Source organism: Hymenobacter sp. UYP22, assembly GCF_040547285.1.
Taxonomy (GTDB): domain Bacteria; phylum Bacteroidota; class Bacteroidia; order Cytophagales; family Hymenobacteraceae; genus Hymenobacter.
Genome location: NZ_JBEPPK010000011.1, coordinates 1 through 115,343 on the forward strand (window position 1 = coordinate 1; position 115,343 = coordinate 115,343).

Here is a 115,343-nt window from a genome sequence, read left to right on the forward strand (position 1 = left end):
ATTATTGTATTCCCTATTCCTAAGCAGCTATATTCCTTCAATTCAGTATCCCAAACTGACTATCAAACAAGCTTTTACCAAGCTGTTCGATACCTACGAAAAAGGGAGCTATGACTGGCAATTACCAGTTATAGCTCCCTTTTATTCAATCTTAAAAATTATGCTACCCCTGAACCCGGCCGCACGGGGCTGCTGGGCTGCATGAGGCTGAGTACGCCGTCGGCGTTTTCGGCCATTAGGAGCATGCCCTGACTTTGGATGCCCTTGATTTCGCGGGGGGCGAGATTGAGCAGCACCTGCACCTGCTGTCCGATGAGGGCCTCGGGCAGGAAGTGTTCGGCAATACCCGACACGATGGTGCGAGGCTCATCAAAACCGAGGTCTACGCTGAGCTTGAGCAGCTTTTTCGTTTTGGCAACCTTCTCGGCGGCTACGATGGTGCCGATGCGCAGGTCCATCTGCTGGAACTGCTCGAAGCTCACGTCCTCCTTTGCTGGGGCAGCTACGGCGGCGGCCAGCTCGTTGGCTTTCTTGGTATCGAGCAGCTTCTGCACCTGCGCTTCCACGGTCGCGTCCTCGATTTTGGTGAACAGCAGCGCGGCTTCGGCCAGCTGGTGGCCGGCGGGCAGCGCGTCGGGGCGGCCGGCCTGGAGCCAGGTACCTTTCTCGGTGTTGAGCATCCGGCCCAGGCGGGCGGCGGCTTCGGGCAGGAAGGGCTCCAGCAGCGTCACGAGAGCGGCGGCCAGCTGCAGCGACACGTGCAGCACGGTGCCGGTGCGGGCTTCGTCGGTTTTGATGAGCTTCCAAGGCTCTTGGTCGGCCAGGTACTTGTTGCCCAGGCGCGAGAGGTTCATCAGCTCATTCAGGGCGTCGCGGAAGCGGTAGTTGTCAATCAACTCGCCGATGCGGGCCGGAAACTCCTGCAGCTGGCGCAGCACGTCCTCATCCTCGGTAGTGAAGCCCACGGCGGCGGGTACTTTGCCTTCGAAGAACTTGTGGGTGAGCACCACAGCCCGGTTCACGAAGTTGCCGAGGTTGGCCACCAGCTCGTTGTTGTTGCGGGCCTGAAAGTCTTTCCAGGTGAAGTCGTTGTCCTTGGTTTCGGGGGCGTTGGCGCAGAGGACGTAGCGCAGCACATCGGCTTGGCCGGGGAAATCCTGCAGGTACTCGTGCAGCCACACGGCCCAGTTGCGGCTCGTGCTGATTTTGTCGCCTTCCAGGTTCAGAAACTCGTTGGCGGGCACGTTATCGGGCAGGATGTAGTCGCCGTGGGCCTTGAGCATCGAGGGGAAGATGATGCAGTGGAACACGATGTTGTCCTTGCCGATGAAGTGCACCAGCTTGGTTTCGGGGTCTTTCCAGTAGGTTTCCCAAGTGTCGGGCAGCAGGTCCTTGGTGGCCGAGATGTAACCAATAGGCGCATCAAACCACACGTACAGCACTTTGGCCTCGGCTCCGGCCACCGGCACGGGTACTCCCCAGTCCAGGTCGCGGGTAACGGCGCGGGGGTGCAGGCCCTGGTCAATCCAGCTTTTGCACTGGCCGTACACGTTGGCTTTCCAGTCCTGCTTGTGGCCTTCCACAATCCACTCGCGCAGCCAGGGCTCGTACTGATCCAAGGGCAGGTACCAGTGCTTGGTTTCGCGCAGTACGGGGTGGTTGCCGCTCAGCATGGAACGGGGGTTGATGAGTTCGGTGGGGCTAAGTGAGGTGCCGCACTTCTCACACTGGTCGCCGTAGGCATTTTCGTTGCCGCAGTTGGGGCAGGTACCCACGATGTAGCGGTCAGCCAGAAACTGGTCGGCCTTCTCATCATAGTACTGCTCGGAAGTCTGCTCAATGAACTTGCCTTCCTCGTAGAGCTTCTTGAAAAAGCCGCTGGCTACTTCAGCATGCGTTTGAGAGGACGTGCGCGAATAGATATCAAACGACACACCGAACTCCTGGAACGAGTCGCGGATGATGGCGTGGTACTTGTCCACCACCTGCTGGGGCGTCACGCCTTCTTTCTGGGCCCGGATGGTGATGGGCACGCCGTGCTCATCGGAGCCGCAGATGAATTTCACGTCGCGCTGCTGGGCGCGCAGGTAGCGCACGTAGATATCGGCGGGCAGGTACACGCCGGCCAGGTGGCCGATGTGTACGGGGCCGTTGGCGTAGGGCAGCGCGGCCGTTACGGTGTAGCGTTGGGGCAGAGAGGACATATGAGCAGGCGAAAAACAACGTAAGCCCGGCCGAATTCGGCAACGGGAGTGCAAAGGAACAAGTAAAAAAGAGGAATAATGCAGCTTTCCGCTTCCAGACCAGCCAACAGGCAGCAGCGGCCTTACCGGGTGAGAGCATACCCTGGTAAATCATAACATGGCTGTCGGAGGTTTGGCGTGGCAATACCTCTATATTTCGCTCACCTACTGCGGAGTTTTTTGCGTACTCAGTTTTATATTTCTCCCTACCTAGCCAAGGCATGAAAAATTCAGATCAGGAAAAGCCCGATAAAAAGGCCAGTAAGCAGCAGAACGCCGCCGAGAAAGCCCAACGCAAAGCCGCCAAAGCCGCCCAGTCAACAACTACGGCCATCGACGACTCTAAAGCCAGCAAGAAAGCCAGCCAGAAGAAAGCGTTGAAAACGGCGGCCAAACAGCTGCAAAAGGAGCTAGACGGCCGTATCAACGAGGTAGTAAAGCGCATTCGCAAGGAAACGAAGGCCAAGCTGCAAGAAGTGGTGAAGGATGCTACCCGCCGCCTCGACACCGACATGGGCCACCTGTTTGAGCAGGCCCTGCACACCATTGTGAGCCGTCACGAAACCGGCACCCCCGCTGCTTCCGACAGCATTTTCACCGACGCCGGGGCTTCCCCCACTTCGGCCGGTACCAGCGGTACTGCTCCCAAATCAACCCGCAACCGCTCGGCCAGCCGCCCCGCCGCCCCTACCCGCTCAACGCCTGCGGCGGCAGCTGACAAGCCGGCCGCCCGCCCGGCCGCCAAAGCCCCCGCCCGCTCCAGAGCCAAAGCTGCTCCCGCCCCGGCCGCACCCGCTCCGGACGCTGCTTCGGAAACGGCCCAGTAGCCACCGAACCTACCCAGCAAACAACAGCGCCCCGCCTCCATTGAGAAGCGGGGCGCTGTTGTTTGCTGGGAAGTGTGCACGGAATTAACGAGGCAGCCTTAGCGTATCGGCGGGGGCACCGTTTACGCGGCGCATGCGGGTTTCGGGCGTGGTGGTATTGTTGTCGTTGGTGTTGAGGGTTTCGGGGCGCTTGCGGGAGTTGATGCCGCTGGCCTGCTCCCGAATGGGCACCCGGCCGGGCGTGGCATCGGGCACCGAGCCACCGTAGCCAGCATTACTGTTGTAGGCCGCCTGGCGGTCGGCGTCGGTGAGGATGCGGGTGGGCGGGCGCTGCACGGCGGCTTCCTCCCCTATCGTTTCAGATGTGGTGCAGGCTCCCAGTAGAGCAAGAGCGGGCAAAAGCAACAACCGTTTCATAGCAAAAAAATACAGCAGCCAGCCCGTTATGGGCTGGCTGCTGTAGTAAACGAACCCGGCAGGGAGAGGTTGGCCTGCTAGCCGTGAATCAGGTACAAATCGGCCTGGATACCGTTCCAGAGGCCCACGCGGGCCTGCATGCACTCGGCGGCTACAGCCAGGCTTTCTTCCCAGCGCTGGGCATCCTGCCCGCACAGGTCGCGCACCATTTGCTGGGCCAGGGGCGTGTGCACTTCCTCATCCAGTTCAATGTGACGGTTGAGGTAGTAGCTGAACGTATCGAGCTGGCCGGGAAAACGGAAATTAAGGTCGGCCACCAGATGGCGGAACATGTCGGGAATGACATCCTCCCGGCCGAAGGTGAAAGCTGCGGCAATGGCGTGTGGCTTACCCGATTCAATGATGGCAAACGTGCCCAGCACAAATTCCTGCACCGTGGTCGGCGCATTGGCCTCTACCAGCGCCTCCGCCACGGTATGGCCGGCCGCCAGGGCATCGAGCAGGCGCTCAATGGGTCCCGTATCGGCGCCACACTCCCGCATGGCGCGCAAATACAACTCGAAATGGCTGGCCGGGCGGCCTTCGGGGTCTACGTCGGTTTCCTCTTCCAGCACAATATCATTGATGAGGCGGCGCGTGGCGGCGTTGCCGCGGGGCACCCACGGAATTTCCACGCAGGTAAGCTCCCGCTGCAGGGCCTTCAGCAGGGACATGAAGTCCCAGACGGCAAATACGTGGTGCTGCATAAATACCCGCAAATCATCGAGGGAATGCAGGGACTGATACACGCTGTGGGCGACCAACTGCTCGCGCGCCGGGGCCAGGGCCCGTTGAAGTTCGGCAATGGAATCTGAATGAACCTGAGTTGACATAGAACGAGGGGTAAAAGTACGGTAGAGCGCAAGCTCAGCCGTTACAACAAACGAAATGGCCCGCTGGCTTGGATTGCCAGCGGGCCACCGCAAAATTATAGCAACTGCTGGCTGGTAGTTGTCGGTTGGTAGTTTGTTCATCTGCCCATTCACTAACAACTGGCAACTAACAGCCAGCAACTCATTTGGCTTTCTCGAATACCATGCCGTAGGAGTCCATGCAGTAGCGCTGGCCGGTGGGCTTGGGGCCGTCGTCGAAGACGTGGCCGAGGTGGCCGCCGCAACGGGCGCACATGATGGCGTCGCGGGTCATGCCTAAGCTTTTGTCGGAAGCCACTTTCAGGCTGGCATCGGAAGCCGGGGCCCAGAAGCTCGGCCAGCCCGTGCCCGACTCAAACTTGGTGGCTGAGGAGAACAGCAAGTTGTGGCAGCCGGCGCAGTAATAACTCCCCTTAGCGTGGTTATCCCAGTACGGGTTGTTGTACGGCTTCTCGGTACCCTCCTGGCGCAGGATGTAGTACTGCTCCGAGGTAAGCTGTTTTTTCCACTCGGCCTCCGTTTTCCGCACTGGAAACTCGTCGGGCCGGCCGGTGGCTGCCTTGGGTTTTGGGTACGCTTTAGCAGCTGTAGATGGGGAAGTTACCGGCCGGGGAGAGTCAGCCAAGTCCATTTTGGCGTCATTTTTTTTCTGGGAGCAGGCCGAGTTCAGGGTTAGCGCCGACAGAAGCAAAATCAGGCAGGGAAAACGCATGGGGGATGAGGGGGTCTGGAATGAACTGAAAACAGGAAGTCAGCCGCAAAAGCGGGCCGCTGCCAGAACATACGCAGCTCAGCTACAGTTCGGTCTTACCCGGTTAAATAGGCCCTTGGCTATACTTCCGGGAACCTCAGGAGGCCAACAAGTTGTCTGTTTTCTCGCCCGCAGTTTCTTCCTCATTCAGTAACAAGTATTTACTGCGCGCTTTTGCGCTAAACATTCCGTACCTTTGCGCCCGGAAAACCCTTCGTATGCAGAACATTCGCAATATCGCCATCATTGCCCACGTTGACCACGGCAAAACGACGCTCGTGGACAAGATCATTCACGCCTCCAAGCTGTTCGACGAGCACCAGCAGTTCGACGACCTCATCCTGGACAACAATGACCTGGAACGCGAGCGAGGCATCACCATCGTCTCCAAAAACGTATCGGTACGGTACAAAGACGTTAAAATTAACATCATCGACACCCCTGGTCACGCCGACTTCGGCGGCGAAGTAGAGCGGGTGCTGAAGATGGCCGACGGCGTACTGCTGCTGGTAGACGCCTTTGAAGGCGCCATGCCCCAGACGCGTTTCGTGCTGGGCAAAGCCATCGACCTGGGCCTGAAGCCCATTGTGGTGGTAAATAAAGTCGACAAAGAAAACTGCCGCCCCGACGAGGTGCACGAGCAGGTATTCGACCTGATGTTCAACCTGGGTGCCACCGAAGACCAGCTGGACTTCGTGACCCTGTACGGCTCCTCGAAGCAGGGCTGGATGAGCACCGACTGGAAAGTAAAAACCGACAGCATCATTCCGTTGCTCGACGCCGTGGTGGCTTCCATTCCGGCTGCCCCCCAGTTGGATGGCACCCCCCAGATGCAGGTTACCTCGCTCGACTACTCGTCGTTCGTGGGCCGTATCGCCATTGGTCGGGTGCACCGCGGTACGCTGAAAGAAGGCGCTAACATGAGCCTGATCAAGCGTGATGGCACCATCAAGAAGGTAAAAATCAAAGAACTGCAGGTGTTCGAAGGCCTGGGCCGCAATAAAGTAGCCGAGGTTAGCTCCGGTGAAATCTGCGCCGTAACCGGCATCGAAGGCTTCGACATCGGCGATACGCTGGCCGACGCTGAAAACCCCGAAGCGCTGGCCACCATCAGCATCGACGAGCCGACGATGAACATGCTGTTCACCATCAACAACTCGCCCTTCTTCGGTAAGGAAGGTAAGTTCGTAACGTCGCGTCACCTGCGCGACCGGCTGTTCAAGGAAACCGAGAAAAACCTGGCCCTGCGCGTGAAGGAAACCGACCGTGAAGACACCTTCCTGGTGTACGGCCGGGGTATTCTTCACTTGTCGGTACTCATCGAGACCATGCGTCGCGAAGGCTTCGAGCTGCAGGTAGGTCAGCCCCAGGTACTGTTCCGGGAGGATGAAGACGGCAACCGTCTGGAGCCCATCGAGCACTTGGTGGTAGATGTACCGGAGGAAACTGCCGGTAAGGTTATCGAGTTGGTGACGATGCGCAAAGGCGAGCTGACCATCATGGAGCCCAAGGGCGACCTGCAGCACCTGGAGTTCAACATTCCGGCCCGTGGCCTGATTGGCCTGCGCAACAACGTGCTGACCGCCACGGCTGGTGAGGCCATCATGAACCACCGCTTCTCGGCCTACGAAACCTACAAAGGCACGATTCCCGGCCGTATTTCCGGTTCGCTGATTTCGATGGACACCGGTGCCGGCACCGCCTACACCATTGACAAGATGCAGGACCGCGGCGAGTTCTTCGTGGACCCAGGTGAGGAAGTATACGCCGGCCAGGTTATTGGTGAGCACACCCGCCCCAACGACCTGACCATCAACATCCAGAAAGGCAAGAAGCTCACCAACATGCGCGCCTCGGGCTCGGATGAAAACGTGAAAATCGTGCCCAAGCGCCAGTTCTCGCTGGAGGAAGCCATGGAATACATCCAGAAGGATGAGTACCTGGAAGTAACCCCGAAATCGGTGCGGATGCGCAAGATTCTGCTGGACGAAAACGAGCGTCTGCGTTCGGCCAAGAAAGCCGACTAGTTTGCAGTTTATCGTTAAAAAAGGGGGCGTAGCCAGTGGCTGCGCCCCCTTTTTACGTTTCGCACCGGCCAATACGCCAGCCTTGGTGGTTATGCACATCGTAGTAGCCGTACCATTTGTGCTTATGCCTGAATCACCTGCCTACTCTCCCGCAAACGTGGCGCCCCGCTGGTCCTTAATGCGCCAGCGCTGGAGCAACTTACTGTTTGCCCACTGGGCTACGGAGCCGGAATTACTCCGCCCCTACCTGCCTGATCGGCTGGAGCTGGACTTGTTTGAGGGGCAGGCCTGGCTGGGGGTGGTACCTTTTACCATGAGCGGCATCCGCCCGCTGGGGCTGCCGGCGGTGCCGGGCCTGAGCGCGTTACACGAGTTGAATGTGCGCACGTATGCCCGCCTCAATGGGGTACCGGGCGTGTGGTTTTTGTCGTTGGATGCCACGCAGCCGTTGGGTGTGTGGGCCGCGCGCACCCTGTTTCACCTCCCCTACCTGCACGCCCGCATGCAGCTTACTGCCACGCCCGATGGCACGCTGCACGCCAGAGCCACCCGTACGCACCGGGGCGCACCAGCCGCCACCTTTGCAGCCGCCTGGACGCCGGAAGACGCTTTGCCCCTGGCCGAGCCCGGTTCCTTGGCGTATTTCCTGACGGAGCGTTACCATTTGTACACGGCCGGCCCCACCGTACAGCCGGGCCAGCACGGCAACAGTATCTGGCGGGGCCGGCTCTGGCACGAGCCCTGGCGGTTACGAAAGGCGACTTTGCAGCACTGGGATTCTACCGTGGTAGAAAGCCACGGCCTGCCCACGCCCACAGGGCCGCCGTTGCTGCACGCCGCTGATGCCCTGGACGTGTGGGTAGAAGACTTGCGGCGAGTTTAAAGAAAGTATGCTTTCACCAATACCGACGGCTGGTTGCGGAAGTGGCAAAATTCTGCGGAATAGGCATATAGCTGTTTCACAAACAGTGTAGAGACGCGACACTTCGCGTCTTTTCGCCAGGCCGACACAATATGCCGTTCATCGAAGAGACGCCAAGTGTCGCGTCTCTACAGCGTGCGTACATTGCCTATGAAACAGTTGTAAGTACAGCATCTGCACTGGGGTAGCATGTTCGGGCTCGGTACTGGCAGCTAGTGCGCGGAGGTTTTGGAAAACACGTTGATAACGACCACCCCAGCCAGAATCAGCACCAGGCCAAGAATGGCGGGCGCATCGGGCACTTGCTTGTAGAGCACAATACCGGCCAGCGTAATGAGCACGATGCCGATACCCGACCACACCGCATAGGCAATACCGATGGGAATTGTTTTCAGGGTGAGGCTAAGACAATAGAAGGCCAGCCCGTAGCCCAGCACCACCACTGCGCTCGGCAGGAGTTTGGTAAATCCTTCGGAGGCTTTCAGGGCCGAGGTTCCGACGGTCTCGGCCACAATGGCCAGCAGCAAAATCAGCCAGTTCTTCATACGGTTATCTACCCCGCAACACCTCAAAGGTTTGGCAGCCCTGCACTGGGCCAGGGCTGGCTTCCACACTCTGTACGCGGGCGGCGGGTGGCCCCTGCCGGCACCAGGCTTGCAGCTGGTCTAGGGCCTCGCTAGGGCCTTCCGCTTCAATGCTCACAGTGCCAGCCGGGTTGTTACGCACGGTGCCGGTGAGACCCAAGCGGCGGGCTTCCTGCTGAGTACTCTGGCGAAAGAAAACGCCCTGCACAAGGCCCTGAACGTGAATGGTACGATGCTCAATTGGTGAACTCATGGGATAAACTGTAGATGCCAGCGGCCCTGGGAATCCTGCTGCCAGCGAGTATTTCGGAAAGGGTTTTCGGTCAGTAGCATCCGACCGGGCAGATGTTGCCGCCGCAAGCGGCCGGTTGTAACGTCACGTTCATCGAGGTACACAGCCGGCGCGGGGGCTGTGGTACGCCATGCTGTTGCCTTGCCTTCGGTAAGCACTGTCGTGGTCGTATCGGGGCTGAACAGGCGGGCCAGCGTCCGCCGGTTGGGGGCCAGGTAGTACACTTCCGTCGGCTCATCAAACTTCCCCCTGACAGAATCGGGGAAAGTCGGAAACTGCACGGCAAAGCCCCGGAGCTGCTGCAAGTCGAAGAGTGTGCCGCTGGTATCGGTACGCGGCACCCATACGGCTCCGGTATCGGCCGCCAGATTAAACGGCGGCGAGGAGTAGCCGGAGTTGTCGACCCCCACGCGGTAGAGGCGCGGGCCGGCGGTGGTCAGGCGCAACAGATACACGATGTTGACCCGCTCGTATCCTGCTAGGCACTGCACCCGCAGCAGCCACCGGGCCGGATACGTTGGCAGCCGCTGCAACCGCCCCAGCGTTGGTGGGCTCGAATCGGGGCGGCAGAGGGTGAGCGGAAGTAGGGGCCTACCGTGGTAGAGCACTTCAGTAGCCAACGTATCGTAGTAGCTGAACCAGAGCTGAGTGCGCTTCTGGATGTGGTAGCGCAGCACCAACGGAGCCTGCATAGAGGCATTTTCGGTAGTAAACTCGGAAGTAGAGCAGGCACCAAACACCAGCACCACCAGCAACGCGCCCAGCAGCAGGCGGGGCCACCACGACCTAGGGGCAAGTAAGAGCTTTGGGAACGGCATGGGAAGGGCGGCAGCAGAAACCGATACAAGATAAGAAGCGGGCGTTTGCCGAGAACCTGCCAACTTCGCGGGCTCATTCTGCTTGCTTTTTCTGCCCTGCTCATGCGCTACCTGCTCCGCAACTGCTTTGTGTACACTGGCTCTACGCTGTTACCACACCACACGCTGCTGGTGAAAGATGGCCTGATTGAAGCGGTTCTGCCCGAGGTGGCCGCCCCTTCCGATGTACTCACCGTGGACGCCCAGGGCCTGAGCGTGGCCCCCGGCCTGCTGGACTTGCAGGTGTACGGGGCGGCAGGACAGCTTTTTTCCGTGACGCCTACCGTTGAGGCTCTGGCTACGCTGTGCAACCACGCTTTCCGGCACGGCACCACCGGAGTGCTGGCCACCATGCCCACTAACTCCTGGGCCTTGATGCGGCAGGCCCTAGAGGCCGGCCAGGAGTTTTGCCGCCAGCAACCGGGCCTGTTGGGCATTCACTTGGAAGGCCCCTTTATCAACCCCATCAAGAAGGGAGCCCACCAGGCCGAGTTCATCCGGGAGGCCACCGTGGCCGACGTGGAAGAGTTGCTGCAACTGGCCGGCAGCACGCTGAAGATGATGACCCTAGCCCCGGAAATGGTCTCGGCGGCCGTGGTGGCCCGGCTGCGAGCGGCCGATGTGGTACTGTCGGCGGGGCACTCCAACGCTACTTTTGCGCAGGCAGCGGCCGGTTTCCGCCAAGGCTTTTCGGCCGCTACTCACTTGTTCAATGCTATGTCGGCGCTGCAGGGGCGGGAGCCGGGCATGGTGGGCGCCGTGTATGACTCCGCCACGGCCTACGCCAGCATCATTGCCGACGGCGTGCACTGCGACTTTGCCGCCGTACGCATCAGCCAAAAGATTCTGCAGGAGCGCCTTTTCCTGATTACCGATGGCGTGACGGAGAGTACGCAGGGGGCCTACCAGTTTCGGCGGGAGGGCAACCGCTACGTAGATGCCCAGGGCACCCTCGCGGGCTCAGCCCTAACCCTGCCCCAGGCCATCCGCAACTGCGTGCAACACGCCGGCATCCCGCTGGAAGAAGCTTTGCGCATGGCCTCGCTCTACCCGGCTCAGCTGCTCGGCCTCGACCACGAGCTGGGCTACCTCAGCAGCACGTACCGCGCCGATTTTTGGCTGTTTGATGAGCACCTGACACCGCGCGCCACCGCCCGGGCCGGCGAACTAACCTGGCACTAACAGCCGCTTGGCAACTGCCCGCTTTTCGGTCTGACTTGTCCCTGCTATACCTCGCGCTGGCGCACGGCTTCAAAGGTAAGAATGGCGGTGGCCGTGCTCACGTTCAGGGAATCGATGGCCCCGCGCATGGGAATGATGATGGTTTGGTCGCAGGCCTGCATGAGCTCCGGGGTGAGGCCGTCGGCCTCGGTACCCATAACCAGGGCCGTGGGGCCCCGGAAGTTGCAGGTGGTGTAGGGCACGGCCGCATCGGTGAGGGCGGCGGCGTAGGTGCGGATGCCGTGGTGCCGGCACCAGGCCAGCAGCTCGGGACGGGAGGTGGCAATGGTGGGCACCGTGAACGAGCAGCCAATGCTACTGCGGATGGCGTTGGGGTTGAACAGGTCGGTGCGCGGGTCGCAGACGATGACCGCAGTGGCCTGGGCCGCATCGGCGGTGCGCAGAATAGCCCCCAGGTTGCCAGGCTTCTCCACGGCTTCCAACACCAGTAGTAAGGGGTTGGCCGGCAGCGGCAGCTCTTCCAGCGTGAGCAATGGGGGCTTTACCAGGGCCAGTACGCCATCGGACCCTTCCCGGTAAGCCACTTTCTCAAACACTGCCCTCGATACCTCAAACCACTCCACGCCCTGGCCGCCGAACAACTCCCGCAGTGCCTGCTGATGCTGGGCGCCGGCTAAATCGGGACAGATAAACAAGGCCGTAACCGCTACGCCCGCTCCGTGGGCAATGGTCAGTTCCCGCAGGCCCTCCACGATGGTAAGCCCCTGGGCCCGCCGCTCCGACGATTTTTGCTGCAGCTTCAGCAGGTTTTTGATGCGCGGATTCTGGGGGCTGGTAATGGGGTCGAGGGGCATAGGAAAAAATACGGGCGTGGCAGTTGGGGCCGCAAAGATACGCAGGCCAACTTGCGCCGGGGCTGGGCCGTTGTAGGCTCACCCGCACCCTTTCGCTTCCTTTACGGTCGTATTTCGCCCGTTCACCCTCGCTCCTCATTTATGGGCCTCAAGCTCAACACCAAAATTATTCTGGGCTTTGTTATTGCCGTAGGAGTTCTGCTACTGACTTCGGCCGTATCCTGGTACAGCATTCAGCAGCTGGGCTTCTACACCCGCCAGGTAGAGCACACGTACCGGGTGCTGGAAAATGCCTCCAGTCTGCGCGGCCACGTGCGCGACGCCCAAAGCCAGGTGCGCGGCTACCTGCTGCTCAACGACTCCTCCTACCTACCGGGCTTCTACGAGAGCATGCCGGTAGCCCAGGCCGACTACCAGATGCTGCAGCTGCTGACCCTGGACAACCCCCGCCAGCAGGCCCGCCTCGATACGCTGCACAACCGCCTGGAAGAGGAATTTGCTTTTCTGAAACGCTGGTCCCAGCTGCCGCCCTCCACCAGCGCCGTGCGTCGGTTGGTACGTGAGGACCGGAACCGCCAGCTGGCATTGCGGCAGATGATTACGCGGGTGCAGGACGATGAGAAAGTATTGCTCAAGGAGCGTCACCGCCGCCAGGATTTCTTTGAGAATACCACCCCGCTGGCCATCGTTGTATCGGCTATTCTGGCTACCCTTATCGTGGCTTGGCTGTTCACCAAAATTAACCAGGAGCTGCAGGCCAACGAGCAGCTCCAGTTTCAGCTGCAGCGCACCAACGCCGATATGGCTTACCGAATTGAGGTGGTAGAAACGCTGGCCAACCGGGTAATGCAGGGTGACTACACGGCCCGGGTGGCCGAGCAGGACCAAGCCAGCCTGGGCAACCTGGCCGCCTCCCTCAACCACATGACCCACACCCTGGATACCAGCTTTACGGCCCTGGAAAACCGCAACCGGGAGCTGGACCAGTTTGCCTACGTGGCTTCCCACGACCTGAAAGCGCCGTTGCGCGGCATCGTAACCGTGGTGAAGTGGATAGAAGATGAGCTACCCCATGAGCTGAGCCCCCAGATGCGCCAGTACCTGGACATGATGAAGGGCCGCCTGCACCGCCTCGAAGACCTCATCAACGGTCTGCTGGCCTACGCCCGGGCAGGCCGCACGGAGCGTAAGCTGGAAGACGTGGACGTGCAGCAACTGGTGGCCGAGGTAACGGAGTTGGTGGTACCGCCCACTTTCCAGGTAGAAATACCCGCCCCCCTGCCCGTGCTGCACACCGACCGGCTTAGCCTGCAGCAGGTACTTACCAACATCATCGGTAACGCTGCCAAATACCACCACCGCCCCGATGGCCGCATTACCGTAACTGTCCGCGACCTGGGCGAGTGTTTCGAGTTTCGGGTACAGGACGATGGACCGGGCATTGCCCCGCAATTTCAGCAGAAAGTATTCCTGATGTTTCAGACCTTGCGCGACCGGAACACGGCCGAAAGCACCGGCATTGGTCTCAGCATCGTCAAGCGCATTGTGGAGGAGCAGAAAGGCTCCATCCGCATTGAATCGGAGGCAGGCCAAGGGGCTGCCTTTATCTTTACCTGGCACAAATAGGTGAGATGGAGAGTTAGTAAAATGGCGAGCCTGACTTTCTGGCGGCACCTTCCGGGCATTTTACACATCTGCACGACGAATCTACTTAACTCACAATCTCACTACTCACCACTTCACCCTATGCGCTCTGTACTGCTCGTCGAGGACGATTTTTTTGATACCATGACGGCCCAGAAAGCCTTCGAGAAGTTTAATGTCCCGCATAAGCTCTACACGGCCTTCAATGGCCTGGAGGCCCTGGACCTGCTGCTGGGCACCAACGGCGCGGAGCCCATTCGCCCCCTGCCCGAGGTGATTCTGCTGGATTTGAACATGCCCAAAATGAACGGGCACGAGTTTCTGGCCGAAATCAGCACTCACCCCGAGCTGAGCACCATTCCGGTTTTCATTACTACCACCTCGGGCATGGACGTAGACCGCCTGAATGCGCAGAACCTGGGAGTAAGCGGCTACATTGTGAAGCCCATGGACTTTGAATCCGGCACCGATATGGTGGACAGCCTGAACCTGCTGGAGCGGCTGCTACGGTCCCCGGTATAATACTCCAGCCCTGCTCTTTGCTATGCAACTACTATTCAAAAACGACCACTGCCACATCTTCCTGGATGACAGCATTCCGGCTTTGTACCAGGAATGGCAGGGCTTTGTGGCCGGTGAGCCGCTGCGCGAGGCCCACGATGCCACCGTGCAACTGCTCCGCCAGCACCAGCTCAGCCGCGTACTGGCCGATACCCGGCAGATGCGCGTAATTCCGCGCGCCGACCAGCAGTGGATCATGGACAGCTTTTTTCCTCGGGCTATTGCCGCCGGCTACCGGCGCGTGGCCGTGGTACAGGCCGAGGACGCATTCAACCAGACTTCCGTGCAGAACATTTTGGGCGGCGTTACGCAGAACACGCTGCTGGTAGCCGAGCGTTTTCGGAGCGTACCTGAGGCGCGGGCCTGGCTGCAGGCGCAGTAAAGCGCCGCCTCGTGCTACGCTCCCCTGCGCCCGGGCACCCAACGGTGGCGGATTCCGGGCCTTTTGCTTGGGTGGTACAGCAAGTCCGGCATTTTGTTTGAGGGAGGTACCGTAGCCAAATTTGCCGGGCACTTTCGGGGTTCAGTGCGGGTTGGTGAGGGTAGCTAGCAGCGCCTGAGGCGGCCGGGCTTTCCCTCACGGCATCTTCACGCTACCAGCCTGATAATTCGTTCTTTCTGCCTTTCTTTATCCCTATGTTGCTTCGCTTCCTCCCTGTGCTGGCCTTGTGCGGGCTGGCATTCCCGGCCCTGGCTCAACAAACCCCGCGTGAGTTGAACACGCTGCCGGGCGCGCCGGCTCCCGTAGCCCAACCTGCTCCCACCGTTGCTCCCCAACCGGCCGTAGCTCCAGCCCCCGCAGTTGCCCCGGCTCCCGTTTCCGTGGCCCCGCCCGACACTGCCCGCCGCGCGCCCCGCACCCTGGCCGCCCCGCCTGCCATGCCCGACTCGGTACGCACGCAGCAGCGCCAGCCCCAACTGCCCCCGACTAACACCACCCGCTATGCCGTGGGGCTGAAGTCGGGACAGGTGCTGCGCGGCTACGATGTGGAAGTAAAGCAGCCCGTATTCGGCCGCACGTTTCTGCTGGTAGATGGACAGCAGCGCCTGGACCTGACCGATGTACGCTACTACGAGGATGAAACCGGTTTTTACGTGCGCACCACCTTGCCCGGCCGCTCCAAGCGGGAAAGTACCCTGCGCCGCGACCGGGTGGGCCGCATCAGCCTCTACTCCATCACCTCCCAGCAATACATGAATAACCCGGGCGGTTTCAGCCCCTACGGCTACGGCCGCTACGGGGGCTACGGCTACCCCTACGGCGGGGGCTTTGGCGGGTACCGCACGGTGCGCACCGAGTATTTCAGCAAGGATAATGGCCCCATTGAAGACCTCAGCGTCCGGAACCTGCAGCTGGCCACGATAGACAACCCTGGCTCCCAGCGGCTGCTGGCGGATGCCCGCCGCTACCAGCGTATTACTACGCTTAGCTACGTAGGAGCTGGCGCTCTGCTGCTGGCCGGCACGTTCTCCAGCTTTGGTGGCAGCAACGGTTTTTCGGTGTCGCCGCTGATGTACGCGGCTATTCCCCTGGCCATTGTGCCGCTGGTTATCGGCGGCAAGTCGCAGAACAGCGTGAAACAGGCCATATTGCTGTACAACCGGGGGCAGTAGCCTCGCCTTTCCCTGCTGCAATGAAAACGCCCCGGCTACTTACAGCCGGGGCGTTTTCATTGCAGCAGGGTTAACCTTGAGTGAGCTGGTTTGCGTAGGCAGGCAGGTGAACACACCGGTTATTACTGCCCTGCTGGCTGAGCGCCAGGAGCTGGCTTTATGGGTACACGAAAAGCTCTGCACTGAGTACGGAGCCCCTTTTGCCTTTTTCAGTACCAAAGACCCACTCAGCGAGCTAATCAGCGCCCTGCTTTCTCACCGTACCCGCAACCAGGATTCGCACCGCGCCTACCAGGAGTTGCGGGCTCGGTTCCCGACCTGGGAGCAAGTCAGCGCAGCGCCTACTGCCGAGGTGGAACAGGCCATTAGTGCCTGCACCTGGCCTGAGCAGAAGGCTCCGCGCCTGCAGCAGGTACTACGGGAAGTGAGCAACCGGTGCAACGGCCCCTGCAACCTGGAATTTCTGGCAGAGTTGCCCATTCCGGAGGCCCGGGCCTGGCTGGAGCTGCTGCCGGGGGTGGGCCCCAAAACCAGCGCTGCCGTGCTCCTGTTCAGCACCCTGCGCCGCCCAGCCATGCCCGTAGATAGCCACCACCACCGCGTGGCGCAACGCCTGGGCCTCATCGGGCCGAAGGTAGGCGAGGCCGCCGCTCATGCTCAGCTGGCGGCCCTTCTTCCTCCTACCTGGGACGCGCAGCAGGTATACGACCACCATGAGGCCCTGATGTTTCATGGGCAGAAGTGCTGCTATTTCCACACCCCGGCCTGCGGGCGGTGCGTGGTATTGAGCCGCTGCCCTTTTGGCCAAGGCCGGGTCCGGTAATTTTTACGCAACTTTCGTCTCTTGCTTTTCTACTACTATGAAACCAACCTACGGACTGCCCGCCCTTCTCTCGTTCTTCATCCCCGGCCTGGGCCAGCTCATCAAAGGCCAGATTTTGAAAGCCTTTCTTATCTGGGCCGTGGGCGGAGCCGTGGGCTTCCTGTTGGCCTGGACGCTCGTAGTACCTTTCCTCATCTGGGCCTGGAACGTGTACGACGCCTACAACGACCCCGCTTAAGCCCGTGGCCATTTTGCACCTGAAAGCCCGACCCAATAGCCGCCACACCCAACTGGAGCCCGCCTCTGATGGCAGCTGGCTGGTGCGGCTGCAGGCGCCGGCTCAGGATGGCAAAGCCAACGCCTGCCTGCTGGCGTATCTGGCCGAGGTATTTGGCGTAAGCAAATCCAGCGTTACGCTGCTGAGTGGGCACACTGCTCCGTTTAAAAAGGTGGAGTTAGTGGGTATCACGGAGCAGGAGCTGCAAGCTCTGCTACAACAGCATCGTGCCGGGTAGCGGCATCCTTTGCGAGTGGTTTGGCGTTGAACGAGCAAGCTGAACGGCTTTTCTACCTCTTCTCCCCTCCCACCCTCCTTTTGCTATGTCGTTTTTTCCTACCTGGGCCATAGCGGGCTTCTGGGGTCTGGTTTCGGGCTCCGCGTTGTTGCTGGGCGCGGCCATTGGCTATTTTACCCATATTCCGCAGCGGCTTATTGCGGCCATTATGGCGTTTGGAAGCGGTGTGCTCATTGCTACCCTTTCCCTGGAGCTCATGGAAGAAGCCTATAAAAAGGGCGGCTTCGACTCTACGGGGCTGGGGTTTGTGGGTGGGGCGGCCGTATATACCCTGGCCAACTGGCTGCTGGCCCGCTACGGCGCCAAGCACCGCAAACGCTCAGGGGAGCACCAGTCGCGGGAGCGGGCGGCCGTGCAAGAAGGCCACACGGAAGGCAACGAAAGCGGCGACGACAACGGTATGGCCCTGGCCATAGGGGCCTTGTTGGATGGCATTCCGGAAAGCATTGTAATTGGCCTGAGTATGCTGGCCGGGGGCGGCGTGAGCGTGGTGGCAGTAGTGGCCATTTTCCTCAGCAACCTGCCCGAGGGCCTGAGCAGCGCCGCCGGCATGCGCAAAGCGGGCCGGCGCCCCGCCTATGTGCTAGGGTTGTGGGCTGGCATTGCCGTTGTTTCAGGCCTTGCCTCGCTGGTAGGCTACACTGTATTCAGTGGGTTTTCAGCGGAAGTAGTGGCCGCTACCACGGCCGTAGCAGCCGGAGCGGTGCTGGCCATGGTGGCCGATACCATGATTCCGGAAGCATTTGAGGTGGCCCACAATTTCACGGGGCTTATTACGGTCGTCGGCTTTCTGGTATCGTTTGTCCTGAGCAAGCTAGGCGAGTAATTGCGCAGATTGCCGCGCAAACGGCACCGTACAGAAGGTTCATGTAGTGACAATCCGCGCAGTAGTTGTATTCTGTAGTTAAACCCCGTTAAAGCAAAGAAGGCCACCGGATTCCCCGCCGGTGGCCTTCCTCATTAGGTACTATCCCTCATTCCTTCTCTAACCCACCCGCCGCCTGAGGGGGCTGCCGCAACATTTTCCGGAGGCTGCGGCAATAGCGGCGGATGTTACCGTTACACCCGTTCCACCGCTGGTTCGCGGCGGTACGTGCGTTCAAATTCTTCGTCGATGTGGTAGGTGGACTCCTCGTGCTGACTTAAGTCGAGGCCCAACTCTTCTTCCTGCAGCTTTACGCGCAATCCGAAAATACGGTCCGTTATTTTCAATAAAATCCAAGCGCCCACGAACGAGTAGGTGATGACGATGAGCAACCCTAGCAGATGGTAGCCGAAGGTAGAAAAGGTGCCGTGAATTAATCCCACCTTATCGGCGAAGATACCCGTGAGCAGCATGCCAACAATGCCGCCCAGCCCGTGGCAGGGAAACACATCCAGGGTATCGTCGATGGTAGTGCGCGAGTTCTGCCAGTGTACGGCCGCGTGGCTGATAAGGGCCGCCAATACCCCGAACAGGATGCTTTGCCCATAATCGACGTAGCCGGCGGCGGGCGTAATAGCCACCAGCCCCACCACCGCCCCGGTGCAAGCACCCACAGCCGTGGGCTTGCCGCCGCGCACAATTTCAATCAGCAGCCAGGCAATGAGAGCTGCTGCCGAGGCCAGGTTGGTATTCACAAACGATAACGCGGCCAACTCATTAGCGCCCAGGGCCGAGCCGGCATTAAAGCCAAACCACCCAAACCACAACAAGCCCGTTCCGAGCAGCACGTAGGGCACATTGGGCGTTGAGAACGAGGAAGGCCGCAGGTTAGCCGAGCGCCGGCCCAGCACCATGGCACCCGCCAGGGCGGCTACCCCCGCCGAAATGTGTACCACTGTGCCCCCCGCAAAATCCAGCACTCCCCACTTGCGCAAGAAGCCCTCGGGGTGCCAGGTCCAGTGGGCCAATGGGCAGTAAATGAACAGGCTGAACAGCACCATAAACGCCAGATAGCCCTTAAACCGCACCCGCTCGGCAAAGGAGCCGGTAATAAGGGCGGGGGTGATAATGGCAAATTTCAGCTGAAAGGCGAAATAGAGGATGAACGGAATGGTAGCGGCGAAGGCCGGATTGGGGGCCGTACCCACATTGCGCAGCAAGGCAAACGTGAAAGGATTGCCAATGAGCCCGTGCCAGGAGTCGCCGTAGCAGAGCGAGAATCCCACAAAATAGAACAGCACCGAAATAACGCCCAGCGCCACAAAGCTCTGCAACATGGTGCTAATTACGTTTTTGGGCCGCACCATTCCCCCGTAAAAAAACGACAACCCCGGCGTCATAATCAGCACGAAGGCCGTTGCCGTCAGCATCCAGGCTACATCGGCTCCATTTAGGGAACCAGGCGTGGCGGCCGGGTGAGGCACGCGCACAAAGGCAGCCAGCAAAGCCAGCACCAGCAGAGCAACCAATGCAAATAAACTCTTGCTGGGTTTGACAGTAGAAGATTTCGGAGTCATAACACGTACTTTGAAGCAAACACCCTTATTACAAAGGTCAATATACTTCAAATAGCATTATTATTCACCAAACCCCTATCAATTACATATCCACCTGACGCAAAAATTGGTTTTATTTACCCACACCCCCTATTATTTAAGGCACCTATACTACAGACAGCACTGTCTATATCATGTTCGTACTCTTTGGAGGCAATGGCAGCAGTAGTGTCCTTATTTCTCAGCTCGGCCCAGCACATTGTCTAGGTATTTCTGAGCTGAACCGGTGTTGAGCAACAGAATTTGCTCCTCGGGTTGGATGTAGCCAGTGTGCAACAGGTGCCGGACCGCACTCCAGAGCGCCCCACCCTCGGGAGCGACGAACAACCCTTCCTGGTGGCTCAATTCCCGCATTCCGGCCAGCATCTGCTCGTCAGTAACGGCTAAGGCCAGACCGTTAGACTCATCCAGCACTTGCAGCATGAGAGCTTCGCCCAGGGGGCGGGGCACCGCCAGGCCGTTGGCAATGGAAGGCTGGCCCACGTAGGCGTGGCAATTAGGCTGGCGACCAGCGCGGGTTTCTACCAAGGGGCAGCAGTTAGCCGCCTGCACGGCCACCATCCGCGGCAACTTGGCGTGGCGGGGCAGCCAACCCAGCGCCTGCATCTCCCGGATGGCCTTCCAGATACCGATGAGGCCGGTGCCGCCCCCGGCCGGGTACAGCAGCACGTCGGGCAGCGTCCAGTTGAGCTGCTCGGCCAGCTCGTAGCCCATGGTTTTCTTGCCTTCGAGGCGGTAGGGCTCCTTCAGCGTCGAGACATCGAGCAGTTCGCTGCCCACGTTCAGCTCCCGCACCCGGGCGGCGCAGTCGTTGATGAGGCCGTCTACTAAGTGCACCTCAGCGCCGTACCAGTAGCATTCCTCCTTGAAGGCCGTGGGCGTGTGGCGGGGCATCACCACTACGCAGCGCAGGCCCGCTCGGGCGCAGTAGGCGGCCAGGGCCACACCCGCGTTGCCGGCCGTGGGAATAATGCAGCCCGTCACGCCCAATTCCTTGGCCTTAGAAACCGCCATGCTCAGGCCCCGGGCTTTGAATGAGCCAGTGGGGTTCTGGCCTTCATCCTTGAGCAGCAAACTGCGCAAACCGTGGCGGGCCGCCAGGCGCGGCAGTCGCAGCAGCGGCGTCCATCCCTCGCCCAGCGTTACCAGGTTGGCTTCATCCAGCAGCGGCAGCAACGCCCGGTAGCGCCACATGGAGTTATCGGCAGGGTTGATAGCCTCGGCCCGGGTGAGCGGGGCGGCTAGGTCGTAGCGGGCCAGCAGCGGCTGGGCGCAGCAATCCGACACGCGCTGCAGCGTGAAGGCGTCGTGGGGAGCGTGGCAGGCAGCGCAGTGCAGCGCGTGCAGACGGGACTGGGTGGTGGTTTCGAGGGTGGTCATGGCAGGGAGTTCAACGCAAAACTCTCCCCTGCTCATGCCTCAGGCAAACGCCTTCTTGGAATAGCCTATGCCCGTTTGGAATAATGACCGGACGATGTAGAGACGCGACACTTCGCGTCTCGCCGTTGCTGAGATTGTTTGGTTGGTGCGGCTCCGGTCGTTCAACGGCGAGATGCGAAGTGTCGCGTCTCTACACCGTGTGGTGCAAGCAACATCAGCAAGCGAGATTCCTCGCAGGCTCGGAATGACGTTCTGGGTTTGCGCCGCCCCTACTGTGGTTGCCGGCTGCCGTAATACCGCCGGGCGAACTGCACGAATGTTTTGTAGGGCAGGTTGTTTTCGGTGCCTTTGCGCTGCACGAAATCAAAGTGGCGCACCAGGTTTAGGTCGCGTACGGGCACTTCCACCAACTCACCGGCGGCCAGCTCCTTCATCACCGACTGCCGGGGCAGGAACGCTAGGCAGGTATCCACCCGCACGAAGTTCTTGAGGGCCTCGGTGCCGCCTAGGCGCACTTTCACTGGTAAATCGGTGAGGCGGATGCCGTGGGTTTGTAGGGCTTCTTCCAGCACGGCCAGCGTGCCCGAGCCAACTTCGCGCAGGGCCACGGGCGTGCGGCGCAAGTCCTGGGCCTCCAGCTCGCGGCGGTGCAGGGGGTTGCGGGCCGAACACACGGCCACCACTTCATCGGTGAGCAGCGGGGTGTAGGTGACATGGCTGATTTTGTGGATGCCCTCGATGATGCCCAGGTCGATTTCATGCTCCAGCAGGGCCTTGAGGATGTTCTCGGAGTTGCGGTTTTTGAGCGCGAGCTGGGTGTGCGGGTAGCGGCCCAGGTAGGCCGAAAGCACCGGCGGAATCACGTAGAGCGAAATGGTGGTGCTGGCCCCAATCACCATCTGCTGGCGCGGCTGAAACTCGGGGCTCAACTCGGTAAACTCCTGCTCCAGCTCGTGCTGCAGCTGCCGGGCCAGGAGCAGCTTGCGGTACAGCAGCTCGCCGGCCGCCGTGAGTTGCACCGCGTTACCGAGTCGCTCAAACAGGCCCGTTTTGTAGTGCTCCTCCAGCGCCCGCACCCGCTTGCTCACCGCCGACTGGCTCAAGAACAGCGTCTGCCCCGCCTTGGTGAAACTCAACTGCCGGGCAACTTCCAGAAAGACTTCGTGCGCGTGGGAAAGCATAGCCGTGAAGGTAAGCGCCCGGCCGGCTTTTGGGCGGTGTTGGGGCAGGCGGAGTGAGAGCATCAGCAGGAACGTCATGCGGAGGCGCAGCCGAAGCATCTCGCGTGCTGACATCTTCGGCCACGTTTTTCCATACTTCGGCCCGCCGCTAAGACGTACCGCTACCACCCGCGGCTTCGCGTATCTTTACTTTCCTACCAGCCCGCTGCCGCTATGTCGCCCATCACCAGCATTTCCCAGCTCGACCTCACCAAAACCTACACCTACGCCGATTACCTGACGTGGCGGCTGAAAGAAGTAGTTGAGTTGATCCGGGGCAAAGTGCGCCAGATGAGTCCTGCGCCTCGGGTGGTTCACCAGCGGCTTTCGAGTCGCTTTATGGGTATGATTTACGCGCACTTGGCCCACCAATCCTGCGAGGTATTTCACGCGCCCTTCGACGTGCGCCTGACCAAAGCCACGCCTAACGGCGACGCCCAGATTACCACCGTGGTGCAGCCCGATATCTGCGTGGTGTGCGACCCAGCCAAGCTGGACGAAAAAGGCTGTATCGGCGCCCCCGACTGGATTATCGAAATTGTGAGCCCCGGCAACGCCAGCCACGACACCAAAAGCAAGTTCGACCTCTATGAGGAAAACGGCGTGCCGGAATACTGGATTGTATTCCCGGGCGAGAAAACCGTTTCCGTATTTGTGCTGCACGAGGGCCGCTACCAGCCCCTCGGCGACTTCTACACGCCCGGCATTATTCCGGTACACACGCTGCCGGGGTTTGGCATTGAGTGGGCGGAGGTATTTGAGGGGGTGTAAAAATTTTATATTCGAGTGCGCTCAAACTGTAATGGCATAATTGGCTGCTCTCACTCAACAAAACCATTGAAGAGGAAAGAGTATAAGTCATCCATGTGACCTATCTCAATTGAAGATCTTCCTTCAAATCCTTGACGGTTGATGTAAGCAAAATCACCTACATACTTTGGTATTTCTATCCAAGATGGGAGTGAATCATACTCTTCTTTCTCTGCCGACTTAACCTGATAAGTGAATCTACCTTCTATAACATGAACCAGAGCAATACCGTGACTTGTGGCAAACTCCACAGCTCCACTCTGAAAGCCTGCAGTTGAGAATACTATTCCCTTCTGAGCTCCTAACGAAATTATCCTATTAAATAGGACTTCAACAACTTCTCTTTTGACACGAGCAGACTGATGCTTACATTCTACTAAAACGAGAAAATCACAGCCAAGAGCTTGAAAAACAGCTTTAACATCTATCTGATACGTGCCGTCATGACCGGCTAGTTTTTGATTATGCTTTGCTTCAAAGAAAGTTAGATTCGTACCTATTTTCTCCAAGTGAGATTTGACAAAAAGCTCAAATTCAATTGGAGTCAGATGAGTAACTAAATCTTCGTAAGACCTCATGTTTGTCGAATTTTCAGCTTGGCAAAAAACCAATAATTATTCCCATTCAAACCTATACAAAACCTAGCAGAAACGCCGTTTTTCTATACCTTCCGGCGTCTTTCCTAACTCCTCCCCCTTACATGCTGTTTCGCTCCTTTTCCCGCCTGCCGCTGCTGGTGTTGCTGGCGGTGCTGTGCGCCTGCTCCAAGTCCGGTTCCGACGGTGGACAAGACCCCAACGGCGAGGAAATTGACCCGTACCAGAACCTCGTGTTCCAGTTTGCCGATGCCGTGGTGACGCCCGAGCTGCAGGACCGCTGGGATACGGTGCAGGTGGTGCGCTTCGAGCCGGCCGTGCGCGGCAAGTTCAAATGGACGTCGGACCGGGAACTGATTTTCTCGCCCAGCACACCGTTTAAGCCCAGCACCGCCTTCACGGCCACGCTGCGCAAGCAGGCCCTGCCCGAAGGCAAGCGCAACGCCGAGCTGCCAGAGAACCGCCAGAAATTCCACACGCCCTACCTGGAGCTACAGGAACCGCAGGCGTTCTGGGGCCGCTCCAGCCGGGCCGCCGGCACCGCCGAGATGCGCGTGGAGCTGCCCTTCAACTACGCCGTGAAGCCCGCCGACGTAAAACCGCTGCTACGCGTAACCCAGGACGGCCAGCCCGTAGCCTTCGAGGTCAGCGGCGAGCCGGGTGAGGTGGTGCGCGTGAGCCTCAACCAGCAGGTGCGCCCCGGCTCCCCGCTCACGGTGGCCCTGGCCCAGGGCCTGCACGCCGTGGGCAGCGACCAGCCCAGCACCACCGACTACGAAACCCAGGTAACCGTGCCCGACCCGCAGGCCCTGCAGGTAACCACCATCGAAGGCTCGCTGAAAAATGCCGACCCGATGGTGCTCATCACCACCAGCCAGCCCGTAACGGCCACCTATTTGCAGAGCTACCTCACCGTGTCGCCGCAGGTGGCCTACGAGGTAGAGGAAGTGGAAAATGGCGTGCGGCTGAAAGGTGGTTTTGAGGTAGGTCGCAGCTACCAGATTGGCATCAGCCAGGGTCTACGCGGCGGGTTGGGTGGGATGCTGGGCGAGGGCGTAACCCAGACGGTGAGCTTCTCCGACGAACGTCCCACCATCAGCTTCGGCAGCGCCGAGAAGGCCATGTACCTCGATGCCCTGGGCTCCCGCAACCTGGGCGTGCGCATCAACGAGGTAAACCAGGTGAAGGTGACCATTGCTAAGGTGTACGCCAACAACATTCAGCAGCTGCTCCGCGGCGGCACCCAGTATGGCTACCCCGAGTACGACAGCGAGGAAAGCAACGAGGAAGAAGGTGACGGCGGCGAGTACGTGGACCACTCCTTCCAGTACTACGACGTGGAGAACCTGGGCAACGTCCTGACGGAGCGCACCTACACCGTATCGGGGCTACCGAAGGCGCAGGGGCTGCGGCTACTGAACCTGAACCTCAAGGACCTGGAATTTGCGGGTGGGCTGAAAGGGCTCTACATCATCAAGGTGCAGGACACCGAGCGGCAGTGGCTGCAAGTGAGCAAGCTGGTGGCCGTGTCGGATATTGGGCTGATTGTGAAGCAGGGCAAGGCCGGCAGCACGCTGGTATTCGCCAACTCCATCCGCAACGCCAAGCCGCTTTCCGGAGTGGAGCTGCGCTACATCAGTACCAACAACCAGGTGATGGGCACCGGCATTTCCAACGGCGACGGTGTGGCCCGCTTCGACAGCACCGCCGCCAACGGCCGCTTCAAGCTGGGCATGGTGATGGCCCAGCAGGGCAACGACTTCACCTTTCTCGACCTGAGCCGCAGCCGGGTGGAAACCTCGCGCTTCGAGGTAGGCGGCCTGCAAACCAACGCCGCCCGTTACCAGGCCTTCCTCTACGGCGACCGGGACCTGTACCGCCCCGGCGACACCATCCAGACCAACACCGTACTGCGCACCGAGGACTGGCAGGCCCCGCCCAAAGGGCTGCCGGTGAAAATCCGGCTGCTGCTGCCCACGGGCAAGGAGTACGCCAGCCTGCAGAAGCAGCTGAATGCGGCCGGCTCCTTCGAGGCCCGCTTCATTCTGCCCCCGGCCGTGATGACCGGCCTCTATACCCTGGAAGTCCTCACCGGCAACGACGTGCTGCTGACTTCGCGCCAGCTTTCGGTGGAGGAGTTTATTCCGGACCGGATGAAGGTAACGGTGAAGGCTAGCCCCGCCGTGGTGAAGCCCAGCCAGTCGGTTTCGACCCAGATTACGGCCCAGAACCTGTTTGGCCCCCCGGCCGCCGACCGCAAGTTTGAAGTGGAGTTTTCCTTGAAGGAAAAAGCCTTCAACCCCAAAGGATTCGAGCAGTACACCTTCGCCATCAACAGCGGCGACAAGCGGCGCGGCGCCTATGGTGACTTGGAATCGACGCCCATTTCCGACCGGTTCGAGAAAACCACCCGCGAAGGCACCACCGACGCCGCCGGCCGCGGCACTGCCACCTACGAAGTGCCCGATTACACCGACCTGGGCACGCTGGAAGGCGCGGCCTTCACCACGGTATTCGACGAAACTGGCCGGCCCGTGAACCGCTTGGCCACCTTCGAGGTGCAGACCCAACCGGTGCTGTTCGGTATCCGGAGCGCCGATGACTTGGTGAGCACCGGTAAGCCGCTGGCCGTGCAGCTGGTGGCCCTCACGCCGGCCGGCAAGCCCACGCAGGCGCAGGCGCAGGTACAAATCGTGCGTCTGCTCTGGGAAACGGTGATTGAGCGCCAGGGCGGCCGCTACGTGTACAACTCGCAGAAGCGCGAGGAAGTGGTGCTCAACCGCACCATTCCGGTGTACGGCAGTAGCACCTCCGATGCCAACCTGGGCTTCTCGCCTACGTATTCGGGCGAGTACGAAATCCGGGTTGCGCGCCCTGGGGCCGTGACTTATGTGGCCCGGCGCGTGTACGCCTACGGCTACGGCGACACCCAGAGCAACTCCTTCGAGGTGAACAATGAGGGCGAGGTGACCATTGAGGCCGACAAGCCCAAATACGAGCCCGGCGACGTGGCCCACCTGCTGCTAAAAACGCCCTTCCCCGGCCGCGTGCTCGTAACGGTGGAGCGGGACCGGGTGCTCGACCACTTCTACGTGACCACCGATGAGAAATCGGCCAAGGTGGACGTGCCCATCCGAGGCAACCACGTGCCCAATATCTACGTGACGGCCACTGCTATCCGCGAAATCAAGGACAACCGCCTGCCGCTCACCGTGGCCCGGGGCTTCGTTCCCCTCACGGTGGAGAAGCCCGGCGCGCGCCTGCAAGTCGCCATCAAAGCGCCCGCCCAAAGCCGCTCCCAGACCGCCCAGACCATTGAAGTCACCACCGCCCCCGGCGCGCAGGTGACGCTGGCCATGGTGGACGAGGGCATTCTGCAGATGAAGGACTACCGCACGCCCGACCCTTACGGCTACTTCTACCAGAAGCGCGCCCTGGAAGTGCAGGCCTACGACGTGTACCCCTTCCTGCTCCCCGAGCTGGGCACCAGCAGCACCGGCGGCGACGGCTACGACCTCTCGCGCCGCACCACACCCGTGCCCAACCGCCGCGTGCGCCTGCTGGCCAAATGGAGCGGCGTGCTCACCGCCGACGCCAGCGGCAAGGTGCGCTACAAGTTGCAAATCCCCCAATTCAGCGGAGCAATCCGCATCATGGCAGTGGCCTACAAAGGCGACGCCTTCGGCTCGGCCGAACACACCATGCGCGTGGCTGACCCGGTGGTTATTTCCACGGCCCTCCCCCGCTTCCTTAGCCCCGGCGACACGATTGACGTGCCCATAACGCTGACGAATACGACAAATAAGGCAATAAAAGGTCTAGCACTTTTACAGCTTCCACAGCCTCTTCAAACTGCTACAACTACAATTTTACGTTCTAGCGAGGATTACCGACTGGCGGAACAACATATAGGAAATAATGCTAGTGTCGACTTCTTCCCCAACAGCGTTTACCGTCATATGGTACTCCCGCCTAATACTGAGAAGCGTGTTGTGTTTCGTATGATGGCCAGTCGCATAGGGAATAGTAAAATTCAAGTAGTGTTCCATGCAGCTGGGAAACCATACTCCAACGAGCTAAGTGAAACCATCGAGCTACCCATCCGCCCAGCTTCACCGCTGCAGAAGCGCACAGGGGCGGGCGTGGTGGCGGGCGGCGCGGCCCAGCAGCTCAACCTGCGCACCGACTTCCTGCCTTCCTCCCTGCGGAGCCAGCTGGTAGTGAGCCGCTCGCCGATGACGGAATTTGCCAAGGACCTGCGCTACCTGCTGCAATACCCCTACGGCTGCCTGGAGCAAACCGTATCGGCCGCCTTCCCGCAGCTCTACTACGGTGATTTGGCCGCTTCCCTGGGTCAGAAAACCGGCAAGACGGGCAAGGCCGGCCTGTTCAACCCCAACTATCACGTGCAGGAAGCCATCCGCAAGGTAGAAGCCCAGCAGATGTACAACGGCAGCCTTAGCTACTGGCCCGGCGGCGACTACGACAACTGGTGGGCCACCGCCTACGCCGCCCACTTCCTGCTGGAAGCCCAGCAAGCCGGCTTCGACGTGAACAAGAACGTGCTGGACCGGGTACTGCGCTACCTGCAGGCCCGGGTGCGGAAGCGCGAAACCGACACCTACAACATTATCCAGACCGGCGGCGTGATTCAGCCCGTGACGCTGGCCAAAAAGGAAATTGCCTACTCGCTCTACGTGCTGGCCCTGGCCGGCCGCCCCGATGCTGTGGGCCTGAACTACTACAAAGCCAACCGCAAGCTGTTGCCCGAAGATTCGCGCTGGGTGCTGGCCTGCGCCTTCGCCCTGAGCGGCAACCAGCGCAGCTACCGGGAGGCCCTGCCCGCCCGCTTCGGGGTGCAGTCCATTGCCGGCCGCCAGCTCGGCGACGCCTTCTCCTCTCCCATCCGCGACGAGGCGCTGGTGCTCAATGCCCTGCTCGCCGCCGACCCCGCCAACGCCCAGGTGAACGTGCTGGCCCGCCAGCTCAGCCGCCAGGTGAAGCAGGCCGGCTGGCTCAGCACCCAGGAACGTGCCTTCGCGCTGCTGGCCCTGGGCAAATTGGCCAAGAAAAACGCCGGCAGCACCGTCACCGCCAGTCTGCTGGCCGACGGCAAGGCCATCGGCAACTTCTCGGGCAAGGACCTCACGGTAAGCAACGTGGCCAACCGCCAGCTGCAGCTGCGCACCAGCGGTAAAGGCAGCCTCTATTACTTCTGGGAAACCGAGGGCATTTCGCCCACCGGCCAGGTGCGCGAGGAAGACGCCTACCTGCAGGTGCGCCGCCAGTTTCTGAACCGTACCGGCCAGCCCGTAGGCAGCACCAGTTTCCGCCAGAACGATTTGGTAGTGGTAAAAATCACCATCCAGTCGGCTGAGTCGGCCGGGGAAGTGAAGAACGTGGCCATTACCGACCTGCTCCCCGCCGGCCTGGAAATCGAAAACCCGCGCATCGGGGCCGTGCGCGACCTGACCTGGGCCACCGACGCCGCCCAACCCGATTACCTCGACGTGCGCGACGACCGTATCAACCTGTTCACCACCGTCACCACGCAGCCCAAATCATTCTACTACCTCTGCCGCGCCGTGAGCAAAGGCACCTTTAAGCTCGGCCCCGTCAGCGCCGACGCCATGTACAACGCCGAGTACCACTCATACGCTGGGTCTGGTGTAGTGCGGGTGCGGTAAACAAAAACCTGTCATCCTGAGCGGAGCGAAGGACCTTATCACGTCAGAATAAGTCGTTCCGGCGTAATAAGGTCCTTCGCTCCGCTCAGGATGACAGATGATAGTTTGTTGCGCTATTTCTATTAGAACCAGTTGGCGTAAAGCTCAGATTCAGTTTTCAGTTTCTTCTACTTCTTACTACCTCATTCTTTCATGATTAACCTACGCGTTGTTCTGATTTCCATCCTAGTCATGTTCTTCGGAATGATTTTGTGGATGGGCTACTACTTCTATTTCCGCACCGATGGCCGGGGAAACGTGACGCGGGAAGCTGACAGCCCGGAAGCCGCAGCCCGGGGCCAGCGAACCTTGCAGCGGGCCGATGCGCTGATCAACCAGCGGCAATATGTGCCGGCCAAGGCCTTGCTGGACTCTCTGCGGGATGCGGATGCCAACCCGGCTTTCTTTATCAGCACCGAGGACCTGCAGCAGCGCTTTGATACGCTTTGGGCACGTCGTCAGCAGGCCGGCCAATAAAGGCCGCCCCTACTGCCACGTACTTACTAACGCAACAGGCCGGCCCCAATGGAGCCGGCCTGTTGTATGAAAAGCTACCCGGTGCTTATTGCAGCACGAGGCGCTGGGTAGTAACGGCGGCACCGCTTTTCACTTTGAACAGATAAGTGCCCCGGGCCATGTTACCGGCGTCGAAGCGTACCTGGTGCAGCCCCGCCTCCTCGGTACCGGCTACCAGGGTGCGTACTTTCACGCCCAACGTATTGTATACCTCCACGCTTACCGGGCCGGGCTGAGCCAGGTGGTAGCTGATGGTGGTAGAGCCGCTAAAGGGGTTGGGGTACGCCACGGTGCTGCGGTCCAGCAGAGTAGCAGCCGTGGTAGCCGTAGTAGTGGTGCTGGCCGTGCCGCGGGCAGCAGTGGGCTGCGTTACAGCATCATACTGCGGGAACGTGCGGCTCACGATGACGGCGAAATCAGCCCGGGTTACGTTCTGGCTGGGCTTGAAGGTGGCGTGCAGCGTAGGCTGCAGGTCGTAGGGGCCCTGCTTGAGCGTATAGTAGGCGTTGATGAGGTTCAGATTCAGGGCAATACTCACGTAGCCTTTCAGCGCGGCGGGAATCGAGCCTTCATCGTCTACTGCAATAGTTTGGCCGTTTACCTGCACCGTGAGGGGCTGGCTGTTGCGGGCCAGGGCCTGCTGCTCAAAGCCCAGGCTCTGCACCAGGGAGTACGCCAAGGAAGCCCGGTTTACCTGCGCATTGGGTGAGAACGTGCCGGTAGCCGTGGGCAGCATCACGCCGCCGGCTTGATGGAACCGGTCGCGCTGGGCCGCGCCTTTGGCTACTACCGATTCCGTCAGGAGCACATCGGCGGCCGAGGACACGTCGGTGAAGGAACGGGCGCCGCTGAAGGGCAGCAACTGCCGGATGCCCTGGCCCATCAGCAGGTAATCGGCCAGCTGAATGCGGGTGAGCGGGGCATCGGGGCGGAAGCCGTTGCTCAGGCCATCTACCAAGCGGTTTGTTACGGCCATCTTAATGGCGGCTTCGGCCGGGTGGCCCGCAATGTCGTTGAGGTTGGTAGTGCCGCTTGGCGTCAGCAGGGAAATCGTACCGCTGACCGTTTCGGGGGCGGCTACCCCGCGCACCCCTTCTACCTGCACCTTCCAGGTACCCGCAACGGGCGCGGCTACGGCCACACTACGGTCGGTGGTGAGCGTGAAGGTAACGGGCGTACCGGAGCTGTAGCGCACTCCGTTGGGGTCCAGCAGCACCAGGTTGGTCAGGTTGCCCGTTTCACCCAGGATGCCCTTCGATGAAATCTTCACTTCCAGGCTATTGGTACCGGCGCTAACCGGAAACGACATACTGTTGCCCGCCGTAACGGCGGGGTTAAAGTTAATGGAGAAAGGCACCGTGGTAGTTTGCGCATTTACGCTACTGTTGAAGCGGCGGGCGGCGTTTACCGTGGTGCCGTAAGTGGCAGAGCGGAAGGCCTGGTCAACGGCGGCGTAGGCATTCACGTAGCCCGCGCCCACTTCCCACGACTCACGGCCGGGCATGTTGGTGGCGGTTTTTTCCAGAATTTCCTTAACCTGAGCCGGGCTCAGGGAGGGCCGGGCTTCCAGCAACAACGCCACAATACCGGCCACGTGTGGCGTAGCCATGGAGGTACCGCTGCTGTGGGTGTAGAAGGGCACTTCACTGGGTTGCAGCACTTCCACATCCTGCTGCGCGCCCAACGACGACACCGGAGCAATAGCGCGGGTGGAAACCACGTCAACGCCGGGCGCTACAATGGAGGGCTCGTTCTTGAAGGTCCAGGTTTCGCCGTCCATTACAAACGTACCCTGCTCGCCCCGCACGCCGCGGGAGGAGAAGTCAGCCAGCAGCCCGTTTCGGTCACCGGCCCCTACCGAAATGGTCCACGGGGCAATGGCGTAGGGGTTGTGCGTATCGGCGCCGGGGCCTTCGTTACCGGCCGCAAATACTACCACCATGCCCCGGTCGTAGCACTTTTTGGTGGCCACGTTTAGGGGGTTGTTGGGGTCAAAGTCGCCGCTGCTACCGAAGGAGTTGCTGATAACGCGGATGTTGTACTGAAACTGGTGCGTGAGGGCATAGTCGAAACCGCCCATGGCATCGAGCACCAGCAGAGCCCCGCCCGAGCCGTAGCCCAGCAACGAGGCTCCGGGGGCCACCCCCTCGTATTTGCCGTTGGAGCGGGTGCCGTTGCCGCCCACCGTACCGGCGCAGTGCGTGCCGTGGCCGGAGTTGGTATCCGTGTTCGGCACACCCTCAATGTAGGTTACCGGCAACAGGGCGCTGAGCGAATTCAGGTTGGTAGAGCCCAGCGTATTCTGGACCAGGTGGGACCCGAACTTAATATCCTCGTGGGTACCATCCACGCCGCTGTCGTTGATGAGTACCCCCACACCCTTACCCGACACGGGCAGGCCGCCATTGCGGGCCGTCATCTGCTTATCGGCCCGCAGGCGCTTTACGCCCGTCAGGTGGGTATCGTCGAAGTTGTAGTAATCGAGCTTTTTGTTGATGAAGAGGGAGCGGACTTCCGGGTTTTGGGCCAGCGCATTTACCTGCGCGGCCGTGGCAATTACGCCGGCAACCGGTAAGGCCCGCAGGGTAACGCCCCGCGTGATGCCCAGGCGCTGCAGCAGACCCAGCTGCAACAAGCCCGGGGCCTCATTGCCCTTGAAGGTCACAATTACCTGCGCCGTTGGGCTGGAGGCCAGAGCCGCGCGCAGCTCGGGGTCAACGGTGGCCTGCCCAAACGATACACTGATGCTGGCACCTACCAGGGTCAGCGTGAGAAAGAAGCGGTTTTTCATGTAGGAGTGCGGAAATAGAAAGAAGGTAGGGAGGTGGATGCGCGGCAAAAACCAATGTCCCAAAGTCAACGCACTGCCTGGCCAGGTTTCAGATGCGTATCCCTCTTGCTGGCAAGTCCTTGCTGCTACCTCATCTACGCCACCATTCTACCCACCGGATTCCATATTTATGAAATTTCTTCAAATAATTGCCTGTTTGTTTGAATTATCTACAATAAAAACCCGCTTTTACTTTAATAAACCGTTATTAAAATTCAAAAATTACTATTCATTAGCCTCCTCCAGAAGCCGGCGTATATTTGACGCATGAACCGGCGCTTTGCCCTTCGACTATTTGCGGGCGTGGGCCTGTTGCTGCTGCTTTTACTGGGGCTGGATTGGGCATTTCCGGTACCGCCCGCGCCGCTGTATTCACCCATTGTGCTGGCCCAGGATGGCACCGTGCTGCACGCCTACCTCAACCCTACCCAGAAGTGGCGGATGAAAACCGAGCTGCGCGAGATTACGCCGGTACTGCGCACGGCCATTCTGGAAAAGGAGGACCGGTGGTTTCGGTGGCATTTCGGGGTGAATCCCGGGGCGCTAGTGCAGGCGGCCGGGCGCAACTTGTTCGGCTCGGGGCGCACCACCGGGGCCAGCACCATCACCATGCAGGTGGCCCGGCTGCTGGAGCCCAAGGAACGCACCCTGCCGAACAAGCTGCTGGAAATGGCCCGCGCCGTGCAGCTGGAGGCCCATTATAGCAAGGACGAGATTCTGCAGCTCTACCTGAACCTGGTGCCTTACGGTGGCAACGTGGAAGGCGTGAAGTCGGCGGCCCTGCTCTATTTCCAGCAAACGCCCGACTACCTTTCCCTGGCCCAAACCGTCACGCTGGCCATCATCCCGAACCGCCCGCGGGGGCTGGTGCTGGGCAAGAACAATGCGGCCGTACTGCGGGAGCGGAACCGGTGGCTACGGCGCTTCGGGGCGGCGGGGCTGTTTCCGCAGCAGGATGTGGAAGATGCGCTGCTGGAACCCCTGGACGTGCAGCGCCACCCCGCCCCCACGCTGGCACCTCACCTCTCCCGGCGGCTGGTGCGGCAGTTCCCGCGCCAGGCCATCATCCGCAGCAGTCTGCAGCGCAGCAAGCAAAGTAAGGCTGAAGACCTGACCCTGGGCTACGTGCGCCGCCTCCATGAGCTGGGTATTTCGCAGGCGGCCGTACTGGTGGTGAATAACCGTACCCGGCAGGTGGAAGCCTACGTAGGCTCGGCTGATTTCCGGGACTTCGGCAGCCAAGGCCAGAACGATGGCGTGGTGGCCGTCCGCTCCCCGGGCAGCACGCTTAAGCCGTTTCTGTACGCCCTGGCCATGGACCGGGGCCTGGTAACGCCCAAACAGATGCTGCCCGACGTGCCCACTAATTTCCAGGGCTACCGTCCCGAGAACTTCGACAAGCGCTGCAACGGGGAGGTAACGCTGGAACGGGCCCTGGCCTATTCGCTCAACATTCCCGCTGTGCGCGTGCTCAACCAGCTCGGCGTGCCCGCCTTCACTGAGAAACTCCAACAGGCCGGGTTTCAGAATGTGAAGCGTAACCGGGCACAGTTGGGTCTGAGCAGCATTCTGGGCGGTTGCGGGGCTTCATTGGAGGAGTTGACAGGCCTGTACGTGACGCTGGCTGATGCCGGGCAGTACGCACCGCTACGTTTTGCCTCACCCCCCGGCCCCCTCTCCGGGGGAGAGGGGGAGCCTAACGGGTCACTATTCCAGAACTCATCCCCTCTCCCGGAGGGGAGGGGGCCGGGGGGTGGGGTCCAATTAATTTCTGAGTCGGCCGCTTTTCTGGCCACCGATATTCTCGCCCAACTCACCCGGCCCGATTTACCGCTGGGAGCCGCCAGCAGCCTGCGTCTGCCCAAAGTGGCCTGGAAAACCGGGACCAGCTACGGACGCCGCGACGCCTGGAGCATTGGCTACAACAAACAGTACACGGTGGGCGTATGGGTGGGCAACTTCAGCGGGCAGGGTAGCCCGGCCCTGACGGGGGCCGACGTGGCCACGCCGTTGCTGTTTGACTTGTTCAATGCGTTGGCCTACAACTCGCCCAACGACTGGTTTGTACCACCTGCCGCGCTGGATTTCCGGCTGGTATGCGCGGAAAGCGGGCTGGTGCCGGGCGAGAACTGCCCCAATCAGGTAATCGACTACTTTCTGCCCAACGTGAGCAACGGGCTGCGCTGCCAGCACGTGCGGGAGGTGCTGGTATCGGCCGACGGGGGCTTCACGTACTGCCGGGCCTGCGCGCCGGCGGCCGGCTACCGGCGGGAGTTGTATCCCAATTTGCTGCCCGAAGTGGCTGCTTTTAAAGAGGCGCAAGGCATTCCGTACCGCCGCCTGCCACCCCATAACCCCCAATGTCAGCTGGTGCGCGGCGGCCCGGAGCAAGCTCCCACCATTACCTCCCCCACGGCCAACACCGAGTACGTACTCAACAAGCGCGAACAGCAGCAGCTCCTGCTCAGTTGCACCACCGACAGCGAAGTGCGCCAGGTGCACTGGTACGTAAACGACCAGTTTCTGCGGACGGCGGCGGCTACCGAGCGGGTATTTTTCCGGCCCCAGCCCGGACCGCTCAAAATATCCTGCGCCGACGACCACGGCCGTAATACCGACGTGCTGGTAACCGTAACGGAGCTGGAGTAGCTGGCCTCAGTAGCGCGAACTGTGTAGTTCGCGTCCCCGCACCGTTATAGTCATTGTCGCTCTGGGGGGCGAACTGCAAAGTTCGCGCTACTGGCCCGGTGGTGGTCTGCCTGAAGCTGAACTATGCCAGCAGGCAGCTAATATAAAAGCTCCCTAAAACCTTTCCACAGCTGGCTGGTTTAACCAGCTTCCGCCCTATCACTGACTGAAATCCGGGCTGGCCTTTTTTGAGTGGCTGGCTGGTTTTGGGCCCCTGGACCCGTGCAGCCTCCCCCCGGCGGCTGGCGTCCATGGGGCAGCCGCTCTATCTGCCCTTAGTGGGTTCCCAGCCCTATACCTACCAGTTACACTGTGGTGTAACTGCTTTTCCTTCCTTATGAAATACGTACACCAGACGCTACGGCTTCTGCTAGGCTTGCTGTGGCTGGCCCCCAGCGCAGGCGTGGCCCAGACGGCTACTCCTTCCTTACCGCCCAACCAGGAGCTTACCCTCGCCCAGTGCCTGAACGTGGCCCTGGTTAACCAGCCGCTGCTGCGCCAGGCCCGGGTAGATGAGGAAATTACCCGTTCTGAAAACCAGATTGCCCTGGCCGGCTGGCTGCCCCAGGTAGGCTTGCAGGGCACGGCCCAGCACTACTTCCAGCTGCCCTTCACCATCTTCCCCGACCCGGCCACCGGCACGCTCACGCCCCGGCAAATTGGAGTGCGCAACGTGACTACCGTGGGGCTGAGCGGGACGCAGGCCATCTATAATAATGATGTGCTGCTGGCCGCCCGCAGCAAGCGGTTCAACAACCAGGCCGCTACCCAAAACACGGTAAACGTCAGGATTGCCACGGTTTCGGATGTGAGCAAGGGCTTCTACGACGTGCTGCTGGCCCAGCGCCAACTGGATGTGTTCAGCCAGGACATTGCCCGCCTCCAGCGCAACTACCGCGACGCCCGGGCCCGCTACGAAACCGGCATTGCCGACAAGACGGAGTACCTGCAGGCTGAAATTTCGCTGAACAACTCCCTGGCCGGCCGCAAGCAGTCTTCGGAGGCTGTGAATGCCCGGCTGGCCTACCTCAAGCAACTAATGGGCCTGCCCCCCGAGCGTCCGTTGGCCCTGCAGTACGATACGCTGAAGCTGGAGCTGGATGCCACCATGGATACGGCCGTAGCCCTGAACATTAGTAACCGCATTGAGGTGCAGCAGCTTCAGACGCAGCGGGCCTTGCAGGACCTGACGGTGGACTACTACCGCTTTGGGTTTCTGCCGTCGTTGTCGGCATTTGCCAACTACAACTCGGTGTTTCAGAACAACTCGGCCAGTGAGCTGTACCGCACCCGCTTTCCCAACTCCTACGCGGGTTTGCAGCTGGGTTTACCCATTTTTACCGGCTTCCGGCGGCTCCAGAACGTGCGCCGGGCTCGCCTGCTCAACACCCGCTTAGATGAGGACGTGAGCAACACCCGCAACCAGATCAACACGGAGTACGCCACGGCCCTGGCCAACTACAAGGGCTACTACACCCAGTACATGCTGGGCAAGCGCAACCTGGAGGCTTCCAAAGAAGTGTACAACGTCATCAACCTGCAATACCGGGAGGGCATCCGCGCCTACATCGACCTGATTGTGGCCCAAACCACGCTGCGCACCTCCCAGCTCAACTACTACACGGCTCTTTTTCAGCTCCTGAGCAGCAAAGTAGATCTGCTTCGTGCCCTCGGGGAGCTACCCACAGAGTACTAAGTGTCCGTTTTTACCCCGTCATGCTGAGCGAAGCCGAAGCATCTCTAGCTCTGACTAATCGAGAGCTGCACAACGAAGCGGCAGAGATGCTTCGACTACGCTCCACTCAGCAGGACGTTCTGAAACACCCAGTACCCACTCTATAGCCCAGGGTTTCAACCCTGAGCACCTGCACCACCCGCGCCGCCCGTCAGTTCCTCATCTCCCTTCCGCCGCTCCTACCTTCCAATATGAACCATACCCTCCTCCGCCACATTGCCTTTGCCGCCAGCTTGCTGGCTTTGGCGAGCTGTGGCAAAAAAGAAGACGAAAAAGCCGCTGGTCCGCCGCCGGCCACGCCCGTAACGCTGGTAGATGCCCGCACCACCGACGCGGTATATTACGATGAATACCCCGCCACCGTAGTAGCCCTGAACAACGTGGAGCTGCGCAGTCAGGTAGCCGGCTTTATCACCCGCATCTACTTCAAGGATGGCGACTTGGTACAGAAAGGCAAGCCGTTGTATGAAATTGACCGCCGCAAGTACCAGGCGGCCTACCAGCAGGCGTTGGCCGGCTTGCGCAGCGCTCAGGCCGTGGTGCAGAACGCCCAGGTAAACCTGAACCGCTACCAGCGGCTGGCCCAGCAAGATGCCATTGCCAAGCAGATTGTAGACAACGCCCAAACCTCCTACGCCACCGCTCAGGCCCAGGTGGCCGAGGCTCAGGCCACCGTAGCTCTGGCCCGCACCGACCTCGACTACTCCGTGATTAATGCGCCATTTACCGGCCGCATCGGCATTTCGCAAGTGCGGTTGGGGGCGCAGGTGAGCCCCGGCACCACCTTGCTCAATACCATCAGCGCCGAAGACCCCATGGGCGTGGACTTTGTAATTCCGGATGCTGACCTGAGCCGCTTTGCTGGCTTGCAGCGCCAGAGCAGTACGGGCCAGGACTCCACCTTCCGCCTGCTGCTGCCCGATGGCACGCGCTACGCCCAGCCCGGCAAAATGCTGGCCATTGACCGGGGCGTAGACCAGCAAACCGCCACCGTGCAGATTCGGGTGCAGTTTGCCAACCCCAAGCGGGAGTTGAAAGACGGCATGAGCACCGTGCTCAACGTGCTCAACCGGCAGTCGGGCCGCCGGCTGGTGGTACCGTTTAAGGCCGTGGTAGAGCAGATGGGGGAGAACTTCGTGTTCATTGCCGGTGACAGCAGCAAGGCCGTGCAGCGCAAGGTGCAGCTCGGCCCCCGCCTCCGCGACCAGATTGTGATAATGGAAGGCATCAAGGACGGCGACAAAGTGGTAACAGAGGGCCTGAACCGCCTCCGCGACGGGGGCCAGATTACCACCGGCACGCCCGCCCCGGCCCCTACTGCCGCCAAGTAGCCTCACCCCCAGCCCCCTCTCCTCTGGGATAGGGGGTGCGTTCAACGAACACTCGTTGGACGTTGCTTTTCGGCTTAGCTGAACTAACGAAATCAAGTTCAAAATATCCATCGACGAAATACCCTCCTGCCAATCGTCAGGCTCCCCCTCTCCCCGAGGAGAGGGGGCTGGGGGGTGAGGTCCACCGCTATGATTGCAGAAACCTTTATTCGGCGCCCCGTTACGGCCATTGTCACCTCCCTGGTGATTGTGCTGGTGGGGGTGCTGGCCATCCTGAATCTGCCCGTGGGGCAGTATCCGGAAATTACCCCGCCCACCGTATCCGTGAGCGGCACCTATACCGGGGCCGACGCCCAAACGGTGGAGCAGACCGTGGCCACGCCCGTGGAGGTGCAGGTGAACGGCACCCCCGGCATGACCTACCTGCAGAGCAACAGCACCAGCAACGGGCAGATGAGCATGACGGTAAACTTCGAGGTGGGTACCGACATCAACATTGCCGCCCTCGACGTGCAGAACCGGGTGAGCATTGCCCAACCCACCCTGCCCCAGGAGGTGCAGCGCCTAGGCCTGATTGTGCGCAAGCGCAACCCCAGTATTCTGATGCTGGTGGCCATGTACGCCCCCAAGGGCACCCACAACACCACCTTCCTCGATAACTACGCCAACGTATTTGTAAAGGACGCGCTGCTGCGCACCAAGGGCGTGGGCGACATTGTGAGCCGGGCCGACGACTTTTCGATGCGCGTGTGGCTCAAGCCCGATAAGCTCAGCCAGCTCGGCGTAACGGCCCAGGAAGTATCGGCGGCTATTCAGGAGCAGAACGCCCAGATTGCCGCCGGCTCCATTGGCGCGCCCCCGGCCCAAACCGGCCAGACCTTCGAGTACATTGTGTTTGTAAAAGGCCGCCTCACCAACACCGAGGAGTTCGGCAACATCATCGTGAAAACTCGGCCTACTGATGGCTCGGTGGTCTACCTCAAGGATGTGGCGCGGCTGGAGCTGGGTAAGTTCAACTACGCCAGCAACTCCTTCGTGGATGGCAAGCGCGCCGCCTACCTGCTGGTGTACCAGGCCCCCGGCGCCAACGCCCTGGAAACCTACGAAAACGTGAATGCCACCATGGAACAGCTGAAAAAGCAGTTCCCCGCCGACCTGGCCTACGTGGTGCCCTTCGAGGCGGCCTCAGTGGTTAAAGTGTCGATTGAGGAGGTGCTGCACACGCTGGTGGAAGCCCTGGTGCTGGTAATCATTGTGGTGTTTCTGTTCCTGCAGAGCTGGCGCTCCACCCTCATCCCGGTGCTGGCCATTCCGGTGTCTATCATCGGCACCTTCATTATGTTTATTCCGCTGGGGTTCACCATCAACACGCTTACCATGTTCGGTTTCGTGCTGGCCATTGGTATTGTGGTGGATGACGCCATTGTGGTGGTGGAAGCGGTAGAGCACAACATGAACGAGCGGGGCATGAACCCGCTGGACGCCACTTTGGCGGCCATGCGCGAAATATCGGCCCCGGTTATTGCCATTGCCTTGATTCTGGCGGCGGTGTTCGTGCCGGTGGGCTTCATTCCGGGCATCACCGGGCGCCTGTACCAGCAGTTTGCCATCACCATTGCCATTTCGGTGATTATCTCGGCTTTCGTGGCCCTTTCGCTTACGCCGGCCTTGTGCGTGCTGCTGCTCAAGCCTCACAAGCGCGACGAGAATTCGAAGGGCCTCGACAAGTTCTTCTACAAGTTTAATACTTGGTTTGATAAGGTAACCGGCAAGTACGGCGCGGGCGTGCAGCGCGGCATCAAGCACAGCCGTTTTGTAGTGGTCATTCTGGTGTGCATCGTGGCCGGTACGGGCCTGCTGTTCGCCAAGAAGCCCGGCGGCTTTATCCCAACCGAGGATGAGGGCCGGATTATCGTAACCTTCAACTTGCCCGAGGCGGCCTCCACGGAACGCACCGTGGGTACGCTCAAGGAGATTATGAAGGAGTTGAGCCAGATCAAGGGCATTCGGCACTACGCCGGCCTGGGCGGGCTGAACGCCGTGAACTTCTCGTCCAAGTCGAACAGCGGCACCGTGTTCTGCCAGTTGGAGCCCTGGGAAGACCGTAAGGACAAGGAAGTGCAGTTGCAGGGCCTGATTGAAACCATTCAGAAACGCCTGAGCCGCCTGCGCGAAGCCAACGTGGTGGTGATTTCGCCCCCGGCTATTCCGGGCCTGGGCAACACCGGCGGCTTTAGCTTCGTGCTCCAGGAGCGGGAGCCGGGCGGCGACATCAAGAACTTCGACGCCCAGCTCCAGAACTTCCTGGGCGCCTTGCGCAAGCGGCCCGAAATTGCGGCCCCCTTCTCCTTCTTCACCGCCAACACCCCCGGCTACCAGCTTACTATTGACCGGGAGAAGGCCAAGAAGCTGGGCGTAAGCATTGCCGATATCGGGACGGCGCTGCGCACCTACCTAGGCTCGGCCTACGTGAACGACTTTACGGTGTACGGCCGCAACTTCCGGGTGGTAACTCAGGCCGACAGCATGTACCGCGCCGACATCAGCAACCTGGGCCAGTACTACGTGCGCAACAGCACGGGCGGCATGGTGCCCCTGAGCACGCTCACCAGCTACAAGCGCACCGAGTCGGCCCCGCTGATTTCCCACTACAACCTGTTCCGCTCGGCCGAAATCAACGGCAACGCCGCCCCCGGCTACTCCTCCGGCGACGCCATCAACGCCCTGAAGGAAACGGCCGCCCAGTCGTTGCCGGCCGGCTACGGCTACGAATTTTCGGGCCTAAGCCGGGAAGAGCAGCTGGCCGGCGGGCAGACGGTGTATATCTTCGCCCTCTCGCTCACGTTCGTATTCCTGTTTCTGGCGGCCTTGTATGAAAGCTGGTCGGTGCCCTTCTCGGTGCTGCTGGCTGTGCCGCTGGGTGCGTTCGGGGCTATTGTGGCGCTGATTTTCCTGCCCAAGCTCACCAACAACGTCTACGCCCAGATTGGCCTCATCACCCTCATCGGGTTGTCGGCCAAGAACGCCATCCTTATCATCGAGTTTGCCAAGGAGCGGGTAGATAAAGGCATGCCGCTGGTAGATGCCACTCTGGAAGCCGTGCGCCTCCGCCTGCGCCCCATTGTGATGACCTCTTTGGCCTTTATTCTGGGCGTATTGCCGCTAGTATTTGCCTCCGGCGCGGGCGCCCAAAGCCGCCAGACCATCGGCTGGACGGTGCTGGGCGGCATGCTCTCGGCTACGCTGCTGGCCATCTTCATTGTGCCGGTGCTCTACGTGCTGATTACGCGCTTTGCCTACGGCAAGGAAAAGCTGGCCGAGCTGGAAGCCAACTACAAGCCCGACGAAGAGCACGGCGGCCTGAAAGAGGAAGGCCCCGGCGAAGGTGACCATTCGGCCGTGCCACAACCGGCTTAAGTAGCCGGCCTATTTGCAGCTAACCCAACGCCCCAACAGTGGATGCTGTTGGGGCGTTGGGTTAGCTGCTTTTACTGTTTAAGTAGCTTTTGTTAATACAGCTTATGAAATTCACTGCCAATTTTCTGCCAGATGCCTCGGTAGTTGAACAGCCATAGTCTTCCTTTTCCATCGCACCGCAGGTGGGCTTGATGCAATTCTTTCTGGAGTCGAAGCGTATCGGCGGGCTGTTGCGGGCCGTTGGCAGTTAACAGGTAATCCGGCGAGTAGCCATAGGCACTGCCTTGGCTGGTGAAATAGATTCGGCCGCTACAGGCACAGACATCGTGTAATTCATTCACAAATGTGGTTATTCCTACCACTTGCCAGCCCCCCTGGTTTCTCTGAAACAACTGCCCCTGCTTCAGAAATTTGAACTGATGCTTTGAAAAATAGAAATCGTCTGAAATAGTGTCATTCACTGTGTAATCAAGCTCGGGTAAATGCTGTGTTGGCCGCCATGCGCTACCAATCTGATCCTGCAACTGGTACACGGTTCCGCCATAGGTAGCTACCTGTAGCCGTTGACCAGGCTGCGAGTAGATAGAATAAGGAAAAAATATCTGGGGGTCAAACTCGTGCTTGAACCACGTTTTCCCAAAATCAGTGGACAACATCAGGCGGGCGTAATCCGCCTCGTGTATGCCAGCCCAGCTGTCTAGGCCCCACAGCACGCCCTGCTCGTCAATGGTCAGGCTTTTAAAAAATACAAAATCAAGTAGGCTTTCTCTATCGTGAAGATGTTGCCAGTGGGCTCCACCATCTGCTGTTAGGGCTAAACCACCACCATGTTTTACGGCTATCAATGTATCTGCTCCAATCGGCAGTAAATCCGATACCCCAGTATCCTGATTCCGGGCAGCGGATTTTGTGAAAATAAGTACCTCTGAATGCAAGGCTTCCTTTTGCTGCCCCTCACTCTCCTGATGAGTAGTGCAGGCTACTAATAGCAGAATTAAAGTCACTATGGATAGCTGATTCATTAGGTGGATTTATTTATTGAGCGTAATACTCAGCTATGTAGCCCCAAAACATAACGAGTGGTGGTGCCAGAATTCTGCTAGTTTGGTAATAGCACTTGCAATATATAAGGCACAGAACCCATCCTCATTTATGCTTGCGCCGCGTGAAACTACTTTTTCTAATTCTTGGGTTTATTGCCCTACCATCATCCATGGCTACTGCCCAAACCCAGCCCGTACTGCCGCTTTATGATGGCCCAGTCCCTAATTCCAAGCCTAGCAAAGTGCGGGAGGTGGTGGAGAAGCAAGCGGGCGGCAGTATCCGGATTTCCAACGTTACGGAGCCTACGCTCACTGTTTTCCGTCCAGCGCAGCCCAACGGCACGGCCGTCATCATCTGCCCCGGAGGCGGCTATGCGCGTTTGGCCATGGACCACGAAGGGTACGATGTGGCCCGCCGCCTCAATGATTGGGGCATTACCGCCTTCGTGCTGAAATACCGCCTGCCCAACGCCGAAAGCCAGACTGATAAGTCGGTGGTGCCGTTACTGGATGCCCAGCAGGCCCTGCGGCTGGTGCGTCAACGAAGCCAGGAATACGGCCTGAATCCAGCACGTATTGGGTTAATGGGCTTTTCGGCAGGCGGGCACCTGGCTGCTACGGCTGGCACCGCCCACCGCGTGGTACCGGGCAACCCAGTCGGGGCGCTCAGCGCCATTTCCGCTGTGCCTGATTTTCTCATGCTGCTGTATCCGGTTGTCAGCTTCTCGGATAGCTTGGCGCACCTAGGCTCCCGCACCAACCTGCTGGGAGAGCACCCCACGGCCGCCCAGATTCAGCTATACTCCGCCGATGCCCAGGTAACGGCCCGAACGCCGCCGGTCTTTCTGGTGCACGCTCAGGACGATGCCGTAGTGGAAGTGCAGAACAGCCTGCGGTTTTATGAAACCTGCCTGTACCATCATGTGCCCGTAGAAATGCACCTATACCCAAAAGGGGGCCATGGTTTCGGGATGCACAATGCGACCACCAAAGATGAGTGGATGGACCGCCTGCGTAACTGGCTGGTGGCTGGCTGCGCTAAAGCAGTTCCTCCCAGGTAGCTTCCTGCCCATTCCACCACACCTCAGTGCCTGCTGATACTGGCCCGGCACCTTCCTGCGTAAGCAGCAACGCTCGTATTTCGGCCTGCTGGGAGCGGGATATTTCTTCCACGCTAACTACGGCGGCAATCTGGCGGCTACCAGGGAAACGTAGCTGTACTTTTAAGGCGGTATGCAGAGCCAGATGTTGCAGCTCCGGGGTCGGCTTAGCCGGTACTAACAGAACTCCCAGCCCCGTCAGCGAAAAACTTTCTACCACCTCGAAAAGCAGTTTTTCTTTCATACCTGGCAGTACGCAAAATCGGCTTGTATAGCTAACCAAGGCTGATTTTAGGCTACTTGTTTTACCTGGCTGGCCCTAGCATTTTTTAGCAGTGTCGAGGTAAACCTGCGGCTGATTCTGCCCGTATTGGCATGGTGCTTGTAAAACTGAGTTCAGGGCCACTACACAACCGGTCCCCTGAACCTAAATTTCTCTCGACATGAAAAAGGTAAGTTTGCTTCTCGCCCTTGTGATGTTCTTTTCTACCATCGCCAGCAGCTTTGCCCAAGACCGCAAGGTAAGTTCCAGCGCTAAAGGGGCCATTATTGGTGGCCTGGGTGGGGCCGCCGCCGGCGCCCTCATCAACAAGAAAAACCGCGTAGTAGGTGGGGCCGTGGGTGGCGCTGCCGGGGGTGGTTTAGGTTACGCCATTGGCCGCAACGCCGATAACAAGCGCCGGGCCGAAGCTGCCCGCGTAGCGGCTGCCCGCCGCGCCGAAGCCCGCCGCGCTGCCGCTTACCGCCAGGGCATTGCCCAGGGCCGCAGCCAGGCAGCTTCCCGCGCCGCTGCTGTAGCTGCCGCCCCGGCTGCCACCTCGCCCGCCCTGATGAGCAGCTTCTCGGCCGCTGGCAACGCCCCCGCCGCCCTCTCAATGAACTCGGCCTACCTGCCTAACACCGCCTACGGTGCCCGCGACGAAGCTTACCCCACTTCGGAGGTGCGCCGCAAGAGCTGGTAATCCGGTTTTCCTCTTAGCTTCGAAGCCCAGGCCCGCGGGCCTGGGCTTTCTGTTTCTCTCTCCCGTTCAGACCTCACCTAATCCCTGTTCTCATGAAATCCGTGTTTGGTTTTCTGCTGGCCGGCGCCGTGCTGGCTTCCTGCTCCGCCCCCAAAGCCGAAGAAGCGGCGGCCTTCGATGTAAAGGCGCTAAACCAGCAGTTTATTGGTGCTTGGAACGCGAAAAACACCGCTCAGCTTGATACCCTGCTGGCCGACGATGTGCAGTACGCTCAAGGTGCCACCCGTTTCAATGGCAAGTCGGAGGTATCGGATAAGTGGGTACGTGCCACTATGGGCACCATCTCCGACCTGAAGCTCTACTCCACCACCTCCGGCTCCGATGCCAACACGGCCTACGAGGCCGGCACCTTCTCCACGGAGGTAGTGCCCGAGGGCCCGGGCCAGCCCCGGGGCGAGGGCGAGGGTAACTTCATTCTGCTCTGGAAGAAGAACAAGAAAAACGCCTGGAAGCTCAGCTATGTGCAACTGGAAGGCCTGCCCGTGAAGGTGGCCAACTAGGTTGCTGCTACCGGCTACAACAGAAAGCCCCGGCCAGTTTGGCCGGGGCTTTCTGTTAGGTATGAGCGAAAGTGTGAGGCACTTACTTTCCCTCACTGCCGGAATGGTGGCCGCCGCTGCCACCCGTACTTTGTACTGAAGCTCTCGGTCGTGATAGAACATGAGGCAAAGAATGGTTAGTGATGAAAACAGACGGTCAACACGCCCCACCTGAGCAGGGTCTGTTGGCTATACGTTCATACAACTGCCTCTTATTAGCCGAGAAATACGGGTTCTGAGCAGATTCTTACTGATTTGCCGGGGGCAACTATGTAGCCCTTCAGCCTAGTGCTGTACTACCGCCGGGCAACGGGCTTACACCGGTGGGCCGCATCAGGTACTCCTCCCCATCATACACCGGGGCCATATTCGCTTCCTCTTCTTCGGTGAACAGGCGGGAGCGGATGAGAAACCGCACGCCCAGCGGAATTTCCAGGGAGAAGCTGGCCCCACGGCCTTTCACGACATCTACCGTGAGTTGGGTGTGCTGCCAGTAGGCAAACTGCGCGGCACTCATAAAAAAGTCGCAGCCGTGAATCTGGCCCAGCCACACGTCGTTGCTGCCCACCCGGAATTCGCCTTTAGCAAAGCACATGGGCGAGGAACCGTCGCAGCAGCCTCCGCTTTGGTGAAACATCAGCGGCCCATGCTCATCACGGAGCAGGTCGATGGTGGCTTCGGCGGCGGGGGTTACCAGCACGCGGGCGGTGGGGGAAGTAGACATGAGTGGGCAGAGATTTGGGGACAACTGGCATAACTGGCTGCCAGGAGTTTATTAAGGTTTACGAGAAGCGCCTTTTTTGGGCGCGTACGTGTACACGGTGCCCGTGCGCAGGTCTTGGGCCCGCAGCCGGCCTTTTTTCAGGTCGGCCATGTTATAGCGTATGTTGCGCTGCGGGTCATAATAGATGAACCACTGTCCACTGCTGTCCTTCATGCCGCCCCGGGCGTCGATGTTGGGCATGGGCACCGGCATGGGCTGGTTGGGCGCGGCATCCGCGCTGCTGTAGAGCGGTTCGGTTTTGAGCAGGGTCCAGTCCGGGTTTTTCTGGCCGGGTAGCGGGAGCTTCTAGGCCGAAGCCGCCGTAGCCCCCGCTACGGTAAGCCCTACGGCTACCAGCAGACGACAAAACAACGTGGTAGTTTTCATATAGCCAGCTAGTTATAGAATTACTTAAAAGACTATGCCAAGTGGCCGCAGGTTGCGCAGAACAGCAAATGGTGAGCTGCCATTCCGGTAAATCCGACGTGGAGTACCGAAACCACAGCTCACCATTGCCTCATTCACCCCTTCCTAAAAGAAGCCCAGCTTCTGCTGGCTGTAAGAAATCAGCATGTTCTTGTTTTGGCGGTAGTGGCTGAGCATCATTTTGTGGTTTTCGCGGCCGAACCCGGAGGCTTTATAGCCGCCGAAGGGTGCACCAGCGGGGTAGTCGTGGTAGCAGTTCACCCACACGCGGCCGGCCTGAATAGCGCGGGGCACCTTATACAGCTCGTGGGCATCCCGCGTCCAGATGCCGGCCCCCAGGCCGTAGAGCGTGTCGTTGGCAATTTCCAGGGCTTCTTCCACCGTTTTGAAGGTGGTAACTGACACGACTGGCCCGAAGATTTCCTCCTGGAAAATGCGCATTTTGTTGTGGCCCCGGAACATGGTGGGCTGGATATAGTAGCCCTCCGCCAATGCGCCGTCTTCCTGCTGGTACGCCTCGCCGCCGCACAGTACTTCAGCTCCTTCGGCCTTGCCAATTTCCAGGTAGCTCAGAATTTTCTCGAACTGGTCGTTGCTGGCCTGGGCCCCCATCATGGTGTCCATATCCAGGGGGTTGCCCAGCTTGATGGCCTTCACCCGGGCAATTACCCGCTCGATAAACTCGTCGTAAATGTCCTCCTGAATGAGCATGCGCGAGGGGCAAGTGCAGATTTCGCCCTGGTTCAACGCGAACATTACGGCCCCTTCAATGGCCTTGTCGAGGAAGTCGTCGTCGGCGTCCATTACGCTCTTGAAGAAGATGTTTGGCGACTTGCCGCCCAGCTCCATCGTCACCGGAATCAGGTTTTCGGCGGCGTACTGCATGATGAGGCGGCCCGTGGTGGTTTCGCCGGTGAAGGACGCCTTTTGAATGCGCGGCGACGAAGCCAGCGGCTTGCCAGCTTCCAGCCCGAAGCCATTTACTACGTTCACCACACCGGCCGGCAGCACGTCTTGCAGCAGTTCCATAAGCACCATAATGCTAGCGGGCGTCTGCTCGGCGGGCTTCATCACCACGCAGCAGCCGGCGGCCAAGGCCGGGGCCAGCTTCCAGGTAGCCATCAGCAGCGGGAAATTCCAGGGGATAATCTGGCCCACCACACCCAAGGGCTCATTGATGTTCATGGATACGGTGGTGGCATTCAGCTCCGTCACGTTGCCCTCCTCAGCCCGAATTACGCTGGCGAAGTAGCGGAAGTGGTCCACTACCAGCGGCAAATCGGCCAGGGTGGTTTCGCGGATGGGCTTGCCGTTTTCCACGCACTCCACGGCGGCTAGGTGGGGCAGGTTTTCCTCAATGAGGTTGGCTACTTTGTTGAGGATGTTGCTGCGCTCCGTGGCCGAGGTTTTGCCCCATGTTTTGAAGGCTTCGTGGGCGGCATCCAGGGCCAGTTCAATGTCTTCCTTGGAGCTGCGGGCCACTTTAGTAAACGCCTGTCCGTCAATAGGCGAAATATTCTCGAAGTATTGGCCTTTCACGGGTGGCACCCACTTTCCGCCAATAAAATTATCGTAGTGAGATTTAAACTTGGGCCGGTCAACTAGAGTGGTGGGTTTTTCCAGGGTTTCCATTCGCAGTAGAGTTGGGGTTATTGGATAGGCTAAGCTAGGCCCCACTCCGCCCGAAACAACTCTACTATCGTCGCAATAAACCATGCTTATCGTCGCAACTTGTAAGTACTCACTTACTCATCAGTGCAACTATACCGCCTCAGGTCTGGTTGCTGCTAATCAGAAGAACGGCGGAGCTATTGATTTCTGGTTGAACTGTTTCTAGCTTTAGCTGCCGCCGGTTGGATGGCCATTTGCTTGTGCCCGGATGCTTCACCTCACGCTAGCCGTATGACTTATGTACCCGCCCCTATTGCCCTGCACCAGCCCGAGCAACTCACTACGCTGGTAGAAAACCGGACGGTGTATACCCTGGAGGCTTTCGAGCTAAACGTGTTTGAAACGCACCGCACGGCCCACCAGGTCCCGCTCAGCATGGGTCATGTGGTGCTTACTACCATGCTCCAGGGCAAGAAAGTAATGCATTTGCCTGGGCAGGCATCGTTTGAGTATTTGCCGGGCGAGTCGGTGGTGGTGGGTGAGAACGAGACGATGGTAATTGATTTTCCGGAGGCCGATGAGCAGCACCCTACGCAGTGCCTGGCCGTAGCCATTCCCACCGACACCATCCGCCAAACTGTGGATCTGCTCAACGAGGAACAACCCCGGGCCGAAGCGCACCTGCCCTGGCACCTCGATACACTGGAACACGCCCATTTCCAGAATACGCCCGAACTCACCGGTACCCTGGAGCGTCTCGTGCAGCTCTCCCGTGACACCGGCCGGGTGAAGGACGTGCTGGCGGGCTTCACCATTCAGGAAATGCTGGTGCGCCTCATGCAAACCCAGGCCCGCCAGCTGCTTTTTCACAACTACCAGCAGCACGCCACTTCTCACCGTTTCGCGGCCGTGGTGCAGTACATCAAACAGCACCTCACCGAGCAGATTACAGTGGAGAAACTGGCCGAGCTGGCCTGCATGAGCAAGGCCACTTTCTTCCGGGTATTTAAACGAGAACTGGGCCTCACGCCCGTGGAATATATCATTCAGGAGCGCCTCCAGGAAGCCAAACGCCTGCTGCGCAACCCGCTCACCAAAGTAGCCGACGTCTGCTTCCGGGCCGGTTTCAACAACACCGCTTATTTCCAGAAGCTCTTTAAGCAATACGAAGGCGTAACGCCCGGCGCCTACAAGCGCCAAGCATTGGGGTGATAAGTATAACGTCAACTAAAGAACGTCATGCTGAGCGGAGCCGAAGCATCTCTACCGCTTCGTTGTAATGGCAATGATTAGCCAGAGGTAGAGATGCTTCGGCTCCGCTCAGCATGACAGGCAGTTTGGACGCAGTGTTAGCACGCAAGATGCTTCGGCTGCACCTTTGCACTACGTTCTATTCACAGCAATACCTGCCGTTCACCTCAACTTCGCAACCTTCTAAGATACTTGCAGGTTTCTGCTACTCAACCTTCCGCCGCCGCACGCTATGTCCGGCGGTTTTTGCTTTCATGAGAGAACCTGTTGCTGAGCTTCAACCCGTAGCAGAAAAACCGACCGTACCGGCCATTTTGGCCCCCGGGCTGGTGTGGCTGATGGCTGTCACCTGCGGGCTGGTAGTAGCCAATATCTATTACAACCAACCCCTGTTGGCAGAAATTGGCCGCACATTTGGGCTGTCGGAAAGCAGTGCGAGTCTGGTGGCCACCATTACGCAGGTGGGCTATACGCTGGGACTTCTGCTGGTAGTTCCACTCGGCGACAAGCGGGAGCGTAAAAACCTGACGTTGGTGTTGCTGCTATGTTCGGCGGCCTGCATGGCCGGAGCGGCCATTGCGCCATCTTTTGCTTTTCTGGGGGCCGCGAGTCTGCTAATTGGTTTGTTTTCGGCAGTGCCGCAGTTGCTGATTCCCATGGCCGCATCCCTGGCCTCAGATGAGCAGCGGGGGCAGGTAGTGGGCAAGGTAATGAGCGGCTTGCTGATTGGGGTGTTACTTTCCCGTACCGTCAGTGGCTACGTGGGGGCCCATTTTGGGTGGCGTACCATGTTTTGGGTAGGGGCTGGCCTTATGGTACTGCTCACCGCCGTACTAGCCCGCATGCTGCCGCGCAATCAGCCGCAATTTACTGGCAGCTACGGCAGCTTGCTTCGCTCCCTGGGTACGCTGGTGCGGGAGTTGCCGGTATTGCGCCGCTCGGCTTTGGTGGGCGCTTGCATGTTTGGGGGCTTCAGCGCGTTCTGGACTACGCTGGTGTTCTTTCTGGAAAGTCCCACCTACCGCTACGGCTCCGAAGTAGCTGGCTTATTTGGCTTAATTGGAGCCAGCGGAGCATTTGCCGCGTCCTTCGCCGGTAAATCCGCCGACCGCAAAGGGGCTGATTACGCCCTGAACCTGGGGATTCTGCTGTTTCTGGGAGCGTATATGCTGCTCGGCTTCGGCGGAATGTACCTGGTGGGGCTTATTACCGGCGTGGTAATCTTGGATGTAGGCCAGCAGATGACCCACATTTCCAACCAGACGCGCATTTTCAGCCTCCGCCCCGAGGCCCGTAGCCGCCTCAACACCGTGTACATGACCGCCTGCTTCATTGGGGCCTCCGCCGGCTCTTTCCTCGGCGGCCTCGCTTGGGACCATTTTCAGTGGCCCGGCGTCTGCGTTGTGGGCCTGAGCTTGGTGGCGCTGGCGTACCTAGCTAACCGATTTTACGGGCGAAGCACCGCCGCTATGTGAGCATTGTTCGAAACAAAGCAGCACTAAATAGTGCAGCGCCAGCAGAAGGTGCCGTGCATGTTGCGCTGTAGCGCTTACTTCGTGGTCAAATGCTACAGCACAATATGAAGCCCTTCGCAACGCTCTGCCTCATTGCCACTACGCTGACCGTTCTGGCATGCAAACCCACAATCAGCGAGCGAACATGCAAGTCATTTCGCGTGGGGAAGTTTGCTTTCCGCCCAACAGGTGGCCCAGCTGGCCTGTCTTATCTGATTGACCGGAACGACTCCATACAGACTGAGACGGAGGAACAGACGGGCGATGTAACCACTCTAAAAGTAAAGTGGCTGAATAGCTGCACGTATCAACTCAGCTATTTGAGTACGACGAAGGTTTTACCGGAATCCGTTCAGCGTTTACGAAAAGCGGTACCGCTTACAACGGAAATTATGGCAGGGAACGAACGGTACTACATCTTTCGGTCGCAGCGTACCTCCGTTGAGCCCATTTTTGTTGATACAATATGGGTGCGTCAGTAGCTTAGCAGCATTCACTCCGCCAGCCGCCCCATGCACACCTTCAGACTCTCGCGCCAGTGCGGAATAGCAAGGCCTAGGGCAGATTTAGCTTTGGTTTTGTCCATCACCGAGAAGGACGGGCGGGTGGCTTTGGTGGGGTACTCGGCGGTGCGGATGGGTACGGTGCGGGTGGACAGGCCGCCCAGCTCGAAAATGGCCACTGCGAAGTCGTACCAGGAGGTAACGCCCTCATTGCTGTAGTGGTAGATGCCGTAGGCCGTGTTGCCCGTCTGGATGATGTGGAGCAGGGCCCCGGCCAGGTCGATGGCGTAGGTGGGCGTACCCAGCTGGTCCCAAATCACGCGCATTTCCTCCCGCTCCTTGCCAAAGCGCAGCATCGTCTTCACGAAGTTGTTGGCGTACTCCGAGTACAGCCAGCTGGTACGCAGAATGAAATACTGGCTGGTATGCGGCGGAATTACCTGCTCGCCTTCCAGCTTGGTGAGGCCGTACACGCTGATGGGCTCAGCCGCATCGGTTTCGGTAAGGGGCTGGTTGCCGGTGCCAGCAAACACAAAATCGGTGGAAACGTGCAGCAGCTTGGTGTTGAACTCCCCGCACAGGCGGGCCAGGTTTTCCACCCCGTCCCGGTTCACTTTGCGGGCAATTTCTACCTCATCCTCGGCTTTATCCACAGCCGTGTAGGCGGCGCAGTTGATGATGTAGGCCGGCCGATGCTGCTCAAAGGTGGCGCGCAGCACGTCCGGGTTCAGAATATTGGCCTGCTCCTCGGGCAGAAATACAATGTTGGTGATGATGCGCTGCTGCGCTACATGTTGCAGGCACTGGCCCAGCTGGCCGCTGCCACCGAAAACAAGAATCGAACCCATAGAAATAAGGAGAAGCCGAGATGGAAGAACGGCCGCAAATTACGCCTTTCTCGCCGCTCCCCTACTTCATATCGGCTGCGCCGGCTTCCAGGGCCGGGCCGCCGGGCTGCACTGGGCGCTTGTTCCGGATAGGCTCGAAGCGTTGTTCCCGGGGTTGTTTTTCACTCAGATACTTCCAGTAGCGCAGGGGCATGTGGCGGCGGTGCAGCTTCAGGTTTTTCCGCTCCGGAATATTCACGTGGTCGAAATAGGCCTGCCAGAGCAGCTTGTACAACGGCTCCCGTTCATCCAGCACCGTTGCCGACACGGTCGTGCTGCGCTGGGGTGTGGTGTCGGCGTCAAACTGTACAATGTCGGTGCGGTGCAAATCGTAGTAGAGGCCGTAGTGCCGCCGCCGGTCATAAATCAGCCAGCGCTGGTCGGCGTAGCGTTTGGTGAAATGGGCGGCAATGAGCGGCAGCACGTCGAAATCCGGCTCAATGGTAGCGTGAAACAGGCCGTCCTGGGTTTTTTCGAAGCGCACGAATGCCTCCATACGGTGCTTTTCCCGGTACATCTGCTGTGCCAGGCGCTGCACCCGGCGCACGTTATCGTCGGCGTAGTGCTCCGAAATGTCGCGGCCGGCGCGCATGGCCAAGTCGGCGTAGCGGAAGATGACCAGCTCCCGGTCGGGCTGCTCACTCAAGAAAGTGTGGAATAGCCGGGTCCGGGCCTCGCCGTCCATGTACTGCAACAGTCCTTTCCACACGCGAGCAGCGGCGGCCTCATCGGTTGCTACCTCCACGGGTTGGGCAAATAGGCCGCCCTGCACCGCCCCGAGCGGCTGGATGCTGTTGGGCGCTGATTTCCGGTCATATACTGTAAACAGCACCGTAAGCAGCCCCTCAAAGCTCCCGTCGTAGCCATAATCGAGGGGCGCGTTGGTAAGCTGCGGGGCCGCGCGCCGGGCACTTGCTACCGTAGCAGCAGCTGGCGCCAAGTCAGCCTGGCGGCGCAACAAAGAGGAACGACTCATGGCAGGAAGATCAGGCAGCGGAAAGTGAGAGAAAATTCAGGAGTAGGGCGTTTACGGCGGCGGCTTCTTCCTGATGCAGCCAGTGGGTAGCTTGCTCGAAGTAGGTAAGCTGCCCCTGCTCACACAACTCTAAGCTAAGCTGGGCCAGTTCCGGCTCCAGAAAAGCATCCTGTCGGCCCCACAGAATGTGCACTGGCACAGTAATACGGGCCGCTTTAGCTTGCTGACCACCATACCGAAATGCAGCTCGGTACCAGTTGATCATGGCCGTTACGGCTCCGGGCTGAGCCCAAGCAGCAGTGTATTCCCGCAAATCATCGGCGGAGAATGTGCCGGGCCGGCTGGTGCCGCGTAGCGCCCCGCGCCCAAACCGAAACTGCCGCCGCCGAAACAGCTTTTCGGGAAGCCAGGGCAGCTGAAAGAAGAAGATGTACCAACTTTTGAGCAGCTGACGAGGGGCCCGCCGCAGAGCCCGGCCCAGCACCGCCGGGTGCGGCACGTTCAGAATGGCCACCCGCGTGAACCGCTCCGGGCGATGCCCAGCTAGCCACCACGCCACGGCCGCTCCCCAGTCGTGCCCCACTAGCAGGGCCTGCCGCTGCCCGGCCGCATCCAGCAGCCCTAGTATGTCGGCGCCCAAGTGGTTGATGCGGTACGCACCCGAGCCCCGGGGTTTGTCGCTGAGGTTGTAGCCGCGCTGGTCGGGTGCCCACACCCGGTAGCCAGCAGCGGCCAACGCCTGCATCTGATGACGCCAACCGTACCAGAATTCCGGAAAACCGTGCAACAGCACCACCAACGGCCCCTCTGCGGGCCCGCACTGCACCACATGCAGCTGCACGCCATTGGTGCGCACGAAATGCTCTTCCAGCGGGTACGTCATGTCCTCAGTACCCCAACGCCGGGTCGCAGGTTGCTACCGTTCAGGCTGCCTCCGACGACTGCGCGCCCATCTTCGCCCGATTCTGCGCAACTTCCCGGTGCATCTGCTGCACAATGGGCAGCAGGTCAGCGAGCTTGCAGCAGCAGGCTACCCGGGCAACTTTCATGGGTTTGGGAGCGGAGGCAGTAGCGGCCGGCGCGTCGGCAGCGCGATGAGAGACAGTCATGGTAGTTTGGTTTTTAGTTGCTGATTGATGGATTTTAGTTAAGTCTTGGGCTTGGTTTAGTGCCACTAACCAAGAACCACCAACCAGAAACCAGTTTTAAGAGGCTTGGGCAAACAAATCGAGCTGTTGGGTGACGAGGGCGGAGCGGACGGAGCCCGAACCGAAAAGAATCTGGCGGCGGATGGTTTGCTCATCGTAGTCACGCTTTTCTAGAGCCTGTCCCCGGCAGGTCAGGAAAAACTTGGCCCGCTTGAGTACCACGCCAAACTTGTGCAGGTGGTCGAGGCTGAGCGGCCCGAAGCGGCGGGCCGCCACAATGCGCTTCGCGGAGCGCGCGCCCACTCCCGGAATCCGCAGAATCATCTCGTAATCGGCCACATTGATATCCACCGGGAAGACGTGGCGGTTGCGCAGGGCCCAGGCCAGCTTGGGGTCAATTTCCAAATCGAGGAAGGGGTGCGCGGGGTCCAGAATTTCGTCGGCTTGGAAACCATAAAAGCGCATTAGCCAGTCCGTCTGGTAGAGGCGGTGCTCCCGAATCATGGGCGGCTGGGTAACTTGGGGCAGGCGGGCGTCGTCGGTTACCGGAATATAGCCGGAGTAGTACACCCGCTTCAGGCCATAGCCTTTATAAAGCGAATCGCTCAGATTGATGATTTGCAGGTCATTTTCCTGGGAAGCGCCCACAATCAGCTGGGTGCTTTGGCCGGCGGTGGCAAACTGCGGCACCTTTTTGAACAGGGCCTTTTCCTCCTTATTCTGGATGATGCCGTCCCGGATCTGAGCCATCGGGGTCAGAATCTCCTCGTAGTTTTTCTCGGGGGCCAGCGTGGTCAGGGCCATTTCTGAGGGCAGCTCGATATTCACGCTCAGGCGGTCGGCGTACAGCCCGGCTTCCTGAATCAACTCCTCCGAAGCACCCGGAATGGCTTTCACGTGAATGTAACCGTTGAATCGGTGCTCCGTGCGCAGCTTCTTGATGATGCGCACCAGCCGCTCCATGGTATAGTCGGGCGAGGAAAAGATGCCGCTGCTCAGGAACAGGCCCTCGATGTAGTTGCGGCGGTAGAAGTTCATGGTCAACTCCACCACCTCATCCACGGTGAAGGCGGCACGCTTCACATCGTTAGAGCGGCGCGACACGCAGTAGGCGCAGTCGAAAATGCAGTGGTTGGTCAGCAGAATCTTGAGCAGGCTTACGCAGCGGCCGTCTTCGGTGTAGCTGTGGCAGATGCCCATGCCCTCTGCATTGCCGAGGCCTTTATCCTCGTTTTTGCGCTTGCCGCCGCTGCTGGAGCACGACACGTCGTACTTGGCGGCATCGGCCAAAATACTTAGCTTTTCCTGAATCCGCTGGTCGTTCATAGGGCGCTTTAACGGCTTAAAAATAGAAGTTTTATGCAGTACAATGCAATAGGTTGTAAGGCTAATTTTTTTAGAATTGTTCCCGGATCAGCTGAAATATCATAGCGTGTATACCCGCCCGCTTGCCCCGCGAAAAAGAGCCGGCTCCGGGGCCCGAAACTGGCGGCATTGGGCCGGCATCTAGTATCTTGCCAGTTGTGGCGTTGCCTGCATCAATGAAGTATCTGTTCTGGCTTAGTGGACTGCTCCTGAGCTGGGCCTGCGCAACCACCGCAGCGGCCCAAACGCCGGCTATGCCCCTACCCGACACCACCCGCCTCAGCAAGGTCCGCCCCGACTCCCTGCGCCGCCGCTTTGACCAAGAACGGGTATTGAACGGCCTGAAGGCGTACACCAAGCGCAAAACCATTGCCGGTAAAGCCGCCTCGGCCCTGTTCAACTTTACGGAGCGCCGCGAGGATCGGGCCGGGCTGGATGCCACGCTGCTGGACCGGCAGTTTGACCGCCACAACTACAAAGTAGTACGCCGCATCAGCATCCGCACGCTCGATGCTTTCGGGTTCAGCATTTCGGATACTACCCGGGTGCCGCGCAACATTCTGGAAAAAGCCGGTAACACGCTGCACATCAAAACCACCAAGGCCCGGGTGCGGCAGGTGCTGTTGTTCCGGGAGGGAGAGGAACTGGAGCCCCAGGCCCTGGCCGAGTCGGAACGCCTGCTGCGCCAGACCTCCGAGCTGCTGGACGCCCGCGTATACGTGAATGAGCGCACCACCACCGCCGACAGCGTCGATATTCAGGTAGTAACCAAGGACATCTTCAGCATTAGCGGCTCCTTGGCTATCCGGGATGTGCAGGCCGGCGTTATTGGCCTGCGCGACGTGAATTTCCTGGGCCAGGGCCACCAGTTCCGGAACCGCCTGGAGTACGGCCGCCGCGACGATGGACCCCAGGCCCAGTCGTGGCGCTACAACGGCACGTACCTGGTGCCCTTCCGCAACTTTCTGTACGGCCAGGCCCGGTACTTCAACCAAACCCGCACCCGGGAGGCCGGCGTGCGGTTCAACCGCGACTTTTACTCCATCAATACCCGCTACGCCGGGGCCATCAGCTACGATTATTTCGACCGGCTGGTGGCCATTGACGGTAATGGCTCGGAGGAGTTTCCCTACATCTTTAAGTCGTTGCGCTATAACACGCAGGATGCCTGGCTGGGCCGGGCCCTGCGGCTGAAAAGCTACGATTTGGCCTACGAGAACCCCGGCCGCATGATTGTTTCGGGCCGGGTGATTCGCACCAATTTCAGCCGCAAGCCCACCCCCGACTACGAAAGCGCCAACCTGGTGCTGGGTACCGTGGGCTACAGCGTGCGGCGCTACTACAAAGACAAATACCTGTTCGGGTTTGGCCGCACCGAGGATATTCCGACGGGCACTCTGGCCAGCCTAACGGCCGGCTACGAGTTCAATGAAGTGGCCGACCGGCGCTACCTGGGGGTGCGGCTGGCCTACGCCGGCTACCACCCCCAGCGGGGCTACCTCTACCTGAACGGGGAGTTTGGCTCCTTTGTACGGCGGCGGGACGGGAGTTGGCAGCAGGGCCTGCTCAACGGGGAGCTGCTGTACTTTACGCGGCTCTACCACACGGGCAACTACCAGTGGCGGCATTTCTTGTGGCAGCGCAACAGCATCGGGCTCAACCGCCGCCCCGGCGAGCAGCCCCTCACCATTGATGGGGAGCGGGGTCTGCGCGGCTTCCAGCCCGAGGGCCTGCTCACGGGCACCAGCCGGGTCACGCTCAACTACGAGGTAACCATGTTCACGCCCGTTTCCTTTCTGGGCTTCCGAATGGCGGCCCTGGCCTTTGCCGATGTAGCCTGGCTGAATGCCCGCACCCTCAACCGCACGCTGCCTTTCTTTGAGGCACCTTACTCGGGTTTTGGCCTGGGCCTGCGCTTCCGTAACGAGTACGCCGCCCTGCGCACCTTCCAGATTACGTTCGGCTTCTACCCCCGGGGCATGACCTCGCCCAACGGCATCCGCATCTTCGAGAACTCCCGCGCCTACTACGACTTCAGCGACTTTAGCTTCGGCCAGCCCGGCATTGTGCGCTACCAGTAAATTACAGATTCGCGTAAGCCGAAAGGCCAAGCAAGATGATACCGATGGCCCGCCAGTGGCCTTCCGGCTTACTGCTCCAGTATACCTGCGCCGAGCTGCTAGTACTTGCCCGCTTGGCCCTCGTACCTTTGCTAGGTAACCAGTCCCGGCTGCATCAGCGCAATCTGCGCTGCAATCTGCGTAAATCTTTGATTTTTATGAACCTTGGTGATTTCAACGAGCTGGAAGTAGCCCGCGAGGTGGACTTCGGGATGTACCTATCATCCGACGACGGCGACCTGCTGATTCCGCGCAAATACATTCCGGCCGGCACCTACGTGGGCGACGTGCTGCGCGTGTTTGTGTACCGCGACTCGGAGGACCGCCTGATTGCTACCACCCTGGAGCCCTACGTGCGCGTGGGGCAGTTTGCGGCCCTTACCGTGCGCGATGTAAGCACCACCGGGGCGTTTCTGGATTGGGGCCTGGAGAAAGACCTGTTTCTGCCCTACCGCAACCAGCGCCGCAACCTGCGCCCCGGCGAGCGAACCACCGTGTTTGTGTACCTGGATGAAACTACCGACCGGATTGTGGCCTCGGCCAAATGGGAGTGGTTTCTCAGTGACCAACCGTTTGCGGGCAAGGCCGGCGACACGGCCGAGCTGTTTGTGGCCGAAGAAACCGACCTGGGCTATAAGCTGATTGTGGATGGCACCCACCAGGGCGTGGTCTACCACAATGAGGTGTTCAAACCGCTGCGCCTGGGCGACGTGCTGACCGGCTACATCAAGCAGGTGCGCCCCGATGGCAAGCTGGACCTGAGCTTGCAGAAACCGGGCTACGACGAAGCCCTGGCTGCCGCCGAAACCCTGCTCACCTTTCTGCGAAGCGCCCCCAACGGCCTGCTACCCCTCGGCGACAAAAGTGAGCCGGATGATATTTACCGCCGCTTGGGCATGAGTAAAAAAGTGTTCAAAAAGGCTTTGGGAGCCCTCTACAAGCAGGGCTTGGTACAACTGGCTCCTGAGCACACGCAACTACTCCACCAAGACAGCTAGCCCACTTCACCCGAATACGTACGCCGCGCCGGTGGCAGCCTTGGTGCCCGAGGCTGCCACCGGCGCGGCTGCTTTGGATCCTAACGCTTTGGCCGAGGCAACGCTTGGTTGGGGCTATCCATCTGTACCGATAAGTAGGCGGCGTTTTGGGGGCGCGGCACGTACAGGCTTTTGCTACTGTTCTGTCGTCCTCTTACCGCCCCCGCGCTATCCATTCACTCCTACCCTACTGTTCCGTGCCTAAAACCGCGCTTATTGCGGGTGCCAGCGGCCTTGTCGGCTCCCAATTGCTTCCCTTGCTGCTGGCCTCCGAGCGGTATGAGCGGGTTATTGCTGTGGGCCGCCGTCCGTTGCCCGTGGTGCACCCCAAGCTGGAGCAGCGCCTGCTCGACTTCGATAACCTGGAACAGCACCGCCTCCAGCTCATTGCCGATGACGTGTTCTGCTGCCTGGGAACCACCATGCGCCAGGCTGGCTCCCGCGAAGCCTTTTACCAGGTTGATTACCTGTACGTGGTGAAACTGGCGGCCCTTACGGCGGCTAATTTTGCGGCCCAACTGCTGCTGGTATCCGCTATGGGGGCCGATGCCCGCTCCCGGATATACTACAACCGCGTGAAGGGCGAAATGGAAGAGGCCGTAGCCCAGGCTCCTTTCCGGGCAATCCACATTTTCCGCCCCTCTTTGCTGCTGGGCCGCCGCGCCCAGCCGCGGCTGGGGGAACGGCTGGGGGCCGCCGTGCTGCGGGTACTGCGTCCGGTGCTCCGGGGCCCTTTGCAAAAATACCGGGCCATTACGGCTGGTGCGGTAGCCCGGGCTATGCTGCGGGCGGCCGAGGCAGAAGGCAGCGGCCACCACGTGCATCTCTCCGATGCTATTGCCAAAGAAAGCGCACGTACCCGGTAATGTATGCAGTTGATTTGTACTTTTGCGGGACGATTTCAGATCAACTGTTTTCCTTTTCGCATGAAGTATTGGTGTATTGGTGCAGTAGCCCTGGGGCTGCTGGCCGCAGGTGAGGGCGCACAGGCGCAGAGCAGGAAAAAAGGAGGCTCCGGGGCCGGCTACGAAACGGGCATCGGGCTGCGGGGCGGCGGCTGGTCTTCGGGCCTCACCGTGAAGCATTTCCTGAGTGGCAAGAACAATGTGGCAGTTGAAGGCCTGCTGACGCGGGAATACGCCGCCCGGGGCGGACGGCTCACGCTGCTACTGGAAAAGCACAAAGCCATTTCCGACTTCAAAGGCCTGCAGTTTTATTACGGCGCCGGCGCCCACATTGGCTCCTACCGGGGCCGCTATTACTTCGAGGATGTGCGCTTCCGCCGTAATAGAGACCGGTACTACTACCGCCAGTACTGGTACGATGATGCTAACTACGTGGTAGGCGGCGCCGACCTGATTCTGGGCCTGGAGTACAAAATGGAGGACCTGCCCTTCGTGATAGGAGTTGATTACAAACCGTTCTTCGAGGTATTCGACGGTTACACCGGCTTCTATAACGATGCCGCCCTGAGCTTACGCTTTGCTTTCTAACCCAAGGTTTTCAATAAAGAAGCCCCTTCCGGTGTCCTGGAGGGGCTTCTTTATTTTGACAGTTACCGCCCCCGGTAGTAGCGGTGCGGGCGGTAATTGTAATAGGGCCGGGGAGCCGGCGTCACAATTACCGGGCGGGGCGATACGACCACCGGGGCAGGCCGATAATACGGGCGGTAGCGCGGACGGTAGTAGGGCCGGTAAGCTGGCGGGGCGGGCCGTACCACCACGGCGGTAGTAGCAGGAATCGTGGCCACACAACCAGTTAGTAAGGAAGCCGCTGACACAAGCAGTACGGCAACCAAGGCCGGAAATTTCAGAAGGTTTTTCATTGTCAGTTCAGATAACAAAGGTACCTCCTAGCGAGGCGCCCGGGCTACTGGTTTGACGCTGCTGTTCCTGCAAGGTTTAACGCAGGAGCGGCCCGATTTTCACAAACCGGGCCGCTCAGGTAGTACCACTTGGTGGGGGCTATTTTCCTTTTGGCGTCCGGTACTCGTCGTTGAGGTATTTGAGTACGGCGCTGGTGATGTCCAGGTCTTTGCGGCCGTAGGCAATGGAGCCGCCGTTCATGCCAGTCAGCAGAATGAGCCGGTAGCCATTGGCCTTGCCGTACTTCTCCATTTGTTTGTTGGCCCGGTCAAGCGCCTGCTGGGTTACGCGAGCCTCCTCTTCCTGGGCCTGGCGCTGTAGCTTTTCCTGCTCCTGGGCTACCTGAGCCTGGCGCTGCTGCAGTTGCTGTTCGGTAGTGGCGCGCTGCTCCTGGGTCATGCCTTCGGCTTTTTGCTGGTATTGCTGCACGGCCGTCTGGAAACCGCGCACCATGGTCTGGTTTTGGGCTTCCCACTTGCGGGCTTTGGCTTCCATGGTTTTGCGCGCGTCCTTCATGCCCTGGTAGCCGTCCAGCAGCTTCCCCGATTCCACGTAGGCAATTTTATCGGTATCCGCTACGGCCACCAACTCATCCTGCGCCTCCTCCACGGGGGCCACGGTGGTTACGGTACCCGTCGAGTCGGTGGTTTTAACGGCAACGGGTTTGCGGATGGGCTTGGCCGGGCTGCTGGCAAAGTGCAGGTAAAACAGTACGGCCACAGCAATAGCCAGCACCACATTAATAGCCAGTTGAACAGAGTTTTTCATTCAGAAGCAAGAAGTGGAAAAATGCGCCGCCACGCGGCCGGCCAAAAGTACGGATTAGTGCGGAGCCATTGCGTGCCTTCTAGGCTATGTGGACAGTTGCGTCGAAAGAACGCCATGCAGAGCGGAGCATCGCGCAGCGGTTCTAGCTCAGCTCTTCCTCCCCGGCCTCTTCATCTTCCTCGGTTTCTACCTCCGTGGGCTTGGCCGGCTTTTCATCGAAAGGCACAGCCAGGTCGGTGCGGCTCAGGGCGGTGTCAGTGCGGCCGACGTGTACGAGGGCATCACCCTGGTTGACAACTGGCATGTGGTTCAGGCCGATGATGTAGCCAGCCACCGGTGACTCCAGGCGCACGGAACGCTCCCCGTAGGGGTCAGCCACCGACCCGAATACCTGCCCTTTCTCAATGTATTCTCCCAGCTTTACCAGGCTGCGAAACAGGCCGGCATATTTGGCCCGCAGCCAGGTAGAGCGCATGCACACTACGGTGGCGCGGGCCGGGGGTGCGGCTTCGGGTAGCATGCCCAAGTGGTGCAGCACCCGCAGCGTGCCGGCTATACCCAGGTCAATACCTTCCTCATCCAGCCTGAGCGACTCCCCGGTTTCGTACACGATAATGCGGCGGCCTTCCTGCATGGCGGTTTCGCGCAGGGAACCGGGGCGCAGGCCGGCGTGCAGGGTAAACGGAGCTGCAAAGGCCTCGGCTAAGGCATCGGTTTCGGCATCCTGGTGCAGCAGGCAGCGAATTTGCGGGATGTTGGCCCGGGCCGCGCCGCCCGTATGAAAATCAATGCCGTAATCAATCAGGGGCATGATTTCGCGCATGAAGCGGTGAGCTACGCGGCTGGCCAGGGAGCCGCGCGGGTTGCCCGGAAACGAGCGGTTCACGTCCTTCCCGTCGGGCACCTCCCGCGAGAAGTTCAGGAACCCGTAGATGTTGAGGATGGGAATGGCAATGATGGTGCCCCGCAACGGGTGCAGCATATTGCGCCGAATCAGGCGCCGGATGGTTTCAATGCCGTTGACCTCGTCGCCGTGCATGCCGGCCATCAGCAGCACCGTGGGTCCCGGCTCCCGGGAGCGGAACACGTGCACCGGAATATCAATGACGGTACCGGAGGGCAGCCGCGAAATAACCAGGCGGGTGAGCACCTGCTCGCCGGGGGCAATGGAGAGGCCGTTAAGAAAAAGCGGTTTGGAGGAGGCAGTAAACGACAAGGGCGGGGCGGCTTATGGCCCAGGCCTCCAGCCCCAAACCGGTACTTCAGTTCCTGATGCGCGCAATGCTGGAGCCCTGCGTTCCGGCCACTGCCCCGAGCCAACCTCCCCCACCCTTCTCCTGCACCCGATACAGCGTCCCGTTGTTGGAAGGTACGAAAACCCCAGGCGTTTACCGTACCTCGGCAGTAGTTTGCATTAATCGGGCTGAGAATCGGGTTGCGGCTCCGCCTGCTTGGCGGCGGCTGGCTGCTTGCCTTTTCTCTTCTTGGCCAGGTCCACGGTGTACTCAATGATTTTGCCGGCAATATCGAGGCCGGTGGCTTTTTCGATGCCCTCCAGGCCGGGCGAGGAGTTCACCTCCAGCACCAGCGGGCCCCGCTTGCTCTGCAGCATATCCACGCCGGCAATGCCCAGGCCCAGGGCTTTAGTGGCCAGCAAAGCCGCCGCCTTTTCGGCCCGACTGAGCTTGACCAGGGTACCCGAGCCGCCCCGGTGCAGGTTGGAGCGAAACTCGCCCTCCTTGCCCTGGCGCTTCATAGCCCCTACCACTTCCCCATTTACCACAAAAGCGCGCAGGTCGGCACCCTTGCTTTCGGCAATAAACTCCTGCACAATAATGCGGGCCTTGAGGTTGTGAAAGGCCTCGATAACCGACTGCGCTGCTTTTTCCGACTCGGCCAGCACTACGCCCAACCCCTGCGTACCTTCCAAGAGCTTGATGATAACTGGGGCGCCTCCCACCTGCTGAATCATGGCGGGCACTTCGTCGGAGTAGTTGGTGAAGGCCGTTTTGGGCATGCCTACGCCGGCGCGGGCCAGAATCTGCATGGAGCGGAGCTTGTCCCGGCTGCGCACAATGGCCTGGCTTTCCACGGCTGTGCGCACCTTCATCATCTCAAACTGCCGCACCACGGCGCAGCCATAAAACGTAACGGAAGCCCCAATACGCGGAATAATAGCATCAAAGCCTTCCAGAGGCTGACCTTGGTAGATAATACCTGGCTTGCCCTTTTCCAGCACGAGGTTGCAGTGCAGGTGGTCGACTACCAGGGCCTGGTGCCCGCGCTGCTCGGCAGCTTCTACCAGGCGCGTGGTAGAGTAGAGCTTGGGCTCACGCGACAGAATGGCCAGTTTCATTGGGAAAGAATAGGGTACAGAAAAGAATACGGGCCAAAGCTCCCGGCAAAGATAGGCGCGCCTATTGGCACACTACGCGCTTTTCAGCGGGCCGCCAGGTGATTTTTGTAAGAAAGATTGCGCCGGGCCACATCCACCACCAGGCGCGCCTGCCGCAGCAGTACGCGCCCAATTAGCACCGGGTATTTCATATCGGAACGGTCGGAGAGGGAAAACTCGGTTTCCACATCCTCCCCAAACAACCGGATAACCGCCCGAATGACGTAGCGCTCCTGTACGTCGCCGTTGGAGGAACGGATGTCGCGCAGGGAAAACTCCTCGAACTGCATGGGGGAGCCGTCGAAGTTGGGGTGGGAAGGGTCGAGCAGCTGCACGCGCAGGCACTGGCGGCCATCCGGGGTGGTTTCTACGTGAATATTGGAGCAGTGAATGGCCCCCGTGTACGCGCCGGTATCCACTTTGGCCTCCACCCCCCACAGCTGAAACGCGGGAAAATCAACCAGTTCCCGCCGCCCTACCGTCCGTTTCGGTCCGCGCTGTTTCATAGCAAATGTGAAATTGTGAAGGGTGAAGTTGTGAAAGGCGGTAAGCGGGTACTGCGGTGCACTACGCGCAAGTAGCAGAGTACCTACCTTATTTCACAACTTCACCCCTCACAATTTCACCGCTAGCCTTTGTAACTGATGCGGTACACGGCGTCGTTCTGGTCGTCGCTCACGAGCAGGGAGCCATCGGGCAGCACCAGCAGGCACACGGGGCGGCCCCAGGGCGTCTTGCCCTGCAGCCAGCCGTCGGCAAAGGTTTCGTAGCTCAGGGCCTGCTTGCCAGTGGCATCCAGCTTCACCAGGCTGATGCGGTAGCCAATTTTGGTGCTACGGTTCCAGGAGCCGTGTTCGGGAATGAAAATCTGGTTGCGGTACTGGGCCGGAAATTTAGTCCCGGTGTAAAACTTCATACCCAGCGCGGCCACGTGCGGCCCCAGCTTGCGGGCGGGCTTCACATAGGTATCCGCCGATTTGCCCTTGCCAAACTCAGGGTCGGCCACGTCACCGGCAAAAAAGTACGGAAACCCAAAGTGCTGACCGGGACCGGCGGCGCGGTTCAGCTCGTCGGCGGGCAGGTTGTCGCCCAGCTGGTCGCGGCCGTTGTCAGTAAACCAGAGGGCTTTGTCGCGGGGACTCCAGTCGAAGCCCACGGTGTTGCGCACGCCGTAGGCGTAGGTTTCCAGGCCCGAGCCATCGGGGTTCATGCGGTTGATGGTGGCATAAATCGGCTCCTCGGGCAGGCAGGTGTTGCAGGGTGCGCCCACTGGCACGTACAGTTTACCATCGGGCCCGAAGCTGATGTAGCGGTAGCCGTGCCACTCTTTGCTGGGCAGCTTGCCGTACACCACCACCGGCTGGGGCTTCTGCTTGAGCCGTTGGGCAATGTTGTCGTAGCGCACAATCCGGTTGATTTCGGCCACGTACAGGGCTCCGTTGCGCACGGCCACACCGTTGGGCGCATTCAGGCCGGTAGCCACCGTTACCACCTCATCGGCGCGGCCATCCTTGTTGCGGTCGGGCAGGGCGTATACTTTATCGTCCTTGGTGCCCACATACACGGTGCCATCGGGGCCTACGGCCAGCTCCCGGGCGCTTTTCACGCCCTGGGCAAAGTAGCTGATGGTGAAGCCGGCCGGCAGCTTAATCTTGCTCAGATTGGCGTCGGCGACAGGGGCGGGTTTAGGGCCGGAAGTGAAGGCCGCCAGCGGGGCCAGTAACAGCGGAAGAAGGTGGCGAGTGTTCATACTGCCACAAACCCGCTTCTGGCCCCGAAGGTTGCTTGTTCAGCTAGTAGCTGTAGGGTGGTAGGAATGCGGTGGTGGCTGCCGCCCTGGAACTCCCCGCTTACATCTGGTTGGTGCGCTGGCGCAGTAGCCGCTCGTACTCACGCTCCGACAGGTTCATCTTTCCAAAGCCGCCGTATACACCTACCCCGTTCATGAATACACCAATTCCCCAGAACACCGTCGACCAGACGGGCCACGGAATGCCGTGGGTATAGTGCCGGTCCGTCAGCAGCCAGATGGTCCAGAGCAGCGCATTCACAGCAAAGTAGGTGAACAGGTGGGATTTGAACTTGGCACGAGCTTTTGCTATACGCCACAGTTGGGGGTCACGAGCCGGGGTTTCCATGATGCGGGAGCGTTTGGGTGATTGGATGAAACAAACCTATGCTTTTCAATAAGATGCTGAAAAGCCAGGTTACCCAAACGGTCATTTCGCGCACCTGAATTGTCAAAAAACCCACCCGAACTGTGGTGAAGTTGTGAAAGCTCAGAACGAGAACTGCACAACTTCGCCATTTCACCTTTTACCCCAGCCGCGAGACGCCGCCAGACACGATAAATTTCATGACTTCGGAGCTGGGCAAATCCAGGTAGGTGATGTTCTGGACGGGCACCAGCACTAGTTCCCCGCTAAAGTTGTAGGAGTGAGGGAAGTAAACGGCCAGCAGCTCGTCGCGGTGGATGGCCTGCATGCTGGGTTGGGTGACAAAACCCATTTTGAACACTTGCTCTTGGCTGCTCATGCGCACCAGCACCGGGCGGTTAAACTTCTGGTTGTCGCCCACGAAAGCATCAAACAGGTCCTTGAGGCTGGAGTAGATGATGCTTACTAAGGGCGTGCGGTGTAGTAGCCGCTCGGTGATAATGAGGAAAGGCCGCACCAGAAACGACTTCGCCACAAACCCTACCGCCGTTATCAGCAGAATTGCCACCACCAGCCCCAGGCCCGGCACATCAAAGCTCAGCCCCGCAAACAAGTCGTTGAGCCAGCGCAGCAGCGCGTACAGGATGTAAATGGTCAGCCCGATGGGGGCTACAATCAGGAAGCCGCTGAGAAAGTAATTGAGGATGCGCCGCATGAAAGAAAGGAGTTGAAGCCGGCAAGTTAGGTAGAACCAAGACCCACCAAAATTGTCATTCCGAGCAACGCGAGGAATCTGGAGTTACCTTCTACCGGTTGTCCCAGATTCCTCGCGTTGCTCGGAGTGACAGTGCTACACTTACTTATACCCTATGCTACGTGCTCGGTTACTTCCTCAATCCGGTCCTTCACGCGCTGCATCAGCCACATGGGCGTGCTGGTAGCCCCGCAAATCCCCACCGACTCGGCCCCGTGAAACCACTCATCCTGCATTTCTCCCTCATTTTCCACGAAGTAGCTACGGGGGTTAGTATTGTTTACTACCGAAAACAGGGCTTTGCCATTGGAGCTTTTGCGCCCGCTCACAAACACCACTACATCGTGCTGAGTGGCAAACTTGGCCAGGGCCGGCTCCCGGTTGCTCACCTGCCGGCAGATGCTGTCGTTGGCATCAAACGCTTCCAAAGAGCCGCCAGCGGCCTGGATACGCTCCTCAATCACCGATTTCATGTGGTAAAAGCCGGCCGTACTCTTGGTGGTTTGGCTGAACAAAGTCACGGGCCGGGAGAAGTCAATCTGGTCCAGGTCCTGCTCCGTCATCACAATAATGGCCTTGTTGAGCGTCTGGCCCGCGAGGCCGGTTACCTCAGCATGGCCGGGCTGACCGTAAATTACAATCTGGCCGTTTTGGCGGGTACTGGCATCGAAGGCGTGCTTTACCCGGTTTTGCAGCTTCAGTACCACGGGGCAGGAGGCATCAATCAGCTCAATGTTGTTGCGCAAAGCCAATTCGTAGGTTGCCGGCGGCTCCCCGTGGGCCCGGATAAGCACTTTGGCATCGTGCAGCTGCTCCAACTGCTCACGCTCAATAATGCGCAGCCCCAGGGCGTGCAGGCGCTCCACCTCCATACGGTTGTGCACAATGTCGCCGAGGCAGTACAGGGTTTCCTGCTGGGCCAATTCGTCCTCGGCCATCTGAATGGCAAACTCAACGCCGAAACAGTAGCCGGAATTTTTATCGATGGTGACGTTCATGAGCTCCTTTGCTTGGGAGCGGGACCAAACTAGCCTCGCCCACTACCGCATATGCTGCGAATCCTGTGCCGCAATCTGAGTAACAACAATGGGGAGTTGCCTTTTTCTCCCTGATACGCAAAGTCTTCTTTACTTGGCCGCGTCCTGCGCCCAGCCGGTAGCGGCCAGGGAGAACAAGGTGGCCGATACCCGCTCCAGCACGAAATCCACCTGCTCATCAATCATCATGTGGGTGGTATCAAGCAGCACGGCGTCGGAGGCGCGGCGCAGAGGGCTTTCGGTGCGGGTTGAGTCGAGATGGTCCCGTTTGCTGAGGTTGTCCACAATGGCTTCCACCGGCACCTGCTCGCCTTTCACGGCCAACTCCTCCTGGCGGCGCAGAGCCCGGGTGAGCACATCGGCCGTCATAAATACTTTTACCTCCGCATCCGGAAACACGGTAGTGCCAATGTCGCGCCCATCCATTACCACCCCCCGCTTGCGGCCCATGCGCTGCTGCTGGCTTACCATGGCGTGGCGCACCGCCGGTATTCCCGACACCTCACTCACCAGGTTGGATATGCGCATCTGCCGGATTTCATCTTCCCGAATCACGCCGTCCAGGCACAGCTCGTTGCGGCCTGTTTTGCGGTTGCGCTTAAAGCTGATGTGCATCTCGTGCAGAGCCTGTTCCACCCGGGGCAGATCATCAAAGGCAATGCCCTGCTCCAGCAAGTACAGCGTTACCGCCCGGTACATGGCCCCGGTATCAATGTAGGCATAGCCCAGCTCGGCGGCCACGGCCTTGGCCGTGGTGCTTTTGCCGCAGGAAGAATAGCCGTCGATGGCAATGACGATTTTTCGCATGACAGGTTCGCTGCTGGGCTCGGACTGACGGGAAGGGCTCACTAAATCCAGGTTTTACGGCTTGGCTGGGCGGCCAGGCGCTCGGGTACACTCGCGAAGAAGGTGGCTACTGACTGGTCGAGGCCTTTGGTCAACTGCTCACTCACGCGGAAGAAGGGATTGAAGAAATTGACGCCGTTGATGCCCACGCCGGTAGTACCGTCGCGGCCGGTAGCCCACTCGCCCTGGTAGGCCGTTACCAGGCACTGGCCCAGAAAGCAGCCCAACGCGGTAATCACGCCCTGGCGCTCCGCTTCCTTGATAGTAGGTCGTTGCTCTTCAATCAGCTCAGCGAGGCGCTGCACGGCGGCGGCGTCAAACGCGTTTACGCGGAGCTGCTGGCGCACGGCTTCGGCGGCCGTTACAAGGGCGGCAACTGGGTTTTCTTCGGGCATGAGGTGCGGGTTAGTTAGTAGCGGACTGCGGATTAGCTTGCTGCCAATGAGCGTAAGTCTGCAAAATTTGCCGCATGTGCTGACGGCCCAGCTTGCCTTTGGTAATCTGCGTGGCCAGTTCCGGGCAATTTCCTACCAAGCGGAGCATGGTTTGCGTGAAAGCATTCCGGCCCGTTGGCACTAGTACCGCGTCGCCGGTGGCGGGTTGCAACACCAGGTCCATCGCATAAGATGGATTAGCGGTTTCCAGCCCCAAAAAAGTTTCCGTTGCGCCCATGTAGCGCGGGTCGAACTTGTATGCTGTGAATTGCCCGTAACGGTATAGTTTCTGGGCAAATGCCGCCGCTATTCTTTGGGAGGGAGTATTCACGTTGCGAACTACTCCGAACGTATCAGTTTTCAGCACGAAGCCTTGTAGCTCTCCTGCTTGATACACGTTGGATTCACCTTCCGCGGGCTGAATCCGCAAATGACCCGATGGTTCCAGCCGCAATTTGCCGGATTGCCAACGTCCATCGGCCAACTGGCAGGCCCCCGGTCCGCTGAGTGCCCTGGCAGACCGGCCACCCATATTGTGGTACACCGGGTTAAGCTGTCCGTACGCCGTACCAGCGCTGAGAAGCAATGCGGCCAGCAGCAGACTATAGCAGACGATGTATTTCACGGGCACGAGCAGAGCGTTAGATACGGAACCAGACAACATTTATCGGCACTACCGGCGGAAGAGTTAGTGACTTTCGCAGGGGCAGGGTACTTTGCCGAACTTGGCTTTGCGCTTAACCGAGGCGGTTTTTTTCTGCTGCGGAGTGCGGGTAGCGCAGCCAGTTGTCAGCAGGCCCGAGCCCCCCAGCAGGGCAGCCAGTAGCAAAGTCACAATCTTTCTCACGGCACGGATTTTCGGCAAATATACGGTTCTTTACCCGTTAGCCGCCTGCCGGCCCTACTTTTCACCGAGCCCCGCTCCTGCCCTATGCCCGCCGATTTTCAGCTCCGCGCCAACGTTATCAATCTGTTTGACAACACGATAACGCCGGCTACTATTCACGTAGCAGCCGGCCGCATTGCCCGCATTGAGCCCACCGGTGCCACTGCCCCCGATGCGGCCCTGCCTTATGCGCTGCCGGGCTTTGTAGATGCACACGTACACGTAGAAAGCTCCCTGTTAGTGCCCTCCGAGTTTGCTCGCTTGGCAGTAGTACACGGCACCGTAGCCACCGTCTCCGACCCCCACGAAATTGGCAATGTACTGGGCGTGGCTGGAGTGCAATACATGCTGCAAAATGCGGCGCAGGTACCGTTCAAGTTTTGCTTTGGGGCACCCTCCTGCGTGCCGGCCACACCGTTTGAAACGGCCGGGGCCGAAATAACGGCCCAGGATATTGAGCTGCTGTTCCGGGAGCACCCCGAAATTGGCTACCTGGCTGAAATGATGAACTGGCCGGGCGTGCTGGGCCGCGACGAGCTGGTGATGGAGAAGATCCGGCTGGCCCAGCAGTACAACCGTCCCGTGGATGGCCACGCCCCCGGCCTACGGGGCGAGGACGCCGCCCGCTACGCCTCGGCCGGCATCAGCACCGACCACGAGTGCTTCACGGCCGAAGAGGCCCTGGACAAGCTGGCCGTGGGTATGAAGGTGCTGATTCGGGAAGGCTCTGCGGCCCGCAACTTTGAGGCTCTCATTGATCTGCTGCCCGAGCACCATGAGCACCTGATGTTCTGCTCCGACGACAAGCACCCCGATACCCTGGTGCTGGGCCACATCAACCAGTTGGTGCAGCGAGCCGTGGCCCGGGGCCAGGAGGTGCTGCAAGTGCTGCGCGTGGCCTGCCGCAACCCCGTAGAGCACTATCGCCTGCCCGTGGGTCTGCTCCGGGCAAGTGACCCCGCCGATTTCATCGTAGTAGATGACTTAATAGAGTTCCAGGTACGCCAGACCTATTTGAACGGAGAGCTGGTAGCCGAGAATGGCCGCACCTTGATTCCGGCAGTGCCGGTGGCGGTAGTCAATAATTTCACCGCCGACCCCGTGCAGCCGGCGGCATTCCACCTACCTGCGCCTCAGGCTGCCGCCACCGTACGCGTAATTGAGTGCTTTGATGGACAGCTCATTACTGCCCGCCACGATGTGCCGGCCCGCGTAGAAAGCGGCCTAGTAGTGCCTAACATTGCCCAGGATGTGTTGAAGCTCACTGTGGTGAACCGCTACCAGCCCGCCCCACCAGCCGTGGCCTTCATCCAGGGCTTCGGGCTGCAACGCGGAGCCCTGGCCAGCAGCGTTGGCCACGATTCGCACAACATCACGGCCGTGGGCTGCGACGATGAAAGCCTGGCCCGCGCGGTAAACCTGGTAATTGAAGCCCGTGGCGGCTTGGCGGTAGTAGCCCCCGATGGGCGGGAGCTTATCCTGCCGCTACCCGTGGCCGGCCTCATGTCGGACCAGCCGGGGCCCGAGGTAGCCGCTGCCTACAGCGCCGTAGATGCGCTGGCCAAGGAGTTAGGCTCCACCCTGCAGGCTCCGTTCATGACGCTTTCCTTCATGGCTCTGCTGGTTATCCCCAGCCTTAAGCTCAGCGACAAGGGCCTGTTTGATGGCGAAGCCTTCCGGTTCGTGGAAGCCGTGGTGTAAGGGCAGAAGTCAAAGCGAAAAAGTCAAAAGTGAAAGCTCCGAACGGTAGGACCGTCGGGGCTTTCACTTTTGACTTTTTCGCTTTGACTTGACTTAAAACCGCTTGTGCAGCAGCTTCTGCATTTTTTCCTCCGTGAGGGGCTTGGCTAGGTACTCCACGCCCTCGTACTGTGCCACGCGGGCCGTATCGGCGGCGTGCATGGAGGTAGTCAGGACCGCCAGCACGGTTCGGCGGCGTACGTCCTCCGGCAGGGCGCTGTAGAGCTTCAGAAACTCGAAGCCATCCATGCCGGGCATTTTCAAATCCACGAACACCAGATCGGGCATCTCGGCAGTGGGCTGCTCTTTGTGGCTACCCCACAGCTCCTGGTAGGCCTGCTCCGCTTTCGAGTACGTCAGCACCTGCTCGGCCACTTCCAACCGATTTAAAAGCCGGTTATTCAGGAAACAGGTAGTCTCGTTGTCGTCTACCAGCACCACGTTTCGCAGCTTTTTAGTCATACTATGTTCGGTTAAAGTGGATGAGCAAAAGCGCCGGTTTACAGCCAGCCCTGGGCCTGCATCCAGTCATCGTTGTAAATCTTGCCGAGGTAGCGCGTGCCGTGGTCCGGCAGGATGATGACCATGGTATCATCTTCCTGCAAATGTTCTTTGGCATATTCTAGGGCTCCGTGTACTGCCGAGCCGCAGGACCAGCCCACAAACAGGCCTTCTTCCTTGGCAAGCCGGCGTGTCATCAGGGCCGCATCTTTGTCGGTTACTTTGATGAACAGATCAATCAGGTCGAAGTTTACATTCTTGGGCAGAATATCTTCCCCAATGCCCTCAGTCTTGTACGGGTAGATTTCGTTTTCATCGAAGATGCCCGTTTCCTTGTACTTTTTGAACACTGAGCCATAGGTATCCAGGCCTACCGTTACTAGGTCAGCCTTTTGCTCCTTTAAGTATTTGGCCGTGCCGCAGATGGTACCGCCCGTGCCCACCCCGCAGGCCAGGTGCGTGATAGTGCCTTCAGTCTGCTTCCAGATTTCGGGGCCGGTGCTCTCGTAATGCGCCGCCGTGTTCGACATATTGTCGTATTGGTTGGGATAGAACGAGTTGGGCGTTTCCTCGCTCAGGCGCTTGGCTACCGAGTAATAAGAGCGTGGATCCTCGGGGGCTACATCTACGGGGCAAACAACCACCTGGGCACCCACCGCCCGCAAAATATCCTGCTTTTCCTTGCTTTGCTTGTCGCTCATCACGAAGATGCACTTGTAGCCTTTGGCAATGGCAGCCAGGGCCAGGCCCATGCCAGTGTTGCCGCTGGTGCCTTCAATGATGGTGCCGCCGGGCTTAAGCAGGCCCGCCTTCTCGGCATCCTCCACCATTTTAACCGCCATGCGGTCCTTCACCGAGTTGCCGGGGTTGAAGTACTCCACTTTAACCAGCACGGTGCCTTTGATGCCAGCCGCAACTTTATTTAGCTTCACCAGCGGCGTGTTGCCAATGGCTTCCACAATGTTATTCAGATACATAGTACGGGTGAGAGGGGTAAGAGGTACTGGGAGAGAGGCGGCAAAGGTACGGATTCCGGACGGGAGCAGCAGGCTCCGGCCAGAAGTTAGCCGGTGCACTCGAAGGGCCTTTGCAGACGGTTTGGCGGCAGTTTGGAACAGTATCCGGGTGGGGCCCACCGATTAATCCGGCATTCGCTTCGCCCAAGCGGCAAAAACATCTACTTTTGCCCCGCCGCCAGCTTGGCTGTAGCGGCACTTCCCACCCCACACATCAGCATCTTCCGCTAACCCCACTTCTATGAGTGTTCTGGTAAACAAGGATTCCAAAGTGATTGTGCAGGGCTTTACGGGCTCCGAAGGCTCGTTCCATGCCCAGCAGATGATTGAATACGGCACCAACGTGGTGGGTGGCGTAACGCCCGGCAAGGGTGGCACCCAGCACCTGGAGCGCCCCGTGTTCAACACCGTAGCCGAAGCCGTAGAGCAGGCCGGTGCCGATACCAGCATCATCTTCGTGCCCCCGGCTTTCGCCGCCGACGCTATTATGGAAGCGGCTGACGCCGGCATCAAGGTAATCGTGACCATCACCGAAGGCATCCCCACCAAGGACATGATTGCGGTGAAGGAATACCTGAAAGGCCGCGAGGGTCTGCGCATGATCGGGCCTAACTGCCCCGGCGTAATGACGGCTGGCGAGTGCAAAGTGGGTATCATGCCCGGCTTCATTTTCCAGAAAGGCCGCGTGGGTATTGTATCCAAGTCGGGCACGCTGACCTACGAGGCCGTTGACCAACTCACCAAAGCCGGCCTGGGCCAAACCACGGCCATCGGCATCGGCGGTGACCCCATCATTGGCACCACCACCAAAGAAGCCGTGGAGCTACTCATGAACGACCCCGAAACCGAGGGCATCGTAATGATTGGCGAAATTGGCGGTGGCATGGAAGCCGAAGCTGCTCGCTGGATTAAAGAAACCGGCAACAAGAAGCCCGTAGTAGGCTTCATTGCCGGCCAGACCGCGCCTCCCGGCCGCCGCATGGGCCACGCCGGGGCCATCGTAGGCGGTGCCGATGATACGGCCGCTGCGAAAATGGCCATCATGCGCGAGTGTGGCATCCACGTAGTGGATTCGCCCGCTGAAATTGGCGACACCATGCTGCGCGTACTGGGCAGCAAGTAACCTTCCCTGCTACTCCCTGACTACCTTAGAGGAGGCTCCTACAAAAGGGAGCCTCCTTTTTTTGGTCTGGCTGGGCTGCATAGTTGGTTTTGCTGCTGAATCGTCCTATTCAGCCAGCATTGCGGCCAGCCAGCGCTATTTGCTATTAACCCGCTCTTTCACGCCATTCACCTAGTAAAAAAGCAACCGTATAGCCTTTTCATTGCCGAATCGATACATTTGATCTGCGCAGTACTGCTCAGCTTCCCTTCCTATCAATTTTGCATGAGAAAGAATTTACTCTGGGGATTTCTACTGTTCTTTCTCTGTCAGATTCCGAGCCTGGTGCGCGCCCAATCGGCGGCAGCTCCGGCACCCTGCCAGCCGACCCCGAAGTGGACGGCCATCATTACAGCCCACCCCGATGATTGGCAGCTGTTTATGGGAGCGGCAATCAGTGAGGAAGCCAAGCATACGCGCCGCAAGATTGTGTTTGTCTGCCTGACGGGCGGGCAAGCCGATGAGCCGGCCGACAGCTACTGGCAAAGCCGGGAAGCCAGCCACCGGGCCTCGGTGCGGCAGATAGCCAACCCCTGGGCCAGCCTGGCCTCTACCTCATTTTCTGACAAGCTGCAGATTAATGGTCATTCCATTGATATGTACCGCAGCCAGAACCTGGTAGCCTTCTACCTGCATTTGCCCGATGGCGGAGTGCACGGCCGGGGCTTGGCCCGCGGTAGCTTCCAGAGCCTGAAGCTTCTGCGGGATGCTGGCAAAGCGCTGACTCCGCTAAATGGCGGAGCTCCCTACACTTCCTGGGACGATTTGAGCCAAACCGTTCGGGAGCTGCTGGCTCACGAAGCCATTAAAGGTCAACTGACCCTGCACACCGCGCAAACCGATATACGCCTTAACTCCGGCGACCATTCTGACCATTACATGGCGGGCCAATTGGCTCAGCATACGATGCGGGGACTGGAGTGCCGCTTTCTGCAGTACGTGGGGTACGACGTAAGCAAACGCCCGGTCAATTTGTCCTCGGCTCAGATCAGCAGCCAGCAGCAAGCCTATCGCGCCTATTGCCAGACTATGGTGAGCCTGGGCCAGGAAGACCCCTGGGATACCAAACACTTGGCTTTTGTGGGTCACCAATACGTGCAGGTAAAACACCAGGCGGGCCCGCAGCTGCCGCCGACAGCTCCAGCCGCCACCACTGGGCAGAACGATGATGAAGATGCCTTGCTGGCGGACCACTTGGTGCTGCAGCCGGCCTTTCCGAACCCTTTCTCTGCTTCAAGCCAGTTAACCTTCGATTTGCCTATAGCGGCTCCCGTGTGGCTACGGGTACTGGATATGCAGGGCCGGGAGGTGGTTCAGCTGTTACGCGGTGAGTCCCAGCAGGCCGGCCGTCACGACCAGTGGCTGGACGTGCAGCGCTTTCCGGCCTCCGGCACCTACGTTGCAGAACTACGGGTAGGCAAATATCGGCGGCAGCAGAAGCTATCAGTGGTGCGTTAGTGCGTAGTTTTACGGTACCGTTGAGCTACCGCTTCTCCTTACTTTTTGCTTTCTATGCCTTTTCCGCTTGCTGCTATCTGGCGCTGGCGCCCTGCTTACCCTGTTCTGTTACTGTTGGCGTTACTGCTTCAGGGGTTATGTGTGCTGCGCGCATTTGGGGCATTGCTTTTCCAACCCGGCCAGCATTTGCTGGTAACCAGCCAAGACGGAGCTAAAAACTACTTCACCTTCCAAGCCTATATCCAACAGCCTTGGCCCAACGGACTGAGCTGGTTTGGCATGATGAATTATCCCTTCGGGGACTACCTGTTCTTCACCGATAATACGCCACTGTTGGCCGTGCCGGTGCGGCTTTGGTCACACTACGTTTCCGATCTGGCACCGCACGGGCTGGATATTTATCATGGGCTGATGCTGGCAGGCTTTTTCCTGAGCACGGCTTTGCTGGTGGCTATTCTGCGGCGGTTGGTGCAGCACTGGGGGCTGGTGCTGGTATTTGCCGTAGTATTACCGTGGCTCAACCCGCAAACCAGCCGCCTGCTAGTTGGCCATTTCAACCTGTCGTATAGCTGGCTGGTGTTGCTGGTTATCTGGGGGCTGTTGGGACTGTACCAGCGGGTGCGGGCAGGCGGTCCTATTTGGGGTTGGGTACTGGCGCTGGTAGCTGGCTCGGTAGTGGCCGGGCTTATTCACTTGTATTACCTGCCCTTGCTGGCGCTTACAGTGGCGGGGTTCTTTGCGGCCTGGCTGCTGCCCCGGCAGCAGTGGCGCAACCGTACACTGAGCGGCGCGGCCGTGCTCATTACCTTGCTGCCTACGCTGCTGTGCTTTTTGGTAGTGCGCCTCACCGACGGTTACCGGGTGCAACGCAGCATGCAGGCCACCGGCTTCAACTATGCCCCCTGGAAGCTACAACTATCGGCACTGATTAAGCCGGGCAGCTACCAAACGGTTCATTTCTGGCTGGAGCCCAAAAACCAACCTACGTATGAGTCGGTGGCTTATTTGGGCGCTTTTGCCTTGTTTGGGCTCACGTTTTTTGTGGTGGCCTGGCTGGTACGCAAACCAGCTACGCAGGCTTTCTGGCAAGCGTGGAAGGCGACGCCCGAGCGGGCATTTATGCAGTTGCTGCTGCTGGCGGCGCTAGTGGGATTGGGCGTTTCCCTGGGTACAGAATACGCCGTGGCCGACGACCAGTACATTTTCCAGAACTACTTCAGCGCCTTCTATTATCTGCAGAAGGTTACTCAGGTGGTTACGCACTTCCGGGCTGTGGGCCGGTTTAGCTGGCCTTTCTTCTGGGCAGTAAATTTGCTGGTGCTGGTGGCGCTTGATTTTTGGCTTCGCCGAAGCCAGTGGCGGGGCCGCTGGGTAGTGGCCGTTGCCCTGGTAGTACTGGCCCTGCTCGACACGCGTGATACGCTCAAACACTACCGCAAGTCTTTGCTACCCAACCTGCTCACCAATGAGCGCACATTTCCGGAGCTACAGCCCTTGCTCCAGGGGCTGCGGCCGGAGCAGTACCAAGCTATTTTGCCGGTTCCGTTCTTCCACGTGGGTAGCGAGAACCTGGAACTGACGGTAGATGATGATAATGCCCATTCCCTGCACGCCTACGAACTGGCCTTGCGCACCAACCTGCCGCTGGTAGCCAGTAAACTCTCTCGCACTCCGGAGGAGCACGTTAAGCAGTTGCGAAGCCTGTTTAGCCCCACCGGGCCTACTCCCGAACTACGTGCTCAACTGCAGGCCGCCCGCAAACCACTGCTGGTGCTGTTGGATGAAAGCTACTATGATGGCTCTATCCCTTTCGCCCAGCAACAAGCCAACCCATTGGCCAAACAGCTTATTGAGGCCGGAGCCGCCTTACCAAGCCGCCAGCCGCTCACGCTAGTAGCCCAGTCCGGTAAGCTGCGCCTCTACCGCTGGAATGTGCAGTAAAGCCACCAGCGCCTATAGCCGGTGACGGCGACTCAGTATCCGAACCAAGTTGCCGGTTTCAGTGAGCAGGATGCGTGGGTTGAGGCGGGAGAAGATAACTCCGGGCTTGAGCTCCACGGGCTGAGCCAGCACCCGCAAGTGCCGTATGCGCGAAGCCAGAAATAATAGCTCTAGGTCGAAGAGGTAGCGTTGGGTAGTAGTACGCAGGAACAGAGCGCGGCCAGTACTATTAAAGGCTTTCAGCCCGCACTGCGTATCCTCCACGGGAAGGCGCAACACGTAGCGCGTTACCCGGCGCAGCATGCGCGAAACCCGCCGCCGGGCCGGTGGCACCTGCGCATAGTATGCGTTGCTGCGCACACCCACCACAATATCGGCTCCAGAATCTATCAGCTTGTTATACACGGCCGCCATGCTGTGCTCCTGGTAAGGAAAATCGATATCCGTAAACAAGCAGTAGGGCTCCTGCACCTGGGCCATGCCTTTGCGTAGCGCGTGGCCTTTGCCCTGATTGGTGGTATACGTCAGGTAGGTGAACCGGCCGGGCAATGCACTGCGCAGCACGTCCATATCTGCCTCTGTCACATCAGCGCCGGCTCCGTCATTCACCACGTACAGATGAATGAGGACTTTCCCCACCAGCAGCGTCTGGAACCGTTCCAGGCTTGAAATAATGTTGGTTGCCCACCCGGCCGGCGGCCGGAAGCAGGGCAATACAATGGCTAGGTGCGAGGTGTAGGGGGAAGTTGGGAGGGACATGGGAGCAGAAAACTACCGTAAAGTTACGGCTCAGCTTGCTTGTGGTTAACTGGGAAACCAGTTTCATTTAATCCGAGCCAACTGAGGTATAAGCCACTCCCGGCCTTTCTACTACTTACCGCCGCTCTGCCCGCCTACATTTACTACCAGCCCGAACTGGAATACAGAATTGGCAGCCTTCAGGTAGCGGCGGTGACGCAGCCCGAAGTTACTGCCGCTAATAAGCTGGAAATCAACGGGACCAACCAGCGTGATGCGGGTGTAGGTAATGGGTTCCAGAAAAATATTGGTTTCCGGGGCGTGGGGCTGCCCATCAAGACGAAAGTTACTGAGCGTGACGTAGCTAGCGCGCAAAGCCGTGCCGTAGGTGACGGGCCAGTCGCGGCCCAGCACGTGGTACGTTTTCTTATCCTTGGATGTGTAGTTAACCTGCACGAAATACTTATCTAGGCTGCCTTCCAGGGTGCGGGTGATACCCTCGGCAGGAGTGCGCTCCACGCGCTTGGTGTGGCCCAACCCGTAGCCGCCATACACTTCCAGCACCCGCGAGTCGCGCAGGCGGGTGTAATAGCCCAGTCCCAACTCCCCGAAGTCATGGTCCTCAGCCCGCTTTTTCTTATCCGTATGCAGAAACGATGCTGACCCCATGACGCCTAAGTGGTCGGAAACCGCGTAAGCCCCTTGCACGGCCGTATTCTGACTGAAGTTGGTATGGATGCCTCCGCTCCATTCTCCCTTCTGCGTGAGCAACGGCACCTGGGGTGGCGGAGGAAAATACAACGACGAGCAACCTACCAACAGCGGCAGGAGCAGCAGGAACGCGGCGCGACGAAGCAGGTAGAGCATAGGCAGCGGAAGATAGGAAGTTGGCCTCAGAACGTCGGCAGTCGGGTTTCGTTGTGTACTAGCTGACCCATTCTGTCCAGTACTGGCTTGGCTGGTATCGGCCGGGCGGGTCAGGAATTAGCTACCAACGTATCCGAAGCCCGGTGCGGGAGTACAGCGCCAACGCCACAGTAGCAGCCAAGCCCGACAGTTTACTTCTGGTTTGCGTATAGCCGGTGCGGCTGAACGTTCGGCCGCCTGTTTTCTGCCTCCATGCCCCGTCCTACTCGTTTTGATGCTATTATTATTGGTTCCGGCCAGGCGGGAAACCCGCTGGCTACGGCCCTGGCCAAAGCCGGCCGCAAAGTGGCCCTCATTGAAAAATACCTGCTTGGCGGCTCCTGCATCAACTACGGCTGCTCCCCAGTAAAAGCCCTGTTAGCCTCTGCCGAGCGAATACACCAGGTAGCCACCGCCGCCGAATACGGCGTGAAAACCAGCGCGCCCAAACCCGATTTTCGGGCTATTGTAGCGCGCAAAGATGCCGTTATTCAGCACAAGCGCGACGGAGTACGGGCTAACCTGCAGCAGGAGCAGAGCGGTATTACCGTGCTCATGGGCCAAGCGCGTTTCAGCAGTGCGCGCGTGGTGCGTGTACAGCTGAACGCCGGTGGTGAGCAGGAACTAACCGCCCCGCTCATCTTCATCAATACTGGCACGCGGGCAGCGGTGCCGCCCATTGAGGGCCTCGCCGAAAGCGGCTTTCTGACCAATGTGGATATTCTCGACCTTAAGCAACTGCCCGAGCACCTACTGATTTTGGGTGGCGGCTATATCGGGCTGGAGTTCGGGCAGATGTTCCGCCGCTTCGGCAGCCGCGTAACCATTATCGACGCGGCCAAGAACCTGCTGGAGCGCGAAGACGACGACGTCTGCCAGGCCATGCGCCAGCAGCTGGAGGCCGACGGCGTGGAGTTTGTGCTGGAGGCCGAAGTGCGCCGCGTGTCGCGCAACGCCGACGGCGCGTACACTCTCACGGCCAGCACAGGTGCCGACGAGCGGCGCCTGCGCGGCTCCCACCTGCTGGTAGCCGTGGGCCGGGAACCCAACACCGACGACCTGGGCCTAGAAACTACCGGGGTAGAAACCAACGAGCAAGGCTACGTGCTGGTGAACGAGCGGCTGCAAACCAATGTGCGCGGCCTCTATGCCCTCGGCGACGTGCACCCCGGCCCCCAGTTCACCCACCTGGCTTACGACGACTACCGCGTGGTGCGCGACAATATTCTGCACCGTAAGCGCCGATCGGCCAAGGCCCGTCCCCTGCCCTATGTAGTATTCACCCAACCCCAGCTCGGCCGCATTGGCCTGAGCGAAAAGCAGGCCCGCCACGAAAAGCTGGCCTACCGCGTTGCCACCATGCCCGTGCGCGTCATCGGCCGCGCCCAGGAAACCAGCCTCACCGACGGCTTCATGAAAGTGCTGGTCGATGAGAAAGGCCACATTCTCGGAGCCACCATTTTCAGCGAGCAGGGCGGCGAAATCATGTCGATGATTCAGCTGGCCATGGCCGGCGGCCTCACCTGCGACGATTTGCAGAACACCGTATTTGCCCATCCCACCTGGGCTGAGGCGCTGACCAACCTCTTTGCCAAGCTAGTGAAGGCATAGCAACCAAGGCTTACGTAGTTGTTACGGAATGCTGCTTCGCCTCTTACAGTGCTGTTCTCACCGCACTTAGGTCCTTCAGTTTACCGCGCATGAACCGCTGGCTTCCTGGTTTTCTAATTGTATTGCTCACTTCAGCAGCCTTAGCGGCCTGTGAATCTCACCCTACGGCTACTTCCGCGGCCACCGGTACAACTTCTTCCAACAGCACTATTCCCGCAGGCTCCCTCATGGCGCAGCCTGCTAGCTCAACTTACGCCGGTACATACGCCGTGCAGGATACAGCTGTCTGTTCACTTTCCATATCGGTAGCTCAGCTGGGCAACTACTACACGTATACTTGTCAAGGTATTCGGGGCCAGGTGGAGGTAACCAAGGATGAGGCCGAAACCTATTTTACCTTTATTGGTCTGAAAGGCCAGGAACCGGAAGAAGACATTTCCGCCAGCTGGCAGGACAGCGTCCTACTCATCCAGAACTACGGCAACTCCATGAACGAGTACACCCGTTTTGGAGACTGTGACGCGAAGTACCTGGAGCTGCACCGCCAGTAGTATATAACAAAACCGCCCCCGCAGCCGAGGCTACGGGGGCGGTTTTGCGTTGAAAAAGCGGCGGCTACTTGGCGTAGGCTACGGCGCGCATTTCCCGGATAACGGTGATTTTGATCTGGCCGGGGTACTGCATTTCCTTCTCGATTTTCTGGGAAATTTCGTAGCTCAACTCCTGGGCCCGCTCGTCGGTTACGTTCTCGGCGTCCACCATCACGCGTAGCTCACGGCCGGCCTGAATGGCGAAGCACTGATTCACACCTTTGAAGCCGTTGGCCGTTTCCTCCAGCTGCTTCAGGCGCTTGATGTAGCTTTCCATCATCTCGCGGCGGGCACCGGGGCGTGAACCTGAAATGGCGTCGCAGGCCTGCACCAAGGGCGAAATCATGGCCGTCATTTCCATCTCGTCGTGGTGGGCACCAATGGCGTTGACTACGTCGGGGTGCTCCTTATACTTTTTGGCCATTTCCATGCCCAAAATGGCGTGGGGCAGTTCGGGCTCCTCGGTGCTTACCTTGCCGATGTCGTGCAGGAGGCCGGCGCGCTTGGCGTGCTTCACGTTCAGGCCCAGCTCGGCGGCCATAGTGGCGCAGAGGTTGGCTACCTCACGGCTGTGCTGGAGCAAGTTCTGGCCGTACGACGAGCGGAAGCGCATACGGCCCACCATCTTAATCAGCTCGGGGTGCAGGCCGTGGATGCCCAGGTCGATGATGGTTTTTTCCCCGATTTCCACGATTTCCTCGTCGATGTTCTTCCGGGTTTTAGCCACAATTTCCTCGATGCGGGCCGGGTGGATGCGGCCGTCCTTCACCAGCAGGTGCAGGCTCAGGCGGGCCACCTCGCGGCGCACGGGGTCAAAACCCGAGATGATGATGGCCTCGGGCGTGTCGTCCACGATGATTTCAACGCCGGTAGCGGCTTCTAGGGCCCGGATGTTGCGGCCTTCCCGGCCGATAATCTTGCCCTTCACGTCGTCCGACTCGATGTTGAAAATGCTCACGCAGTTCTCAATGGCGTGCTCGGCGGCGGTGCGCTGAATGGTTTCCAGCACCACTTTCTTGGCATCCTTGGTGGCCGTGAGCTTGGCCTGGGCCACCACATCCTTAATGTAGGAGCTGGCCTGAATCTGGGCTTCGTTTTTGAGGCTTTCCACCAGCTGCTCACGGGCTTCGGCAGCCGTGAGGCCCGAAATGGTTTCGAGCTGGGTGGTTACCAGCTGGATTTTCTCGCTGAGGCTCTGGCGGGTTTCCTCCAGCTCCTGCTCTACTTCCTGCTCGCGCTGCTCCAGCTTGGCCAATTGGTTTTCGAGGGTCACGCGGCGCTTTTCTTCCTGGGCTTCCAGCTTCTCGCGCTGCTGCTGGGCCTGCAGCTCCACTTTTTCGCGGGTGGCGTCCAGCTCTTTTTCCTTGCGCTGAATGGTTTCCAGCTGCTTCTGGGTGGTGAGGCTGAGCTGCTTGATACTCTGCTCCTGCTCCACCACGGCGGCGCGGCGCTCAGTCAGTTCTTGGTCGAGGGCCTGTTTCTGGCGGCGGCTTTCCTGTTCGAATTCCTGCTTGAGGGTGCGGAATTTATCTTTCGACTGCTGAATCCGCTCGTCGCGGGTGCGGGTGGCCTGGGCTTCGGCCTCGGCCAGCAGCTGCTGGGCGCGGGCTTTAGCGTCGGCTTCGTGGTCCTGCCGGGCTTTTCCAGCCAGCAGGCGCCCCAGCACCACGCCTACCACAAGGGCAAGCACGGCCGCCAGGACAATATAAAGAGTTTCGGACATGAGCTATAAAGGGGGGTTAAAGGAAGAAAGAAACCCATAGCTCCGTAGAAACGCCAATGCCCGCGCAGGCAGCGGGGCCGGCTGCCCCGCCCTGCTCGGGCTGTTACTTCGCGCCACCACTAGCCGTGGCAGCTATACCAGCACCACGCCGCGCATTAGCTCGTCCAGGCGCGCAATGCGCTCGGTCAGAGCCGCATCGGTTCCGTCCTTTTCCTTGCTGACCTTGAGGCGGTCAGCCATTGTTGATAAGGCAATCATGGCCAGCAGGTCCTGCTTGTCCTGAATGCCGTACTGCTCCCGAAATTCCTTCAGCCGCTCGTTCAGCAGCCGGCCCGCGAGGCGCAGGCGCTCCTCGTCCTCGGGGCTTACCCGCATGGGGTAGTCCCGGTCGGCAACGCGGATTTTGATGGATAAATCGGACATCAGTAGCCAGTGGGCGGTGGGGTTGGTATGGTGGTGGTTACTCCCTCAAATAGGCAAGGCACTTATCTATTTCTCGGATGTATTCGTTGAGGCGAAGTTTCAGCTCGTTGACATTGGCCGGTTCCCCGGCTATGGTATTGACAAGTTTAGTGATATTCTCCTGATTCTGGAAATCCTTCAACTGCCGCTCCCGGTCGCGCACGTCGGCCTGGAGTTGCTGAATGGTGGTCTGCGAATCGGCCAACTCTTCGCGCAACTGCTGATAGGCAGCCACTAAGGTGGTCACCTGCCGCTCCAGGCGGTCGAGTTGCGCAAGCTGCTGGGTGGAGGCCATTTTTTGGTTTTTGGTTGGTGGTGAAGATACACAACCGAGTGTCATTCCGAGCGAAGCGAGGAATCTGGGGTTATTACTTAGACGATAACCCAGATTCCTCGCTTCGCTCGGAATGACAGAGGACTTACTACTTCCGAATCAAAGCCCCGGCTTGTTGCTCAAACTGCTGGATGAGGCGGTTCATTACTGAGTCGATGGCCTGGTCGGTGAGGGTTTGGGCGGGGTCCTGGAGCAGGAAGCTCACGGAGTAGGACTTCTTGCCCTGGCCCAGGTTGTCGCCTTCGTACACGTCGAACACGTTCACCTGCTGCAGGAGTTTCTTCTCGGTGCGGCGGGCAATCTGCTGGAGCTGGTCGAAGGTCACGGTTTTATCCACCACCAACGACAGGTCGCGGCGCACTTCCGGGAACTTGGGCAGCTCGCGGGCTACCAGCGCGTTCTTGTACTTGCGCATCAGCCAGTCCCAGTCCAGCTCGGCGTACCACACCGGCTGGCTCACGTCGAGGCGCTTCAGGATGGCCGTTGATACCGCACCCAGCTGAGCCACCGGCTGGTTCTGGGCCAGCAGCGTAAGGCCGCCGGCCAGGTACGGGTGCTGTACCGGCTGCGAGGTAGGCTGCGGGAAGCCCAGCGAGGCTAGCACCTGCTGCACTGCGCCGGCCAGCTGGTGGAAACTGCTCTTATCCGACTTCTGCTGCCAGGTTTCGGCGGCGGTGTTGCCGGTGAGGTAGATGACGAGCTTGTTGTACTCCTCGTACTGGCCGCCGGCCTTCTGGCGGTAGGCTTTGCCGAACTCGTAGAGTTTTAGGTCGCGCTGGCGGCGGTTCACGTTGTGGCGAATTACCTCCAGGCCACTGTGCAGCAGCGTGGGCCGCATCACGTTCAGCTCGGCGCTGTTAAAGTTGAGCAGGCGCACCAGCGTATCATCCTTCTCCTCTTCCTTCTCGAAGTACAGCGAGTTGGTGATGGAGTTGGTGATGATTTCCGAGAACCCCTGGCCGCTGAGCAGCCGCGCCGTGTTCTGGCGGATGATTTCGGGGTCGGGGTTGGGGAACTGGGCCAGGTACGTAGCCGAGTTGTGGGGGCGCAAAGCCACGTGGTTGTAGCCGTAGATGCGCAGGATTTCCTCAATTACGTCAGCCTCGCGGGTCACGTCTACCTTGTGCGGGGGCACCGACAATATCCAGGTAGTTGTTGGTTGTTGGTTGTTGGTTGTTGGTTGTTCGTCGATTAGTTCTTCCGAGATGAGGATGTCGAGGTCGGTGAGGATTTGACGGATGCGCTTGGGGGCAATGAACTGGCCCACCAGCTTCTCCACGCGGGGCAGGCGCAGGCGCACGGCTGTGTGGCCGATGTGGGTGGGGTACTCATCCACCACCGGGGCGGCCACGGTAGCGCCAGCCACTTCCTGCAGCAGCAGCGCCGCCCGCTTCAGCCCAATAAGGACCATGTTCGGGTCGGTGCCCCGCTCGAAGCGGAAGGAAGCGTCGGTTTTGAGTTGGTGAGTCTGGCCGGTTTTGCGCACCACGGCTGGCGCGAAATAGGCGCTTTCTAGGAATATGCGCGTAGTAGCCTCACTCACGCCCGAGGTTTTACCCCCGAACACCCCAGCCAGCGCCATTGGTGTACCGTTAGTATCGGCAATTACCAAATCTTCGGCGCGCAAGGTGCGCTCCGTGTCATCCAGGGTCGTAAACTTTTCCCCTTCCGCGGCCCGCTTCACGCGCACCTGGTTACCGGTAATCTGGTCGGCATCGAAAGCGTGCAAAGGCTGACCCAGCTCGTGTAGCACGAAGTTGGTCACGTCCACCACGTTGTTGATGGGCGAGAGGCCGATGCTGCGCAGGCGGCGCTGCAGCCACTCGGGCGAGGGACCTACCTGCACATTCTCCAGCAGCAGACCGGCATAGCGCGGGGCCGCGGCAGCATCTTCAAGGATTACGCTGATAGGCGTAACGGCCGCAGCGGGAGCATGGAACCCGCTGATGTCGGGCAGGTGGCAGGGCTGGCGCAGCAGGGCGCGCAGCTCCCGGGCCACGCCGTAGTGCGAGGCGGCATCGGCACGGTTCGGGGTCAGACCAATTTCGAATACCGAGTCGGAGCCCAGGCCGAAATACTCGGCGGCAGGCGTACCGTTGGGCAGGTCAGTATCAAGTACCATAATACCGGCGTGCGACTGGCCCAAGCCAATTTCATCCTCGGCGCAAATCATGCCCTCGGAGGCCAGGCCCCGGATTTTGGACTTCTTGATTTTGAACGGCTCGCCTTCGGAAGGATGCAGTACGGCCCCGTCGAGGGCCACTACCACGCGCTGGCCGGCGGCTACGTTGGGGGCGCCGCACACAATCTGGCGGATGGTGCCGTCGCCCACGTCCACGGTGGTCACGCTGAGCTTGTCGGCGTCGGGGTGTTTTTCGCGGGTAAGCACGGTGCCCAGCACTACGCCGCGCAGGCCGCCGGGCACGCTTTCCAGCTCCTCAATGCCTTCTACTTCCAGCCCGGAGCCGGTCAGCAGCTTGCCAATTTCCTCGGCGGGTTTATCAGTAGGAATGAGCGTGCGGAGCCAGTCGAGGGATATTTTCATTGGTTGGGAGTTGCGGGTTGTCCGTTATCAGTTGCTTGTTGTTCGTTGACAGAATTGTACTGACAACGAGCAACGAGCAACTGACAACCGCTGACAAAGGTACGGATTAGGGTGGGCGGTGGAAAACGAACCCACGCAGGTAGTTTCGGTATATATTTCGGTACAACAACCGGTAGTATCTGTATGTCGAACCGCCCTGCTATTTCGAAGGAGGCCATTGTGCTGCGCGGCCCGCTGGTTACTGGCTTCACAGACGAGGAGTTTTTCCAGTTCTGCCAGGACAACCGGGACCTGCGCGTGGAGCGCCCCTCCGACCACGAGATTATCTTTAGGTCGCCCGCCGGTTTCCTCTCCAGCTCGGCCAGTGCCGAAGTCGTTTTTCAGCTTAAACTCTGGAATAAGCAGTATCAGTTGGGCCGCGTGGGCGAGTCCTCGGCAGCGTACGTGTTGCCCGACAATGCTACACTCTCCCCCGATGCGTCTTGGTTCAGCCAGGCCAGCTGGGCCCGCGTACCGCAAGAGCTGCGTAACAAGTTTCTGCCCATCTGCCCCGAGTTTGTGGTAGAGGTAAAATCTCCATCCGACCGGATTTCCACCTTGCAGGCCAAGATGGAGCAGTGGCTCAGCAACGGCGCGCAACTCGGCTTTCTGCTGGATGTGGAAACCGAAACGGCCTGGGTGTACCGCCCCGGCCAACCAGCCGAGAAACTGCACGGCTACGACCAGGAACTGGATGCCGCTCCCGTTTTGTCTGGTTTCCGGCTGGATTTACGGCCACTGCGGGAGGAGTAAGAACTGTTATTCCGAGCAAGGCGAGGAATCTGGGTTAATCCAATAGATGCTGGGTCCAGATTCCTCGCCTCTGCTTGATGCGCAGAATGACAGCCGTTTTTTGGAATGCCGCTACTTGTAGGCCTTCTCCCCGGCTTTGATTTCCACGGTTAGGCGGTTGTCGGCGGGGGGCACGGGGCAGGCGAAACCGTCGGCGTAGGCGCAGTAGGGGTTGTAGGCCTCGTTGAAATCCAGCACTACTTCGGTGTCATCGGCGGCGGGCAGGGGCGCGTCGAGGTAGCGGCCCCCGCCATAGGTAGCGAAGCCGTTGGTACGGTCGGTGAAGGGAATGAACAGGGTGGTGTCCTTGCCGTCGGCCTTCAGGAACAGCGTCAGCTTATATTCCTGCTTGTTCAGAATGAAGCTGGCCCGGCCCCAGCGCAGGTATTTATCGGCCTTGCCATCGGTGAGGGGCATTTCTACCGTGTCGCGCTTGGTAAACGACTCCAGTTGGGCTTCGAAGCGGTAGTCCAGATCCGGCACGTAGTATTTTAGGCTGTCAAATGTTTGGCGCTGCTCCGAGCTCAGGGGTGAGTCTTCGGCCCGGCGGAAGCCCGTATTTTTGGCTTCGCGGGCTTTGCGCAGGCGGGCGGCGTACTGGTCGTCGTTGAAGAGAATATCCTTGGCGAAATACCCGAACACCAGCAGCAGGCCGAGGGCAATGAACAGTTTAGGATTGAGGCGCACAGAGAAAAAAAGTAAAAAGTCAAAAGAGAAAAAGTCAAAGCCCGTCAACACCGCTTCTTCCCCGAATTTCTCCCGCAAAGATTGCCACAACTCCGGCTATATGCAGCAGGCAAGCCCGACGGACGTCCTCGCACTTTGACTTTTTACTTTTTCTCTTTGACTTTTTTTCACAGCATCCCCTCATCAGCGAAGCTGTAGTAGCCGTTGTCGGTGTAGATGAGGTGGTCCAGAATGGGTAAGTCGAGGAACTGGCCAGCTTCCTTGAGCTTGCGGGTAAGGGCAATATCGGCGGCCGAGGGGGTTTTATTACCGCTAGGGTGGTTGTGCACCAGAATCACGCTGCTGGCCAGCTGCTCCAGGGCTTCCTTGAAAATGAGCTTGGGGTCGGCGACGGTGCCGGCCACCCCGCCCCGACTAATACTGACGGTGCGCATGACCACGTTGGCCCGGTTCAGTAGCACCACCCAAAACTCCTCGTGGGGCAAATCCTGGAGGTGGGGCCGCACCACGCGGTAAATGTCGCGGGAGCAGGTGATGGTGGCGCGGGCGGGGGCATCGGCTTCCTTGCGCCGCCGCCCCAGCTCCAAAGCCGCCATAATGGTAATGGCCTTGGCCTCGCCTATGCCTTTCTGGCGCATCAATTCTTTTAGGGAGAAGCGGGCCAGGGCGTTGAGGTCGTTTTGGGCGGCGCTGAGCACCAACTTGGCCACATCTACGGCCGAGAGCTTGGCGGTGCCCGAGCCCAGCAGAATGGCCAGCAGCTCGGCATCCGACAACGCCGCCCGCCCTTTCTGCATCAGCTTTTCGCGGGGCCGGTCTTCTTCGGCCCAGCTTTTGATGCCGAAAGCCGGCGGATTAGGGTATGGCTGAATTGCCCCCGCGGAGGTGGGCTGCGGCATATTTTCCGTCAGATTGTCAAACTCTTGCATAGGGCACCGTTGTTGTATTGCCCGGAATTTAAAGCAAAAACCCCGCAACCCCGTTTCTACCTGTAGCAATCCGAAACCGGCCGCACGTTGGCCGGCGGATTTGTTGATTTCTGTATGCGCAATCCGTCATTTCTCGTCTTCTTTTTCGCCCTGGTTGCCGCCGCCGAGTGGTATGGCTACCAGGCTTTCCGCACCGCTTTTTCATCCGCTGAGTCTGGGAGCCGCCGCCTAACGGCAATTCTGTACTGGGGCATTTCGGCGTTGGTCTGGGCCCTTGGCATCTGGGCCATGCGCAACCGCCAGGAGCACCCATCTTTCAAGTCCTATCTGGGCGGGGTGTTGCTGGCCGTGTTGGCCGCCAAAATTGTTGTTCTGATTCCGCTACTGCTGGAGGACCTCACGCGCCTGGGCCGCTGGGCTCTGCAACTGGGCAACCGGCCCGCTGGTAACACCGGCACCAACATTTCGCGCAGTGAGTTTCTGAGCAAGGCCGCGCTGGTGCTGGGGGCCGTGCCGTTCGTATCCCTCTTGTGGGGCATGGCCAAGGGCGGCACCGACTACACCGTGCGCCGCGTAACGCTACGCTTTCCCAATCTGCCGGCCTCGTTTGATGGGTTCAAGCTCCTGCAGATTTCCGATCTGCACACGGGCTCCTTCCATTCTAAAGAACCCTTGCAACGGGCAGTCAAGATTATCAACGAGCAGCAGGCCGACCAGATTTTCATGACCGGCGACCTGGTAAATAACTACGCCACCGAGGTAGAGGAGCACATTGATACGCTGGCGGGCATCCAGTCGAAGCTGCCTATTTACTCCATCCTCGGCAACCACGATTACGCCGATTATGTACCGGAGTACAAGGAAGACCGGGCTGCCTGGCACGCCAACTTAGCCCGTATTAAGCAGAACCACGCTAAAATTGGCTGGAATCTGCTGCTGGACGAGGCCCGCACGGTGGAGCGCAACGGCGAGAAAATTGCCATTCTGGGCGTGCAGAACTGGGGGGCTCGGGGCTTTGCCCAGTATGGCAACCTGGCTAAGGCCCACGCTGCCGCCGATACCAATGCCCCGTTCAAAATCCTGCTCAGTCACGACCCCTCGCACTGGGACGGGCAGGTGCACCAGTACGAAGACATTGACCTTATGCTGGCGGGCCACACCCACGGCATGCAATTCGGCGTGAACCTGTCGTTCTTGAAGTGGAGCCCGGTACAGTACGCCTACAAGCAGTGGGCGGGCCTGTACCAGCGCGGCAAACAGTATTTGTACGTGAATGCCGGGCTGGGCTTTATTGGCTACCACGGCCGGGTGGGTTTCCTGCCCGAAATTACCGTGTTTGAGCTACGGCGCGGTTAATTCCCTGATTTCGCTGCTACTACTGACAACCACTGCGGAGGCCCGCAGTGGTTTTTTGTTTGCCTGGGGGTAACCGGTTGAGCTTGCACTTCGTATAGGTGGCATTAGATTTTTCCCACTCTCTTCTCTCCTCACAATTTCTCTCAAGCCATGAAAAAGACCCTGTTAATTCTCTCAGCTGCGGCTGCCTTTATGACGGCCTCGTGCTCGGAAAATAAAACCGCCGAAACCACCACTTCGGCCGACGGCACCACCACCACAACTACCACGACCACTACGCAAACGGCCTATACGCCCGAAGCCATTGAGCGCCGCGCCGACCGTATTGCGGCGGATATGGCTGCCAAGATGAAGTTCGATGACGCTACCCGTACCAAAATCCGGACGGTGTACGTGACGCGCGGCCAGCGCATTGCCGAGCTGCAAAACAAGTATGCCACCGATACTATGGGCATGTCCGCGGCTATGCGGGGCGTGTACACGGATGCCGACACGGAGATGAAAACCATCTTTACTGACCCCACGCAGTATTCGGCCTACGAGTCGAGCCGCATGGACTACATGGACGACCGTTACATGGAGGATGATTCCAACATGGCAACTTCCGACATGAGCAGCACCGATGCTTCCGCTTCCTCCGCTGACATGGGTGATGGTTCGAAAATGAAAGTAAAGGCCGACGGCGACGTGAAAATCAAAGACGCTGAAGGTAACAAGATGAAGATGGATGGTGACGATGGCGCCGTAAAAATGAAGCCCGAGGAAGGCGACAAATCCGTTATCAAGTAACCAGACTTGCCGGCCGGGCCTGGTTCGGCCGCGAATTTGCTTACTGCTCAAGAGCCCGCACCTGCAACGGTGCGGGCTCTTTTTGTCTCCTTCCCACGTTGCTGCGTCGATAATGGCCGGGGCCTGATCGGTTTTATTGGCTTTCTCCGGTCGTGGTGCGTTAGTTTACTGTCTAATGAGGAGTTTTCGTTTGTCTTTAGGGTTGTTGCGCGCCGGGTGGCTGTTGGGGCTGCTGTTGCTGGCCGGGGCTGCCGCCGCCCAAATCAAGGTAACCGGCAGCGTGTCGGATGCCAGTACCCGCCGGGGCATTCCGGGGGCTTCCGTAATTGTGCAGCGCACCCGCCTGGGCACCACTGCCACTGCCGAGGGTGACTTCAATATCACGGCCAACAACACCGATACGCTCATTTTCCGGGCCGTGGGCTTCAAAGCGCAACGACTGCCGCTGGGCGGCACCGGCCTTTCCCAGCTCATCGTGCACATCAAGCTGGTACAGGATACCGTGCAACTGGGGGAGGTGCGCGTAACCGAAGGCCGCCCCGACCGCGCCACCATTAACCGGGCACTGCGCAACATCAAGCGGCCCAGCACTGCGCCCACCAGCGCCGTAAAGCGCCCGCCCGCGCCCAAGCCCCTATTCCCCGTCGATTCGGCCGCGCCCAAGGCCCCAGTGCCCACGCTGGCCAGCCCGGTGAGTTTGCTGTATGAGCAATTTTCCCGGGAAGGCAAGCAGCGCCGCAAAATGGAGGAAATCAACCAGCAGGAAGCCGCCGCCAAAGCTGCCGAGCTAGACCGCCAGAACCGCCGCCGTTACAACAAGAACTTCAAGGACAACCGCGGCTACGAGGTGGAATAGCGGTGAGATTGTGAAGTGGTGAATTTGTGAAATGATCGGGTAGAAACGGCCCACGTTCTGCTTATCGCTTTGTCACTTCACAAATTCACCACTTCACAATTTCACCTTTCCCGTATAGCTGGGGTATGAAGATTGGATATCCTTGCGTGAATGAGTCCTTGGACTGCACCACTACCAGTACTTTCCGGCTGGCCTCGTACTCCGATGAGCGGGTAGAGCTGGCCGTGAGCAATAACCTGCGCTGTCTGCTGCGCATTCTGCAGTGGAATGTAGAGCGGCACTTCCTGTTTTTTCGCGTTGGCTCGGGCGTGGTACCGTTTGGCTCCCACCCCGTTAATACCTACCCCTGGCAAACACGTTTTGCGGCGGAGTTTCGGGAAGTGGGTGACTTCGTGAAAGCTCACGACATGCGCATCTCCTTCCACCCCGACCAGTTTGTGGTTCTGAACTCCCACAACGAGGACATTGTGGAGCGCAGCATTCAGGAATTGGTGTACCAGGGCTCTATGCTCGATTTAATGGGCCTCGACAGCACCCACAAGCTCCAGATTCATGTGGGCGGCCTTTATGGCGACCGGGAGCTGGCTATTGCGCGCTTTATTGCTACGTATGAGCGGCTACCAAAAGCAGTGCGGGCCCGGCTGGTTATCGAAAACGACGACCGGCTATTTAGTCTGCAGGATTGTTTGCGGGTGCACCGGGCCGTAGGTATTCCTATTCTGTTCGACAATTTCCACCACGAGTGCCTCAACCACGGGGAGCCCATGGCAGAAGCCCTGCGCCTGGCCGCCGCCACTTGGCACCCCACCCACGACGGCGTGATGATGATGGACTACAGCTCGCAGGCGCACGGTGAGCGGAAGGGCAAGCATACCGCCAGCATAGAGGAAGACCTGTTTCGGGCCTTTGTGCAGGAACTAGGCGACTTGGACGTAGACATCATGCTGGAAATTAAGGATAAAGAAGCCAGCGCCGGCCGGGCCTGCAGCATCCTGCGCGACGTGGGCCGTTTGGCCGCCTCGTTGCCCGCGGCCCAGTAGGTTTAACCCCTCAGGTGCCGTGGCCGTACAGCCTTCTGACAAGTGGCATAGCTTGTTTTCACTTACTTCTCCCTTTTCCGATGCTGTTTTCTGATCTGCTCAACGCCACTACCCACTCCCTCAGCAACGGCCTGACGGGCATTCCTATCAGCGCCGCCATGGATAACACCGAAACCTGGCAGCAGCACCTGCTGCAGAGTGGAGAACCTGCTCTGCAGGATATCGGCCGCGAATTGGGTAACCTACAGTCCTTGCTCAGCAGTGGGGTAGCCGGCCTCGACGGGCAAGCTATTGGCCGCTCATTAAGCATGCTCGGTGCCCAAACCGCCGAAGTGGTGCGTAGCGCCCCTGAGGAGGTACGTAGCGGCCTTTCCAGCTTGTCGGACTTATTACTGAAAGCCGGTGGACAACTAGAACAAGCCCGCTAACCGCCTTAAACAAGCAGCGCCGCCCTACACTACGTAGGGCGGCGCTGTTACGTGTAAGCTACTTGGTTGACTACGGACGAATAGTGCCGGCCGGGGTGGTAGTGCCAGCTGGTGTAGTGTTCATTGGAGCAGTGGAAGTACCCGTCCGGACGCGGCGGCCGTTGGTGTTGGTGCGGCCGGGAGCTGTAGTAGGAGCCGTGGTGGGTAACGAGGTGCGGCGGGCATCACCGGGGTTTATTACCGGCGACGTGGTGGCAGGGCGCTGGTCAATGGTACCGGGTACGGTTTGCGTAGGATTGGACATCGTGGGCGTCCGTTGGTCGAGCGTACCCGGGTTGGTAGCAGGGTTAGCGGGGTTCACCGGCGACACGGTGGTCTGGTTCATGCTACCGGCGCGCTGGGGGGCGGTGGGCGAAATTTGGGCGGAAGCAGCTGTGGCAGCCAGCAGCAGGCCAGCAGTTACAAACAAGGTATTTTTCATGGCGTGAGTGCGTTAAGAAGAAAATGCGGTGGCTGCCTGTGAGCCACCTTGCCTTGATTATACGCTCAGCCTCAACTCACTGCCGGAAAGCCCATAATCTTGTTCGCCCTTGGCCTATATAGCTGACTGTAGCGCAAGCCTTTATCCGGCTACGGGCAGCGTGAAGCGAAAGGTGCTGCCGCTGCCCAGCTCACTTTCTACCCACAGCTGCCCGCCTTGGCTCCCAATAAACTCCCGGGCAATGCTCAGGCCCAGACCCGAGCCTCCTTTATAACCCGTTTTGTCGGGAATCTGAACAAAGCGTTGGAAGATTTTTTCCTGATACTGGGGCGCAATACCGGGCCCGTGGTCCTGCACGCTCACCTGAACCTGCTGCCCCCCGCCCGCTAGTTCAGCCCGAATATGCAGTTGTGCCTGCTCCGGGGAGTAGCGGATGCCATTGGCCAGCAAGTTCAGCAGCACCCAGGTGGTTTTTTCCAGGTCGGCACGCACGGCAGGCAGGGTTGAGGGCAGCTCGATATCAAGGGTGAGCTGCCTGGGCTGAAGCTGGAGTTGGATAGTGTCGGCGGCAAACTGCACAATGTCGCGCACTTGGGTGGGCTGAAAGTTGAGCTGGATATTGCCCGATTCCAGCCGCGACACATCAATCAGCTCGCCCACCAGTTTCAGCAGCCGCTGGTTTTCCTGTTTGATGGTGGCCAGAATCCGCTGCTGCTCCTCGTTCACAGAACCCACTTTACCGTTTTGCAGCAGCTTCAGGCTGAAGTTGATACTGGACAGCGGCGTCTTCAGCTCGTGCGACACCGTAGCCAGAAAGTTCGACTTGGCCTGGTCCAGCTTCTTGAACTCCGACACGTTGTGCAGGGTGAGAATGGAGCCCACGAACTCCATCTTATCCAGCGCCTCATTGAAGCTGATAACGTCGTTTATGGCCACGCGATAGTATACCTCCTCGCCGTTGCGGGCCAGGGTGAGCACCGGGGCGGCCTCCTGGGGGCGGTGGGCCGCGGGCGTATCGAGGTGGCGCAGCAACTCCCGGAACAGGTCGTTTTGCTGGGCCACTTCGTCGGCGGAGCGGCCCAGGAGTTGGGCGGCAGGCTGGCCCAGCAGCTCGGCGGCCACGGGGTTCACCAGCAGCACGCGGCGGTTTTCGTCTACCAGCAGCAGGCCCTCATCCAGGTTATTCACGATGCTGGCGGCGCGGTTGCGCTCGGCCATCAACTGGGCCAGCGTGGAGGTGCGGTAGTCCTGCAGCTGCACCAGCATGCGGTTGAAAGCCCGCGCCACGGTACCAAACTCGTCGTGGCTTTCCACCGGAATGGAGGCCGAGTAATCCTGGTTGGTAGCGTTTTCGATGCTGGCCGTGAGCTTGCGCAGGCCGCCTACGGCCGCCTCGGGCACGCTCAGCACAAATAGTAGGGAGGTAAGCAGCGCGAAGGTGACCAGGGCCAGCACGTAGCGTTGCTGCCGAGTAGCGGTGCGGTTGGCTGCTTCGTTTTTGCGGGTGAGGGCCTGGGTATTCAAGTCAATCATGCGGTAGGTGAGCCCGCGCAGCTCCCGCATGTTCGCCTGCCAGATTTGCGGCGAAGTGGTATCGGAAGCCAGGTACCGGTTCAGCCCGCCTACGCTATCAAATAAAGAGTCAACTACCTGCTGCTCACCGGGCTCCGTGATATTACCCGCCTCCCGCGTCAATAGCTGCTCGAAGCGTTTCTTGGCATCCTCGTTCAAAGGAGCTTCGCGCACCTGTAGTTGGTCGAGGGCGCGCAGCATATGCTGGCCCAGCTCCACGGAGTAAAAGTTATCCTGCAGCACGTTGCGGGCTGTGCGGTCGAGGCGGTTGAGCGAGAACAGGGTAAACGCACTCACCCCCAGCAGCAGCAGCAGCATGGTGACGAAAGCCAGGGTAATTTTGGTTTTGAGGTTCATGGGCAGTAGCGCGAAGCTCCGCTTCGCGTATCGTTGAACAAGTGGCGGCGGGCAGCCGGGGTAGTAGCGCGAACTTTACAGTTCGCGCCCCCGCGCCTTTTGGATATGTATCGTTCAGGAACGCGAACTACGAAGTTCGCGCTACTGCCCGGGCGCAAAAGCGGATCAGTAATGCACCAGAAACACGTCCACGTCCAGCGGGGAGCGGGCTACGGCGCGGATGAGGCGGCGCGTGACGCCGGGGCGCAGCAGGCGCTGCCACCAGCTTTTCTCGCTGGTCACGCCGCAAATCAGCAGCGTAACGCCTTTTTCCTGGGCCACGCGCAGAATTTCGGGCACCACATCGGCAGCTTTCACGCGCAGAATCTGGCCGCCTAATTCAGTGGTGAGCTGTAGATTATTAAGCAAATGGCGCTGGGTAGCCAAGTTGATACGGTCAGCGGCCTCGCGGGGCGTTTGCACGTAGAGTACGGCCCAGGAAGCGGCCGAGAGGCGGTCGGCGAGGCGGGAGGTTTTGCGGATGATTTCCTTGGCGGCGGGGGCGTTGGCATTGATGCAGGCCAGCAGCCGGTCCTGGTTGCGGCGCTCGGGGGCCACGGGCGCGGCCCCGCCGCCGTCGGTTTCAATCTGGCGGCTGATGAGGTTGGCGGTTTCACGCACCGCCAGCTGGCGCAGCTGCAGCAGGTTTTCGGCCTGAAAGAAGTTCTGCAAAGCCGTGGGCACCTTGGCCGCGTCGTAGATCTTGCCTTCTTCCAGACGGGCGCGCAGCTCGCCTACGGTCAGGTCCACGTTCACCACCTCATCGGCCTGCTTCAGCACCTGATCGGGCACGCGCTCCGTCACGTCGGTGCCGGTAATGCGCTGCACCTGGTCGTGCAGGCTTTCTAGGTGCTGAATATTAACGGCCGTGAGCACCGAAATGCCGGCCCGCACCAGCTGCTCCACATCCTGCCAGCGCTTCTCATTCTCGGAGCCGGGTACGTTGGTATGGGCCAGCTCATCCACCACCACCACCGAGGGCCGGCGCTGCAGAATGCCCTGCACGTCCATTTCCTCCAGCATGCGGCCCTTGTAGAAGATGTGCTTGCGCGGCACGGTGGGCAGGTCGCGCAGCTGGGCCACGGTGCCGGGGCGGCCGTGGGTTTCCACGTAGCCCAGCACCACATCCACGCCGTGGGCGCGCAGTTCGTGGGCTTCCTGCAGCAGACGGTAGGTCTTACCCACGCCGGCGGCCAACCCCAGGTATACCTTCAGCCGCCCGCGCCGCCGCTGTTGCACCAGCCGCAGAAACCGCTCGGCCGATTGGTCGCGCTGTTGGTCGTCGTTGTTGTCGGCTGAGTTGGACATGGGTGAAGAAATAAAGGAACGTCATGCTGAGCGAAGCCGGAGGCGAAGTCGAAGCATCTCTACTGCTTCGCCGAAACGTCATGCTGAGCAACACGAGGAATCTCGCGTGCTGTTTTTGAGACGGCAAGCAAACGAAGCGGTAGAGATGCTTCGGCAAGCTCAGCAGGACTGGTAGTTTGGCAACGTCAGCACGCGAGATTCTTCAGCAAGCTCGGAATGACGTTCTATTCCGGTTCTGTTGTGCTGGTTAGGTAAGCTAAAACGACAGCGCGATGCTGCTGGTGAGGTTGCCGTAGTTGCGGGTGGGGTTGCCGTTGCGGTCCGTTAGGAAGGGCTGGCGGCCGTGGAAGGTGCGGCCCTCTACCCGGAACGTCACGTTGCTGGTGGGCGTGTAGTCAAGGTTGAGCGAGGCAGCTTGTACTTTGAAATTGGTGGCGGCGGCTACCGGCGAAATGGTGCTGATGATAACGCCCCGGTCGGCGTTGTAGTACTCAGCACGGGCGGCGGCGGTCCACTTATCGGCCAGCTTGTAGCGCACGAAGGCCGCGCCGGTGTGCCAGGTATCGGCCTTGCCGCCGCGCTGCTCGCTTTCCTGCTTGCCCACATCGAATACCAGGGCCAGGCTGAGGCGGTTGGTGGCGGCGTAGCTCACGTAGAAATCGTGGAAGTAGCGGCGGCGGCGCACCGAGTCCTGGGGCTGCTCGTTGCCGTAGAAGGTGCTGCTGTTGAGGAGCAGCTTATCGGTGGGCTTCCACTGGATCTGGGTGCCGAGGGCCTTGGCTTGATTGTTTTCGCGGATGCTCTGCCAGCCGTTGAGCACCAGCCCGATCAGCGTCAGCTTGGGGCTCACCTCGTAGGTCAGCCGCGCCCCGGCCTCGTAGTACGGCGAGTTTTCGGCCATCAGCGAGCGGGTCAGCGTCCAGTTGTCCTTGCTCAGGGCCGACTCAAACCCGATGTGCGAACCGAAAATACCCACGTCGAGCCAGGCTTTTTTGAAGGGCCGAAAGCCCGCGTAGGCCTCGTAGAGATGCTTGAGCACCTGGTCCTCGGCCGCGTAGTTGGCCGATACGTAGGTACCCGCATGCAGGCCCAGGGCCCCGCGCACCTGCCCGTTGTCGTAGCGCAGGCCAAGGATGGCGTTGTTCACCGTAAACTCGTTCTGGCGGTTGTGCGAGTACAGGAAGCCGGGCCGTTGGTTGGTGGCCGCGTGCTTGAAATCATAGCCATAATAGCCATCCACAAACCCGTAGGTAGTCAGCGGATTGGCCGGAGCCGCCGCCGCTGCCGTGGAATCGGGCGTGGTTTGGGCCACAGCAGCCGAAGCCGTGAGCAGTGCAGTAGCGGTAAAAAGAACCAGTGGTTTCATTGGGAGAGAAGCGCCCGTTGCAGGGGCGCATGGCAGTGAGAAGGGAGAGGCGAAAGTAGGAATAGATGATGCAGGCGACGCAAACCGACTGTTCAGCGGCGCGGGCGCCCCAGGGTTGAAACCCTGGGCTAGTTAGTCAGCGGTCTGGCTGGCGGTTTGAACAACTCCGTAGCCCAGGGTTTCAACCCTGGGACGCCCGCGCCGCCTGAGTAACCACGAGTAAATCGCGCCCCCGCGCCGTTCGGCGGGTTGTCGTTCCGAGGCGCGAACTACACAGTTCGCGCTACTGGCTACTGCCTCAGGCTACCAGTTGCAGCAGCAGCCACAGCAGCGCCAGGGCCAGCAGGGTGTAGCCGGGGCGGAAGCGGCGGCCGCGGTGCCGGTGGGCCCGCAGCCGGTAGTGGGCGCGGGCCCGGTGCGCGGGGGCAGCCACCGGCTAGCGGTTCTGCAGGGCGGCGAGGGCCACGTTCAGGCGCAGCACGTTCACCCGGTCGGGGCCGAAGGCGCTGTGCTGGGTGTGCTCCGTTACCAGGGCCTGCACCTTGGCGGCAGCGAGGTTGCGGGCTTTAGCCACGCGGGCCACCTGCACGGCGGCGGCGGCGGGCGAGAGGTGCGGGTCGAGGCCCGAGCCGGAAGCGGTGAGCAGCTCGGCCGGCACCTGGGCCTTAGTTACGCCGGGGTTCTGCACCAGAAACGTATCGAGGCGGGCCTGCACGGTGGCCAGGTAATCGGGGTTGCTGGGGCCTTTGTTGGAGCCGGCCGAGCTGGCAGCGTTGTAGTCCACGGCCGAGGGGCGGCCCTGGAAGTACTCGGGCCGGGTGAAGTTCTGGCCCACGTTGTCGTAGCCCACCACGCGGCCGTTGTGGCGGATGGTTTCGCCCTGCCCGCCGGCCGGGGCCAGCTGAGCGCCGGCCCACACCAGCGCGGGGTAAATCAGGCAGCACACCACCAGCAGCACAAGGGTCAGGCGGAATGCGGGAAGCAGGTTCTGTTTCATGTTGATTTCAAAGTCGTTGGTAAATTTGAGCGTATGCCTGACGTCCCGATTCCAGATAATCAAATGGTTACCGTAATGGTAGCACATACCACTTTTGCCGTTCTCACACTACCTGGCAAAAGCTTTAGGGTCGATTTCCTGGACAAGGCAGAAGTCTATCTGAAGCCCGGAGTACGGGGAAAATTCAGCTACTATTTAGAGCATCCATTGCTGCTGCGTTACAACAGCAGTATGGTGTCAGTCTACATTAATTCGCGGCCCACAGATCCAAAAGCCCTTTTCAAGATTATTCAAACAAGAATTGAATTGTTGCTTCAGGGCTGGCACGACTGGCAGCCTGTGCTATCTGGAGATGTTAGTCAGTGTGAGCAGAACCTACTTGACGGTAGCGGCATATTGTTACAAAATGCACCCGCTGAAATGGCTAAAGTTGTCATTGATGCCTGTGCTGAGCACAGTGTATTGACTTGGGCTACCGATGCTATCAACAGACGGTCCCCAGCATCTAAATTGCTGCTCATTGGCACTCATTTCGTCATTGCGCGGGATTTCCGCTTTACCGAAGTTTTCACAGGAAAAGCCCCACCAGCAGGTCAATTGCCTTGATGCCGATAAAGGGGATGATGACGCCGCCCAGACCGTACACCAGCAGGTTGCGGCGCAGCAGTGCCGAGGCCCCGATGGGCTTGTAAGCCACCCCGCGCAGGGCCAGCGGCACCAGCAGCGGGATAATCACGGCATTGAAAATCACGGCCGAAAGGATGGCCGACTGTGGCGACTTCAGGCCCATGATGTTGAGCGCGCCCAGGGCCGGAATGGCCACCATGAACAGCGCGGGCACAATGGCGAAGTACTTGGCCACGTCGTTGGCAATGCTGAAGGTGGTGAGCGTACCGCGCGTCATCAGCAGCTGCTTCCCGATTTCCACCACCTCAATGAGCTTGGTGGGGTCGTTGTCGAGGTCCACCATGTTGCCGGCCTCTTTGGCGGCCTGGGTACCCGAGTTCATGGCTACTCCCACGTCGGCCTGGGCCAGGGCGGGGGCGTCATTGGTGCCGTCGCCCATCATGGCCACCAGCTTGCCCTGCTGCTGCTCGCGGCGGATGTAGGTCATCTTGTCCTCGGGCTTGGCCTCGGCAATGAAGTCATCTACACCGGCTTTTTCGGCAATAAACTTGGCCGTGAGCGGGTTGTCGCCGGTGACCATCACCGTTTTGATACCCATTTTGCGCAGGCGCTCAAACCGCTCCTGAATGCCGGGCTTGATGATGTCCTGCAGCTCCACTAGGCCCAGCACCTGGTCGTTCTGGCTGACCACCAGCGGGGTGCCGCCGTTGCTGGCAATGGCTTCCACGCGCTGGGTGGTTTCCTGGGGGAAGGGCTGGTTGGCGCGGGCGGCCAGCTGCCGGATGGCGTCGGAAGCGCCCTTGCGCAGACGGGTACCGTCGGGCAGCGTGACGCCCGAGCTGCGGGTTTCGGCCGTGAACTTAATCAGCTCGGCTCCTTGCAGGCGGGTGCGCAGACCGGCCACGTCGGAGCGGCGGGTTTCGCCGGCCAGCTCCACAATGCTCTTGCCCTCGGGCGTTTCATCGGTGAGCGAGGCCAAGGTGGCGGCCTCTACCATCTGGGCCTCCGTGATGCCGGGGGCGGGCCAGAAGTGGGTGGCTTTGCGGTTACCAATGGTGATGGTACCGGTTTTGTCGAGCAGCAGCACGTCGATGTCGCCGGCCGTTTCCACGGCTTTGCCACTTTTGGTGATAACGTTGGCACGCAGGGCGCGGTCCATGCCCGCAATGCCGATGGCCGAGAGCAGCCCGCCGATGGTGGTCGGAATCAGGCACACAAACAGGGCAATGAAGGCCGAAATGGCAATGGGCGTCTTGGAGTACTCGGCAAACGGGGCCAGCGTCACGCACACCAGCACAAACACCAGCGTAAACCCGGCCAGAAGAATGGTGAGGGCAATTTCGTTGGGCGTTTTCTGCCGCGAAGCGCCTTCCACCAGGGCAATCATCTTGTCCAGGAACGACTCGCCAGGGGCCGTCGTCACCACCACTTTGATGCGGTCCGACAGCACCTTAGTACCGCCCGTGACGGACGATTTATCCCCGCCGGCCTCCCGAATAACCGGGGCCGACTCACCCGTAATGGCCGACTCGTCAATGGTAGCCAGGCCCTCGATGATTTCGCCATCAGTAGGAATAATTTCGCCGGCTTCCACCAGGAAAATCTGGCCTTTCTGGAGCTGGGAGGAGGAAACCGCCGATTCCTGGCCGTTGGCATCAAGCACACGGGCGGGCGTTTCCTCGCGGGTTTTGCGCAGGCTTTCGGCCTGGGCCTTGCCGCGGGCTTCGGCAATGGCCTCGGCGAAATTGGCGAACAGCAGCGTCAGAAACAGCACCACAAACACGATGAAGTTGTAGCCGAACGAGCCCTGGGCGGCATCCGGCTTCACCAGCAGCCCCAGTGTCACGAGCAGCATCACCACCGTCCCGATTTCCACGGTGAACATCACTGGGTTGCGGAACATGATGCGCGGGTCGAGCTTCACGAAAGCCTGTTTCACGGCCTCCGACACCAGCGCGGGTTGAAAGAGAGATTGAGATTTAGTTAACATGAGATTTTAGAACTCAGAGCTTAGAACTTAGAGGTGAGATTTTAGAACTCAGGGCTCGGCAGCAGAGATGAATACAAACCACGATTTTGGTTACCCCCACTGACTTCTAAGCTCTGAGTTCTCACTTCTAAGCTCTAAAGCAGGTTAGTACAGCGAAAAATGCTCGGCCAGCGGCCCTAACGCCAGTGCAGGGAAGAAGGCCAGGGCGGCAATGATGACGATGACGGCCAGCACCATCACCCCGAAGGTGGCTGTGTCGGCGGGCAGGGTGCCGGCGCTTTCGGGCACGTACTTCTTGCGGGCCAGCAGGCCAGCAATAGCAACTGGGCCGATGATGGGCAGGAAGCGGGCCAGCAGCAGTACCACGCCGGTGCTGATGTTCCACCAAGGCGTGTTGTCGCCGAGGCCCTCGAAGCCGGAGCCGTTGTTGGCCGAGGCGGAGGTAAACTCATACAGCATCTCGGAGAAGCCGTGGTAGCCGGGGTTAGCCAGCCAGCCGGCGTACTCGGTGGGGTTGCCGGTGTAGGTGTGGGCCGCCAGGGCCGTGCCCGCCAGAATGAGCAGCGGGTGCAGCAGCGTCACGATGACGGCAATTTTCATCTCGCGGGCCTCAATCTTCTTGCCCAACAGCTCGGGCGTGCGGCCCACCATCAGGCCGGCAATGAACACGGCAATAATCAGGTAGGCGAAGAAGTTGAGCAAACCCACCCCGCAGCCGCCGTAGAAGGCGTTGGTCATCATGCCCAGCATCTGACTCATGCCCGAAATCGGCATAAACGAGTCGTGCATGGAGTTCACCGAGCCGCAGCTGATGATGGTGTTGGTGATGCTCCAGTAAGCCGAAGCCGCGGCCCCAAGGCGGATTTCCTTGCCCTCCATGGCCCCCAGCGCCTGATCGACGCCGAGCTTGGCAATGGCGGGGTTGCCGTGCATCTCGTAGTACACCGTGGGGGCCAGCAGGGCCACAAAGCCCACCGTCATCACCCCGAAAATCATATAGGCCAGCTTGCGGCGCTTTAGGTAAAAGCCCAATGCAAACACCATGGCAATGGGGATAATCACCAGGGCAATGTTCTCGACGGCATTGGTGATAAAGTTGGGGTTTTCGAGCGGGTGGGCCGAGTTGGCGCCGTAGAAACCGCCCCCGTTGGTGCCCAGCTCCTTAATGGCCACCATGGCGGCCACCGGTCCGCGGCTCACGGCCACCGAGTCGCCCTGCAGCGTAATCAACTCCTGCTTGCCCTGCAGCGTCATGGGCGTGCCGTTGAAGGCCAGGATGAGGGCAATCAGCAGGGCACCAGGCAGCAGCAGGCGGGTGAGGCTCTTCACGAAGTAGTCGTAGAAGTTGCCCAGCTTCTCGGTGGTGCGCGTCTGCAGGGCGTTGAAGACCACCACGGCCGCCGCAATGCCGGTAGCGGCACTCACAAACTGCAGGAAGGTAATCACCACAATCTGGGAGAGGTACGACAGACCCGACTCGCCGGAGTAGTGCTGCAGGTTGCAGTTCACCAGAAAGGAAATGGCCGTGTTAAAGGCCAGATCGGGCGACATCGAGGGGTTGCCGTCGGGGTTGAGCGGCAGGCTGCCCTGGGTGCACAGCACCAGCATGGCCAGCAGAAACCATAGGAGGTTGATGGTGAGCAGCGCCACCATGTGCTGCTGCCACGTCATCTCGCGGCGGGCATCAATGCCCGAAAGCCGGTAGATGCCATTCTCGACGGGCCGCATGAAGTCGAGCAGGTTCTTTTCGCCCCGGAACACCCGGGCCAGATACGCGCCCAGCGGCAGGGCCAGCACCAGCGTAATCAGGTAAATTCCGCCGATGCTGAGTAGTTCGTTGTTCATTTTCAGTGAGTTGTCAATTACCAGTTGCCAGTTGCCAGTTTGTGCCTCATCTGGTACTGGCAACGCGCAACGGGCAACTGAATTAGAATTTCTCCGGGCGCAGCAGCACGTAGCAGAGGTAGCCGAACGTGGCGAGGGAGAGGAAAAACAGGACGAGCATCATGGCGCGACGGGGTTAGATCTGGTCGAAGAAATCGACGGACTTGTAGAAGAGCCAGAAGCCGGCCAGACCAGCGGCCGTAAGTAGCGGAATCATCAGAAGTGCGGGCATAGTGAGGAGGCATGCCTTAGGGCAGCATGGTAGTGTGCGGATACTGGTAGGTCTGGTACAAGCGGGCGGGCATGAGCTGGCGAGCCAGCTGGTTGCCGTAGGTGCTGCCATCCAGGTGCAGGCAGTGCAGATACACGTTTTCAATGGCGCGGGCCAGGTAGGCGTCGCCCTGCCGCAGCAGGCGGTCGGCCACCTCGAAGCAGCGTTTGAGCAGGGCCAGCTGGCCAGCCTCGGCAGCTTCGCGGGTGAAGGTGGCAAAGCAGCTCAGCTGCCGGTACAGGCTCTGGCGCGTGGCCGGCACCTGCAGTTCCGCCCCCAGTTCGGGGAAGCTTTCCAGCAACAGGGTGGCGGTTTCGGAAGAAGAAGTCATCTGACGAGATGAAAAGAAGTGGAACGGGTCCGTGAGTGAGCCGTGCGTCGGCGGGGCATGGCGCTGGGCTGGTTGTCAGGCACCCCAGCGCCGGCCCCGGTTCGGTCCGTTTGCCGAATCGACGAATGGCTCGGGCGGCTTCTTGCCAATCCGGGCCCACATCCGGCCAGTACCCACCATTTTCACTACATCAATCTGATTATCAGATCGAAATATTTTCACCTCTTGCCTACCTTACACATCGGGTACAAAAAAACCGGGTCATTCTGACCTGGTGCGCTGGTCAGAATAACCCGGTTTGGTGGGGAGCCGGTCCTTATGGTCCCAGGACTGAAGCCCTGGACTAGTGAGAGAGGACGAGCGGGCGTTACGTAGCCCAGGGCTTCAGCCTTGGGACGCAGGGGTCGCCTATTTAATGTATTTGGCCAAGGTGGCCTGTAACTCCGCGCCTTTCAGGTTGACGGCAACGATTTTACCAGCGGGGTCAATCAGGTAGTTCTGCGGAATGCCGCTCACGGCGTAGCTGCGGGCGGCGGCATTTTCCCAGCCGCGCAGGTCCGATACCTGCGTCCAGGTCAGCTTATCGTCGGCAATGGCTTTTACCCATTTGGCACGGTCCTTTTCATTGTCCAGTGACACGCCCAGCACCTCAAAGTTGCGGCTTTTGTAGGCGGCGTAAGCCTTGGCAACGTTCGGGTTTTCCTGACGGCAGGGGCCACACCAGGAGGCCCAGAAATCGACCAGCACGTACTTGCCCCGGTAATCGCGCAAGGATACCGTTTTACCATCGGGGGTTTGCTGGCTGAATTCGGGGGCTTGCGCGCCAACGGCCACCGTTTTCAGACCACGTACCATTTTTCCGTATTCCTGGCCTTGCGGCGTATTTTTCAGGGCGGGACTCAGGGCCTCGTACAGCGGGCCCACAGTGGCGTATTGTGGGAGGTCCCGGCCCTGTACCTCCAGCAGCGCATCTAAGCTGACCAGTGAGTTAGGGTTAGCCTTGACGAAAGCGTAGTTGGCCGTGGCAAATTGCTTGTTGAATTCGGCAAAACGAGCTTGAATTTTTTCCCCGAAAGCCGGGTATTGGCGCTGTTGCTCCGTAGCGGCTTGCAATTCGGCTCCATAGGCCTGAATTTGGGCTAGTACGGAGGCTACTGCAGATTTTAGTCGCGCGTAGTCTTTGTTTAATGCTCCTCCCACGACGGTAGCATGAGCCAAGGAATCAGGGCTGGAAACGACGGTGGTACCGGACTCTAAGTATAGGTTGGCCCGGTCAAATTCTTGCCCGCGCAAGCTTGCCATCCGGCCAGTGCGCCGAAATACGAGAACGGCCATACTTGGCGCTTCGGCGGTGCCTTTCAGTTCGAAAGTGCCGTTTTTAAGCGTGGCGGAGTCAGTAACCGTCATTCCTCGCAACAAATACACCTTGGCTGGCGCGTTTAGCTGGCCCAGTTTGCCTTTGATGGTAAAAGGAGTGGCAGTTTGGGCATTGGCCAGCCAGGGAGCAACCAACAGTACACTCAGTAAGTGCTTTTTCATAAGTAGATGGAAAAATGGAGGATAAGCTATAAGCGCCGGCTGTCTGTCCCCAGATACTGGATAGCTGAAATAACGGATAAATCCTGACTCCCAATATGTAGCCGGTCACCTATTTCCCTAACTCCTCTCCTATTCCTTGCTACATACAGCCCGTATTCCTGGATTTTGCGGAAGAGCGTTTTGGTGCCGATGCCAAGCTGGCAGGTGGCTTCCATCTTGTTCCACTAGTATCGCGCAGTACCTGTCTTTCAAAGGTGTACAGGCCGTTGTCGGAGGGCCTTGTCAGTGTCGGTGATAAGCGTGCCACCATCGGCGAGGATGGTGGCACGGGCGTCGTCTATCTGATATACTTTGCCAACGTGGCCTGTAAGTCCGCCCCTTTCAGGTTGGCGGCAATGATTTTACCGGTGGGGTCAATCAGGTAGTTCTGCGGAATGCCTCGCACGGCGTAACTGCGGGCAGCAGCATTTTCCCACCCCCGCAGGTCCGATACCTGCGTCCAGGTCAACTCATCGTTCTGGATAGCTTCTACCCATTTAGCCCGGTCTTTCTCTCTGTCGAGCGACACGCCCAGCACCTCGAAGTTGCGGCCTTTGTATTCGTTGTAGGCCCTGGCAACCGTGGGGTTTTCCTCCCGGCAGGGACCACACCAGCTGGCCCAGAAATCAATCAGCACGTATTTGCCCCGGTAGTCACGCAACGACACCGTTTTGCCATCGGGCGTTTGCTGGCTGAAATCGGGTGCCTGGGCACCAATGGCTACGGCTTTCAGGCCGCGCACCAGCTCCCCGTACTGCCGACCTTGGGGACTGTTTTTGAGGGTTGGGCTGAAGGCTTCGTAGAGGGGACCCACCATATTGTACTGCGGTAAATCCATCGTTTGGATACCTACCAAGGCATCTAGGCTAGCCCAGGAATTCGGATTGGCCTTGGCAAATGCGTAGTAGGCCGTGGCAATCTTCTTATTAAATGCCTCAAACTTGGTTCTCAGCTGCTCCTGGTAAGTAGGGTCTTTGCGCTGCTGTTCCGTAGCCTTCTGCTTCTCCTCTCCGAAAGCCTGGATTGTGGTAATGATAGGCTTAACTGTTTCGGATAGACGCAGATAATCCGAGGTAGCTGGGCCTCCCTTCAGGGTAGCATGGGCCAATGAATCGGGGCTGGTGACCTGCAGTGTACCAGGCTCCAGGAAAATACGGACCCTATCTAGGTTGCCGAATAAGCTGCCCAGATGCCCCTTGCCCCGGTAGATTAAATCACCCGCAACAGGCACGTCCGTGGTGCCTCTAAATTCGAAGGCGCCATTTCTTAAGGTAACCGAATCCGTTACCTCGTGGCTTCGCACCAAGTATACTTTGGCTGGGGCGCTCAGTGTACCAAGTTTACCCTTAATGACGAACGGCCCAGACGTTTGCGCGCTAGCCATCCACGGCGTACACAGCAGCAGGCCAAGTAAATGCTTCTTCATGGATGAAGTGAGTATAGAATAGAATATGAGTTGCTTAGGTTTTGGGTAGCAGAAAACTGCTAAAGTAAATAACGGATAATTTCAATATACTAATACAATAATAGTAGGCTGCTCACCGTCAAATTTTCGCTTGGCCTACAGTCCGTATTCCTGAATTTTGCGGTAGAGGGTTTTGGTGCCGATGCCGAGCTGGCGGGCGGCTTCCATCTTGTTGCCGCCGGTGTCGTGGAGCACTTGGCGGATCTGGCGCTTTTCCAGGGTGCGCAGGCTGTTGTCGGAGGCTTCGTCGGTGCCGGGGGCAGCGGGCAGGTAGTGGAAGTCGGCGGGCAGGTCGTCCACGGTTACGGTGTCGCCATCGGCCAGGATGGCGGCGCGCTCCAGCACGTTTTTCAGCTCCCGCACGTTGCCGCGCCAGTCGTGGCGGCGCAGCTGCTCCAGCACCTCGGGCTCCAGGCCGCGCAGGCGGCGGCGCAGCTTGCCGGCGAAGAACTGCAGGAAGTACTCGGCCAGCAGCGGCACGTCGTCGCGCCGCTCGTTCAGGCCGGGCACCGGCACCGTAAACACGGCCAGCCGGTAGTACAAATCGGGGCGGAAGTGGCCGGCCTCGGCTTCCTTCTTGAGGTTGCGGTTGGTGGCGGCTACGATGCGCACGTTCACGCTGGTGGGTTTGGTGTCGCCGAGCTTGGTGAACTGCTGGGTTTCCAGCACCCGCAGAAACTTGGCCTGCACGTTCAGCTCCAGCTCCCCGATTTCATCCAAAAACAGGGTGCCGCCGTTGGCTTCTTCCAGCAAACCTTTTTTGTCGACCAGCGCCCCTGTGAAAGCGCCTTTTCTGTACCCAAACAGCTCCGATTCCAGCAAATCCTTGGGGAAAGCTGAGCAGTTCACGGCCACAAAGGGTTTGTTGCGGCGCGGACTGGCCTGGTGGATGGCCTGGGCAAACAACTCTTTGCCCGCCCCGGTAGGGCCTTCCAGCAGCACGGTGCTGTCGGTGGGGGCGGCACGCTCAGCCAGCTTCTTGGCCTGCAGCAGCGCCGGGGAGCGGCCAATCATGCTGTCGAAGCTGTATTGAGCGCCTACTTTCTTTTCCAGGTCGGCCACGCGGCGCTGCAGGCGGGCTTTTTCGGCGGCGCGGTCTACCACTACCAGCAACTGGTCGTCGGAGTCGCCCTTGGTGAGGTAGTCGAAAGCGCCTTCCTTCATGGCCCGCACGCCGTCGGGAATGGTGCCGTAGGCGGTCATCAGAATGACTTCGGCCAGCGGGGCCACCTGCTTGTAGCGCGGCAGCAGGTCGAGGCCGTAGCCGTCGGGCAGCTTTACGTCGCTCAGCACTACCAGTACGTCCTCGGCGTGCTGGCGCAGCAGCTCCAGGCCGCGGCGGGCGTTGGGGGCCTGCAGCACGGTATAGTCTTCCAGCTCCAGCACCCGGGCCAGCATCTGGCGCAGGCTGGTTTCGTCGTCGATGAGTAGCAGGGTTCCGGTGGGCATGGCAGCAGGGTATTTCTTACACATCTGTCATTCCGAGCAACGCGAGGAATCTGGATAATGCCATACGGATGATTAACCCAGATTCCTCGCGTTGCTCGGAATGACAGTAGTAGTTGTTCACAAAAAAACCCGATTCAGCAGGGCTAAATCGGGTTTTGATAGTTCAGAAGCCGGGAAGAGAAGAACAGAAGTCTAACTTCTCACTTCTATCCTCTCACTTCTAAAAAAGAGTGGAGCCGCAGGGATTCGAACCCTGGTCCAGACAAGGAAGGCGTCGAGCTTTCTACGTGTGTATCTATGCTTGGATTTTCGAAGGAAACCAGGCGCACATCAGGCCCTTGATTTCCCCTTATCTGTTTGAGTTTCACGCAGGCGTCACAGCGCCACCTGCACTATCCTAACTCTTACGACGCCCCGAACTCACCCGTGAGAAGGAATACGGGTGCGGGACGATGGCAGTGCGTAGTTCTAAACTAGGCAGCCATGGCGTAGCTATACTCGCCAGTTATTGTTCGGACGGCTTTTTTTACGGGAGATTCATCCAACTCCCGACACGCTTACTCGCGACATGCACGAGCTGTCAATTCCGGTCGGCCCCAATTGAGAAAGAACAAACCCGCCACCGAAGCAACGGGGTGCGAATGTACGCACATCAGCCAGAAAACGTTGTGACGGGCCAAAAATGTTCCTTCTCATTAGATTAATCCCGGCGCAGGACGCGCTACTTCGCGGCTACGCTTTTTGGCTGAAAATTGGGGTGACCGGCCTGCCAGAGGGCAAAAGCGTACATATTGGCGAAGTTGCGGAAGGTCACTTTCTTGTCTTCCGTGAAGTGGCCGTTGTCGTAGTTGACTTGCAAGAGCACGGGCTTGCCGGAGGTACTGGCCGCTTGCAGGGCCGCCGCAAATTTGCCGGGCTGCCACACAATCACGCGCGGGTCGTTCATGCCACCCACGCACAGCACGGCGGGGTACTTGGTGCCGGGCTTCACGTGCTGGAAAGCGTCCATCTCGTAGAGGCCCATGCACTGCACGGAGTCCTTCACGGTGCCAAACTCAGGGGTATTTACGGGGCCGTTGGGCGAGTTTTCCATGCGCAGGGCGTTGGAGCAGCTCACGTTGCTAATGGCGGCGGCAAATAAATCGGGCCGCTCGGTAATGGCGCGGCCAATCAGGATGCCGCCCGCGCTGGTTCCTTCCCCAATGAGGTGCTGGGGGCTGGTGTACTTGTTCTTCACCAAGTATTCACCGCAGGAAATAAAGTCTTTCCAGGTGTTGGGCTTGGTGGTCTGGTAGCCGGCCCGGTACCAGGCCTGGCCTTTTTCGGAGCCGCCGCGCGGGTGGGTTTCGGCCAGAATCACGCCTTGGTTGAGCAGTGCCAGGTTGCGGCGGCTGAAGTAGGGCGTGGCCGATATACCGTAGGCCGCGTAGCCGGTCATGAAGCACACAGCGTTGCCATCTTTCTTGAGGCCCTTCTTGTATATCAACGACAACGGCACCAGTACGCCGTCGTGGCCGGGCACTTCCAGTTCCTCCACCACCAGGTCGTCGGTGCCGGGGTAGCGGGCCTGCATATCGAAGGGGCTAACTACCATTTTTCGACTTTCGGGGGTATAGTCATACACCGTTTCGGGCCGGTTCCAGGTGGATACGTAGGTGAAGATGCCGTTGCTGGTGGTGGCGTTGTAGGGCTCCAGGCCGGCGGTGCCGGTGCCGGGCATGGGCACGTCGGCCCACTGCTGGGTGCGCGGGTCGTACTGCCGCACCTTTTCGTTGATACCGTCGCTGAGCACCACAAACACGTAGTCTTTGGTGGCCAGCAGTCGAGTGATGTTGCCACTGCCCTCGGGCAGCAGCACGGCGGCAGTAGCGGGGCTGGGGCGGGCAGCATCCGTCACCAGAATCCGGCCTTTGGGTGCCCCCTTCACGCTATGCAGGTATATCTTGCTGCCCAGCTTCGCGAAGTCGTACACGCTGTCGGTGGGGGTGGCTAGGCGCTTCCAGGCAATGGTTGACTTCGTGAGGTCGGCGGGGGTAGTCAGCCAGATATCCGCGCGGCGGTCAACGGAAGCAAGCACACCGTACACCTGCGTCTGGTCGTTGGTGAAGGCCATGATAGGGTACTGGTCGGGCCGGATGCCCATGTCCGGGTTCTTGGCTCTCGACCACAGCTCCCGGTCGGTGGCGACGGCCGTGCCCAAGCGGTGCAGGCGGGCTTTGGTATCGAGGTTGCCTTTGGGGTCTTTGGGGTCCGTGGAGTTGTTGGGAGTATAGAGGAAGCCGCTCCCGTCGGGCAGCCAGCTAATGTCGCCGCCAAATACCGCCGGAATACTCTCCGGTCGAAACGCGCGGGTAGCCACGTTCAAAATACGCACCGTCGACAATTCGGCACCGCCTTCCTGCAAGCCCAGGGCCACCTGCTGCCCGTCGGGGCTGGGCGTGTAGGCGGTCATGGAGTAGGTTTTGGTTTTGTCGTAGGCAGTGGGGTCGAAGATCAGCTTTTCGGGGCCGGTTTTGCCTTCGCGCACGTACAGCTTGCCCACCGTTTCGGAGGGCAGGGTTTTGCGGTAGAAATAGCGGGAGCCACGCTTTTTCACTTGCCCGTAGCGCACAGTCAGCAGCTTGTCGTAGGCCTCAAAGGTTTTAATCAGGCTGTCCCGGCCCGGCAACTGGTCGAGGGTGCGCTTGGTGTAGTCGGCCTGAGCCTGAAACCAGGTTTTCACCTCGGGGCTGTTCACGTCTTCCAGCCAGCGGTAGTTGTCCACCACCTTCTTACCGAAGTAGACATCCGTAACGGGGCGCTGGGGCGTGGCTGGTGGCCCGGCGGGTGCAGTCTGGGCCAACGCTACCGTAGCAGCCAGCAACTCTGGCAGCATCAGAATGAGGAAAGCTGTTTTCATACGAAATCAACGTAAAGTGGAAAACCCAAAGGACCCAAAAGAGGCCAACGATACCGTGCCAAAAGGCTACTGTTGCGCTTCGGAACAAGCATCCGTTATTCAAACTATAATACAAAATATTATTTGATTTATATAGTAAGTAATTCTTGCCATTGGGTGCGCTTTACTGGCTTTACCGAAAGTATTAGCGGGGGCCGATAACGCAATTGACAGCCAATTGCAAGGCGGATTCGCCGGGGGCTTTGCGTATCTTTGCCTCTAGCTCGTATGGAAAATTTCGTTGTTTCGGCCCGGAAGTACCGCCCGGCCACGTTTCGCAGCGTGGTGGGGCAGCAGCACGTAACCACCACCCTGCAGAATGCCATTGCCTCCCAGCATCTGGCCCAGGCGTTTCTGTTCTGCGGCCCCCGGGGCGTGGGCAAAACCACCTGCGCCCGCATTCTGGCCAAAACCATCAACTGCGAGTTCGTGGAGGAGCATGTGCGCAAAAGCCGGCCGGTTTCGGAGCTGATTAAGAGCCAGCCCGACATCGTGCCCGATGCCCTGCTGAGTGCAGCCGACCCCGACAATACACCTTTCGAGCTGGAAGCCTGCGGGAAGTGCTCGTCGTGCCGGGCTTTCCAGGAAAACGCCTCCTTCAACGTGCACGAGCTGGATGCGGCTTCTAATAACTCCGTCGAGGACATCCGCAGCCTGGTGGAGCAGGTGCGCTACGCCCCCCAGCAGGGCCGCTTCAAGGTGTACATCATCGACGAAGTGCACATGCTCTCGAATGCGGCCTTCAACGCCTTTCTGAAGACGCTGGAGGAGCCGCCGAGCTACGCCATTTTCATCCTGGCCACCACCGAGCGGCACAAGATTATCCCCACCATTTTGTCGCGGTGTCAGATTTTCGACTTCAACCGCATCAAGGTGGACGACATGCGCAACCACCTGCGCTACGTGGCCACCCAGGAGCAGATTCAGGCCGAAGACGACGCGCTGCACCTGCTGGCCCAGAAAGCCGACGGCGGCCTGCGCGACGCCCTGAGCATGTTCGACCAGATGGTGACCTTCTCGGGGCAGAACCTGCGCTACCAGGACGTGGTGCAGAACCTGCACATTCTGGATTATGAGTACTATTTCCGGCTGATTGACGCCCTGCTGACCGAAAACCTGAGCGCCACGCTGCTGCTGCTGGATGAGGTGATGCAGCAGGGTTTCGACCTGCACAACTTTGTGGTAGGCGCGGCCGAGCACCTGCGCGGGCTGCTGGTGTGCAAAGACCCCGTGACGGTGCAGCTGCTGGAAGTGTCCGACAACATCCGGACGCGCTACGTGCAGCAGGCCCAGGCGGCTCCCCTGCCCTTCCTGCTCTCGGCCCTAAACCTGGTGAGCCTCTGCGACCGGGAGTTCAAGCAGGCCAAAAACCAGCGCCTGCACGTGGAGTTGACGCTCATGAAGCTGGCCTACCTCAACACCGCCGTGCAGTTTGCCCGCGACCTGCAGGGCGGCGTAGCCGTACCCGCCGCCAACGGCGAGGCAAAAAAAAAAAGCCCTGATGCAGCCGTAGCGGCAGCTCCCACCCCGGCCCCGCCCGCTGCTCCTGCTGCTCCCGCTGCCAATGGCCGCCTGGTAACCGACGGCACCGCCGAAGCCCCCGCCGCTTACAGCCGCGCCGCCAGCCTCACGCCCAACGACCTGATTCCCAAACAACAGGCACCAGGCACTAACAACCTGGCCCACGCCCCCGCCGACCCCGAGCCCATTGTGCCGGTGGACAGCGGCGTGGAGGAGCTGCACGATACGCCCAGCATTGAGGATGAGGCCGCCACGGAGGTGCCGGCTACCACCCAGTTGCGCGACTCGGTGCCGCACGTGGAAATTGGGAAGCCCAGTATTGCCGGCCACGAGCCGGGCCAGGCCGCCGTAACGGCTGCGCCCCTGCCCCCACCCCGCCCGGGCCTGGTAGCCGGCAAGGTAGGTACCAAGCTGCCCGGCCTGAGCAGCCTGAACGCCATGAAGGCCAAGCTGGAGCAGCAAGCTGCGGCCGGCAAGGCCGCCACCGAGGCAGAGCCCAGCGGCCCCGTCACCGGCCTGCCCGCCATCAACGACGAGGTGCTGCAGCGCGTGTGGAATGAGCTGAAAGAGGAGCGTAAAGCCACCAGTCCCAGCCAGTACAGCCTGCTCAACCGCCCCGTGCAGGCCAATGAACAGCACCTGATTGTGCTGCGCGTGGATAACCCCGTGCAGGAAGACCAGTTCAACGAAATGCGGGCCGAACTGCTGGGCGAGCTGCGCCGCCGCACTGGCTACCCCCGCCTGAGCGTGCAGGTGGAAATAGTGGAACGCGTGGAAACCGGCCGCAAGCTCTACACTTCCTCCGACCGTATGGAGTACCTGATGGAGAAGTACCCAGCCCTGGGCGAGATGAAGCAGCGCCTGGGCCTGGACGTCGACTAGGACCACTGATTTCACGAATCTCTCCGCGGATTCCACGGATTCCGTGGACGATTACTTACGCCGACCATACGCTGTGCGGGTTCTGCCTCTTTTGTAATTCGGAGCACCACTAGTTGCTGGCCTGGGGCACAGGGTAGCGTGTGTGCTCGAGGTAAATGTTCACGAAACCAAGGTACTTCTTCTCAGAGCCACCTGAACCGAGTCGGCCGGCGCAAATAATCGTCCACGAAATCCGTGGAATCCGCGGAGAGATTCGTGAAATCAGTGGTCCTTCATACGCAATTTTCCGCACTTCGCGCCGGAGGGGGCCGAACTGCGCTTTTTATTCCCGGGGGGGCCGCCTATCTTTGACCTTTATCCTCTCTCCGCTCTGCTTTCCGCGTC

Annotated in this window: 101 protein-coding genes, 1 other RNA gene and 1 pseudogene; 42 read left to right on the top strand and 61 right to left on the bottom strand. The window is 59.6% G+C overall.

From position 1 onward, the window contains the following. Positions 1-158: 158 nt before the first annotated feature. Entirely contained in the window at positions 159-2,204 is a 2,046-nt protein-coding gene (gene metG, locus ABIB60_RS15935) for a methionine--tRNA ligase (protein ID WP_354581261.1), read from the bottom strand. 260 nt (positions 2,205-2,464) lie between these two features. Between metG and ABIB60_RS15940 the strand changes: the two genes are divergently transcribed. Continuing rightward, on the top strand, positions 2,465-3,070 hold the full coding sequence (locus ABIB60_RS15940) for a hypothetical protein (RefSeq protein ID WP_354581262.1): 606 nt from the start codon (positions 2,465-2,467) through the stop codon (positions 3,068-3,070). A gap of 84 nt (positions 3,071-3,154) precedes the next feature. On the opposite strand, the gene ABIB60_RS15945 is transcribed toward ABIB60_RS15940, so the two are convergent. The 3 genes from ABIB60_RS15945 to msrB form a co-directional block, all read right to left on the bottom strand. Further along, positions 3,155-3,487 carry a hypothetical protein gene (locus ABIB60_RS15945; protein ID WP_315997929.1) on the bottom strand — a complete coding sequence of 111 codons (333 nt, stop codon included), beginning with the start codon at positions 3,485-3,487 and terminating at the stop codon, positions 3,155-3,157. 77 nt (positions 3,488-3,564) lie between these two features. Further along, the gene (locus ABIB60_RS15950) at positions 3,565-4,359 is read right to left on the bottom strand and encodes a DUF3050 domain-containing protein (protein ID WP_354581264.1); all 795 of its coding nucleotides are present in this window, start codon (positions 4,357-4,359) and stop codon (positions 3,565-3,567) included. A gap of 181 nt (positions 4,360-4,540) precedes the next feature. Further along, positions 4,541-5,110 carry a peptide-methionine (R)-S-oxide reductase MsrB gene (gene msrB / locus ABIB60_RS15955; RefSeq protein WP_354581266.1) on the bottom strand — a complete coding sequence of 190 codons (570 nt, stop codon included), beginning with the start codon at positions 5,108-5,110 and terminating at the stop codon, positions 4,541-4,543. A 257-nt stretch (positions 5,111-5,367) separates the two neighbouring features. Here msrB and typA point away from each other — a divergent pair, with 257 nt between their 5' ends. Together typA and ABIB60_RS15965 are read left to right on the top strand one after the other, a co-directional pair. Beyond that, positions 5,368-7,176 (top strand): translational GTPase TypA, encoded by a 1,809-nt coding sequence (gene typA / locus ABIB60_RS15960; protein ID WP_354581268.1) that lies wholly within the window; start codon positions 5,368-5,370, stop codon positions 7,174-7,176. A 124-nt stretch (positions 7,177-7,300) separates the two neighbouring features. Continuing rightward, positions 7,301-8,059: a YqjF family protein gene (locus ABIB60_RS15965; protein ID WP_354581269.1), complete on the top strand. Its 759-nt coding sequence runs from the start codon at positions 7,301-7,303 to the stop codon at positions 8,057-8,059. 251 nt (positions 8,060-8,310) lie between these two features. On the opposite strand, the gene ABIB60_RS15970 is transcribed toward ABIB60_RS15965, so the two are convergent. The 3 genes from ABIB60_RS15970 to ABIB60_RS15980 are packed head-to-tail and all read right to left on the bottom strand — an operon-like array spanning position 8,311 to position 9,792. Continuing rightward, complete coding sequence (locus tag ABIB60_RS15970) at positions 8,311-8,643, bottom strand: DMT family transporter (RefSeq protein WP_354581270.1); 333 nt, start codon at positions 8,641-8,643, stop codon at positions 8,311-8,313. A 4-nt stretch (positions 8,644-8,647) separates the two neighbouring features. After that, the gene (locus tag ABIB60_RS15975; protein ID WP_354581271.1) at positions 8,648-8,935 is read right to left on the bottom strand and encodes an acylphosphatase; all 288 of its coding nucleotides are present in this window, start codon (positions 8,933-8,935) and stop codon (positions 8,648-8,650) included. Then, positions 8,932-9,792 (bottom strand): hypothetical protein, encoded by an 861-nt coding sequence (locus tag ABIB60_RS15980; protein ID WP_354581273.1) that lies wholly within the window; start codon positions 9,790-9,792, stop codon positions 8,932-8,934. The genes ABIB60_RS15975 and ABIB60_RS15980 overlap by 4 nt, the downstream gene beginning before the upstream one ends. A 102-nt stretch (positions 9,793-9,894) precedes the next feature. Between ABIB60_RS15980 and nagA the strand changes: the two genes are divergently transcribed. Next, positions 9,895-11,013, top strand: coding sequence for an N-acetylglucosamine-6-phosphate deacetylase (gene nagA, locus ABIB60_RS15985; RefSeq protein ID WP_354581274.1), 1,119 nt, complete (start codon positions 9,895-9,897; stop codon positions 11,011-11,013). A 44-nt stretch (positions 11,014-11,057) separates the two neighbouring features. Here nagA and ABIB60_RS15990 read toward each other — a convergent pair whose 3' ends face one another. Then, positions 11,058-11,867: a TrmH family RNA methyltransferase gene (locus ABIB60_RS15990; protein ID WP_354581275.1), complete on the bottom strand. Its 810-nt coding sequence runs from the start codon at positions 11,865-11,867 to the stop codon at positions 11,058-11,060. Between the two features lie 141 nt (positions 11,868-12,008). Here ABIB60_RS15990 and ABIB60_RS15995 point away from each other — a divergent pair, with 141 nt between their 5' ends. The 8 genes from ABIB60_RS15995 (at position 12,009) to ABIB60_RS16030 (ending at position 17,910) form a co-directional block, all read left to right on the top strand. Then, complete coding sequence (locus ABIB60_RS15995) at positions 12,009-13,493, top strand: sensor histidine kinase (RefSeq protein WP_354581277.1); 1,485 nt, start codon at positions 12,009-12,011, stop codon at positions 13,491-13,493. 120 nt (positions 13,494-13,613) lie between these two features. Beyond that, positions 13,614-14,033: a response regulator gene (locus ABIB60_RS16000; RefSeq protein WP_354581279.1), complete on the top strand. Its 420-nt coding sequence runs from the start codon at positions 13,614-13,616 to the stop codon at positions 14,031-14,033. 22 nt (positions 14,034-14,055) lie between these two features. Continuing rightward, on the top strand, positions 14,056-14,454 hold the full coding sequence (locus tag ABIB60_RS16005) for a hypothetical protein (protein WP_354581280.1): 399 nt from the start codon (positions 14,056-14,058) through the stop codon (positions 14,452-14,454). Positions 14,455-14,708: 254 nt separating this feature from the next. Further along, a complete protein-coding gene (locus ABIB60_RS16010) occupies positions 14,709-15,686 on the top strand; it encodes a hypothetical protein (protein ID WP_354581281.1) in 978 nt (325 codons plus the stop codon). Between the two features lie 76 nt (positions 15,687-15,762). Then, a complete protein-coding gene (locus tag ABIB60_RS16015) occupies positions 15,763-16,509 on the top strand; it encodes an endonuclease III domain-containing protein (RefSeq protein ID WP_354581282.1) in 747 nt (248 codons plus the stop codon). A 37-nt stretch (positions 16,510-16,546) separates the two neighbouring features. After that, entirely contained in the window at positions 16,547-16,747 is a 201-nt protein-coding gene (locus tag ABIB60_RS16020) for a hypothetical protein (protein ID WP_354581284.1), read from the top strand. Between the two features lie 4 nt (positions 16,748-16,751). Then, entirely contained in the window at positions 16,752-17,024 is a 273-nt protein-coding gene (locus ABIB60_RS16025) for a DUF167 domain-containing protein (protein WP_354581285.1), read from the top strand. 85 nt (positions 17,025-17,109) lie between these two features. Continuing rightward, a complete protein-coding gene (locus ABIB60_RS16030; protein ID WP_354581287.1) occupies positions 17,110-17,910 on the top strand; it encodes a ZIP family metal transporter in 801 nt (266 codons plus the stop codon). 233 nt (positions 17,911-18,143) lie between these two features. Here ABIB60_RS16030 and ABIB60_RS16035 read toward each other — a convergent pair whose 3' ends face one another. From ABIB60_RS16035 to ABIB60_RS16045, 3 genes are all read right to left on the bottom strand, one after another. After that, positions 18,144-19,526 carry an ammonium transporter gene (locus tag ABIB60_RS16035; RefSeq protein ID WP_354581288.1) on the bottom strand — a complete coding sequence of 461 codons (1,383 nt, stop codon included), beginning with the start codon at positions 19,524-19,526 and terminating at the stop codon, positions 18,144-18,146. Positions 19,527-19,739: 213 nt separating this feature from the next. After that, on the bottom strand, positions 19,740-20,945 hold the full coding sequence (locus tag ABIB60_RS16040) for a threonine synthase (RefSeq protein ID WP_354581289.1): 1,206 nt from the start codon (positions 20,943-20,945) through the stop codon (positions 19,740-19,742). Positions 20,946-21,214: 269 nt separating this feature from the next. Further along, positions 21,215-22,240 carry a LysR substrate-binding domain-containing protein gene (locus tag ABIB60_RS16045; RefSeq protein ID WP_354581290.1) on the bottom strand — a complete coding sequence of 342 codons (1,026 nt, stop codon included), beginning with the start codon at positions 22,238-22,240 and terminating at the stop codon, positions 21,215-21,217. Positions 22,241-22,339: 99 nt separating this feature from the next. Between ABIB60_RS16045 and ABIB60_RS16050 the strand changes: the two genes are divergently transcribed. Then, complete coding sequence (locus ABIB60_RS16050; protein WP_354581292.1) at positions 22,340-22,936, top strand: Uma2 family endonuclease; 597 nt, start codon at positions 22,340-22,342, stop codon at positions 22,934-22,936. A 50-nt stretch (positions 22,937-22,986) separates the two neighbouring features. Here ABIB60_RS16050 and ABIB60_RS16055 read toward each other — a convergent pair whose 3' ends face one another. Next, positions 22,987-23,553 carry a restriction endonuclease gene (locus tag ABIB60_RS16055; protein WP_354581294.1) on the bottom strand — a complete coding sequence of 189 codons (567 nt, stop codon included), beginning with the start codon at positions 23,551-23,553 and terminating at the stop codon, positions 22,987-22,989. Positions 23,554-23,675: 122 nt separating this feature from the next. On the opposite strand from ABIB60_RS16055, the gene ABIB60_RS16060 reads away from it, so the two are divergent. Both ABIB60_RS16060 and ABIB60_RS16065 read left to right on the top strand, forming a co-directional pair. Beyond that, a complete protein-coding gene (locus ABIB60_RS16060) occupies positions 23,676-29,258 on the top strand; it encodes an alpha-2-macroglobulin family protein (protein ID WP_354581295.1) in 5,583 nt (1,860 codons plus the stop codon). Between the two features lie 192 nt (positions 29,259-29,450). Further along, the gene (locus ABIB60_RS16065; RefSeq protein ID WP_354581297.1) at positions 29,451-29,774 is read left to right on the top strand and encodes a hypothetical protein; all 324 of its coding nucleotides are present in this window, start codon (positions 29,451-29,453) and stop codon (positions 29,772-29,774) included. 85 nt (positions 29,775-29,859) lie between these two features. Here ABIB60_RS16065 and ABIB60_RS16070 read toward each other — a convergent pair whose 3' ends face one another. Further along, a complete protein-coding gene (locus ABIB60_RS16070; RefSeq protein ID WP_354581298.1) occupies positions 29,860-32,604 on the bottom strand; it encodes a S8 family serine peptidase in 2,745 nt (914 codons plus the stop codon). Positions 32,605-32,910: 306 nt separating this feature from the next. Between ABIB60_RS16070 and pbpC the strand changes: the two genes are divergently transcribed. From pbpC to ABIB60_RS16090, 4 genes are all read left to right on the top strand, one after another. After that, positions 32,911-35,292 (top strand): penicillin-binding protein 1C, encoded by a 2,382-nt coding sequence (gene pbpC, locus ABIB60_RS16075; RefSeq protein ID WP_354581299.1) that lies wholly within the window; start codon positions 32,911-32,913, stop codon positions 35,290-35,292. Between the two features lie 376 nt (positions 35,293-35,668). Continuing rightward, positions 35,669-37,027 (top strand): TolC family protein, encoded by a 1,359-nt coding sequence (locus tag ABIB60_RS16080; RefSeq protein WP_354581301.1) that lies wholly within the window; start codon positions 35,669-35,671, stop codon positions 37,025-37,027. A 230-nt stretch (positions 37,028-37,257) separates the two neighbouring features. Further along, the gene (locus ABIB60_RS16085; RefSeq protein WP_354581303.1) at positions 37,258-38,397 is read left to right on the top strand and encodes an efflux RND transporter periplasmic adaptor subunit; all 1,140 of its coding nucleotides are present in this window, start codon (positions 37,258-37,260) and stop codon (positions 38,395-38,397) included. Positions 38,398-38,586: 189 nt separating this feature from the next. Next, positions 38,587-41,814 (top strand): efflux RND transporter permease subunit, encoded by a 3,228-nt coding sequence (locus tag ABIB60_RS16090; RefSeq protein ID WP_354581304.1) that lies wholly within the window; start codon positions 38,587-38,589, stop codon positions 41,812-41,814. Between the two features lie 92 nt (positions 41,815-41,906). Here ABIB60_RS16090 and ABIB60_RS16095 read toward each other — a convergent pair whose 3' ends face one another. Further along, positions 41,907-42,836, bottom strand: coding sequence for a WD40/YVTN/BNR-like repeat-containing protein (locus ABIB60_RS16095; protein WP_354581305.1), 930 nt, complete (start codon positions 42,834-42,836; stop codon positions 41,907-41,909). Positions 42,837-43,027: 191 nt separating this feature from the next. Between ABIB60_RS16095 and ABIB60_RS16100 the strand changes: the two genes are divergently transcribed. Beyond that, positions 43,028-43,918: an alpha/beta hydrolase gene (locus tag ABIB60_RS16100; protein ID WP_354581307.1), complete on the top strand. Its 891-nt coding sequence runs from the start codon at positions 43,028-43,030 to the stop codon at positions 43,916-43,918. On the opposite strand, the gene ABIB60_RS16105 is transcribed toward ABIB60_RS16100, so the two are convergent. Next, positions 43,896-44,201: a hypothetical protein gene (locus ABIB60_RS16105; RefSeq protein ID WP_354581309.1), complete on the bottom strand. Its 306-nt coding sequence runs from the start codon at positions 44,199-44,201 to the stop codon at positions 43,896-43,898. The genes ABIB60_RS16100 and ABIB60_RS16105 overlap by 23 nt on opposite strands. A 199-nt stretch (positions 44,202-44,400) precedes the next feature. Between ABIB60_RS16105 and ABIB60_RS16110 the strand changes: the two genes are divergently transcribed. Both ABIB60_RS16110 and ABIB60_RS16115 read left to right on the top strand, forming a co-directional pair. Continuing rightward, on the top strand, positions 44,401-44,919 hold the full coding sequence (locus ABIB60_RS16110; RefSeq protein WP_502915131.1) for a YMGG-like glycine zipper-containing protein: 519 nt from the start codon (positions 44,401-44,403) through the stop codon (positions 44,917-44,919). Positions 44,920-45,011: 92 nt separating this feature from the next. Beyond that, a complete protein-coding gene (locus ABIB60_RS16115) occupies positions 45,012-45,479 on the top strand; it encodes a DUF4440 domain-containing protein (protein WP_354581311.1) in 468 nt (155 codons plus the stop codon). Positions 45,480-45,798: 319 nt separating this feature from the next. On the opposite strand, the gene ABIB60_RS16120 is transcribed toward ABIB60_RS16115, so the two are convergent. From ABIB60_RS16120 to ABIB60_RS16130, 3 genes are all read right to left on the bottom strand, one after another. Beyond that, positions 45,799-46,242: a DUF779 domain-containing protein gene (locus ABIB60_RS16120; RefSeq protein ID WP_354581313.1), complete on the bottom strand. Its 444-nt coding sequence runs from the start codon at positions 46,240-46,242 to the stop codon at positions 45,799-45,801. 51 nt (positions 46,243-46,293) lie between these two features. Then, complete coding sequence (locus tag ABIB60_RS16125) at positions 46,294-46,482, bottom strand: hypothetical protein (protein ID WP_354581315.1); 189 nt, start codon at positions 46,480-46,482, stop codon at positions 46,294-46,296. A 330-nt stretch (positions 46,483-46,812) separates the two neighbouring features. After that, on the bottom strand, positions 46,813-48,339 hold the full coding sequence (locus tag ABIB60_RS16130) for an aldehyde dehydrogenase family protein (RefSeq protein ID WP_354581317.1): 1,527 nt from the start codon (positions 48,337-48,339) through the stop codon (positions 46,813-46,815). 270 nt (positions 48,340-48,609) lie between these two features. Here ABIB60_RS16130 and ABIB60_RS16135 point away from each other — a divergent pair, with 270 nt between their 5' ends. Then, positions 48,610-49,530, top strand: coding sequence for an AraC family transcriptional regulator (locus tag ABIB60_RS16135; protein ID WP_354581318.1), 921 nt, complete (start codon positions 48,610-48,612; stop codon positions 49,528-49,530). Positions 49,531-49,823: 293 nt separating this feature from the next. Next, on the top strand, positions 49,824-51,044 hold the full coding sequence (locus tag ABIB60_RS16140; protein WP_354581320.1) for an MFS transporter: 1,221 nt from the start codon (positions 49,824-49,826) through the stop codon (positions 51,042-51,044). A gap of 532 nt (positions 51,045-51,576) precedes the next feature. Here the strand turns inward: ABIB60_RS16140 and rfbD are convergent. The 5 genes from rfbD to ABIB60_RS16165 all read right to left on the bottom strand — a co-directional run bounded on the left by rfbD (position 51,577) and on the right by ABIB60_RS16165 (position 55,923). Next, a complete protein-coding gene (rfbD, locus tag ABIB60_RS16145; protein WP_354581322.1) occupies positions 51,577-52,434 on the bottom strand; it encodes a dTDP-4-dehydrorhamnose reductase in 858 nt (285 codons plus the stop codon). A gap of 61 nt (positions 52,435-52,495) precedes the next feature. Further along, positions 52,496-53,449 (bottom strand): TIGR03915 family putative DNA repair protein, encoded by a 954-nt coding sequence (locus ABIB60_RS16150; RefSeq protein ID WP_354581323.1) that lies wholly within the window; start codon positions 53,447-53,449, stop codon positions 52,496-52,498. Positions 53,450-53,459: 10 nt separating this feature from the next. Further along, positions 53,460-54,332 carry an alpha/beta fold hydrolase gene (locus ABIB60_RS16155; RefSeq protein WP_354581324.1) on the bottom strand — a complete coding sequence of 291 codons (873 nt, stop codon included), beginning with the start codon at positions 54,330-54,332 and terminating at the stop codon, positions 53,460-53,462. A gap of 40 nt (positions 54,333-54,372) precedes the next feature. Continuing rightward, the gene (locus ABIB60_RS16160) at positions 54,373-54,558 is read right to left on the bottom strand and encodes a hypothetical protein (protein WP_354581325.1); all 186 of its coding nucleotides are present in this window, start codon (positions 54,556-54,558) and stop codon (positions 54,373-54,375) included. A gap of 96 nt (positions 54,559-54,654) precedes the next feature. Next, positions 54,655-55,923, bottom strand: a complete 1,269-nt coding sequence (locus ABIB60_RS16165; RefSeq protein ID WP_315997975.1) for a putative DNA modification/repair radical SAM protein — start codon at positions 55,921-55,923, stop codon at positions 54,655-54,657. 215 nt (positions 55,924-56,138) lie between these two features. Here ABIB60_RS16165 and ABIB60_RS16170 point away from each other — a divergent pair, with 215 nt between their 5' ends. The 4 genes from ABIB60_RS16170 (at position 56,139) to ABIB60_RS16185 (ending at position 60,612) form a co-directional block, all read left to right on the top strand. Further along, positions 56,139-58,043, top strand: a complete 1,905-nt coding sequence (locus ABIB60_RS16170) for a BamA/TamA family outer membrane protein (protein WP_354581326.1) — start codon at positions 56,139-56,141, stop codon at positions 58,041-58,043. Between the two features lie 197 nt (positions 58,044-58,240). After that, the gene (locus tag ABIB60_RS16175; protein ID WP_354581327.1) at positions 58,241-59,080 is read left to right on the top strand and encodes a CvfB family protein; all 840 of its coding nucleotides are present in this window, start codon (positions 58,241-58,243) and stop codon (positions 59,078-59,080) included. Positions 59,081-59,316: 236 nt separating this feature from the next. Next, positions 59,317-59,985, top strand: a complete 669-nt coding sequence (locus ABIB60_RS16180) for an NAD-dependent epimerase/dehydratase family protein (RefSeq protein WP_354581329.1) — start codon at positions 59,317-59,319, stop codon at positions 59,983-59,985. Positions 59,986-60,045: 60 nt separating this feature from the next. Next, a complete protein-coding gene (locus ABIB60_RS16185) occupies positions 60,046-60,612 on the top strand; it encodes a hypothetical protein (RefSeq protein WP_354581331.1) in 567 nt (188 codons plus the stop codon). Positions 60,613-60,674: 62 nt separating this feature from the next. Here the strand turns inward: ABIB60_RS16185 and ABIB60_RS16190 are convergent, their stop codons facing one another. The 13 genes from ABIB60_RS16190 to ABIB60_RS16250 form a co-directional block, all read right to left on the bottom strand. Then, complete coding sequence (locus tag ABIB60_RS16190) at positions 60,675-60,869, bottom strand: hypothetical protein (RefSeq protein ID WP_354581333.1); 195 nt, start codon at positions 60,867-60,869, stop codon at positions 60,675-60,677. A gap of 214 nt (positions 60,870-61,083) precedes the next feature. Further along, positions 61,084-61,752, bottom strand: coding sequence for an OmpH/Skp family outer membrane protein (locus ABIB60_RS16195; protein WP_354581335.1), 669 nt, complete (start codon positions 61,750-61,752; stop codon positions 61,084-61,086). Positions 61,753-61,894: 142 nt separating this feature from the next. Further along, positions 61,895-62,968, bottom strand: a complete 1,074-nt coding sequence (locus ABIB60_RS16200; RefSeq protein WP_354581336.1) for a succinylglutamate desuccinylase/aspartoacylase family protein — start codon at positions 62,966-62,968, stop codon at positions 61,895-61,897. 198 nt (positions 62,969-63,166) lie between these two features. Then, on the bottom strand, positions 63,167-64,108 hold the full coding sequence (gene rimK, locus ABIB60_RS16205) for a 30S ribosomal protein S6--L-glutamate ligase (protein ID WP_354581338.1): 942 nt from the start codon (positions 64,106-64,108) through the stop codon (positions 63,167-63,169). A gap of 83 nt (positions 64,109-64,191) precedes the next feature. Beyond that, positions 64,192-64,653 (bottom strand): ATP-dependent zinc protease family protein, encoded by a 462-nt coding sequence (locus tag ABIB60_RS16210; RefSeq protein ID WP_354581339.1) that lies wholly within the window; start codon positions 64,651-64,653, stop codon positions 64,192-64,194. Positions 64,654-64,775: 122 nt separating this feature from the next. Further along, on the bottom strand, positions 64,776-65,897 hold the full coding sequence (locus ABIB60_RS16215) for a PQQ-dependent sugar dehydrogenase (RefSeq protein ID WP_354581340.1): 1,122 nt from the start codon (positions 65,895-65,897) through the stop codon (positions 64,776-64,778). A gap of 100 nt (positions 65,898-65,997) precedes the next feature. After that, positions 65,998-66,285, bottom strand: a complete 288-nt coding sequence (locus ABIB60_RS16220) for a 2TM domain-containing protein (protein ID WP_354581341.1) — start codon at positions 66,283-66,285, stop codon at positions 65,998-66,000. A 178-nt stretch (positions 66,286-66,463) separates the two neighbouring features. Next, positions 66,464-67,018: a DUF502 domain-containing protein gene (locus ABIB60_RS16225; RefSeq protein ID WP_354581342.1), complete on the bottom strand. Its 555-nt coding sequence runs from the start codon at positions 67,016-67,018 to the stop codon at positions 66,464-66,466. A 152-nt stretch (positions 67,019-67,170) separates the two neighbouring features. After that, a complete protein-coding gene (locus ABIB60_RS16230) occupies positions 67,171-68,055 on the bottom strand; it encodes a 4-hydroxy-3-methylbut-2-enyl diphosphate reductase (RefSeq protein ID WP_354581343.1) in 885 nt (294 codons plus the stop codon). A 129-nt stretch (positions 68,056-68,184) separates the two neighbouring features. After that, positions 68,185-68,901 (bottom strand): (d)CMP kinase, encoded by a 717-nt coding sequence (cmk, locus tag ABIB60_RS16235; protein WP_354581344.1) that lies wholly within the window; start codon positions 68,899-68,901, stop codon positions 68,185-68,187. A 41-nt stretch (positions 68,902-68,942) separates the two neighbouring features. Next, entirely contained in the window at positions 68,943-69,335 is a 393-nt protein-coding gene (locus ABIB60_RS16240; protein WP_354581345.1) for a hypothetical protein, read from the bottom strand. A 10-nt stretch (positions 69,336-69,345) separates the two neighbouring features. After that, the gene (locus tag ABIB60_RS16245; RefSeq protein WP_354581346.1) at positions 69,346-69,999 is read right to left on the bottom strand and encodes a hypothetical protein; all 654 of its coding nucleotides are present in this window, start codon (positions 69,997-69,999) and stop codon (positions 69,346-69,348) included. Between the two features lie 63 nt (positions 70,000-70,062). Then, positions 70,063-70,221: a hypothetical protein gene (locus tag ABIB60_RS16250; protein WP_354581347.1), complete on the bottom strand. Its 159-nt coding sequence runs from the start codon at positions 70,219-70,221 to the stop codon at positions 70,063-70,065. Positions 70,222-70,305: 84 nt separating this feature from the next. Here ABIB60_RS16250 and ade point away from each other — a divergent pair, with 84 nt between their 5' ends. After that, entirely contained in the window at positions 70,306-71,961 is a 1,656-nt protein-coding gene (ade, locus tag ABIB60_RS16255; RefSeq protein WP_354581348.1) for an adenine deaminase, read from the top strand. A 93-nt stretch (positions 71,962-72,054) separates the two neighbouring features. On the opposite strand, the gene ABIB60_RS16260 is transcribed toward ade, so the two are convergent. After that, a complete protein-coding gene (locus tag ABIB60_RS16260; RefSeq protein WP_354581350.1) occupies positions 72,055-72,462 on the bottom strand; it encodes a response regulator in 408 nt (135 codons plus the stop codon). A 41-nt stretch (positions 72,463-72,503) separates the two neighbouring features. Then, positions 72,504-73,478 (bottom strand): annotated as a pseudogene (locus tag ABIB60_RS16265) (PLP-dependent cysteine synthase family protein); the annotation flags it as partial. A gap of 280 nt (positions 73,479-73,758) precedes the next feature. On the opposite strand from ABIB60_RS16265, the gene sucD reads away from it, so the two are divergent. The 3 genes from sucD (at position 73,759) to ABIB60_RS16280 (ending at position 78,078) form a co-directional block, all read left to right on the top strand. Next, a complete protein-coding gene (sucD, locus tag ABIB60_RS16270; protein WP_315997996.1) occupies positions 73,759-74,640 on the top strand; it encodes a succinate--CoA ligase subunit alpha in 882 nt (293 codons plus the stop codon). A 264-nt stretch (positions 74,641-74,904) separates the two neighbouring features. Next, positions 74,905-76,137, top strand: coding sequence for a PIG-L family deacetylase (locus ABIB60_RS16275; RefSeq protein ID WP_354581352.1), 1,233 nt, complete (start codon positions 74,905-74,907; stop codon positions 76,135-76,137). Positions 76,138-76,191: 54 nt separating this feature from the next. Beyond that, complete coding sequence (locus ABIB60_RS16280; RefSeq protein WP_502915132.1) at positions 76,192-78,078, top strand: DUF6311 domain-containing protein; 1,887 nt, start codon at positions 76,192-76,194, stop codon at positions 78,076-78,078. A gap of 12 nt (positions 78,079-78,090) precedes the next feature. On the opposite strand, the gene ABIB60_RS16285 is transcribed toward ABIB60_RS16280, so the two are convergent. Together ABIB60_RS16285 and ABIB60_RS16290 are read right to left on the bottom strand one after the other, a co-directional pair. Beyond that, positions 78,091-78,837: a glycosyltransferase gene (locus tag ABIB60_RS16285; RefSeq protein WP_354581355.1), complete on the bottom strand. Its 747-nt coding sequence runs from the start codon at positions 78,835-78,837 to the stop codon at positions 78,091-78,093. A 111-nt stretch (positions 78,838-78,948) separates the two neighbouring features. Continuing rightward, positions 78,949-79,683: a putative outer membrane beta-barrel protein gene (locus tag ABIB60_RS16290; protein WP_354581356.1), complete on the bottom strand. Its 735-nt coding sequence runs from the start codon at positions 79,681-79,683 to the stop codon at positions 78,949-78,951. 252 nt (positions 79,684-79,935) lie between these two features. Here ABIB60_RS16290 and ABIB60_RS16295 point away from each other — a divergent pair, with 252 nt between their 5' ends. Further along, positions 79,936-81,333 (top strand): mercuric reductase, encoded by a 1,398-nt coding sequence (locus tag ABIB60_RS16295; RefSeq protein WP_354581357.1) that lies wholly within the window; start codon positions 79,936-79,938, stop codon positions 81,331-81,333. 227 nt (positions 81,334-81,560) lie between these two features. Next, on the top strand, positions 81,561-81,884 hold the full coding sequence (locus ABIB60_RS16300; protein WP_354581358.1) for a hypothetical protein: 324 nt from the start codon (positions 81,561-81,563) through the stop codon (positions 81,882-81,884). A 64-nt stretch (positions 81,885-81,948) separates the two neighbouring features. On the opposite strand, the gene rny is transcribed toward ABIB60_RS16300, so the two are convergent. The 4 genes from rny to pheT form a co-directional block, all read right to left on the bottom strand. Continuing rightward, positions 81,949-83,646, bottom strand: a complete 1,698-nt coding sequence (rny, locus tag ABIB60_RS16305; protein ID WP_354581359.1) for a ribonuclease Y — start codon at positions 83,644-83,646, stop codon at positions 81,949-81,951. Between the two features lie 132 nt (positions 83,647-83,778). Continuing rightward, entirely contained in the window at positions 83,779-84,069 is a 291-nt protein-coding gene (locus tag ABIB60_RS16310; protein WP_315998006.1) for a cell division protein ZapA, read from the bottom strand. Between the two features lie 37 nt (positions 84,070-84,106). Then, entirely contained in the window at positions 84,107-84,403 is a 297-nt protein-coding gene (locus ABIB60_RS16315; RefSeq protein ID WP_125420402.1) for a hypothetical protein, read from the bottom strand. Between the two features lie 127 nt (positions 84,404-84,530). After that, the gene (gene pheT, locus ABIB60_RS16320) at positions 84,531-86,987 is read right to left on the bottom strand and encodes a phenylalanine--tRNA ligase subunit beta (protein WP_354581361.1); all 2,457 of its coding nucleotides are present in this window, start codon (positions 86,985-86,987) and stop codon (positions 84,531-84,533) included. Between the two features lie 183 nt (positions 86,988-87,170). Between pheT and ABIB60_RS16325 the strand changes: the two genes are divergently transcribed. Further along, positions 87,171-87,779 (top strand): Uma2 family endonuclease, encoded by a 609-nt coding sequence (locus tag ABIB60_RS16325; protein ID WP_354581362.1) that lies wholly within the window; start codon positions 87,171-87,173, stop codon positions 87,777-87,779. A gap of 111 nt (positions 87,780-87,890) precedes the next feature. On the opposite strand, the gene ABIB60_RS16330 is transcribed toward ABIB60_RS16325, so the two are convergent. Continuing rightward, positions 87,891-88,505 carry a DUF1684 domain-containing protein gene (locus tag ABIB60_RS16330; RefSeq protein ID WP_354581363.1) on the bottom strand — a complete coding sequence of 205 codons (615 nt, stop codon included), beginning with the start codon at positions 88,503-88,505 and terminating at the stop codon, positions 87,891-87,893. Positions 88,506-88,672: 167 nt separating this feature from the next. Further along, entirely contained in the window at positions 88,673-89,404 is a 732-nt protein-coding gene (gene radC / locus ABIB60_RS16335) for a RadC family protein (RefSeq protein WP_354581364.1), read from the bottom strand. 144 nt (positions 89,405-89,548) lie between these two features. Here radC and ABIB60_RS16340 point away from each other — a divergent pair, with 144 nt between their 5' ends. The 5 genes from ABIB60_RS16340 (at position 89,549) to ABIB60_RS16360 (ending at position 93,903) form a co-directional block, all read left to right on the top strand. Continuing rightward, a complete protein-coding gene (locus ABIB60_RS16340; protein ID WP_354581365.1) occupies positions 89,549-90,790 on the top strand; it encodes a metallophosphoesterase in 1,242 nt (413 codons plus the stop codon). A gap of 150 nt (positions 90,791-90,940) precedes the next feature. After that, complete coding sequence (locus tag ABIB60_RS16345; protein WP_354581366.1) at positions 90,941-91,579, top strand: hypothetical protein; 639 nt, start codon at positions 90,941-90,943, stop codon at positions 91,577-91,579. Between the two features lie 175 nt (positions 91,580-91,754). Further along, on the top strand, positions 91,755-92,435 hold the full coding sequence (locus ABIB60_RS16350; RefSeq protein ID WP_354581367.1) for a carboxypeptidase-like regulatory domain-containing protein: 681 nt from the start codon (positions 91,755-91,757) through the stop codon (positions 92,433-92,435). 125 nt (positions 92,436-92,560) lie between these two features. Further along, positions 92,561-93,475, top strand: a complete 915-nt coding sequence (gene uvsE / locus ABIB60_RS16355; RefSeq protein ID WP_354581368.1) for a UV DNA damage repair endonuclease UvsE — start codon at positions 92,561-92,563, stop codon at positions 93,473-93,475. Between the two features lie 80 nt (positions 93,476-93,555). After that, on the top strand, positions 93,556-93,903 hold the full coding sequence (locus tag ABIB60_RS16360) for a hypothetical protein (RefSeq protein WP_354581370.1): 348 nt from the start codon (positions 93,556-93,558) through the stop codon (positions 93,901-93,903). A 70-nt stretch (positions 93,904-93,973) separates the two neighbouring features. Here the strand turns inward: ABIB60_RS16360 and ABIB60_RS16365 are convergent, their stop codons facing one another. The 6 genes from ABIB60_RS16365 to kdpC form a co-directional block, all read right to left on the bottom strand. Further along, positions 93,974-94,384, bottom strand: a complete 411-nt coding sequence (locus ABIB60_RS16365; protein ID WP_315998015.1) for a hypothetical protein — start codon at positions 94,382-94,384, stop codon at positions 93,974-93,976. Positions 94,385-94,525: 141 nt separating this feature from the next. Continuing rightward, a complete protein-coding gene (locus tag ABIB60_RS16370; protein ID WP_354581371.1) occupies positions 94,526-96,313 on the bottom strand; it encodes a HAMP domain-containing sensor histidine kinase in 1,788 nt (595 codons plus the stop codon). A 165-nt stretch (positions 96,314-96,478) separates the two neighbouring features. After that, positions 96,479-97,660, bottom strand: a complete 1,182-nt coding sequence (locus ABIB60_RS16375; RefSeq protein WP_354581373.1) for a sensor protein KdpD — start codon at positions 97,658-97,660, stop codon at positions 96,479-96,481. Between the two features lie 256 nt (positions 97,661-97,916). Next, positions 97,917-99,026 carry a porin gene (locus ABIB60_RS16380; protein WP_354581374.1) on the bottom strand — a complete coding sequence of 370 codons (1,110 nt, stop codon included), beginning with the start codon at positions 99,024-99,026 and terminating at the stop codon, positions 97,917-97,919. A gap of 298 nt (positions 99,027-99,324) precedes the next feature. Next, positions 99,325-99,459, bottom strand: coding sequence for a hypothetical protein (locus ABIB60_RS16385; protein ID WP_354581375.1), 135 nt, complete (start codon positions 99,457-99,459; stop codon positions 99,325-99,327). 3 nt (positions 99,460-99,462) lie between these two features. Continuing rightward, entirely contained in the window at positions 99,463-100,023 is a 561-nt protein-coding gene (gene kdpC / locus ABIB60_RS16390; RefSeq protein WP_354581377.1) for a potassium-transporting ATPase subunit KdpC, read from the bottom strand. Positions 100,024-100,056: 33 nt separating this feature from the next. On the opposite strand from kdpC, the gene ABIB60_RS16395 reads away from it, so the two are divergent. Continuing rightward, on the top strand, positions 100,057-100,629 hold the full coding sequence (locus tag ABIB60_RS16395) for a hypothetical protein (protein WP_354581378.1): 573 nt from the start codon (positions 100,057-100,059) through the stop codon (positions 100,627-100,629). Here ABIB60_RS16395 and kdpB read toward each other — a convergent pair. The 9 genes from kdpB to ABIB60_RS16440 form a co-directional block, all read right to left on the bottom strand. Continuing rightward, positions 100,592-102,640, bottom strand: coding sequence for a potassium-transporting ATPase subunit KdpB (gene kdpB / locus ABIB60_RS16400; RefSeq protein WP_354581380.1), 2,049 nt, complete (start codon positions 102,638-102,640; stop codon positions 100,592-100,594). The two genes, ABIB60_RS16395 and kdpB, sit on opposite strands and share 38 nt — an antisense overlap. A gap of 144 nt (positions 102,641-102,784) precedes the next feature. Further along, entirely contained in the window at positions 102,785-104,485 is a 1,701-nt protein-coding gene (kdpA, locus tag ABIB60_RS16405; protein ID WP_354581381.1) for a potassium-transporting ATPase subunit KdpA, read from the bottom strand. Positions 104,486-104,567: 82 nt separating this feature from the next. After that, complete coding sequence (gene kdpF, locus ABIB60_RS16410; protein ID WP_350356620.1) at positions 104,568-104,648, bottom strand: K(+)-transporting ATPase subunit F; 81 nt, start codon at positions 104,646-104,648, stop codon at positions 104,568-104,570. 124 nt (positions 104,649-104,772) lie between these two features. Further along, on the bottom strand, positions 104,773-105,126 hold the full coding sequence (locus ABIB60_RS16415) for a DUF7674 family protein (protein WP_354581382.1): 354 nt from the start codon (positions 105,124-105,126) through the stop codon (positions 104,773-104,775). Between the two features lie 408 nt (positions 105,127-105,534). Further along, on the bottom strand, positions 105,535-106,665 hold the full coding sequence (locus ABIB60_RS16420; protein WP_354581384.1) for a redoxin domain-containing protein: 1,131 nt from the start codon (positions 106,663-106,665) through the stop codon (positions 105,535-105,537). A 337-nt stretch (positions 106,666-107,002) separates the two neighbouring features. After that, the gene (locus ABIB60_RS16425) at positions 107,003-108,130 is read right to left on the bottom strand and encodes a redoxin domain-containing protein (RefSeq protein ID WP_354581386.1); all 1,128 of its coding nucleotides are present in this window, start codon (positions 108,128-108,130) and stop codon (positions 107,003-107,005) included. Positions 108,131-108,265: 135 nt separating this feature from the next. After that, a complete protein-coding gene (locus ABIB60_RS16430; protein ID WP_354581388.1) occupies positions 108,266-109,618 on the bottom strand; it encodes a sigma-54-dependent transcriptional regulator in 1,353 nt (450 codons plus the stop codon). Between the two features lie 228 nt (positions 109,619-109,846). Then, positions 109,847-110,216: a transfer-messenger RNA gene (gene ssrA, locus ABIB60_RS16435) on the bottom strand. 123 nt (positions 110,217-110,339) lie between these two features. Next, on the bottom strand, positions 110,340-112,517 hold the full coding sequence (locus ABIB60_RS16440; protein ID WP_354581390.1) for a prolyl oligopeptidase family serine peptidase: 2,178 nt from the start codon (positions 112,515-112,517) through the stop codon (positions 110,340-110,342). Between the two features lie 267 nt (positions 112,518-112,784). Here ABIB60_RS16440 and dnaX point away from each other — a divergent pair, with 267 nt between their 5' ends. Continuing rightward, entirely contained in the window at positions 112,785-114,959 is a 2,175-nt protein-coding gene (gene dnaX, locus ABIB60_RS16445) for a DNA polymerase III subunit gamma/tau (RefSeq protein WP_354581392.1), read from the top strand. Positions 114,960-115,343: the final 384 nt, after the last annotated feature.

Coding starts and splice junctions, on each gene's coding strand:
- metG (WP_354581261.1), bottom strand. CDS start 2,204: ATGTCCTCTCTGCCCCAACGCTACACCGTAACGGCCGCGCTGCCCTAC.
- ABIB60_RS15940 (WP_354581262.1), top strand. CDS start 2,465: ATGAAAAATTCAGATCAGGAAAAGCCCGATAAAAAGGCCAGTAAGCAG.
- ABIB60_RS15945 (WP_315997929.1), bottom strand. CDS start 3,487: ATGAAACGGTTGTTGCTTTTGCCCGCTCTTGCTCTACTGGGAGCCTGC.
- ABIB60_RS15950 (WP_354581264.1), bottom strand. CDS start 4,359: ATGTCAACTCAGGTTCATTCAGATTCCATTGCCGAACTTCAACGGGCC.
- msrB (WP_354581266.1), bottom strand. CDS start 5,110: ATGCGTTTTCCCTGCCTGATTTTGCTTCTGTCGGCGCTAACCCTGAAC.
- typA (WP_354581268.1), top strand. CDS start 5,368: ATGCAGAACATTCGCAATATCGCCATCATTGCCCACGTTGACCACGGC.
- ABIB60_RS15965 (WP_354581269.1), top strand. CDS start 7,301: ATGCCTGAATCACCTGCCTACTCTCCCGCAAACGTGGCGCCCCGCTGG.
- ABIB60_RS15970 (WP_354581270.1), bottom strand. CDS start 8,643: ATGAAGAACTGGCTGATTTTGCTGCTGGCCATTGTGGCCGAGACCGTC.
- ABIB60_RS15975 (WP_354581271.1), bottom strand. CDS start 8,935: ATGAGTTCACCAATTGAGCATCGTACCATTCACGTTCAGGGCCTTGTG.
- ABIB60_RS15980 (WP_354581273.1), bottom strand. CDS start 9,792: ATGCCGTTCCCAAAGCTCTTACTTGCCCCTAGGTCGTGGTGGCCCCGC.
- nagA (WP_354581274.1), top strand. CDS start 9,895: ATGCGCTACCTGCTCCGCAACTGCTTTGTGTACACTGGCTCTACGCTG.
- ABIB60_RS15990 (WP_354581275.1), bottom strand. CDS start 11,867: ATGCCCCTCGACCCCATTACCAGCCCCCAGAATCCGCGCATCAAAAAC.
- ABIB60_RS15995 (WP_354581277.1), top strand. CDS start 12,009: ATGGGCCTCAAGCTCAACACCAAAATTATTCTGGGCTTTGTTATTGCC.
- ABIB60_RS16000 (WP_354581279.1), top strand. CDS start 13,614: ATGCGCTCTGTACTGCTCGTCGAGGACGATTTTTTTGATACCATGACG.
- ABIB60_RS16005 (WP_354581280.1), top strand. CDS start 14,056: ATGCAACTACTATTCAAAAACGACCACTGCCACATCTTCCTGGATGAC.
- ABIB60_RS16010 (WP_354581281.1), top strand. CDS start 14,709: ATGTTGCTTCGCTTCCTCCCTGTGCTGGCCTTGTGCGGGCTGGCATTC.
- ABIB60_RS16020 (WP_354581284.1), top strand. CDS start 16,547: ATGAAACCAACCTACGGACTGCCCGCCCTTCTCTCGTTCTTCATCCCC.
- ABIB60_RS16030 (WP_354581287.1), top strand. CDS start 17,110: ATGTCGTTTTTTCCTACCTGGGCCATAGCGGGCTTCTGGGGTCTGGTT.
- ABIB60_RS16035 (WP_354581288.1), bottom strand. CDS start 19,526: ATGACTCCGAAATCTTCTACTGTCAAACCCAGCAAGAGTTTATTTGCA.
- ABIB60_RS16040 (WP_354581289.1), bottom strand. CDS start 20,945: ATGACCACCCTCGAAACCACCACCCAGTCCCGTCTGCACGCGCTGCAC.
- ABIB60_RS16045 (WP_354581290.1), bottom strand. CDS start 22,240: ATGTCAGCACGCGAGATGCTTCGGCTGCGCCTCCGCATGACGTTCCTG.
- ABIB60_RS16050 (WP_354581292.1), top strand. CDS start 22,340: ATGTCGCCCATCACCAGCATTTCCCAGCTCGACCTCACCAAAACCTAC.
- ABIB60_RS16055 (WP_354581294.1), bottom strand. CDS start 23,553: ATGAGGTCTTACGAAGATTTAGTTACTCATCTGACTCCAATTGAATTT.
- ABIB60_RS16060 (WP_354581295.1), top strand. CDS start 23,676: ATGCTGTTTCGCTCCTTTTCCCGCCTGCCGCTGCTGGTGTTGCTGGCG.
- ABIB60_RS16065 (WP_354581297.1), top strand. CDS start 29,451: ATGATTAACCTACGCGTTGTTCTGATTTCCATCCTAGTCATGTTCTTC.
- ABIB60_RS16070 (WP_354581298.1), bottom strand. CDS start 32,604: ATGAAAAACCGCTTCTTTCTCACGCTGACCCTGGTAGGTGCCAGCATC.
- pbpC (WP_354581299.1), top strand. CDS start 32,911: ATGAACCGGCGCTTTGCCCTTCGACTATTTGCGGGCGTGGGCCTGTTG.
- ABIB60_RS16080 (WP_354581301.1), top strand. CDS start 35,669: ATGAAATACGTACACCAGACGCTACGGCTTCTGCTAGGCTTGCTGTGG.
- ABIB60_RS16085 (WP_354581303.1), top strand. CDS start 37,258: ATGAACCATACCCTCCTCCGCCACATTGCCTTTGCCGCCAGCTTGCTG.
- ABIB60_RS16090 (WP_354581304.1), top strand. CDS start 38,587: ATGATTGCAGAAACCTTTATTCGGCGCCCCGTTACGGCCATTGTCACC.
- ABIB60_RS16095 (WP_354581305.1), bottom strand. CDS start 42,836: ATGAATCAGCTATCCATAGTGACTTTAATTCTGCTATTAGTAGCCTGC.
- ABIB60_RS16100 (WP_354581307.1), top strand. CDS start 43,028: ATGGCTACTGCCCAAACCCAGCCCGTACTGCCGCTTTATGATGGCCCA.
- ABIB60_RS16105 (WP_354581309.1), bottom strand. CDS start 44,201: ATGAAAGAAAAACTGCTTTTCGAGGTGGTAGAAAGTTTTTCGCTGACG.
- ABIB60_RS16110 (WP_502915131.1), top strand. CDS start 44,401: ATGAAAAAGGTAAGTTTGCTTCTCGCCCTTGTGATGTTCTTTTCTACC.
- ABIB60_RS16115 (WP_354581311.1), top strand. CDS start 45,012: ATGAAATCCGTGTTTGGTTTTCTGCTGGCCGGCGCCGTGCTGGCTTCC.
- ABIB60_RS16120 (WP_354581313.1), bottom strand. CDS start 46,242: ATGTCTACTTCCCCCACCGCCCGCGTGCTGGTAACCCCCGCCGCCGAA.
- ABIB60_RS16125 (WP_354581315.1), bottom strand. CDS start 46,482: ATGCCCAACATCGACGCCCGGGGCGGCATGAAGGACAGCAGTGGACAG.
- ABIB60_RS16130 (WP_354581317.1), bottom strand. CDS start 48,339: ATGGAAACCCTGGAAAAACCCACCACTCTAGTTGACCGGCCCAAGTTT.
- ABIB60_RS16135 (WP_354581318.1), top strand. CDS start 48,610: ATGACTTATGTACCCGCCCCTATTGCCCTGCACCAGCCCGAGCAACTC.
- ABIB60_RS16140 (WP_354581320.1), top strand. CDS start 49,824: ATGAGAGAACCTGTTGCTGAGCTTCAACCCGTAGCAGAAAAACCGACC.
- rfbD (WP_354581322.1), bottom strand. CDS start 52,434: ATGGGTTCGATTCTTGTTTTCGGTGGCAGCGGCCAGCTGGGCCAGTGC.
- ABIB60_RS16150 (WP_354581323.1), bottom strand. CDS start 53,449: ATGAGTCGTTCCTCTTTGTTGCGCCGCCAGGCTGACTTGGCGCCAGCT.
- ABIB60_RS16155 (WP_354581324.1), bottom strand. CDS start 54,332: ATGACGTACCCGCTGGAAGAGCATTTCGTGCGCACCAATGGCGTGCAG.
- ABIB60_RS16160 (WP_354581325.1), bottom strand. CDS start 54,558: ATGACTGTCTCTCATCGCGCTGCCGACGCGCCGGCCGCTACTGCCTCC.
- ABIB60_RS16165 (WP_315997975.1), bottom strand. CDS start 55,923: ATGAACGACCAGCGGATTCAGGAAAAGCTAAGTATTTTGGCCGATGCC.
- ABIB60_RS16170 (WP_354581326.1), top strand. CDS start 56,139: ATGAAGTATCTGTTCTGGCTTAGTGGACTGCTCCTGAGCTGGGCCTGC.
- ABIB60_RS16175 (WP_354581327.1), top strand. CDS start 58,241: ATGAACCTTGGTGATTTCAACGAGCTGGAAGTAGCCCGCGAGGTGGAC.
- ABIB60_RS16185 (WP_354581331.1), top strand. CDS start 60,046: ATGAAGTATTGGTGTATTGGTGCAGTAGCCCTGGGGCTGCTGGCCGCA.
- ABIB60_RS16195 (WP_354581335.1), bottom strand. CDS start 61,752: ATGAAAAACTCTGTTCAACTGGCTATTAATGTGGTGCTGGCTATTGCT.
- rimK (WP_354581338.1), bottom strand. CDS start 64,108: ATGAAACTGGCCATTCTGTCGCGTGAGCCCAAGCTCTACTCTACCACG.
- ABIB60_RS16210 (WP_354581339.1), bottom strand. CDS start 64,653: ATGAAACAGCGCGGACCGAAACGGACGGTAGGGCGGCGGGAACTGGTT.
- ABIB60_RS16215 (WP_354581340.1), bottom strand. CDS start 65,897: ATGAACACTCGCCACCTTCTTCCGCTGTTACTGGCCCCGCTGGCGGCC.
- ABIB60_RS16220 (WP_354581341.1), bottom strand. CDS start 66,285: ATGGAAACCCCGGCTCGTGACCCCCAACTGTGGCGTATAGCAAAAGCT.
- ABIB60_RS16225 (WP_354581342.1), bottom strand. CDS start 67,018: ATGCGGCGCATCCTCAATTACTTTCTCAGCGGCTTCCTGATTGTAGCC.
- ABIB60_RS16230 (WP_354581343.1), bottom strand. CDS start 68,055: ATGAACGTCACCATCGATAAAAATTCCGGCTACTGTTTCGGCGTTGAG.
- cmk (WP_354581344.1), bottom strand. CDS start 68,901: ATGCGAAAAATCGTCATTGCCATCGACGGCTATTCTTCCTGCGGCAAA.
- ABIB60_RS16240 (WP_354581345.1), bottom strand. CDS start 69,335: ATGCCCGAAGAAAACCCAGTTGCCGCCCTTGTAACGGCCGCCGAAGCC.
- ade (WP_354581348.1), top strand. CDS start 70,306: ATGCCCGCCGATTTTCAGCTCCGCGCCAACGTTATCAATCTGTTTGAC.
- ABIB60_RS16260 (WP_354581350.1), bottom strand. CDS start 72,462: ATGACTAAAAAGCTGCGAAACGTGGTGCTGGTAGACGACAACGAGACT.
- sucD (WP_315997996.1), top strand. CDS start 73,759: ATGAGTGTTCTGGTAAACAAGGATTCCAAAGTGATTGTGCAGGGCTTT.
- ABIB60_RS16275 (WP_354581352.1), top strand. CDS start 74,905: ATGAGAAAGAATTTACTCTGGGGATTTCTACTGTTCTTTCTCTGTCAG.
- ABIB60_RS16280 (WP_502915132.1), top strand. CDS start 76,192: ATGCCTTTTCCGCTTGCTGCTATCTGGCGCTGGCGCCCTGCTTACCCT.
- ABIB60_RS16285 (WP_354581355.1), bottom strand. CDS start 78,837: ATGTCCCTCCCAACTTCCCCCTACACCTCGCACCTAGCCATTGTATTG.
- ABIB60_RS16290 (WP_354581356.1), bottom strand. CDS start 79,683: ATGCTCTACCTGCTTCGTCGCGCCGCGTTCCTGCTGCTCCTGCCGCTG.
- ABIB60_RS16295 (WP_354581357.1), top strand. CDS start 79,936: ATGCCCCGTCCTACTCGTTTTGATGCTATTATTATTGGTTCCGGCCAG.
- ABIB60_RS16300 (WP_354581358.1), top strand. CDS start 81,561: ATGGCGCAGCCTGCTAGCTCAACTTACGCCGGTACATACGCCGTGCAG.
- rny (WP_354581359.1), bottom strand. CDS start 83,646: ATGTCCGAAACTCTTTATATTGTCCTGGCGGCCGTGCTTGCCCTTGTG.
- ABIB60_RS16310 (WP_315998006.1), bottom strand. CDS start 84,069: ATGTCCGATTTATCCATCAAAATCCGCGTTGCCGACCGGGACTACCCC.
- ABIB60_RS16315 (WP_125420402.1), bottom strand. CDS start 84,403: ATGGCCTCCACCCAGCAGCTTGCGCAACTCGACCGCCTGGAGCGGCAG.
- pheT (WP_354581361.1), bottom strand. CDS start 86,987: ATGAAAATATCCCTCGACTGGCTCCGCACGCTCATTCCTACTGATAAA.
- ABIB60_RS16325 (WP_354581362.1), top strand. CDS start 87,171: ATGTCGAACCGCCCTGCTATTTCGAAGGAGGCCATTGTGCTGCGCGGC.
- radC (WP_354581364.1), bottom strand. CDS start 89,404: ATGCCGCAGCCCACCTCCGCGGGGGCAATTCAGCCATACCCTAATCCG.
- ABIB60_RS16340 (WP_354581365.1), top strand. CDS start 89,549: ATGCGCAATCCGTCATTTCTCGTCTTCTTTTTCGCCCTGGTTGCCGCC.
- ABIB60_RS16345 (WP_354581366.1), top strand. CDS start 90,941: ATGAAAAAGACCCTGTTAATTCTCTCAGCTGCGGCTGCCTTTATGACG.
- ABIB60_RS16350 (WP_354581367.1), top strand. CDS start 91,755: ATGAGGAGTTTTCGTTTGTCTTTAGGGTTGTTGCGCGCCGGGTGGCTG.
- uvsE (WP_354581368.1), top strand. CDS start 92,561: ATGAAGATTGGATATCCTTGCGTGAATGAGTCCTTGGACTGCACCACT.
- ABIB60_RS16360 (WP_354581370.1), top strand. CDS start 93,556: ATGCTGTTTTCTGATCTGCTCAACGCCACTACCCACTCCCTCAGCAAC.
- ABIB60_RS16365 (WP_315998015.1), bottom strand. CDS start 94,384: ATGAAAAATACCTTGTTTGTAACTGCTGGCCTGCTGCTGGCTGCCACA.
- ABIB60_RS16370 (WP_354581371.1), bottom strand. CDS start 96,313: ATGAACCTCAAAACCAAAATTACCCTGGCTTTCGTCACCATGCTGCTG.
- ABIB60_RS16375 (WP_354581373.1), bottom strand. CDS start 97,660: ATGTCCAACTCAGCCGACAACAACGACGACCAACAGCGCGACCAATCG.
- ABIB60_RS16380 (WP_354581374.1), bottom strand. CDS start 99,026: ATGAAACCACTGGTTCTTTTTACCGCTACTGCACTGCTCACGGCTTCG.
- kdpC (WP_354581377.1), bottom strand. CDS start 100,023: ATGAAACAGAACCTGCTTCCCGCATTCCGCCTGACCCTTGTGCTGCTG.
- ABIB60_RS16395 (WP_354581378.1), top strand. CDS start 100,057: ATGCCTGACGTCCCGATTCCAGATAATCAAATGGTTACCGTAATGGTA.
- kdpB (WP_354581380.1), bottom strand. CDS start 102,640: ATGTTAACTAAATCTCAATCTCTCTTTCAACCCGCGCTGGTGTCGGAG.
- kdpA (WP_354581381.1), bottom strand. CDS start 104,485: ATGAACAACGAACTACTCAGCATCGGCGGAATTTACCTGATTACGCTG.
- kdpF (WP_350356620.1), bottom strand. CDS start 104,648: ATGATGCTCGTCCTGTTTTTCCTCTCCCTCGCCACGTTCGGCTACCTC.
- ABIB60_RS16415 (WP_354581382.1), bottom strand. CDS start 105,126: ATGACTTCTTCTTCCGAAACCGCCACCCTGTTGCTGGAAAGCTTCCCC.
- ABIB60_RS16420 (WP_354581384.1), bottom strand. CDS start 106,665: ATGAAAAAGCACTTACTGAGTGTACTGTTGGTTGCTCCCTGGCTGGCC.
- ABIB60_RS16425 (WP_354581386.1), bottom strand. CDS start 108,130: ATGAAGAAGCATTTACTTGGCCTGCTGCTGTGTACGCCGTGGATGGCT.
- ABIB60_RS16430 (WP_354581388.1), bottom strand. CDS start 109,618: ATGCCCACCGGAACCCTGCTACTCATCGACGACGAAACCAGCCTGCGC.
- ABIB60_RS16440 (WP_354581390.1), bottom strand. CDS start 112,517: ATGAAAACAGCTTTCCTCATTCTGATGCTGCCAGAGTTGCTGGCTGCT.
- dnaX (WP_354581392.1), top strand. CDS start 112,785: ATGGAAAATTTCGTTGTTTCGGCCCGGAAGTACCGCCCGGCCACGTTT.